This is a genomic window from Streptomyces sp. AMJ-169 (genome assembly GCF_055597585.1).
Map to the genome: position 1 here is coordinate 340,068 of NZ_JBVLTJ010000003.1, position 113,061 is coordinate 453,128.

The window sequence follows — 113,061 nt, forward strand, 5'->3', positions numbered from 1 at the left end:
CGGCCAGCGGTACGGCGATCACGCCCATGTAGTACGTGTGATCCCCCACGCTCCCCGCGCTGAAGACCAGGAAGAACGTCGCCAGCCAGACTCCCCACAGCAGGAACCCGGCCCGCAGCCGGTCCGTACGCGGGCGCCCCCTGCTCCACAGCAGCCCGCAGCAGGCGCAGACCGCGGCGAACGGATACAGCCAGCCGGTCTGCGAGGCGAGCGACGTGCCGAACATCTTCGCCCAGCCGTCCTGACGCCCGCTGCCCTGATGCCCACTGCCCTGACGGCCGCCGTACTGGCCGTCGCCGTACTGACGGCCACCGCTCTGGCCGCCGCCGTTCTGACGGCCGGCGCGAGAGAAGGCACCCCCGGAAAAGGCACCGGCACCAGCCCCGGCGCCCGCCCCCAACCCCGCGCCCGCCCTCATCCCTTCACCTGCACCCATCCCCGTACCTATGCCTGCACCCATCCCCGCCCCCGTCCCCGCTCCCCCAGCCCCCTTCAGCGAACCACCCCCGCCACCCCCACGCGCCCCACTCACACTCCCCGTAGCCCCCGCACTGACCCCCAACGCCGAGAACCGATTCAAAAAGTTGTACCCGACGACCATGCTGAACGCGGAGTTGTCCGTAGTCCCGTCCACATACGGCCGGTCCTTCGCCGGAATCAGCGTCACCGCGACCATCCACGACACCGACACCGCGGTCATCACCACAGCCGCCACCCCGAGATGCACCAGCCGGCGCCGCACAGGGACCGGCGCCGACACCAGATACACCACCGCCAGCGCGGGCAGCACAGCCCACGCCTCCAGCATCTTGCTCTGGAACCCGACCCCGACCCAGACCCCGGCGAACAGCAGGGGCCGCAGCCGTCCGTCCCGCGCCGCCCGCTGCGCCGCCTCGGCCGCGAGCAGCACGCACAGCGTGAACGCCGGATCCTCGACCGCCGTACGGAACAGCCCGATCGAGACCGGGGTCAGCAGGAACGCGGTGCAGGCGAGGAGCGCGGCGTCGGGTCCGGCCCAGCGGTGCACCAGGCGATGCAGCACGAGCAGGCTCGCCATTCCCTCGAGCACCTGGGGGATCACCAGCGCCCAGGGATGGAATCCGAAGACGCGGGCCGAAATCGCCTGCGGCCACAGGAATCCGGGGAGTTTGTCGAGGGTGATGGAATTTCCGGGGTCGAAAGAGCCGTAGAAGAACGCTTTCCAGTTCTCCGACATGCTGCGCGCGGCGTCGGCGTAGAACGCGTGGTAGGAGCTGTGGTCGATGCCCCAGGTGTAGAGCACGGCGGCGAGCGCGACGAGGGCGAGGAGCGCCGGGCGGGCGTGGGCGGGCTGGTCGGACGGGGATCGCCAGGGTGCCCGCCGGGTGGGCACGGTCGGCGCGGGAACGGTCGTAGCCATGGACAGCAGTGTTCGCCACGGCCTGGCCATTCCCTCGCGGATCGCCGTTCTCCGGTGAGATTCTCACCGTCTCCGAGTCGTCCCTTTAATTGTTCGGCGTGGATTTCACGGTGTCCGGGGAATTCCATTGCCTGGCGTTCGACAAGGGAGGGCACAGGGTTTTCACAGGAAAGTCAGCGGATGCCGAGGCCGAACTTCTCGCGGGTCTCGACGGCGACCGGATAGCCCGCGTCCGCCTGGCGCAGGATGCCGAGGCCGGTGTCGGCTTCCATCACGCGGCGCAGTCTGCGGGCGGCCTCGGGGGTGCCGTCGGCGATGGTGGTCGGGCCGGAGTTGAGGCCTTTGAGGCCCCAGCCGATGACCGAGGTGAGGTCGGCGCCGGCGATGCCGTTGAGGATCGCGTTGAGCAGGGGCCAGTCGCCGACGCAGTCGCTGCCGTCGAGCATGTTCTCCGTCTCGCGGTAGCGGGCGGTGACGCTGCCGGCGTCGAGGTGGTCGCGGCTGAAGGCGACCGGTCCGGTGATCTCGCCGCGCGCGATCATGTCGTTGACGGCGAGGGCGGCGCGGGTGCGTTCGGTGTGGCCGAGCCAGCACACGCGGGCGGGCAGGCCGGTGAAGGAGATCTCCTGGGCCCGGCCGAGCCAGTCGACGACGCGGGGCACGTCGGCGAACTCGCGCAGGAGCATGGCGTCGATGGCGTGGATGGTGGCGGGGTCGCCCTGGACGGCGATGATCCGGAACGGGCCGACGCCCTGGCAGAACAGGGGGCGGATGAACATGTCGATGAACCCGCCGATCTCGAACGCGTCCTCGACGCCGACTTCTACGGCCCGTTTGCGCAGGTCGTTGCCGTACTCGAAGACGATCGCGCCCTTGCGCCGAAGCTCCAGCAGCCCGCGTACGTGTGCGGCGAGCGTCGTGTCCGCGCGGCGCCTGAGTTCGTCGGGGTCGGTGCGCAGCAGTTCCTTCGCGCCGGCCTCGTCGAGCCCTTCGGGGAGGTATCCGGCCAGCGGGTCGGTCGAGGTCTGGTCGGTCACCAGGTCGGGGACGACGTTCCGGGCGGCGAGTTCGCGCAGTACCTCGGTGATGTTGGCGGCGATGCCGAAGGACGCCGCGCGCCCGTCGGCCGCCGCCGCGAGCCAGTCGTCGACGCCGGCGCCGATGTCGTGCGTCATGCGGTCGAGGTAGCCCTCGTCGATACGGCGGCGCAGGTGGCTCGGTTCGGCGTCCGCGACGAGGATCGAGGCGCCGGCGAGCTTGCCGGCGAGGGGCTGTGCGCCGCCCATGCCGCCGGCGCCTGCGGTGAGGATGGTGCGGCCCTTGAGGGAGCCGCCGAGGGACTGGCGGGCGGCCTGCATGAACGACTCGTAGGTGCCCTGGATGATGCCCTGGCTGCCGATGTACTGCCAGGCGCCGGCGGTCATGCCGTCGACCATCAGCAGTTCCCTGTCGAAGAGTTCCTGCGTCTCCGCCTCGGTGCTGCCGGTCGCGACGCCGTTGACGATGATGACGAGCGGCGTCTCGGCAGTGGTGCGGAACACCCCGACCGGCTTGCCGGACTGGACGACCAGCGTCTCGTCGGTCTCCAGTTCCTTGAGGGCCCGCACGATCGCGTCGTAGGCGTCCCAGTCGCGGACGGCCTTCATGTTGCCGCCGTAGACGACGAGTTCCTCGGGGCGGGCGGCGTTCTCCAGGTTGTTCTCCAGCAGGCGGAGGATGGTCTCCTGGCGCCAGCCCTTGCAGCGGAGCCGGGGGCCGCGGGCGGCGGTGATTCCTCTGGGCATGGTGTGCGTCCTCTCAGAGAGTGTCGGTGCCGAGCGCGCCGGCCAGCACCAGCCCGCGTGCCGCCTCGATCTGGTCGCCGAGGTCGGCCTGCGACTCGTACGGCTCGACGGCCGAGCGCAGTGCGCGGTAGGCGGGTGCGGTGCCCCGGCCGAGGGTGGTGGGCAGGTGGAAGTCGAGGGCCTGGGCCGCGCAGAGGAGTTCGATCGCGACGACCGAGGCGGCGCGGTCCAGCAGCGTCAGGAGTTTCCCGCCCGCGTTGACGCCCTGGCTGACGTGGTCCTCCTGGCCCGCCACGCTCACCATCGAGTGCACGCTGGCCGGTCCGGCCAGCTGCCGGATCTCCCCCAGTACGGCGGCGGCGGTCACGGGCAGGACCATCAGGCCGGCCTCGGCGCCGCCGCGCCGGGAGAGGAACGGGGGCAGTCCGCTGAGGGCGGCGTTGGTGAGGCGTTCGAGGCGGGCGTGGGACATGTTGGCGACCGTCGCGAGGGCGATCGCGAGGTAGTCGAGGGCCTGGGCGCACGCGGCGCCGTGGCCGTTGCCGTTGGCCAGGACGTCGGCGGAGCCGTCGGCGCGCAGGACGAAGGCCGGGTTGTCGGTCACGGCGTTGATCTCGATCTCCACCGTGCGGGTGACGAAGTCGAGGGTGTCGCGGGCCGCGCCGTGCACCTGGGGTGCGCAGCGCAGGCTGAGGGCGTCCTGGAGCCGGTGTCCGCGGTGGGCGGCGATCGGTTCGCTGCCCTCCAGGAGTGCCATCAGGCGGGCGGCGGTGCTCACCTGTCCGGGCTGCGGGCGCAGCTTCTGGACGGCGGGTTCCCAGCCGCGGGTGTTGCCGCGCAGTGCCTCCAGGCCCATGGCGGCGGTCACGTCGGCGGCGTCGAGGAGCTTCGCCGCGCGGTCCAGGGCGAGGACGGCGAGGGCGGTGATCTCGTAGGTGCCGCTGATGAGCGCGTGGCCCTCGCGCAGGACGGGCCCGTCGGTGGGGAGTCCGGCGCGGCGCATCGCCTCGCCGCCGGGCAGGACCGTCCCGCCGTACCGGGCCCGTCCCGCGCCGAACGCGACCAGCGCGATGTGGGAGGGGGCGGTCAGGTATCCGACGGAGCCCTGGGCGGGTGCGATCGGGGTGACGCCTCTGTTGAGCATCGCCGCGAGCCGTTCGACGAGCGCGGGGCGCACGGCGCTGTGCCCTTGGGCGAGGGCGGCGGCGATAGCGGCCATCATCGCGCGGACGACGTCGTCGTCGTACGGGGCGCCGATGCCGGTCGCGTGGGCGCGGAGCATGGCGAGCTGGGTGTCGTCGTGCGGGGCGTCGCCGACGGGCTGTCCGTACAGGTCGCCGACGCCGGTGGTCAGTCCGTAGATGGGGGCGCCGGCGCGGTGGGTCGCCTCGACCGTCTCGTACGTGGCCCGGCAGCGCGCGAGGGCGCCGGGGGCCACGGTGACGGGTGTGCCCGCGGCGATCGACGCGAGGGCGGCGGGGGTCAGCTCCCCGGCGCCGATCACGATCGTCCTGCTCATCTCCGCCTCGCCTTTCCCGGCGCTCACAGCCCGTTGGCCGCGAGCCATGCCTTGGCCACCGCGGCGATGCCCTGGTGCTGGTTGCCGACCTTGTCGTTCATGTCGATGAGCGCGTCGGTCGTGAGCTTCGCCGAGATGGCGTTCAGGGCGGTGTCGATCTTCGCGTCGTTCGCCGGGGTGCGCACGAGCGGCGCGATGTTCTGGGGCAGGAAAAGTCCCTTGTCGTCCTTGAGGACGACGAGGGATTTGAGGGCGGGGTCGGTGGAGAGGAGGGGGCCGACGTCGATCTGTCCGTTCTTCAGGGCCGCGAGGGTGAGCGGGCCGGCCGAGTCCAGCGGGACGAAGGACTTGAAGGTGATCCCGTACACCTCTTTGAGGCCGAGGACGCCTTCGTAGCGGATCTTCCACTCCGGTGAGCTGCCCTCGCTGAGCTGAGCGGCGTGCGGGGCGAGGGAGCTGATGGTGGTCAGGTCGTACTTGGCGGCGGTGTCCTTGCGGACGGCGAGGACGTCGACGTCCTGGGCCGGGGAGGCCGGGAGCATCGTGATGTTCTTGGGGAGTTTGGCGGTGAGGGTGGCGGTCAGGGCGCTCGCGGGGAGGTGGCCGGTCTTCGGGTCGAGGTAGGAGAGCAGGGCGCCCTGGTAGTCCGGGATGATGTCGATCGAGCCGTCCTTCAGCGCCGGGATGTAGGTCTCGCGGCTGCCGATGTTGAACTTGCGGGTGACCTTGACGCCGGACTTCTCCAGTTTCTGGGCGTAGATCTCGGCGACGAGCTGGCTCTCGGAGAAGTTGGCGGAGCCGATCGTGACGCCGGATCCGGCGCCGGTCGTCGTCGCGGAGGTCGACGAGCAGCCCGCGAGCGCGAGAGGAGTGACGGCGAGGGCGGTGAGGAGGAAACGTCTACGCATGGTGTGCTCCAGCGGGGAGGGTGGTTTTGCGGGACAGTCCCGGTGAGACGAGGAGGGCGGTCAGGGCGGCGAAGAAGCCGTCGGCCAGCACGACCAGGGCGGCGATGAGGACGCCTCCGGAGACCATCTCGGAGATGTCCTGCTGCGCCTGGCCGTCGATGATGAGGCGCCCCAGGCCGCCGAGGGAGACGTAGGCCGCGATCGCCGCGCCCGAGATGACCTGGAGGAACGCGGTCCGTACGCCGGCCAGGACCAGCGGCAGCGCGCACGGCAGCTCGACGCCGAAGGCGATGGCGAGCGGACTGAGGCCGACGCCCCGGGCGGCGTCGAGGACGTCGCGGTCGATCGCGTCGATGCCCGCGACGGTGTTGGTGAGGATCGGCGGCACCGCGAGCAGGACGAGCACCGCGGTGGCGGGCAGGGAGAACGCCAGCTGCGAGTGGAGGTGCGGGGAGAGCAGGATGACGAGGAGCACGACGACGCCCAGGGTGGGCAGTGCCCGCAGCGCGTTGGCGAGGGAGACGACCACGCGCTTGCCGCGCCCGGTGTGCCCGACGGCCAGGCCCAGCGGCAGCGCGAGCACGAGGGCGATTCCGACGGCCGTCAGGGAGTACTGGAGGTGCTCGGCGACCCGGGCGGGCACGCCGTCACCGCCGGACCAGTGCTGGGGATCGAACAGCCAGTTCATGAGTGCCTCACTCGGCTCGGCGGACGCCAGGGGGTCAGGAGCCGTCCCGCCACGAGGACGAGCAGATCGAGGACGGCCGCGAGGGCGAGGCTCAACACAACGCCGACGACGACCGGGTCCAGGTAGAGCTGCTGGGCGCCCTGTGTGAAGAGCTGGCCGAGCTGCGGGATGCCGATCAGCGAGGCCACCGACACGATGCTCACGTTGGTGACGACCGCGACCCTGAGCCCGGCCGCGATGACGGGCACGGCCACCGGGAGCCGGACGAGCAGCAGCCGGGCGAGCGGCCGGTAGCCGATGGCGACGGCGGCCTGTTCCGTCTCCGGCGGCACGGAGTCGAGTCCGTCGGTCACGGTCCTGATCAGCAGGGCCGTGCTGTAGACGACCAGCGCGATCACGACGTTCAGCGGGTCGAGGATCTGGGTCCCGATGAGCGTCGGCAGCACGGTGAAGATCGCGAGGGACGGGATCGTGAAGAGGATCCCGCTGACCCCGAGCACGAGGGCCTTCCAGCGGGGCGCCCGCTGGATCAGCGCGCCGACGGGCAGCGAGATGGCGAGCGCGATGAGGATCGGCACGACCGACAGGTACAGGTGCGAGAGCGTCAGGTCGACGATGTACGAGGACTGCTGGCGGGCCCAGGTCAGCATGGTGCCCCCTCGGCCGTCAGCTCGGGGAGCACCGCGTCGATCGGTACGACCCCGGTGACGCGTCCGTCGGCGTCGACCACGAGCCCGGCCGAACTGGGCGAGCTGAGGGCCGCGTCGAGCAGGTCCCGCAGGGAGGCGTCCGGGCCTGCCGTCGCCCCGCAGGGCAGCAGCTGCGCGCTCTCGGCCGGCTCGCCCGGCGCCAGCCAGCCCACCGGCCTGCCGCCGCCGTCGACGGCGAGGCGCCACCCGTCGCCGCGGGAGCCGTCGAGGTCCGCCGTGGGAACGGGCTGCGGCCGTATGCCCCCGCCCGGCCGGAACGCCAGCGCGCGGTACCCCCGTTCACCGCCGAGGAACCTGGCCACGAAGTCGTCCTTCGGCGCGGTCAGCAGCACCTCGGGCGTGTCGAACTGGGCGATGCGCCCGCCCTCGCGGAACACGGCGATCCGGTCCCCGAGCCGCAGCGCCTCGTCCACGTCATGGGTGACCATGACGATCGTCTTGCCGAACTCCCGCTGGAGCCGCAGGAACTCGTCCTGGAGCTGGGCGCGTACGACGGGGTCGACGGCGCTGAACGGCTCGTCCATGAGCAGGAACTCGGACTCGGCGGCGAGCGCCCGTGCGACGCCGACGCGCTGCTGCTGGCCGCCGGACAGCTGCCAGGGGTAGCGGCGGAAGAACTCGGGGCCGAGGCCGACGCGTTCGAGCAGTTCGCGGGCGGCCTCGACGGCCTGGCGGCGGGGTTTGCCGGTGAGGCGGGCGGTGACCGCGACGTTGTGCTCGACGGTGCGGTGCGGGAAGAGGCCCACGTGCTGGATGACGTACCCGACGCGGCGGCGCAGCGCGGTCTCGTCCAGCCGGGCCGCGTCGTCGCCGTTGAGCCTGATCGTGCCGGACGAGGGGCGGATGAGCCGGTTCACCATGCGCAGCGTGGTCGTCTTGCCGCAGCCGGACGGGCCGACGAAGACGGTGAGCTTGCCCGTCTCGGCGGTGAGCGAAAGGTTCTCGATGGCCCGTGCCCCGTTGGGGTACGTCTTCGAGACGTCGTCGAATTCGATCATGGCGTGACCTCGGTCCGTCTGGCGGGAGTTGGCGGTGCTGGGGGGGTGAAGGGGCCGGCTCAGGTCCGGGTGACCGGGGGCGCGGTCCGGACGGTCAGCGGGGGCAGCGGTCCGGTCCAGGGCTCGACGGCGACGAGGCAGAGCTGGCCGGTCGAGCCCTGCCCGAGGCGGGATGTCCCTACGTCGCGGGTCACGGCGTTCGGGTTGCCGCTCACGCAGAGCCGTCCGTCGAAGTCCGGGTCGAACCAGGCGCCGGTCGGCACCCGTACGACGCCCTCGCGCACCTCGTCCGAGAGCGCGGTCACGGCGAGGAACGCGGCGCCCCGGCGGGAGCTGACGCGCACCGCGTCACCCGCCCCGAGGCCGAGCCGGGCCGCGTCGGCGGGGTGCATCGTCAGGGACTCGCGGCCCCGCTGTTTCGTCGCCATGCTCGTCGCGCCCATGTCGAGCTGGCTGTGGAGCTTGCCGGCGGGCTGGTTGGCGACGAGGACGAACGGGTGGTCGCGGGCCAGCGGTGAGCCGGCCCACTCCCGCGGCTCCAGCCACGCCGGGTGGCCGGGGCAGTCGTCGTAGCCGAATCCGGCGACGGTCCGCGAGTACAGCTCGATCCGGCCGCTGGGGGTGTCCAGGGGGTGGGCCTCGGGGTCGGCGCGGTACTGGGCGAGCCAGCTGTAGGGCTTCGGGTCGAGGGGGACCGTCGTGCTGCCGTGCGCCCAGAACTCGGTGAACGGCGGGGTGTCCGGCAGCAGGGTCCGGGCGCGGGTGCGCCACTCCTCGTACAGCGCGTCGAGCCACTGCCGGGGCGAGCGGCCTTGCGTGAAGCGTTCTTCGAGGCCGTGGTGGGCGGCGATGTCCGCGAAGATGCGGTAGTCGTCGCGGGCCTGCTCGTACGGCGGCACGATCTGTTTCATGGCGAGCATCGCCGGTTCGTTGTGGGCCGCCGCGATGTCCTCGCGTTCGACCGTCATGGTGACCGGCAGCACGATGTCCGCGTGGCGCGCGGTCGCGGTCCAGAACGGCTCGTGCACGACGACGGTCTCGGGGCGCTGGAAGGCCTCGTGCAGGCGGAAGAGGTCCTGGTGGTGGTGGAAGGGGTTGCCGCCGGCCCAGTACACGAGCCGGATCGCGGGGTAGGTGTGGCGGCGGCCGTCGAAGTCGAACTCCTCGCCGGGGCGCAGCAGCATGTCGGCGATGCGGGCGACCGGGATGAACGCGGCGCACTCGTTGCGGCCTTGCGGCAGCGGCGGGTTGCGCAGCAGGCCCGGCTGGTTGCCGTAGTTGCCCATCGAGCCGTGCCCGACGGAGAAGCCGGCCCCCGGCAGCCCGATCCCGCCGAGCAGCGCGGCGAGCGCGACCCCCGTCCAGATGGGCTGCTCCCCGTGCTCGGCGCGCTGGAGCGCGGGCGCGACGGAGATGAAGGTCCGCTTCGCCGCCATCTCGTCGGCGAGTTCACGGATGGTGTCCGCCGGGACGTCACAGATTCCGGCCGCCCACTCGGGGCTCTTCGAGGTGCCCAGAATGTAGTCCCGCAGCCGCTCGTAGCCGACGGTGTACCGGTCGAGGAACTCCGTGTCCGCGCGGCCGGTGGTGATGATCCGGTGGGCGAGCGCGAGCATGAGCGCGACGTCGGTGCCGGGGCGGCAGGCGATCCACTGCGCGGGCGCGTCGCCGAGGTCGGAGCGGATCGGGCCGATGTTCACGAACCGGCACCCGGCCGCGTGCAGCTCCCGCACGGCCCGCCGCGCCACGTGCCGTACGGGCCCTCCGGCGTTCACGGCCGCGTTCTTCGTCGCGACCCCGCCGAACCCGACGAACAGCTCACAGTTGCCGACCAGGTCCGACCAGGTGGAACTCTGGTGCAGCATCGAGCCCTTAGCGCCCACGATGTGCGGTACGACGGCCAGGGCGGCGCCGAGCGAGTAGTTGCCGACGCCCCGGACGTAGCCGCCGTAGAGGTTGAGGAACCGGTGGACCTGGGACTGCGCGTGGTGGAAGCGGCCCGCGCTGGCCCAGCCGTAGGAGCCGCCGAACACCGCCTCGGGGCCGGACTCGCCGTAGACGCGGGTGATCTCGTCGGCGACGAGCCGGGTGGCGTACTCCCAGCTGACCGGGACGTAGGAGTCACGGCCGCGGCGCGCGGTGCGGTCGCCGTCGAGCCAGCCGCGGCGGACGTAGGGGCGGTCGATGCGGGTGGGGTGTCTGAGGGCGTCGGTGACGTTGCGGATCAAGTCGTACGGTTCGGGGTCGAGTTCGTGCGGGCGGACCTCGATGCCCCCGTCCGCGTCCGCGCGCGCCCGGAAGGCGCCCCAGTGGGAGGAGTGGGAGAGGAACGCGCGCTCTGCTTCGGCAGCCATGCGGTGGCCTTTCGACTGCGCGGCCGGCGGGGGCGTGTCACGTCCCCGCCGGACGTTGTTTCAGGCGGCGTAGTAGTCGTTTCCGACCGAGAACTCGATGAAGGTGCACGCGGTGTCGCCGACGCTCCACGCGTCGTGCCCCGGCGGCAGCATCATCACGTCGCCCGCCGAGAACTCCTCGTAGGAGCCGTCCAGCATCGAGACGGCGAGGGTGCCCGCCGTGACCAGGGCGACGTGCGGGAGGGTGCAGACGTCGGTGCCCGCGTAGTCCTTCAGGTCGTTCGACCACTTGGCACCGACGCCGAACGTGACCTCCGTGACCGCCACGCCGTCGAGCTGTGCGGTCTTCTTGCTGATCAGGCCGTGGATGTCGGGCTCGACGTCGAGCAGGGCGGCCTTCTGCATCGCGGGGTTGGCAGACATGTGCTGATCCTTTTCTGGGAGATTCCGGGGGGTCCGGCTACCAGCGGTAGTCGAGGAACTTGCCGTCGAGCGTGACGACGACGCGGTCGCCGTCGGGGTCGGCACGGCGTTCGACGGAGAGGGTGAAGTTGATGGCGCTCATGATCCCGTCGCCGAACTCCTCGTGGATGAGTTCCTTGATCGCCGGGCCGTAGACGGAGAGCGCCTCGTAGAAGCGGTAGAGCGTGGGGTCGGAGGGCGCGCCGCCGTCCAATGTGCCCCGGTAGGGCTGGAGTTGGAGTTCCAGCGCGTCGTCGTCGCTGAGCCCGAGTTCGGCCGCGATGGTGTTCGCCTCGGCGGCGCTGAGCGGGTGCTGTCCGAACAGGGCGGCGACGGTCCACGCCGGCGGGCGGCCGATGTGTTCGGCGAGCTGGGTCCAGGTCACGCCGCTGGCCTGGCGGGCCAGGCGGATCCGCTTGGTCAGGTCGGACTGGGGAAGTTCGGCCATGGGGCTCTTCCTCTCGGTGGGTTCGGGGTCTGCCGGGGTGATCTACCCAGCGGAAGCGCGGCGGCGGGCGGCCTGGCCGATGAGCACGCTCAGCAGCCGGCTCAGCGTCAGCGACGTGGTGCCGCCCACGTCGAGCCCGGGGAAGTGCTCGACGACGTCGACGCCCGCGAGGCCGAAGTCCCGCCCGACGGCGGCGAACAGGGCCTGGGCCTGCCGGAAGTCGAGGCCGCCGGGCAGCGGACAGCTGGTGCCCGGGGCGATGGCGGGGTCGAGCCCGTCCACGTCGAGCGTCACGAACCACGGCAGGTCCGCGCGCATGACGCTCGTGACGGCGCCGATGCCTTCGGTGTGGACCTGTCCGGCGGGGACGATGACGTTGCCCGCCGCCAGCGCCGCCGTCACGTCCTGCGGCCGGGCGCTGCCGGTCCCGCGCATCCCGACCTGCACGATCTGCCCGACCCACGGCATCTCGGCCATCCGCCGCACGGGGCTGGAGTATCCGTCGCGGATGCCGTCGACCTCGTCGCGGAAGTCGATGTGCGCGTCGATCTGGAGGACGTTGATCACCGGCCGGTCGGCGGCGAAGGCGCGGGCGCACAGGATCGGTACGGAGTCGTCGCCGCCGAGGACGACCGGCACCGCGCCCTTCTCCAGGATCCCCCGGACCGCCTCGGTGGCCGCCGCCGCGGTGCCCGCGAGGTCGCGCGGGTCCCCGACGACGTCCCCCAGGTCGGCCATGCCCAGACCGGTGTCCCCGAACAGCGTGCCGCCCAGGTCGAAGTCCCAGCGGTCGCCGTGCGCGCCGAACCGGGCGTTCGCTCGCTCCCGGAAGACGCGCGGGGCGTCCGCCGCGCCGGAGTGGACGTTCTCCATGCGGTAGGGGGAGCCGTAAGGAACGCCGATGACGGCGAACGCCGCGCGCAGGTCGTCGAGGCCGGCCGGGCTGTCCGCGCCCAGGAACGGGGTGGCTGCCGGACGCAGCCGAACCGCCGTGTCCCGCTGCGCCGTTGGTCCGGTTCCCATCGTTCACATCCCGTCGCTAGTCATACTATGAAAATGGACCGTAGCATCAGGTGAAAAGCATGGCGAGAGCCGACGACGGAACAAAAAGATTGGCACGTGGATGAAACAGCGCATTAACACACTTGTCGTGAATTCCTCCGAACTGATCACCCCGGCACCGGAACTCGCCGCCCCCGCACGCGGGCCGCAGCTGGACCGGCTCACGGTCGTCCCGCACGGCGCCCTCGCCGTCGACGAGGGCCGCGTCGTCGCGGTCGGCACCACCGCCGAACTCCTCGCCCGGTTCACCGCCGACGACGTCATCGACGCGCACGGCCGCCTCGTCTCCCCCGCCTTCACCGACCCGCACACCCACCTGCTGCACGGCGGCACCCGCCACGACGAGTGGCAGGGCAAGGTCCTGGAGCGGGCGGTACCGGGCATCGACGCCGGCATCCGTACGACGATCGCGGCCACCCGCGCCGCCTCCGACGCCGAACTCACCGCCCGCGCCCTCGCGGACCTGGACCAGGCGCTGGCGCACGGCACCACGGCGCTGGAGGCGAAGACCGGTTACGGCCTGAGCCCCGCCGAGGAGATCCGGCTGCTCGGCCTGACGAAGTCGCTCGCCCACCCCGTCCGCGTGCTCGCGACCTACCTCGGGGCGCACACCGTCCCGGGCGAGTACCTCGGCCGGCGCGACGCGTACGTCCGGTCCGTCCTGGACACCCTCCCGCGCATCGCGGCCGGCGCCGACTTCTGCGACATCGCCTGCGACCCGGTCTCCTTCACCCTCGAGGAGAGCCGGCGGATGGCGGAGGCGGCTCGTGACCTGGGGCTGCGCCTGAAGTTCCACGCCGACCAGACCGGCGACGTCGGCGGGACGAAGCTCGCCGTCGAGTTCGGCGCGGTGTCCGTCGACCACCTCGACGAGGCGTCCGACGCGGCGCTGGCGGCGCTGGCCGCGAGCGGCACCGTCGGGGTCGTCTTCCCCGGCGCCAGCTTCCACCTCCTCGACATGACGGCGTCGCTCCTGCCGGACGGGCGGCCCGCCAAGGACCTGGCCGCCTGGGCGGACCGCGTCCTGCGCTCCGGCGCGGCGCTCGCCCTGTCCACGGACTACAACCCGGGCACGGCCCCCTCGCTGTCGATGCAGATGGTGATGCAGCTGGCCGCCCGGCTCTACCGCTGGTCGTACGCCCAGATCTGGCACATGGCGACCCTCAACGCCGCCGCGGCCGTCGGCCTCCAGGACACCCACGGGAGCCTCGCGCCCGGGAAGTCGGCGGACTTCGTCATCTGGTCCGTGCGCGGGCACGGCGAGGTCGTGCACCGGTTCGGGACGAATCTGGCGGAGCGGGTGTACGCGGGCGGGCGGCTCGTCGCGGCGGGGGGACGGCCGCTGCCGGCCGAGGCCGCCGCGCCCGCGCTATAGCATGAGCTGCCCAAAGAGCCATGCTTGCGCATCTGTTGCTCACGACCGCCGAAACCCAGGTTCCCCCATGTCTGCGACCGACCCCGAGCAGGGCGCCGACGGCCCTCGCTCCGTCCACCGCGCGCTGATGCTGCTGACGTGCGTCGTCGAACGGGGGCCCCAGACGCTGTCCGGGCTGGCCCGCGAGCTCGACATGTCGCCCAGCACGGCCATGCGGCTGGCGCGGGCCCTCGTGCACTGGGGGTACCTGGACCGGGACGAGTCGGGTACGTACGCGACGGGCCGCCGCTTCGCCTCCCTGCGCGAGACGGTGGCCGAGGCGCCGGAGACGGACATCGTCGAGCTGTCCGGTCCGGTGCTGCGCGCGCTGACCGACGACACCCAGGAGTCGAGCTACCTCAGCGTCCAGGGCGCCGCCCAGACCCTGATGTACCTCCGCCAGGTGCCGAGCCCGCAGGCGATCCGGCACGTCAACTGGACCGGCCGCAGTATGCCCATGGCGGGGACGGCGGCCGGGGCGGCGCTGCTCGGGCGGGTCGACGCGCAGGGGGTCGCGGTCGCCAAGGCCATCGCGACCGAGGGCGCCACCGCGGTGGCGGCGCCGGTGCACGACGCGAACGGCACCGTCGTCGCCGCCCTCAGCGTCGTCGGCCCCTCCTTCAGGATGCCGCCCCGGGTGATCGCCCGGTACGGCGAGCAGGTCCGCGCACGTTCCGCGGAGTTGTCCGAACTGCTCGCCGGGCGGGCCTTGTAGCCATCGGCCGGACCGTGCGGGTCCCTCACCACATGGCGTCCGCCTTGATCAGCTTGAGCGCGTTGTTGAACCCGTCGGTCGTGACGCTGGAGCCGGCGAGGCGGTCGAGGTGGACGGTGTCGATGTGCTTGCCCGTGACCACGCGGGGGACGGCCTTCGCGAAGCGCCTTTGGTACCAGCGCGATATGCGGCCCTGCGCGTGCGGGGTGACGGTGACGCCGGTGATGAAACCGCCGGCCAGGGTGAGGGAGACGGTGATGCGGGAGGGCAGGATGCCGTACCAGCCGGTGGCGCTGTACTCGCCGTTTCGGTACATGAGGGTTCCTTGTTCGCGGGCGGCGCGGGGCGCGCCGGTCAGGTGAAGAGCTCCCCGTCGAAGTCGCGGGACGCGTCCATGCGGCCGTCCGCCCCGACGCGTACGTGGTCGAAGCGGTGGCCGGCGGCGGCGAGGCGCTGCGGGGAGACGAAGAACAGGGCGGTCGCCAGGGCGTCGGCCTCGGCCGCGCTGTCGGCGACGGCCCAGGTCGCGAGGGTGTCACCGACGGGCAGGCCGGTACGCCCGTCGAGGACGTGGTGCAGGCCCGGACCCCAGGCCCGCCGGTTGACGGCGGACGCGCACAGCGCCCGCCCGCTCAGCCGCGCGACGCCGATCACCCGGGCCGGGTCCGCCGGGTGCTCGAGGCCGACGCGGAGGGTGTCGGGGCCGTGGTGGCGCAGGTCTCCGCCCGCGTCGACGACGAACCGGCCGGCGCCGGCCTCGCACAGCAGCCCGCTGACCAGGTCGACGAGGTGCCCCTTGCCCGCCGCGCCGACGTCGACGACGAGGGGGCGGCGGGTGACGAGGGTGGTGTCGTCCCGGACGACGTCGGTGCGCCAGGACGGGCGGGTCAGGGCGTACCGGGCGCGGACGGGGTCGGGGGCCGGGGTGAGGGTGTAGGCGCTGTCGTAGCCGAGGAGTTCGAGGTCGCGGCCGACGAGGGGGTCGACGGCGCCGTCGGTGACGGCGGCGAGCCCGTCGTAGAGGGCGAAGAGGGCGCGGCTGTCCTCGGGGAAGGTGAAACGGCCGCCGGCAGGGGCGGCGGCGATGCGGGAGACGAGGGAGTCGGGGCGGAAGCGGGAGTACACGGCGTCGAAGTCGTCGATACGGCGGTGCAGCTCGCGGCGGGTGGCGGTGTCGAGGGGGGTGTCCGTCTCGATGGTCCAGTGGGTGCCGATGGCGGCGAAGGCGTGGGTGGGGCGGGCGGCCGGTCCGGGGGGCACGGGGTTCACCTCCGTCGGGTGGGCTGAGGGGCGGGTGTGTCAGGCGGGCCGCGGCCGGGTAGGGACCGGATGGCGTCGGACGAGGTGCGCGGTGACCCTCGCGCGAAGCGCGGCGGAGTTGGCTGAAACTGTATGCCGCCCGGTGTCCGGCCGCCCTCTTCTTGACCTCCCCATGGGCGCCCTGTCACAGCACTGACCAGCACTCCACGCCGCCCCAGGGCCTGCCGCCCGGTGATCGGGGCGGCAAGGCTGGCCGGGTACCGGCGGGGCCCGTCGCCGGCCACCCGCCGACTCTCCCCGGCGCAGCCGTACGGGCGCGTACGAGTGACGGAGACCGGACCGGGGCGTGGCCGCGCGCGCGTCCGGGAACCTCTCGCCCCGTCGGCCCCCCACACACAGCGAGACCTGGAACGAAAAGGACCTGAAATGGACCGAGTGACCTTTACGAACAAGGGCAACACGGTGGTCGGCAACCTGTTCAAGCCGGACGGCTACGAACAGGGCGTGCGCTACCCCGCGATCGTCGTGACCCACCCCTTCGGCGCCGTCAAGGAGCAGGTCCCCACCACCTACGCGAAGCTGCTGGCCGCGCAGGGCTTCGTCACCCTGGTGTTCGACGCCTCCTACCAGGGCGAGAGCGGCGGCGAGCCGCACTTCTCGGAGTTCCCCTCGGTGCGGGTCGAGGACATCCGCCGCGCGGTGGACTTCCTGAGCAACCACCCCGACGTGGACCCGGAGCGCATCGGCGCCCTCGGGATCTGCGCGGGCGGCGGCTACTCGGTCAACGTGACGCAGACCGAGATGCGCATCAAGGCCGTCGCGGGCGTCAGCACCTTCAACCTCGGCGCCGCGCGCCGTGACGGCGTCGGCCCGCTCGGCGCGCAGACGGCGGAGTACCGCACCGGTCTGCTGAAGCGCTCGGGCGAGGCCCGTACGCGGGAGGCGGCCGGCGGGGAGGTCGAGCTGTTCTCCCTGATCGCGGACAACCCCAAGTTCGACATGAACGACCTGTCGACCATCCCCGCGATGTACCTGGAGGGCTACAAGTACTACTCGGAGATCGACCCCAACCCCCGGACCATGGGGGCGTTCGCCCTCTCCAGCCTCAGCCAGCAGATGGCGTTCTTCCCGTTCGAGGGGATCGAGCTGATCTCCCCGCGCCCGCTGCTGCTGATCGCCGGCTCCGAGGCCGACACGCTCTACATGAGCCAGGACGCGATCGAGATGGCGGACGAGCCGAAGGAGCTGTTCGTCCTCGACGGCGCCAGCCACATCGACCTGTACTGGAACCCCGAGTACGTCCCCCGGGTCGCCGAGAAGCTGAACGAGTTCTTCGGCAAGCACCTGTGACCGGCGCGCACCGAGCATGAGACGAGGGAGCGGGACCGTCCGGAGGACGGTCCCGCTCCCTCAGTCGTGTCAGAGCAGCGCGTCGGCGGTGATGGGCAGGTGGCGGACGCGGCGGCCGGTGGCGTGGAAGACGGCGTTGGCGACGGCCGGGGCCACGCCGACGATGACGACCTCGCCGAGTCCCTTGACGCCGATCGGGTCGGCCTCGTCGTCCCGTCCGTCGAGGTAGATCGCCTTGAGGTCGGGGATGTCGGCGTTGACCGGGACGAGGTAGTCGGCCAGGCTCGCGTTGACGATGCGGCCGTCGCGGTGGTCGGTGACGGTGTCCTCCAGGAGGGCCTGGCCGATCCCGCCGACCATGCCGCCGAGGGCCTGGCTGTCGGCGAGCTTCGGGCTGATCACCCGCCCCACGTCGTACACCCCGACCATCCGCCGCACCCGGACGAGCCCCAGCCGGGCGTCGACGGCGACCTCCGCGAACACGGCGGCGTAGGCGTCGATGGTGAGCCGCGACGGCGCCGGCGTGTACGAGCCGAGCACCTCCAGCGCGTCCCGCCCGTTGCGGGTCAGCAGCATCTTGTAGCTCTCCCCGCGCGAGGGGTCACCGTTCACGTACAGCCGCCCGCCCTGGACGACGACCGAGGCGGGGTCGGCGCCGTGCAGCGGTGACCGCTCGTCCCCCACGGCGAGCTGGATCGCCTGCTGCCGCAGCCGGTCGCAGCCGTCCTGGACGGCGGAGCCGACGCTGGCCATGGTGAGGGAGCCGCCGTGCAGCGGGGCCGGCGGCATGACGGAGTCGCCGAGGCGGAAGGTGACCCGTTGGACTGGCAGGCCGAGGGCGTCGGCGGCGACCTGGGTCATGGAGGTGTAGGTGCCGGGGCCCATGTCGCTGGTGGCGGACTCGACCACGGCGGTGCCGTCGGCGTGGAGGCGGACCGACGCCTGGGCGGGGGCGCGCAGGGTGTGGTAGACGCCGGCGGCCATGCCGGTGCCGATCAGCCAGTCGCCGTCGCGGGTGGAGCGGGGGCGGGGGTCACGGCGGTCCCAGCCGAACTCGCGGGCGCCGGTGGTGCAGCACTCGCGCAGCCGGCGGGTGGAGAACGCCTGCCCGTTGGAGGGGTCGGCCGCCGGTTCGTTGCGCAGCCGCAGTTCGACGGGGTCGACGCCGAGTTCGTGGGCGAGTTCGTCCATGGCCGACTCGACGGCGAAGGCGGCGGTGGCGAAGCCGGGGCCGCGCATGGCGACCGGGGTGTTCACGTCCAGCGGCACGGTCCGGTACGTCTGGCTGACGTTCGGGGTGTCGTAGAGGATCTGGCCGAGCGGCAGGGCGCCGCGTTCCGCGAAGGTCTCGTAGCGGGAGGTCTCGGAGCGCAGGTCGTGGGTCATGGCGGTGACCCGCCCGGTGCGGTCGGCGCCGAGGCGTACCGCGTACGTGTAGGCGGGCCGGAAGCCGGCGCCGAAGTACTGCTGGCGGCGGCTCAGGACGAGCTTGACCGGGCGGCCGGTCACGCGGGCGGCGAGCGCGGCGGCCGTCACGTGCGGCCAGGTCCGCAGCCCGCTGCCGAAGGCGCCGCCGACGAACGGCGAGAGGACCCGCACCGAATCCAGCGGGATCCCGAACACGGCGGCGAGTTCCGTCTGCGTGCCCCCGATGACCCACTGCGTCTTGTCCCACACGGTGAGCCGGTCCCCGTCCCAGCGGGCGACGGTGGCGTGCGGCTCCATCGGGTTGTGATGGTTGCGGGCCAGGTGGTAGGTGGCCTCCAGCCGTACGGCGGCGGACTCCAGGGCCGCGCCCGCGTCGCCGCGCGTGTAGGTCGCGGGGTTGTTCGCCGGGATACCGGGGGCGTCGAGGTCGGTCGACGGCGTGCGGGCGTCGTAGGCCACCTCGACCAGGCTCGCGGCGTGCTGCGCGGCCTCCAGGGTGGTGGCGACGGCGACCGCGACGGGCTGGCCGTGGAAGAGGACCTGGTCGTCCTGGAAGACCCGCAGCCTCCTGCCCGGCGGGTTGTTCGAGCCGGGGTTGTCGCGGTACGGCAGGACGGGGGCGTTGAGGTGGGTGATCACCTTGAGGACGCCGGGGTGGGCCTCGGCGGCGCGGGTGTCGATGCGGGTGATCCGGCCGGCGGCGACGGAGCTGTCGACGAGGACGGCGTGGACGACGCCCTCCGGTTCGTGGTCGGCGGCGTAGTCGGCGCGCCCGGTGACTTTCAGGCGTCCGTCGACCCGCGAGAGCGGGGCGCCGACGGCGGCCCGGGGCTGGGGGCTCATGCGCCGCCTCCTACGATGCGCAGCTGACGTTCGACGGTCCGCTTCAGCAGCTCGACCTTGAAACCGTTGTGCTGAAGGGGCTGGGCCCCGTCGGCGGCGAGCGCGCCGGCCGCCGCCCACAGCGCCGGCGAGGGCCGCTGCCCGGTCAGCTCCCGCTCCACAGAAGAGAGTTTCCAGGGCACGGTCCCCACTCCCCCGGCGGCGGCCTTGGCCTCCCGGATCACCCCGCCCCTGATGTGCAGGGCGACGGCCGCCGAGACGAGGGCGAACTCGTACGACTGCCGGTCCCGGACCTTCAGATAGCCCGAGCGCAGCGGGCGCGGGCGGGCCGGGATCTCGACCGCCGTGATCAACTCGCCCCGTCTGATGGCCTGTTCGTTCTGCGGTGTGTCGCCGGGGCGCAGCAGGAAGCCGGTGAAGGGGACCTGGCGGGGGCCGTCCGGTCCGAGGAGGTGCACCACCGCCTCCAGCGCGGCGAACGCCACCGCGACGTCGGAGGGGTGGGTGGCCACGCAGGACGCGGACGTGCCGAGGATCGCGTGCGTCCGGTTGACGCCTTCGCGCGCAGCGCAGCCCTCCCCGGGCTGCCGCTTGTTGCAGGCGGCCGTCACGTCACGGAAGTAGGTGCAGCGGGTGCGCTGCATGATGTTCCCGCCGATGGTCGCCATGTTCCGCAGCTGCGCCGACGCGCTCAGCTCCAGCGCCTGCGCGATCACCGGATACGCGGTCCGCACCGTCGGATGCGCGGCGGCCTCGCCCATCCGCACCAGCGCGCCGATCCGCAGGCCCCCGGCCCCGGTGGCGGTGACGTCGCGCAGCGGCAGTCCGCTGATGTCGACCAGCGCGCGGGGCCGTTCGACGGTCTCCCGCATCAGGTCGACCAGGGTGGTGCCGCCGGCGAGGTAACGCCCGCCCGCGCGCCCGGAGTCCAGCGCCTCCCGCAGGCCGGAGGCCCGGGTGTAGGTGAAGGGATGCATCGGTTCACCGCCCCTTCGCGGCCACGGCGACCGCCCGTACGATCTTGACGTAACAGCCGCAGCGGCAGATGTTGCCGCTCATCCACTCCCGGATCTCCTCCGGCGAGCCGGTGTGGCCCTCCGCGACGCAGCCGACGCCGGACATGATCTGGCCCGGGGTGCAGAAACCGCACTGGAAGGCGTCCTCGTCGATGAACGCCTGCTGGAGCGGGTGCAGCCGGCCACCCCGCTCCAGGCCCTCGATCGTGGTGACCTCGGCGCCCTCCAGCCGGACGGCCAGCGTGAGACAGGAGTTGACGCGCCGCCCGTCGACCAGGACCGTGCACGCCCCGCAGGCTCCCGCGTTGCAGCCCTTCTTGGACCCGGTCAGCCCGAGATGCTCACGCAGCAGGTCCAGGAGCGAGGTGCGGTTGTCGACCGTGAGGGTGTGCCGCTCGCCGTTGACGCTCAGCGTGACCCGGCTGCCCGGCGGCGCGCCGGCGTCGGCGGCGACCGCTTCCGCGGCGCCCAGGGGAATCGGCCCCACGGCCAGCACGCCGACGGCGGAGGACGCTGCGATGAACGTACGGCGTGAAGGTGCGGGGGAAGGGGGTGACTCGGGAAGCTCGGTGGGCATGCCCGCTCTCTCGTTCTGGCTGCGGTGGGGGAAGAGGGTGCTGCTCGGGCGCCGGCCGTCAGCCCGCGGCTTCTCGCTTGATGCGCTGGAGCGCGGCGTTGAATCCGTCGGGGGTGAGGCTCGAACCGGCGATGTGGTCCAGGCGTACGTCGTCGATGTCCTTGCCGACCACGAGCCGGGGGACCGCGTCGGCGAAGCGCTTCTGGAAGTCGAGCGAGGTCGGGTCCGTGGCGTGCGGGGTGACGCGGACCGCGGTGATGGTGTGCCGGTCGAGGGTGAGGGACACGGTGATGGTGGAGGGGCCGCTGCCGTACTGGCCGGTCGCGGTGTAGTCGCCGCTCTTGTACAAGGGGCTCGCGCTGCTTCTGGTGCTGTCGCCGTCGGTGCCGGCGCATCCGGTGACCGCGGCGGAGACGGAGATCCCCAGCATGGTCGCGGTCGCGATCTTCTTCTTCAGGGTTGACATACCTTCCAGGCTGTTGTCGGTGAGCCTGGTGCGGAACGCCGTGCCGTGCCAGGCAGTGGTGTTCCGTGGTGTGACAGGGCGCCCCAGGGGCGCGCAGGGGGTCAGCCCTCCTGCGGGGTCCCCTGGCGCGCGGCCGGTTCGGGCGCGGTCATGTCCAGCAGGACGAGCGCGTCGTGGGCGGGCGTGCCGGGTTCGGCGTGGTAGCTGACCAGGCGGTGGCCGGGGGTGCCCTCCAGGGGCATGCTCTGGTAGCCGAGGGTGAAGGTGCCGACGCTGGGGTGGTGGTAGGTCTTGGTGCCGAACGCGTGCGCCTTGATCTCGTACCGCTCCCACAGGCGGGCGAACTCCGGGCTCTTGAGCAGGAGTTCGCCGACGAGGGCGGCCAGGTCGGGGGCGTCGGGGTCGGTGCCGGCCAGGGCGCGCAGGCGGGAGACGCAGCCGCGCAGGGCCTGCTCCCAGTTGCCGGCGACGTCCCGGGCGGCGGGGTGGAGGAAGGCGTAGCGGGCGAGGTTGCGCTGCTTGGCCGGCCACTCCTCGATGCCGGGGAACAGCGCGAGCCCCGAGGGGTTCCAGGCCAGCAGGTCGTTGGTGCGGCTGACGACGTAGGCGGGGCCGGGGCGCAGGCTCTCCAGCAGCAGCAGGACACCGGGGCGCACGGTCCGGCTGGGGGCCGCGGGCGGTTCGGGCGCGGTGCGGGCGGCCAGGGCGGCGAGGCGGCGCAGGTGTTCGTGCTCGTCCTCGGTCAGCAGGAGGGCGCGGGCGAGGGCGTCGATGACGGAGGGGCTGGGCCGGGTCTCCTTGCCGCGCTCCAGGCGGGCGTAGTAGTCGATGCTGACCCCGGCCAGCGTGGCCAGTTCCTCGCGGCGCAGCCCGGGCGTGCGGCGCAGTCCGGCGCCGGGGGCCAGGCCCGCCTCGGCGGGGGTCACCTGAGCGCGGCGGGCCCGGAGGTAACGTCCCAGCTCCGTGCCACCGCCGACGGGCTGCTGCTGCTCACGTGTCATACCGTCCAGTTTGCCGGGCCTGTGACCTGCACGGCATGCGGATGGGGCGCCCTGTCACTCCACGGAACGGCGCTGCATGGCAAAGCGCGGCCTGCCGCCGTACGGGCCGCGCGGGCAGGCTGGACGCATGCCGCGGATCTGCTTTTCCCGTATCCGTGAGCGTTCTGCCGACGAAGGAAGCTGCAACCGTGAAACACATCAAACTAGGTGATCTGGACGTCTCCCGGATCGGCCTGGGCACGATGGGGATGAGCGGGGTCTACACCGGCCACGGCACGGACGACGCCGAGTCCGTCCGCACCGTCCACCGCGCCCTCGACCTGGGGGTCACCCTCCTCGACACCGCCGAGATCTACGGGCCGTTCGTCAACGAGGAGCTGGTCGGCCGGGCCATCAAGGGCCGCCGTGACGAGGTCGTGCTCGCGACGAAGTTCGGCCTGGTGTCGTACGCGAACGGCGAGCGGGCGGCGAACACGCCCGACAGCAGCCCGGCGACCGTCCGGGCCGCCGTCGAGGGGTCGCTGCGGCGGCTGGGCACCGATCACATCGACCTGTACTACCAGCACCGGGTCGACCCGGGCACCCCGATCGAGGAGACCGTGGGCGCCCTGGCCGAGCTGGTCGCCGAGGGCAAGATCCGCCACATCGGCCTGTCCGAGGCGGGCCCTGCCACGATCCGCCGCGCCCACGCCGTCCATCCCGTCGCCGCGCTCCAGACGGAGTACTCCCTGTGGACGCGGGACATCGAGGCGGAGATCCTGCCACTGCTGCGGGAACTCGGCATCGGTCTGGTGCCGTGGGCGCCGATCGGCCGCGGCTTCCTGACCGGCAAGATCCGTTCTACCGACCAGTTCGACGCCACCGACCGGCGGCTGACCAACCCGCGTTTCACCGAGGAGAACTTCCGGCGCAACCTGGCCCTCGTCGACGAGGTGGAGGCGGTGGCCGCGCAGGCGGGTGCCACTCCGGCGCAGGTGGCGCTGGCCTGGCTGCTGGCGCAGGGCGACGACATCGCCCCCATCCCCGGCACCAAGCGGGTCTCCCGGGTGGAGGAGAACACCGCCGCCGACGGGGTGGAGCTGACCGCCGCCCAGCTCGACCGGCTCAACCACCTCACCCCGGCCGCGGGCGACCGCCTCGAGGCCGAGATGAGCCGGCTGGTCAACCTGTGAACCCGTCTCCGAGGAGCACCGACATGGCAGACGAGCCGACCCCCGCGCAGAAGGCGCTGGGCGACTTCGCGCCGAAGCTGGTCCAGCTGACCGACGACGTCCTGTTCGGGGACGTCTGGGCACGGCCAGGACTCTCCCCCCGCGACCGCAGCCTGATCACCGTCATCACCCTGGCGGCCCTGTACCGCCCCGAGCAGCTCGGCAACCATCTGCGCCGGGCGCTGGCGAACGGGGTCACCCAGGACGAGCTGGTCGAGGCCTTCACCCACCTGGCGTTCTACGCCGGATGGCCCAGCGCGATGAGCGCGGTCACGCAGCTGAAGGAAATCATCGGGGACCGCTGAGCCCCTCCGCTTTCACACACCTCTCGAATCACGCAAGATCGGAAACATCCCATGCGAGCGACCATCATGTACGGCGCCGGCGACGTCCGCGTCGAGAACGTCCCCGACCCGAAGATCCAGCACCCCACCGACGCGATCGTCCGGGTCGTCCTGTCCTGTGTCTGCGGCAGCGACCTGTGGCCGTACGCCTCCATGCCGGTCTCCGAGCAGGGCCGGCGGATGGGGCACGAGTTCCTCGGCGTCGTCGAGGAGACCGGGTCCGAGGTGACCGGGGTGAAGGTGGGCGACCTGGTCGTGGCGCCCTTCCTCTGGGCGGACAACACCTGCGTCTTCTGCCAGGAGGGGATGCACGTCTCCTGCCCGCACGGCGGCCAGTGGGGCCCGAACGGCGTCGACGGCGGCCAGGGCGAGGCGGTCCGCGTCCCGCAGGCCTCCGGCACCCTGGTCAAGCTGCCGGTGGCGGAGAACTCCGCCCTGCTGCCGTCGCTGCTCACCCTCTCCGACGTGTTCTGCACCGGCCACCACAGCGCGGTCAAGGCGAACGTCGGTCCGCGGACGAGCGTGACGGTGATCGGTGACGGGGCGGTCGGCCTGTCCGCGGTGCTGGCCGCCAAGCGGCTCGGCGCCGAGCGGATCATCCTCATGGGCCGCCACAAGGACCGCACCGACCTGGGCATCGAGTTCGGTGCCACCGAGGTCGTGGCCGAGCGCGGCGAAGAAGGCATCGCCCGGGTTCGGGAGCTCACCGGCGGCCAGGGCACCCACGCCGTGCTGGAGTGCGTGGGCGCGCTGTCCGCGTTCGAGATGAGCCTGGGCGTGGTGCGTCCCGGCGGCGCGATCAGCCGGGTCGGCGTACCGCAGTACCCCGCGATCCCCTTCGGCTTCATGGACTTCGCGAAGAACGTCACCATCACGGGCGGGGTGGCTCCGGCCCGCGCCTACATGGAGGAGCTGATGCCCGACATCCTGGAGGGGCGGATCGAGCCGGGCCGGGTCTTCGACCGGACGGTGGCGCTGGACGAGACGCCGGGGGCGTACCGGGCGATGGCGGACCGGGAGGCGCTGAAGGTGCTGGTCAAGGGCTGATCGAGGTGGGGTCGTCCCTCTTGCCGTCACCCGTCTCGTCCTCCGTCTTGTCGAGGAGGAGCAGCTTGGCGTGGTCGGGGGTGCCGGGTGGGGCGTAGAACACGACGAGGCGGTGGCCCGGGGTGCCGTCGAGCTGCATGGACTGGTAGCCGAGGGTGAGGTCGCCGACCTCGGGGTGGTGGAAGGTCTTGTCGCCGAGCGGGTGCGCCTGGACATCGTAGTCCTGCCAGCGTTTCACGAACTCCGGGCTCTCCCGGGTGAGTTCGTCGACGAGGGCGGCCAGTCCCGGGGTGTCCGGCTCGGCGCCGGCCAGGGCGCGGATGCGGCCGACGCAGGTGCGGACCTGTCCGTCCCAGTCGGCGAACACCTTCGGGGCGCGCGGGTCGAGGAAGAGGTAGCGCAGGGCGTTGCGGCGCTCGGGCGGCCAGTCCGCCGACCCCGCGAACAGGCGGACCGAGCCGGGGTTGCCGGCCAGGATGTCCATCGTGCGGCTGATCACGTACGCGGGGTTGGGGCGCAGGCTCTCCAGCATCAGGACGATGTCGGGCCGCAGGCACCGTTCCGCCTCGGCCGGTTCCTTCGGCGCCGGTCTGCGGTCGGCGCGGTCGGCGAGTTCGCGCAGGTGCTCGTGTTCGTGCGGGGCGAGCCGGAGGGCCTGGGCGAGGGCGTCGACGACGGCCGGACCGGGGTTGGTCTCCTGCCCCCGCTCCAGCCGGGCGTAGTAGTCGACGCTGATCCCGGCCAGCGTGGCCAGCTCCTCGCGCCGCAGTCCCGGCGTACGCCGCTGCCCGGTCCCCGGCGCCAGCCCGACTTCCCCCGGCGCCACCCGGGCCCGCCGGGTCCGCAGGAAGCTCCCCAGACCACTCCCGACGGCGTTGCGCTGCTCACGTGCCATGTGAACCAGTATGCGGCGTGGTGAGGGGTGGCTGTGTGTCGCTTGTGGGGGCGCTTGGGGGAGGACCGCGAGGGGGCTGTGATCGGGTGGTCGGCGGCGGCGGCGAAACCCGGATGCCGGCGTTCCATGAACCCTCCAGGTCCGGAAGGCGTTTCTCCTGTGCACCATTTACCGCGACAGATGACAGGGAGACAGCCGCATGTCAGATCAGGGCTCGTCCGACGGGTTGAAGGATCTGCCACTGGCACACGTGGCCGCCGCCATGACGGGCGCCATCCAGGCAGGTGACAGGGCCGCCACGGAGGCTTTCGCCCAGGAGATAAGGGTTCAGCTCGCGATCCGGCAGGCAACCGGTTCGCATCCTCACGCGGCACAGCCCACTGCGCAGACCGGCTCCACGGATGCGCAGACGACCACCGCTCACTACGCCCGCACCGGCCCCGTCTCCGGGACCCGCCCGGCGGCGGGCACGGACCATTCCGCCGCCGATTACCGGCAGCTCGCCAACCGTTTGGTGGCTCAGCAGCGAGCGAATGGCCCCGCGTCGGGCGGGGGACGGGCGAGGTAGCCGCCGCTGCCCGCCGGCATTCCTGGCGGTCGCAGAAAATCACCGCCCCCGACGGCACCCCCTGCGGGACTCCAGCTGATCCCCCGTTCCCGCAGCGGGGTTCCGCGGCAGCCGCAGCCGGCCCGGAAGCCGTACCCGCGCGCACGCCCGGAGCACCCGCTCCCCGATGTACGCCCGCCCCCGACAGGCGTACATAGCTCGATCGAGCGTATGTCATGGTTTGTCGCACCCGGCGATCCCCCTGCGCCCTACATTCCCCCTGGGCGCCGCGGAACTCCTCCCGGCGGAATACGCGCACCGCCCGTCCCTGGTTCCCGTCTCCCGGAAGGCACAGGGCCGTGAACGGTTCCTCGGTGGATGCGGCCGTACTGGCCGACATCGCTCTCGTCCTGCTCGTCGGAGTGGCCCTCGTCCCCGTGCGGACCCGGCTGCGGCAGCCGGCGGTCGTCGCCGAGATCGCGGCCGGGATCCTGCTGGGGCCCAGCGTTCTCGGTCTGCTGCCCGGCGATGTGCCCGGACTGCTCTTCCCGGCGGAGATCCGCGCGCATCTGTCGGTGATCGCGCAGGTCGGCATCGCCCTGTTCATGTTCGCCGCCGGGTGGGAGCTGGACTTGCGGCCCCTGCACGGGCGGGCGCGTTCCGTGCTCGCCATCACCGGGGCCTCGCTGGCCGTGCCGTTCGCGCTGGCCGTGGCGCTGGCCTTCGCGCTCCTGGCGGCCCGCCCGGGGTACGTCGGCTCGACCGCCTCCCCACTGCTGTTCGCCCTGTTCCTGGGCGTCGTCCTGTCCGTCAGCGCGCTGTCGGTGCTGATCCGCATCCTGGGCGAGAACCAGCTGACGGCGACCCCGGTCGGCGCCATGGCGACCGCGTGCGGCGCCCTCACCGAGGTCGTCGCCTGGTGTGCCGTGGTGTCCCTGATCACTGCGGCACAGGGGCTGGACACCGGCCGCCTGGTCCGCACGCTGGCCCAGATCGCCGCGTACGCGCTGTTCATGCTGCTGGTCGTACGGCCGGCGCTGCGCGCCCTTCTGCCGCGCGGCCGGCCGCTGTTCCTCGTGCTCGTCGTCTGCGGCGGGGTCTTCCTCTCCGCCTGGTGCACGAGCCGGATCGGGGTCCACTGCGTCATCGGCGCCTTCGCCTTCGGGCTGGTCATGCCGCGCGGTCTCGACCCCGGGCTGCGGGACGCCGTCGGGAGTCCGCTGCACCACACCGGTGCCCTGCTCGTCCCCGTCTTCTTCGCCCTCACCGGCCTGACCGTCGACCTGACCCGGCTCGGCTGGTCCGACGTCCTCGCCGTGCTGGTGTTCCTCACCGTGGCCTGGGGCGGAAAGTTCGCCGCGACCGCCTTCGCCGCACGCCGCGCGCGTTTCCCGCGGCGGGAGGCCGCGACCCTGGGTGTCCTGGTCAACGCCAAAGGACTGAGCGAGGTCATCATCCTCACCCTCGGCCGCGACACCGGCCTCATCGGCCCCCGGCTCTTCTCCTCCCTCCTCCTCACCGCCCTGACCGCGACCGTCCTGGTCAACCCCCTCGTCCACCACCTGACGGGCGGCGGCTTCCCCGGCGGTCTCATTCCCGCCCAGCCGCACGAGAGGCGCCAGGCGCTGGGGGCGGGCGACGAGCCTGGTCCCTCGGCCGCGAGATGACCGCGGTGAGGGTTCCGTTCAGCCAGGCCGCCGCCAGCTCCGCCCGGGACCGGGCGCCGGTCCGCTGGAAGAGCCGGGTCAGGCGCTGCTCCACGGTTTTGGGGCTGCAAGACAGCTCGACGGCGATCTGCCGGTTGGTCGCGCCGTCGCTGACCATGCGTACGAGGGCGATGTCGGGTTCCGTCAGTCTCCCGTCGGCCTGACGGAGTCTGGGGACAGGGATGCCGCGCCGCCGCGCGGCACGGGTGACGGCGGTGCGGAACGGGTGGCCGAGGCCCAGGCCGTTGCCGTCGCGCAGGGCCTCGGTCAGCCATTTCCGGGGGTCGTCGGCGGTGTGCGCCAGACACAGGCCGGAGACGACGCTCAGCGGGACGTCGCCTCGGCGGCCGATCAAGCGGTGAGCGGTCAACGCGCTGTCCGTGTCCTCGTGGACCACGCCGCGCGCGACGAGGAGGGCCTCGTACGTCATGGGTGTGGCGGCCTCCTCGTGCAGGGTCTCCAGTTCCGCCAGGGCACGCTGGGCCGGCTGCGGCTCCTGCGGCGCGGTGAGCCACAGGATGCGCAGCAACAGCCGTTCGACACCGGCGAGTTGGCCGTTCTTGCGGGCCTGCTTCGCCTCGCGCCAGGCCGCTTCCAGCGCGTCCTGCGCGTGGCCCGACCAGTACCGCAGGGCGAGACGGGCGCGGGCCGCCAGCGGGTGGGTGAGGGTGCCGGGGACCGTCTCCAGCCATGCGCGGGCGTGTCCGAGGTCCCCTCGGGCGGTGTGGATCTCCGCCGCCAGGACGCGCGGCAGGTGGGGGTCGCCGGCCGTGGCCCGGGTCCGGCCGCGGACCTCGATCCGCCGGGCCGCCGTCAGCGCCGCGTCCCAGTCCCCCGCGAGATAGTCGCGCACCATGCCCCGGTACTGGACGGCGATGCCCTCCGGGGCGGCGATGTACCGGTCGCCGAGGACGGCGGCGAGCGCGCCGGCGAGGTCCGCGTAGGCGGCGGCATGGCGCAGCTGGTCCAGGGCCTGGCCGTCGACGGCGTCGGGGGGCAGGTCCCGCCGCGCGCGGCTCAGTTCGCTGTGGCCGCCCACCGCGGCGGCCACCAGACGCAGTTCGGCGGGTGCGGGCAGCGGGGTGTGCCGGTGCCCGGGGCCGGTGTCCGCGATGCGGCGGACGGCCGTGGCCGGCCGGGGCGGCAACGGGCCGATGCCGTACAGGCCACCGAGCGCGGCGGGCCCGGCGGCGGGGAAGGGGGTCCCGCCGGGGTGGGGGCGGCCGGTGTCGGCGCAGGGGCCGGGACGGCCGGTGTCGGCGCAAGGGTGGGGACGGCCGGTGTCAGCGCAAGCGCCAGGACCGCCAGTGTCGGCGCAAGCGCCAGAACGGCCAGCGTCGGTGCAAGGGCCAAGACAGCCGGTGTCAGCGCAAGCGCCAGAACGGCCAGTGTCGGCGCAAGGGCCAGAACGGCCGGCGTCGGCGCAAGGGGCCCGGTGTTCGTGCAGGGCCGCCCACGCCCACGCGGCGGCGACGCCCGGCAGACCGTCCCCGGCGTGCGGTGTGTCCAGGAGGGCGCGCAGCGGCTCGCCGAGTGCCAGGAGCCCTTCGTGGTCGCCGTGCCGCAGGCTCAGCCCGCCGGCCTCGCGCAGCACGTCAGGGGTGCGCCGGTCCTGCGGCGGAAGCCGGTCGAGCGCGGCCCGGTAGGCGCGGGCCGACCGGGGCCAGTTGGTCCTGGCCTCCTCGCGGGCCGCGGCCAGCAGCAGCGGCACCGCGAGGGAGTCGGCCAGGCGCGGGCCGGAGGCCGCGACACGGTCGGCCAGCCTCGGGTAACCCCGGCCGGTGGCCTCGGCGCCGATCTTGTCCGTCAGCCGCGTGACGAACCGCGCGGAGTTGCCCTGTACATCGCGCCGGACGGGCAGCGTCCGCAGAGCGGCGGCCAGCGCCGGGACGGCGAACGACAGCCGGCCCTGCGGGTCCGCGGTCAGTACGCGGTCCGTGACCAGGCGGCCCAGGGTGTCTTCAAGGGCGCGGGCGTCGTCCGGCGGCGTCAGCCGGAACACGTCGTCGACGTGCACCTCGGCGTGGTCCAGCACGCGGGCGGTGACGATCGCCGCCTGGACGATGCCGGGGTAGGGGGGCGCGTGGGGCCGGCCGAGGCCGAGGAGGAAGGCGTCCTCGGTGGTCAGCCGCAGCTGTTTCTCCGCGCGCGCGAGGCACATCCGGCCGTCGAGTTCCAGCAGGTCCTCCCGGTCCAGGGCGTCGAGGACCGACAGCACGGCTCGCGGGTTGCCCGCCAGGCTGCCCAGGGCCCGCGTCACCGCGTCCGCCAGCGCGGGTTCGGCCGGGCTGCCGAACCGCCGGGTGACGTGGCCGCCGACGAGCGCGGCGACGTCGGCCGGCCGCAGTGGGGGCAGTTCGAGGACCTGGTCGGCGGCGGCCGTCAGCTGGGCGTGGCGGGGGTCCGCCGCGGGCCCCGGCCGGCCGGCCAGCACCACGGGGACGCCGTGCGGGCGGAAGATCCGCAGCAGCTGGCCCAGCGCGTCGGCGACGTGCCGCGGCATGCCCTCGATGCCGTCGGCGACCAGCGCGAAGGGCAGGTGGCGGGCCGCCTCGGCCAGCGCGTCGGAGAACGCGGCCAGTCCGCCCGCCCCGCTCTCCCGCGCCGCTGCGCCCAGCCGGGCCCGCGCGGCGGCGGGCAGGGAGAGCAGGCGGTCGCCGGGGTCGGTGAGGACCAGGCCGCACGCGGTGACGAGGACGTCCGACTCGTTCCCGGCCTCCCAGCCCAGCCGCACGACCGCGGCGCCGTCCCGGGCCGCCGCCTGCCGGGCCCGCTCCAGCACGGCCGTCTTGCCCATGCCCGCCCCGGCGGTGACCATCAGGACGCGCGCCGCGTCCCCGGTGCGGCGCAGCGTGTCCGCCACCGCCCGGACGCAGCTGTCTCTGCCGACGACCGCTCCGCCCCGCCTGCCCATGCCTCCACCGCCTCGCTCGTTCTCCCCGGCACCGGGAGAAGACCGCACCCGGCGTCTTTGCGTTCCCTGTATAGGAACTGGGAACTCCGTTGCTGAAAGATCGTGCGCAAGGGCCCCGGCGGTTCGCGCGGAGGGCCGTTCGTGAAGTCCGGCGCGCCGGAGGCGGAGGTACGACGCAGTGGCCGCGTGGTGGGAAACCGATGATCTGGTCCGCTGGGGCACACCCGCCCGCATGGACCGCACCGACCGCCGCCTGCTCGGCCGTGAGCGCGAGTCGGAACAACTCCACGCACTCCTGAACAGCCCCGGCGGCCCGCACCTGGTCCTCGTACGAGGCGAACGCGGCGTGGGACGGAGCGCGTTCCTGCGCGCGGCCGGTGAGCGGCTGCGCGCGCGGGGAACCGCCGTGGTCACCGTGGGCTGCGTCCCCGGCGACGGCGACCGGCCGCTGCTGCTGGCGCTGCGGCTGGTGATGGCGCTGGAGGGGCGCCCGGACCGCAGCCGGCCGGGCGCGGGGACGGCCGGGGCTCCGCAGCGGCTCCCCTTCACGGGCCGCCGGCCGGACACCGGGACGGTCGCCCGCGCCCTGTCGGCTCTGGACCGGTGCGACCGGGCGGCGATGGAGTCGCTGCTGCGCGCCGCCGCCGGCCGCCGCGCGCCGGTGACCGTCCTGGTCGACGACGCCCAGCACGCCGACCCCGGCTCCCTGGCCGCGCTCGGCGGTGTCGACGCTCCCGGCGTCCGGTGGGTGCTGTCGGGCGAGGTGGAGGAGGCGGCTCGTACGGTGGTGCTGCCTCCGCTGGGGCCGCAGGACAGCGCCGAGCTGGTGGCGCGGTGGCTGCGGGCCACAGCGGACACCGCCCTGGCCGCGCGGGTGGGCGAGCTGACGCGTGGCCTGCCGGGAGCGATCGAGGCGCTGCTCACCGGCTGGACGCGCCAGGGCGTGATCCGGGTCGCCGACGGCCACGCCTTCGTCCCCGGGCGGACGACGGCGCCGGTGCTGCCCGACCACGACCGGTTCGTCACCGCGCTGGACCGGCTCGGTGAGCCCGCGCGCGCGGTGGCCGCCGCGCTGAGCGTCCTGGGACCGCTCGGCCGGCCGGCCCTCCAGCTGACCGCCGCCTGGGCCGGCCTGTCCGCCGACGCCGCCCACGACGGGGTCCGCACTCTGGTCGGGGCGGGCGTCATCGAGGAGTCGCCGGGACCGGACGCGGGCTGGGCCTTCCGGCTCCCGCTGACCGCCCACACCGTCCGGGAGCGGCTGAGCCCGGTGGACCGCAGCCGGCTGTCCGCCGCGGCGGTCGAACTCCTCTGGAACGACGCGGCCCCTGAGCGAGCCGCATCGGTGGCCCTCTCAGCGCCGGGTCTCCTCGACGCCTACCGGGCGGACCGGGTCGCGGACGCGGGAAGCCTGCTGGACCGGGAGCGCGCGGTGGCCGAACTGACCTCGGCCGCACGGCGGACGGCGCCCGGCACCGACGACGGGCGGGCCCTTTGGTGGCTGCGCGCCGCCTGTGATCTGACCGAGGACACCGCCGCCCGCGATCTCGTCCTCCAGCAGCACGCGAAGGCCGCCTACCTGGCCTGCGACTACGCCACCGGACGGGCCGCGGGCGAATGGCTGCTGCGCGACCCGGGGCCGGCGCTGGACGGCCTCGATCTCCAGGAGGCCGCCTGCCTGGTCGTGGCGGTCACGGCCAACCAGCGCGACTGGCGCATGATGTCCCGGCTCGCGACCTCCTACTGGTGGGACGGGCTGCCGGTGCCCGAGCCGGCCAGGGTGACCGGCCAGGCCCTGGCCCTGTGCCACCTCTCGCGCTGGCGGCAGGCGGCGGACCTGCTCGAAGGGAGCGAGGCGGCGTGGAACACCGGCCCGCGCGCGCGTGCGGCTCCCGCCGTCTTCCACGCCCTCGCCGAACTGGCCATGGGCCGGCCGGAGCCCTACCGCCGCGCGCCGGCCCTGGCCGACGCTCCCGAACTGCCGCCCGGCAAGGTGTACTCGCTGGCGAGCGGCATGGTCGACGACCTGCTCGGCGGCTACGACCTTCCAGCGGCCCGCGCTCTCCTGGAGACCGCCGGACTGACCGTTGAAGTGCTGCCCCCGCTCGGCCGGTTCCTCTTCGACCACGCCACGGGCCGGTGGGACCAGGCGCTGGAGTCAGCCCGCCGGCTGCTGGCCAACGACGAGGTCCGCTCCACCCCGGTGTCGGACAGTTCCCTGCTCCCCGCGCGGACAGCGGCCATCCTCCTCGCCCGGGGCCGCGTCACCAGCGCCCTTCAGCTGGCCGAGGGCATGCGCGGCCCCGAGCCGGGCCCGCCCCAGTGCGCGCTGGACGCCTCCGAGGCGGAAGCGCTCATGGCCCTCGGCGACCTGGAAGGCGCCGAGCGCACACTGCGCCACGGCCTCGAAACGGCCCACGCCCATGCCCAGGTCCACGGCACCGGGGAGCTGTGGGCCCTGCTCGCCGAAGTGACGGCCGCGGCGTCCCGCACCGCCGAGGCCACGGAACACCTGGCCCGGCTGGCCCGCATCGCCACCCTGACCGGCGACAGCAGAACACGGCTGCGCCATCTGCTGGCCCACGCCCGGATCCAGCGGGACGACTCCCGCGCACAGCTGCGCGAGGCCGTGGACCTCGCCCGTACGAGAGGTCTGCCTTTCGAGACGGCGACCACGCTGCTCACCGCCGCGACCGCGGGCGCGGTCCCGCCCGCGCTGCTCCACGAGGCGTACGACCTGTTCGGCATGGCCGGCGCCGGCCTGTGGCGCTTCCACACCAGGACCGCGATGCGTGCGGCCCGGCTCGCCCTGCCCGGCCGGGGACAGGCCACCGCCGAGAACGACCGTCTCCTGGCCACGCTGCTCGCCGAACAGCTCACCACCCGTCAGATCGCCGCCGTCCTGCGGCTCAACGAGGACACCGTCACCCGGCGCCTGTCCCGGCTGGCCGCCCGCACCGGCAAGCGCTCCCGCGCCGAACTCGTCACCGCCGTGCTCACCGACTCCCTCTGACACCCGGCCGGCCGGTTCGCGTCCGGTTTCCCCGTGATTAGCCGGTGAGCGGTCCGCGCAGCCGAAACAGCGGATCGCCTCTGCCAGCATCGTGACCGCAGCAGCCAGTGAGACAGCAGCGCTGACCTCGGCCGGTCCCTCTCCACCGGCCGGCCCCCACACTCCCGGGAAGGCGAGCCCCGCATGGCACCTCACGTCACACCCACCGCACGGCGCGGCATACGGCCCGTCGTCGGTGCCGTGGCGATCGCGGTCGGCCTGCTGGCCACCGGCTGCTCCACCGCCCCCACCGACACCGCCCCCACCGACAGCCCCGCCGTGGCCACGCAGACCGCACCCGCCACCGGATACGACGGACTGACCGGGCTGCCGCTGTCCGCCTACGGCACCTCCGAACAGGACGACGACCTGCTGTACCGGACGAACCAGACACTGGTCGCCCGCTGTATGCGGAGCCGGGGCTACCCGAGCTATGCGGGCCGGAAGCCGGCGCCGGCGGCCGCGAAGACGAAAGCGGAGCGAGAGGCGATCCATCCGGCCGGCGCCTGGGGCTATATCGGCCGTGCGACCGCGCAGCGCGTCGGCTTCCACGTCGCCGTTCCGGTCTCCCTCGCCAAAGGCCCGGCCGGGCAGGAGCTGAAGGACTACAACGTCTGCTGGGACAAGGCGCGCGAGCAACTGCCGTCCCTCACCGGAAGCCAGGGCTGGAAGCTCGTCCAGGACCTGTTCGGCCGGTCGTTCCGGCTGGCGGCCTCGGACCGCCGGACCGGGTCCGCGCGTGCACGCTGGGCCGCCTGCATGAGCACGGCCGGCCACCCGGCCGACGATCCCGAGAAGCTGGCCGGCGCTCTCCTGAGTGCAGGGAAGGCGACCGCGAAGGACATCGCCGTGGCCGTCGCCGACGAGTCCTGCACGCGGTCGGCGCGGCTGGCGGCCGTCTACTTCGCCGTGCTGACGGAGTACCAGCGGCAGCTGGTCTCCGCCAACACCGCCGCTCTGACCGCCTACCAGAAGCAGCTCCGGGAGAAGACCGGCCTCGCGGCCCGCCTCCTGGCCGGGTCTCCCGCGGCCTGATCCACCCCCTCACCCACGGTTCTCCGGACAGCGCTCCGCTCCACCGCGCTGTCCGGCCGATGTAACGAACACACGAAAAGGAAAGATCCATGACTCACACGTTCAAGAGAGCGGCCATGGCCGTGGCGGCGGCCGCCACCCTGGCCGTGGGCCTGCCCGCGACGCAGGCGTCCGCGACCAACCAAGTGGACTGTAGCTTCCGCGACGACTTCGTGAAGATCGCCGGGCACTCCACCGCCAACAGCGGCAACGCCGGCGACCTCGTGTGGTGTTTCGCCAACGCCGGGCAGATCTCGGTCTCGGGTGCCTACGGCATCCAGTGGCTGGACATGATCTCGACCGGCAACAACATGGTCCAGTGGTACGGGGACGGAAGGTGGCAGCCCGACAGCGGGCCGATCAACAAGTGGACCACCTTCACCTTCCCGAACCACCCGGGCGGGGTCAGCGTCGAGAAGATCGGCATCGTCTGACCGTTCGGCGACACCGGGGACGGCGGCCCTTTCCGGCCGCCGTCCCCGGCGCGGGCGCTTCAGCTCTCAGTGCCGTCCGGCGGAGCCGGCTACTCGGCCGCCGCGCTGACGAGCCCGTCCAGCCACGCCTGGTGGCCGTTGAGCATCGGGTTCGGGCGCTCGTCGGCCAGCGCCGCGGCCGGTGCGCCGATCTGGGTCTCCTGGGTGAGAATGCGGACCCGGCCGCCGGGCAGGTCCTCCACCAGCCAGGCGTGCAGCACGTCCAGCCGCTCCTCGGGGCCGCCGCCCTGCCGCGCCGTCCAGGACAGGAGATGTCGGTGACGTTGCCGTAGTACCCCTCCCACCCGGAGGTGTCGACCAGGTACCGCCAGACCCGGGGCGGCCGTGCGGCCCTTGACGATCACCTCGTTGGGGACGAAGTTGTCGCCGGTGCCGGAAGGTACCTCGCGGGCCAGTCGATCGCGTTCTGCGTGGTCATCGGGGGTGCCTTTCGGGGGGCACGGCGAGTTTCCTGAGGCGCCCACGCCAGGACGGCCGTCCATCCGGTCACCAATAGAGAAGCCGATCCCCGCTATCGGGAAGCCGATGGGACGCCCGGTCAGGCCGGCGGCCATGAAGCAGCAGCCCGGCGGCGGACGCCTCCCGCAGCGCGCGGACCTCAACCTGCTGCGGACCTTCCTCGCCGTGTACCGCGCCGGCTCCCTCACCGCCGCCGCGCCCCGGCTCGGACTCTCCCAGCCCACGGTGACCGCGCAGATCCGCGCACTGGAAGGGCAGACCGGCCGCGAGCTGTTCACCCGGCTGCCCCGGGGCGTGGACCCCACGCCGTACGCCCACGAGCCGGCGGGCCGGGTCGCCGCCCCGCTCGACGCGCTGAGCGGCCTGGAGGAGCCCGGCGCGCGCACCGCGCCGGTCCAGCTGGCCGGGCCCTCGAAGCTGCTGTGCGTACGGGTGCTGCCCGCGCTCGCCCCGCTCGTCACCGCCGGCGTCCGGCTCCGGGTCGCGCAAGAGCTGCCCGAGCCGCTGCTGGAGGAGCTGCGGGCCGGCCGCCACGACCTGGTCATCGCCACCCGGCGGCCCCGGGGCCGGACGCCGGAGTCGGTGCCGCTCGCCGACGAGGAGTACGTCCTGGTCGCGAGCCCGGTCCGGGCCGGGCGCAGCACCGGCGCGCGGGACGCGTACGCGGCGCTGGGCGGGGTGCCGATGGTGGCGTACGCGGAGGACCTCCCCATCGTCCGCCGCTACTGGCGCACCGTCTTCGGCAGGCAGCTGCCGGCCCGGGCCGCCGTCACCGTGCCCAACCTGTACGCGGTCCTCTCGGCGGTCACCGCGGGCGCCGGCTTCAGCGTCCTCCCCCGCTCCCTGTTCCTGGTCCAGCGCCCCGGCGCCGAGGCCGACCCGGACGTGGTCCGCGTCCGCGACGCCCTGCGGCGCACCGCCCGGGACTGGTAGCGCCCGCACCGCGCAGCCCTTTGTAGAGACGTCCTGACATAACCGTTGACTTCCTTCACCGCACGCCCCATAGTCAGGCGACTAGAGCGCTCTATCGCAGATCTCCGCCCGATCGCACAGTGAGGTGCAAGGGACATGCGCAGAAACCACAGAGCCGTCACTCTGGCCGCCGCGGTCGCCGCAGGCACGCTGCTCGCCGCCGGCTGTGCCAGCAGCTCCGGCGGGAAGAAGGCCGAGGAGGGCGGCGCGGCCGGGGTCTCCGCCGGCCAGGCCGGCACCCCCCGGATGACCGTGGCCATGATCACCCACGGCGCCCCCGGCGACACCTTCTGGGACCTGATCCGCAAGGGCGCCCAGGCCGCCGCCGACAAGGACAACATCAAGGTCGTCTACTCCAGCGATCCGAACGCGGGCAACCAGGCGAACCTGGTGCAGAACGCGATCGACCAGAAGGTCGACGGCATCGCGCTCACCGCCGCCTTCCCGGACGCCATGAAGGCCGTGGCCGCCAAGGCCGAGGAGGCCGGCATCCCGGTCGTCGGCTTCAACTCCGGGGTGGGCGACTGGAAGAAGCTCGGCATGGTGGAGTACTTCGGCCAGGACGAGAACATCGCGGGCCAGGCGTTCGGGCGGCGGCTCGATCAGCTGGGCGCCAAGCACGCGCTCTGTGTGATCCAGCAGCAGGGCCAGGTCGCCCTGGAGGCCCGTTGCGCCGGACTGAAGAAGGGCTTCGGCGGCAGGACCGACATCCTCTACGTCAACGGCACGGACATGCCGTCGGTCAACTCGACGATCACCGCCAAGCTCAAGACCGACCCCTCCATCGACCAGGTCGTCACCCTCGGCGCCCCGGTCGCGCTCACCGCCGTGAAGTCCCTCGCCGACTCCGGCAGCAAGGCGAAGCTCGCGACGTTCGACCTCAACAAGGAGCTGGTCAAAGCGGTCCAGGACGGCCGGATCGAGTTCGCCGTCGACCAACAGCCCTATCTTCAGGGCTACTTGGCGGTCGACGGGCTGTGGCTCCTCAAGAACAACGGCAACGTCAGCGGCGGCGGCGCCGCGCCCGTCCTGACCGGGCCCGCGTTCATCGACAAGACCAACGTCGACTCCGTCGCCGCTTTCGCGGCCAAGGGGACGCGCTGACGGACGGGGGCGGTATGCCGGGCCGGCGGCTGTGGGGGCCCGTCACTCCGCGAGGTTCAGCTGCCAGGAGACGCCGAAGCGGTCGTTCACCCAGCCGAATCTGGCGCTGAAGCCGTAGGACCCCAGCGGCATGAGTTCCTTGCCCTGTTCGGCGAGGGCGGCGTAGAGGCGGTCGAGTTCGGCCCCGGTCTCGCACTCGACGAACAGGGACACCGCCGGGGTGAACCCGAAGTCGTGCTCGACGTAGCTGTCGATGCACTTGAACCGCTGTCCCGCGAGCGAGAACGTGGCGAGCCGGACGGTGCCCGCCGGGCCCGGTCCGTCGTCGCCGTAGCGGGAGATCTCGACGACCTCCGCGTCCTCGAACAGGGAGGTGTAGAAGGTCAGCGCCTCCTCCGCGCGGCCCTCGAACATGAGGAAGGTGGTGATCTTCTGCGGCGTCGCGGCCATGCTGCTGCCCTCCGGAGTGCTGACTTCAGCTCTTCGATGACGAGGCTAGGCCCTGCCACTGACAACGGCCCGCCGGTTCAGCCGCGCCCCCCACCCCACTGGAGAAGGAACCGCACCCCCTCCCGGGACTCGGCGTCATGCCCCGTGTAAGCGGCCAGCAGCTGATCCCGGGCGGTGTCGACGGAGAGTTGCTGGACGTCGAGGGTGAGCGGCCCCGCCGTCGGATGGTGCAGGCGTTTGACCAATTGGCGCGGGCCCGCGACCTTGTAATCCGCCCACCAGCGGCGGAAGTCGGGATCGCGGGCGGCCAGTTCGGCGATCAGGGCCGCGAGGGCGGGGTCGTCGCGGCGGTGCCCCGCCTCCCTGCGCGGCACGCCCACGCATTCGCGGGCGACCAGCGGCCAGTCCGCGTACAGCGCCCGGAACCCCTCGTCGAGAAACGTCATCCGGACGATGTTGCGGTGTTCCACCGGCAGCTCCCCGAAGTCCCCCAGCAGGGCGACCGCCGCGCGGTTCCAGGCCAGGACGTCCATGCGGCGGTGCAGGACGAAGGCCGGGATGTCGTGCATGCCGTCGAGCAGCGTCCGCAGCTGCGGCGCCACCTCGGGGCGGCCGGGGGCGCGGGGCGGACCCTGCGCGGCGGTGTCGGCGAGGCTGAAGAGGTAGTCGCGTTCGTCGGGCGCGAGCTGGAGCGCGTCGGCGAGGGAGTCCAGGACGGGACGGGAGATCTGGCGGGCGGGGTCGACGGCGGCGCGGCGGGCGCGCAGGTACGCGCCGAGTTCGGTACCGGCGGGGGGGGCGGGGAACTCTTCCGCATCGAGGGCGCGAGCCATGTCGACCTCTACGACGTCGAGGAGTACGTGACTCCGGCGCTGGCGAAACTGACCGGCTTCTTCACCGCGGGGCTGGCGACGCCCGCGGTCTGAGCGGCGGGTGCGTGGCCGGTCCGGCCCGAGTAACTATACCTTCCGGATGGTACAGTTACCCATCGTTCGGACCCGCCCGACCTCTAGGGACACCCATGTCGACCACGACAACTCCCCCACCCCACTGGACCACTTGGGCACTGCGCACGACCGCGGCCCTGTTCCTGCTGCTCACCCTGGCCCAGGGCATGCTGGCCGGACTCTTCGTCACCGGTGACGTCGATCTGCTCGCCGTGCACAGCGCGGCCGGCGGCGGGCTCGCCGTGCTCGGGCTGGTCCAGTTCGGCATAGCGGCGGTGCGGCGCAGGACGCGCAGGACCGGCGGGCGGCTGCTGACGCTGTCCGCGCTCACGCTGGCGATGACGGCCGGCCAGGTCGCCCTCGGCATGGCCCGCGTGGTGGCACCGCACCTGTTCATCGGCGTGACGACGGCGGCACTCGCGATGCTCGTCCTGGTCGTGGCCCTCACGGAGGAGCCCCGATGAGCGGCGCGCGCCGGCTGACCCGCCGGAGCTTCCTCGGTCTGACCGGCGGCAGCGCCGCGACCGCGCTCGTCGGCGGCGGCCTCACCCTGCGCTCGGCCGGCCGGGAGACCCCCGCCGAACTCCTCCGCAGCACCGCGCGGCTCCCCCGCCCGTTCCAAGTCCCGCTCCCCGTACCGGCGTTCACCCGCCCGGTGAGCACCGCGAACGGCATCGACCGCTACGAGGTCGTCCAGCGCGCCGCCGACCTGGAGATCCTGCCCGGACTGCGCACCCGCGTCTGGGGCTACGACGGCCTGTTCCCGGGCCCGACGTTCACCGGACGGGCCGGACGGCGGGCGCTGGTGACCGTACGCAACGAACTCCCGGTACCGACTTCCACCCATCTGCACGGCGGCGTCACCCCGCCCGGCTCGGACGGCCACCCGACCGACCTCGTCGTGCCGAAGGGATGGCACAGCGGTCACGGGGAGCACGGCGGTGATGTCTCCGACCAGGTCAGGGAGTACGTCTACCCGCTCGACCAGCCCGCGGCGACGCTCTGGTACCACGACCACCGGATGGACTTCAGCGGCCCGCAGGTGTGGCGGGGGCTCGCCGGTCTCTTCCTCGTGCGGGACGACGAGGAGCAGGCCCTGCCGCTGCCCGCGGGGGAACGGGACGTGCCGCTGATGATCTGTGACCGGGCGTTCGAGGAGGACGGCTCCTTCCGCTACCCGGCGCTCGACCCGAGCCTGACGGGCCGGCCCGGGGTCGAGGAGGCGTACATGGAGGGCGTGACGGGCGATGTCACGCTGGTCAACGGCGCGCCCTGGCCGGAGCTCGAGGTGGACGCGGTGCGCTACCGGCTGCGGCTGCTCAACGCCTCCAACGCCCGCCGCTACCGGCTGGCGCTGGCGCCGGGCGGGCCGCTGACGCAGGTCGGCAGCGACGCAGGGCTGCTCGCGCGGCCGGTGGACCTGGACTCCGTGACGCTGGCCCCGGCCGAGCGGGCGGAGGTCGTCGTCGACTTCTCGCGGTGGCCGCCCGGGACGGCCGTACGGCTGGTCAACACGCTGGCCGGGGGGCGGATGCGGGACGTCATGCGGTTCCGGGTGGCGCGCAGGGCGCGGGAGGAGGCACGGGTGCCGGAGCGGCTCGTGGACGTCGAGGCGCTCGGCGGGGCGCGGGTGGCGGCGAGCCGGCGGTTCGACTTCCGGCTGCACGCGCACGGCGGCGGCCACGCCTGGACGGTCAACGGGCACCCCTTCGCCGTCGGCCGGTACCTGGCCGCGCCGCGCCTCGGCACGGTCGAGCGGTGGCGGTTCACCAGCGATTTCCACCACCCGGTCCACCTCCACCTGGCGCACTTCCAGGTCGAGGCACGCAATGGGCGGGCGCCCGGGGCGCAGGAGCGGGGCTGGAAGGACACGGTCGACGTGCGGCCGTACGAGACCGTGGACGTGCTGGCGCGGTTCGCGGGGTATCGCGGCCGGTACATGCTGCACTGCCACAATCTGGAGCACGAGGACATGGCGATGATGGCGGACTTCCGCGTCGTCTGAGCGGTCTGCGGGGCGGTCCGCCGAAGCCCCGTAACTGTACTAAATGGTATACTTACGGGATGCGACCCAGTTCGAGGAACCTGATCCTGGAAGCCGCCATCCGCGTCACCGAGCGGGCCGGCATCACCGGTCTGACCCTGGAGTCCGCCGCCGAGGAGGCCGGTGTGACCAAGGGCGGGCTGATGTACCACTTCCGCACCCGGGACGAACTGCTGCTGGCGATCCAGCACCATCTGACCGGCGGCTGGGAGGAGATGCTCCTGGCCGAGCTGGGCAAGCCGCTCGGCGAGGCGTCGGTCCGGGACACGGCCGCCGCGTACACCCGGGCGGGCGTGGCGGTGGGGGCGAGCAAGGCGGACCTGGCGTTCATGATCGAGTCGGTGAGCCACCCCGGCCTCGCCCAGGTGTGGAACGACATGATGAGCCGCTGGGCCCCGCCGACGGACTCCGTCGAGCCGGCGGACCTCGACCTGTTCCTCGCCCGGCTCGCCGTCGACGGGCTGTGGCTCCTCAACGCCACCACCGGCACCCCGCTGCCCGCACCGGTCCGCGAGGCCCTGCGGCAGCGGCTGCTCGCGCTGACCGACCCCGACCGCACCGAGCCACGGGCCTGACGGCACCCACGCCGTCCGGCCCGCACCTTTCACCGAGACACGAAAGACGAGCCGGAGACATGAACAGACGCTGGGGACTGCTGACCACCGTGGCCGTGGGGCTGCTGCTGATCTCGGTCGACATGACCGTGCTGTACACCGCGCTGCCCACGCTGACGCGGGACCTGGCCGCGGACACCTCCCAGAAGCTGTGGATCATCAACGCGTATCCGCTGGTGATGGCCGGGCTGCTGCTCGGCGCGGGCACCCTCGGGGACCGCGTCGGGCACAAGCGGATGTTCCTCGCCGGGCTGACCCTGTTCGGCGTCGCCTCGACGGCGGCGGCCTTCGCGCCCTCCCCCACCGCGCTGATCGCGGCGCGGGCCCTGCTCGCGGTGGGCGCCGCCGCGATGATGCCGGCCACGCTGTCCCTGATCCGCGTGACCTTCGAGGACGAGCGCGAGCGCAACATCGCGATCGGCGTGTGGGGCACGATGTCCGTGGTCGGCTCCGCGCTGGGCCCGGTCCTCGGCGGCTTCCTGCTGGAACACTTCTGGTGGGGCTCGGTCTTCCTCATCAACGTCCCCGTGGTGGTCCTCGCGCTGATCGCGGGCGCCGTCCTCGCGCCCGGCGCCTCGGGCCGCCGGGACACCCCGTGGGACCTCGCCGGCTCGCTCCAGGTCATGGTCGGGCTCGTCGGTCTGGTGTACGCGGTCAAGGAGGCCACCAGGCCCGGCCCCGACCCGCTGCACATCGCCCTCGCCCTGCTGGCCGCCGCCGTCGGCTTCACCTCGTTCGTGCGCCGGCAGCGGCGCCGTACGCATCCCCTGCTGGACTTCGCGCTGCTGCGTGATCCCCGGATCCTGTCCGGGATCGTGGCCGCCGCGCTGGCGATGTTCGCGACGGCCGGGGTCCAGCTGGTCCTCACGCAGCGGTTGCAGCTCGTCGCCGGGCTGACGCCGTGGGAGAGCGGGCTGCTGGTCGCCGCGTTCGCCGCCGGGTGCCTGCCCACCGGGGCGGTCGCGGGCGGGCTGGTGCACCGGGCCGGGCCCCGGCCGCTCATCGTGGGCGGGCTGCTGACGGGCGCGGCGGGAGTTGCGCTGATCCTGCTGCTCACGCCGGGCGCGGTGCCCCTCCTCGACGTCCGCCCCGGGCATCCGGCCTGGGTCGTGCCCGGTCTGCTGGTCACCGGGGCCGGCATGGGCTTCGCGATGACCGCCGCGTCCGCCGCGATCATGGGCAGCGCGCCCGCCCACCGCGCCGGCATGGCCGCCTCCGTCGAGGAGGTCTCCTACGAACTCGGCAGCCTCAGCGGCGTCGCGGTCCTCGGCAGCGTCCTCGGCAGCCTCTACACGGCGACCGTCCGCCTCCCCTCCGGCGTACCGGACACCGCGAAGGACGGCCTCGACGCGGCCCAGGCCACCGCCGCAAGCCTGCCCGCCGGCCAGGCGTCCTCCCTCCTCGGCGCGGCGCACGAGGCGTTCGACAACGGGTACGTCCTCACCCTCGCCCTCACCGTCGTGGTCCTGCTCGCGGGCGGCGCGTTCACCGCGCGGCGGCTCGGTACGGCCGACCGGGTGCCGCAGGACGCCTGAGCCCCGCCCCCTACGGCGCCGTGAGCCGGTGGCGCAGGACGCCGCCGGTCGCGGGGAAGGTGTCGGGGAGCCAGGTGGGCTCGACCGGGCGGCCGTCCAGGGTCAGGGCGGCGATCCGGGAGGCGGTGTCCGAGGCGCCGTCGGCGATGACCGTGATGTCCCTGCCGTTGCCCCGGTGGACGGTCGCGCGGGGGAACAGGGGGCTGGACAGGGCGAGTTGGGAGCTGCCCGGGACCATGGGGTACAGGCCGAGGGCGGCCCAGACGGCCCAGGAGGACATCGCGCCGAGGTCGTCGTTGCCGACCAGCCCGGCCGGGGTGTCGTCGAAGAGGGTGGTCAGGACCCGGCGCACGGTGTCCTGCGCACGGTCGGGCCGGCCGGCGTAGTCGTAGGCCCAAGGGACGTGGAAGGAGGGCTCGTTGCCGAGGTACGCGTACGGGCGGTCCATGCCGGCGTTGAGTTCGGTGAAGAAGGTGTCCAGGCGGGGGACGACCGCCGCGGCGCCGCCCATCGCGGTGAACAGGCCGGGCAGGTCCTGCGGGACCATCCAGGTGTACTGGGCGCCGTTGCCCTCGACGTACCCCTCGCGCTGCACCGGGCGGAAGGCGGGCCAGGTGCCGTCCGCCGCGCGGGGCTGGAGGTAGCGGCTGCCGGGGTGCAGCAGGGTGCGCCAGTTGGCGGCGGCGCGGGTCAGCCTCGTCTCGGTGGCGGTGTCGCCGAGGCGGGCGGCGAGGTGGGCGAGGGCGGCGTCGGCGGCGGCGTACTCCAGGGTGGTGGACGCGCCGCCCCACACGCCCTTGGTGCCGGCGGGGACGTAGCCGAGGGTGTCGTACTGCTCGTGGCCGGGGCGCTGGCGGTTGTCCTCGCGGCCGGCGACGGCCGTGCGCAGGAGGGCGGCGGCCTCGAAGCCGGTGGCGCCGAAGGCGTGCAGGGAGGCGGCCATGGCGGGCAGGGGGTCGCCGACCATGACGCCGGTGGCGCCGTTGGCGAGGGTCCAGCGGTCGAACCAGCCCGCCTGGCGGCCCTGTTCGAGGATCGACTGGGCGATGTCGGACGCCTCGCGGGGGGCGAGCAGCGCCAGCAGCTGGACCTGGGAGCGGTAGACGTCCCAGCCGGAGAAGTCCGCGTACTGCGCGTGTCCGGGACGGGTGCGGTGCACCTGGCCGTCCATGCCCAGGTACCGGCCGTCGGTGTCGCTGAAGACACTGGGGTGCAGCAGGGAGTGGTAGAGCGCGGTGTAGAAGACGCGCCGGCGTTTCTCGCTGCCGCCCTGGACGGTGATCCGGCCGAGCCAGTCGTTCCAGCGGGCGCGGGTGGCCCGGCGGACCGCATCGTAGGAGCGCCCGCCCTGTTCGGCCCGCGCGTTGGCCCGGGCCGCCGCCTCGCTGACGAAGGAGACGCCCACCCGGGCGGTCACCGTGCGGGCGGCGGGCGCGAAGGTGACGTACGCGCCGGAGGTCTTGCCGTCCAGCGGCTCCGCGTGGGCGAACGGGCGGTCGAACTCGGCGTGGAAGTACAGGCGGTAGCGGGCGGAGGTGCGGCAGAAGCCGCCGCTGTCGGTGAAGCCGGAGAGGGTGCGGGCGCCGATGGTGACCTGGCCGGTGGCCTTGTTGAAGGCCTTCCCGGCGTCGACCGTGAGCCCGGGTGGCTGGCCGGCTTCGGCCGGGTAGCTGAGGCGGGCGATGCCGGAGCGCTGGGTGGCCGCGAGTTCGGTGCGGATGCCGTTGTCGAGGTCGACCCGGTAACTGCCGGGCGCGGCCTGCTCGTTCGTGTGCGAGAACGTCGCGTGGCGGGCCGCCGGGTCCGCCGCCGGGCGGCCGGTGAGCGGCATGAACGGCACGTTGCCGTAGTCGCCGCAGCCCGCTCCGGACAGGTGGGTGAGGCTGAAGCCCGCGATCCGGTGGTCGGTGTGGGCGTAGCCGCCGTACTGCCGGGTGACGGTGTCGGGGCTCCACTGGACCCCGCCCAGCGGGGCCGATGCGCCGGGGAAGGTGTTCCCGCCGCCTCCGCCGTTGCCCCAGTCCGTGCCGCCGGGTTCGGTGCCGACGAACGGGTTGACGTAGCCGGCCGGGTCGGCGGCGGGGACGGCCCGCGCGGGCGGGGCCAGCAGGACGGCGGCCGTCAGCGCGGCGGCGAGGGGGGACAGGCGCACGCACATCTCCTTGCGTCGGGGGGTGCGCCCGAGTCTCGCGCGTACGGCGGGGAGTTCCGGGCAGCCTGGCCCGGACGTCAGGCACTTGGCTCACGCCGGGCCGTCGTACAGAGCGCGCGCGTAGCTCCCGTCCGTCTCCGGGACCGCGAAGACCACCCGGAAGCAGGACGCGTTCTTCGTCCGAGCAGGGGTCAGCCCGCCATCGCCGAGACCCCGCCGTCGATGACGATATTGGCGCCGTTGATGAAGGCCGCCTCGTCGGACGCGAGGAAAGCGGCGAGGCGGGCCACCTCCTCGGGTTCGCCCACCCGGCGGGACGGGGTCTGGCCGATGAGGCCGGGCAGCGGGCCCTCCTGCTGGTCGAAGAAGTCGCGGGTGGCCTCGGTGCGGATCATGCCGGGGCTGATGCAGACGGCCCGGACGTGGTGCGCGGCCCCGGCGGCGGCGAGATGGCGGGTCAGGGAGATGACGGCCGCCTTCGTCACGCCGTGCGCCGCCATCGGCTGGAACGCGACCCCCCGGGTGCCGGCCACCGACCCCATGTTGATGATCACGCTCCCCTGACCGCCGCGCAGGAACGGCCAGGCCGCCCTGGTGCACAGATAGGGCAGATGCAGCTCATGGTCGATGGTGAAGTGCCAGTCCTCCAGCGGCTGTTCGGCGAACGGCGCGTTCCTGAGCGCGGAGGCGTTGTTGAACAGGACGTCGACGCGGCCGAACGCGTCGACCCCGGCCGCGACCCACGCGCGGGCCCCGTCCGGGGTGGTCAGGTCCACGGGCGCGAGGGACTCCATCGTGCCGCCCGCCGCCCGGACCATCCGTACGGTCTCCTCGGCCGCGCCCTGGTCCCGGCCGCAGCCGAAGACCCGCGCGCCCTCCGCCGCGAAGGCGAGCGCGGCGGCGCGGCCGATGCCCCGGCCGGTGCCGCTGATGAAGGCGACCTTGCCGGTCAGGCGTCCGTTCACAGGAAGTCCTCTCAAGGCGTCCAGCCCCCACCCGGCACGGTCATCGTGAACGCCCCCGCGCTGAAGGACAGCCCGAACGCCACCACCAGCGCCGTACCCGGCTCCCGGCGGACCGGCTCGGCGAGCATCAGCGGCACCGAGCAGCCGAGCGTGTTGGCGTACTCCCGCAGCACGCGGTACGACGAGGCGACCTGCCCGCCGCCGCTGTCCACGCCGAAAGCGGCGCACAGGGAGTCGAGGATGCGGGTCGACCCGGTGTGCATGAACAGGGCGGAGGCGTCGGCGGGTTGACCGAGGGCGGCGGTTCCTTCGAGGGCTGCGCGCACGGTCTCCAGCGCGTAGTGGCAGCCGCGCGGGGCGACGTCGGGGCTGAGCGTGTACAGACGGCGGCCGTGCGCGGCGAGGACGACGGGGACGTCCGAGCCGCCGTCGGGGACCGTGCCGAGTTCGGCGTCCAGCGGGAGGACGTTGGTGAGGTTCGCGACCGGTCCGAACGACGGGCCCGCCCCCTCGGCCGCGAGGACCATGGAGACGGCCGCGTCGGCGAAGAGAAAGCCGTGCAGGGCGTCGACGGTGCGCTGCCGCTGCCCGGCGCCGACCTCGCTGAAGTGCCCGTACGTGCCGTCGAGGACGGGCGAGAGCGGGGTGATGGCCTCCGCGAAGACGGCCAGCACCTTCTTGTCCGGGTGGGCGGCGAGGTACCAGTGCGCGGTCTCGACGACCTTCGCCAGCGCCGAGCAGCCCATGTACTGGATCGCCAGGTTGGCCGCGTCGCGCGGCAGTTCGGGGACCCGCGCCATCACGTCGCACACCAGCGACGGCAGCAGCCGGCCCGGGCTGGAGGTCGCGCCGAGGACCAGTCCGACGTCCGCCGGGTCGGCGTCGGCCCGCAGCAGGGCCGTGCGGACGGAGTTCACCGCGAGGTCGGCGGCGGTGATGTCGAACTTCGGGGCCGCCCCGGCGAAGACGACGTCGGGGTAGTTGGCGAGCACGGAGTGCCGCTTGTCGACGCCGAGGCCGCCCAGCATCCCGGCGAGCCTCTCCGACAGGAGTCCGTCGGCGGCGGCGAGCAGTTCGCCGGTGCTGTACTGCGGGGCCGGCAGTTCGGCGGCTATCGAGACGATCGTAGGAGCCACTGCGGTCGCGGTGGTCATGGGCGGCCTCCCGTCCTCCGTTCGAAATTAGAAGGCGGGGACCGGGAATGCGCCAACGGGAGCCCCGTCGACGCATCCGCGCGCGCCCTCTCCCGCCGTCTGTTAGAACGTAGGGAATCCGGTCATTCTCCGGAAAACAGTCCGGAAGGGGACCTTGTGCGCGCATCGCTTCCGCAGACGGAGCCGGAGTCCGGGGTGGCCGGGGAACTCCTGCTGGACGGGCGCGGGCTGGAGCTCGCCGACGTGGTCCGGGTGGCCCAGGGCGGCCCGGACAACCGGCGCCTCGCGGTCGCCCCGGCGGCGGCCGAACGGATGCGGGCCTCCCACCGCCTCAAGCGGGACCTGGTGGCGACCCGGCAGCCCATCTACGGCGTCACGACCGGGTTCGGGGACAGCGCCACCCGGCACATCTCCCCCGAGAAGGCCGCCGAACTCCAGCTCAACATGATCCGCTACCACCTCAACGGCACCGGCCCCGCGGCGGCCGACGAAGTCGTCCGGGCCACCCTGCTGATCCGGGCGAACTGCCTGGCCCGGGGCGCCTCCGGGGTCGACCCCGGCATCGTCGAGCGGCTGCTGGACCTGCTGCGGCACGACGTCCTCCCGCGGATCCCCGAGCGCGGGTCGGTCGGCGCCAGCGGTGACCTCGTGCCGCTGAGCTACGTCGCCGCCGCGCTCATCGGCGAGGGCGAGGTCCGCCACCGGGGCGAGCTGCGGCCGGCCGCGCAGGTGCTCGCCGAACTCGGTCTCGAACCGGTCCGCCCCGGGCCGAAGGACGGCCTGGCCCTGATCAACGGCACGTCGTTCTGCTCCGCGTTCGCCGTGCTCGCCGCCGCCGAGGCCGAACGGCTCGTGCTCGTCGCCGAGGCGTGCACGGCGCTGGCCAGCGAGGCGCTGCTGGGCAACCGCGGCCACTTCGCGCCGTTCATCCACGAGAGCAAACCGCACCCCGGGCAGCTGGCGAGCGCCGCCGTCGTCGCCGCGCTCCTCGACGGCTCCGGCCACGCGCTCCCCCACGACCAGGTGGTCCGCAGCAACGACCCGCTCGGCGAGCGCGGCTTCCAGCGGCTGACCCGCAGCGTCCAGGACCGCTACTCGATCCGCTGCGCCCCGCACGTCACCGGCGTGCTGCGGGACACCCTGGCCTGGGTCGACGCCTGGCTGCGCACGGAGATCAACTCGTCCAACGACAACCCGCTCTTCGACCCCGGCGCACAGAGCGTGCACAGCGGCGGGAACTTCTACGGCGGCCACGTCGTCCAGAGCATGGACTCGCTGAAGGTCGCCGTGGCCAACATCGCGGACCTCCTGGACCGGCAGGTCGAGCTGCTGGTGGACGACAAGTTCAACAACGGCCTCACCCCCAACCTGGTCCCGCGCCACTCCCCCGAGTCCTGGGAGGCGGGACTGCACCACGGGTTCAAGGGGATGCAGCTGGCGTGCTCCGCCATCACCGCCGAGGCCCTGAAGACCAGCGCCCCGGTGAGCGTGTTCTCCCGGTCGACGGAGGCCCACAACCAGGACAAGGTCAGCATGGCGCCCATCGCGGCGCGCGACGCGCGGACCATCGTCGGCCTGGTCCAGGAGGTCGCGGCGATCCATCTGCTGGCGGCCTGTCAGGCGCTCGACCTGCGCGGGGTGGAGGGGATGAGCAAGGCGACGCGGGTGCTGCACGCCCTGGTCCGCGACGTCGTGCCGTTCTGCGACCGGGACCGGCGGATGGACGGGGACATCGCGGAGGTGCTGAAGCTGATCCGGTCGGGGGTGCTGGCGGACGCGGTGCTCGCGTGCGTGGAGCGGGACGGGGAGCACGGCATGGATCAAGGCCGCCTCGCCTGAACCCGTCAGACATCGGAGAGCCGCGAAGCCAGGAAGGGGACAGCCGGTTGGACGCCAGGATCGAAGCCGCCGGCCTCGCGCTGGCCGACCCCGCCGCGTACGCCGACGACCGCCGCCTGCACGAAGACCTGGCCCTCCTCAGACGCCACGCCCCCCTGCACTGGGTCGCCCCGCCGGACTACCGCCCCTTCTGGGCCGTCACCCGGCACGCCGACGTGACCCGGATCGGCGGCCTGCACCGCCGGTTCCACAACGGACCCAGGCCGGTCCTGATGCCGTCGGCGCTGGAACGGGCGCTGCGCCCGGCCGGCCCCCGCCGCCTCACGGTCATCCACCTGGACGGCCCCCGCCATCAGCAGCTGCGGTCCACGAGCACGCGGCTGCTGGGCGGCCCGGCGCTCGACGCGGCCCGCGTACGGGCGGGGAAGCTGGCGCGGCGGTACGTCGACGCGATGGCCGAGTCGGACGGGACATGCGACTTCGCCGAGTTCGCCGCCCGGTACGCCCTCCATTTCGCGCTGCCGCTGCTGGGGGTCCCCGAGTCGGACCACGCGTCGATCGGCCGCCTCACCCACGGGATGCGCGGCACCGACCCGCAGGCCCATGTCGCCGCGGAGAACGCCCTGTTCGCGTATTTCGAGGAACGGGTGAGCGACGGGATGCGGGCGGAGTTCGCCGCCCCCGGCGACGCGGTCGCCCACTGCGTCTCCCTCGCGACCGCCGGCCACGACACCACCGCGGTGGCCCTGGCCGGCGGGCTGCACGCGCTGCTGGAGCACCCCGCCCAGCTGGCCAGACTCCGGCGCGCGCCCGAGCTGACACCGCTCGCCGTCGACGAGATGATCCGCTGGGTGACCCCCACGAAATCCTTTATGCGGACGGCGGTCGAGGAATTCCCGCTGCACGGTTCCGTGATCCGGCCGGGCGACTCCGTACTCCTGCACTACGCGTCCGCCAACCGCGACGAGAACGCGTTCGCCGACCCTTTCGCATTCGACGTGGGCCGCACCCCGAACCGGCATCTCGCATTCGGCCACGGCGCGCACTACTGCCTGGGCGCGGCGCTCGCCAAAATCTCGATGTCCGCCTTCTTCACCGAATTCCTGCGCAGGCTGCGCCATATCGAGTTCTCCGGGACCCCGGTCCGTACAGCCTCGACGTTCGTCGCGGGGTTCAGCTCGCTCCCGGTCGCGTACGAGGTGAGGAAATCATGAGCCGCGATCACCATGTGCTGATCGTGGGAGCCGGCGTCGGGGGGCTCGCGCTCGCGCAGGGGCTGCGCCGCGCGGGCGTGCGCTGCACGGTGTTCGAGCGCGCGCCCCGACTGACCTGGCAGGGCTACATCCTGCACATGACGGCCGACGGCGGCGGCGCGCTGCGCCGGTGCCTGCCCGAGCGCCTCTACCGGCTCTACGTCGCCACCAGCCGCCGCTCCCCCCGCCGCGACCTGGTCGTCCTGCTCGACCACCGGGGCCGCGAGACCGGCACCGCCCCTCACCTCGGTCCCCCCAACGACCCGGTCACCCCGCACACGTCGGTGCACCGCAGAACGCTCTGCCAGATCCTGCTCACCGGCCTCGCCGACGTCGTCCGCTTCGGCCACGAGGCGACCGGCTACCGGCAGGAGGGGGACGGCGTCGTCCTGGACCTCGCGGACGGCAGAAGCGCCCGGGGCTCGCTGCTGGTCGGGGCGGACGGCATCAACTCGGTCGTGCGGCGTCAACTGCTGCCCGGGGTGCGGGTGATCCCCCTGGTCGAGCGGGCGCTGCTCGCGCGGGCCCCGCTCACCGCGGACCTCGCCGCCGCGCTGCTCCCGGCCTTCCAGGACAGCTTCGTCATGGCGCGCGACGACCAGGGCACGCTGCTCGCCGCCGGTCTGTTCCAGCCCCGTACCCCCGTGGCCGACGCGGCGGCGGCCATCGCGCCGGAGGCGGTGCTGGAGCCGGTGGCCGACTACGTCTCGGTGGCCCTGGAACCCGCCGCCCCCGCAGCCGACGCGGATTCCCTGCACGCCGCGATGCGCCGGGCGGTGACCGGCTGGCACCCCGCCCTGGTCCGGCTGGTCGAGGAGGTGTCCCCCGCGTCGGTCGTCCCGCGCACGATCCGCGCCCTGCCGCCCACGCCGCCGTGGCCGCCGGGAAACGTGACCCTGCTGGGCGACGCGATCCACGCGATGGCCCCGATGTACGGCAACGGCGCCAACTGCGCCCTGCGCGACGCCGCCGAACTGACCGCCGCCCTCACCTCGGGCGTACCTCTGCGGGCGGCGCTGGCGGGGTACGAGGAGGGCATGCGGGAGCGGACGTTCCCGCTGCTGCGGGCGCCAGCGTCCGGCGGCGGAAGTCGCGGGGCGTCTCGCCGTACTCCGCCTTGAACACGCGGCTGAAGTGGCGGCAGTCGAGGAGTCCCCAGCGGGCCGCGACCATGCCGATCGGCTGGCCGGCCGCGGCGGGGGCCGCGAGGTCGCGGGCGCAGCGTTCCAGGCGGCGGGTGCGGATCCAGCCGGCGACGGTGAGGCCCTCGGCGGCGAACAGTTTGAACAGGTAGCGGCGCGAGATGCCGTGCGCCTGGGCGATCGGGTCCGGCGCGAGACCTGGGTCGGAGAGCCGGTTGTCGATGTAGGTGCGGATGCGGAGCATCATCGCGTCCTGCGGCGCGGCCGGGGTGGAGCGGGCCAGCTTCTCCGTGACCAGCGCGGTGATCAGGGACACCGTGCCGTCCATGAGGCTGCCGGCCGCCGGGCCCGCGCAGTCGTGGCTCTGCTCGCCCAGCGACCGCAGGAACGGTCCCACGACCGCCGCGACGCCGCCTTCGGGGGCCATCCGGCGGGCGGTGAGAGCGCGTAAGGCCTCGGGGCTGACGGGCAGCATCGGCCGGGGCAGCAGCATCAGGACGGTGCTGAAGTCGGTGGTGTAGGTGAACGAGTACGGCCGGGACGTGTCGCACAGCGCGATGTCCCCGGTCTCCAGCGTGCTGAACGCGTCGTCCTGCTCGATCACGCAGCTGCCGGAGAGCTGGAGGACGACCTTGTAGAAGTCCTCCTCGTACTGGGCGGCGAGGCGTGCCGTGCGGCGCACCCGCAGCGGGCCGGCGCTGATCGAACTCAGGTGCAGGAGACCGAGCTTGCCGGCGGCGGCCTGTCCGTGGAAGGGCGTCCGCGCGACCGGCAGGGTGTCGAGACCGGTGAACACCTTGGACATCTCATGGGTCCAGTGCTCGAAGCGGTCGGCCCGGGGGACGGAGTCCGTGGTCACGGTCGTTCGCATGGTGGCACGGTAGCGTGCGCGGGTCCGCCGTGGGACACCTGAGCGGCACGTGCATGAAATGGCGGCAACGGGTGCACGCCCCTGCACTTCGGGGGACCGGCGCGGGCGCACAGTACTGCACACCGAAAAATCGGCTCGTGCCGCTCCCAGGGAGGCCCCCCGTGCCCCAGCAGTCCCCAGACCCCGGTCACCGCACCCAGCTCCGGCAAGGCGCCGTGGGGGTGGCCGGCATCCTGTTCTTCGTGCTCTCCGCGCAGGCGCCGCTCACCGGTGTCGCCGGCACCCTCCCCGTGCCGCTCGGCCTGGGCAACGGGGGCGGGGTGCCCGCCGCCTACCTGGTGGTCGGGGTGATGATCGGGCTGTTCTCGGTCGGCTTCATCGCGATGAGCCGGCACGTGACGGACGCCGGCGCCTTCTACGCGTACGTCACCCGGGGCCTGGGCAGGCCGCTCGGCGTCGGCGCCTCCCAGGTGGCCGTGCTGTGCTACAGCGCCGTGCAGGCGGGGATGTACGGCCTGTACGGGGTCGTCGTCCAGGGCCTGGTCCAGAAGTACACCTCGCTCGACGCGCCCTGGTGGCTGTGGTCGCTGGCGACGATCCTGCTCGTGCAGCTGCTCGGGTCGCTGAACATCGAGCTGGGGGCGAAGCTCCTGGCCGTCCTCGTGGTCGCCGAGACGTCGGTGCTGCTGGCGTTCGCGGTCGGCGAGCTGATAGCGGGCGGCGGCCCCCAAGGACTCAATCCCGGCGGCTCGTTCACGCCCTCGGCCTTCTTCTCCGGGGCGCCCGGGGTCTCGCTCACCTTCGCGGTGGCCTGCGTGCTCGGCTTCGAGTCCACGGCCATCTACGCCAAGGAGGCGAAGGACCCCTTGCGCACCGTGCCCCGCGCCACCTATCTCTCCGTCGCCGTGATCTCGGTGTTCTTCGCCTTCGTCTCCTGGATGTTCGTGAGCCACTACGGGGCGGACGAGGTGCGGGGCGTGGCGCTGACGGCGGTGCGGGAGGGCGACGCGACCGGGGTCGTCCTCGACGCGATCGCGGACACCCTGGGGTCCTGGGTCACCGACAGCGTGCAGGTCCTGCTGGCCACTTCGCTGATCGCGGGAGTGCTCGCGTTCCACAACGGCGTCAACCGCTATTTCCACTCCCTCGGCGCGACCGGTGTGCTGCCCCGGTGGCTGGCGCGCACGAACCGGCAGGGCGCCCCGTACACCGCGAGCCTGGTGCAGACCGCCGTCTCCATGGCGATGGTGATCCCGTTCGCGGTGGCCGGCGCCGATCCGGTGATCACGCTGCTGACCTGGGGCGGGGGCGTGGGTGTCCTCGCGCTGATGCTGCTGTACATGCTGACGTCGGTGTCGGTCGTCGTGTTCTTCCGCCGGACCGGTCTCGACCGCAGGCCGTGGCACACGCTGATCGCGCCGCTGGCGTCCATCGCCCTGATGCTGGGCGCCACCGCGCTGGCGCTGGACAACTTCACGACCCTGATCTCCGCGTCCGCCACGACCGCGACGGTCCTCGAACTGGCCGTGGTCGCGGTGTTCGCCGGCGGTGTCATGCTCGGCCGGCGCAGGCGGGAGCCGGACGGGACGCCCGCCGAGGTCCGGGCCGAGGACGTGTCCACCCCCGCCTGATACCGCCGATCCGTGCACGGCGTGCTCCCGTCCGTGCACGGAATCCTTCCGTCCGGCGGAAGGTCCCCGCCGGTGTCTGGACCCGGAGCCCGTCCGTCCCTTTTCCTCTACGGACGTAGAAAAACCGCTGAGTGCACTCCTGGAGGAGCCGCATGACCGCCGCACCGCACCCCCTCGACCAGCTGACCGCCGGGGAGATCGAGGAGATCCGCTCGGTCCTGGACCGGGCCGGACACCTCCGGGACACCTCGCGCTTCGTCTACGTGGGCCTCGAAGAGCCCGCCAAGGACGACCTGCTGGTGTTCTCGGCGGGGGACGCGGTGGAGCGCCGGGCGCGGGTCCTGCTGCACGACACCGCGGGCGCTGCGGGGCGGGACCTCTTCGTCTCCGTGACCGGGCGGGAGGTCGTCTCCGACCGGACGCTGGACCCCGTCACCGACGGCCAACTCCCGGTGCTGGAGGAGGAGTTCGGCGTCGTCGAGGAGATCCTCGCGCAGGACGAGCGGTGGCTGACGGCGCTGAAGGACCGCGGCCTGGACGTGGCCCAGGTCCGCGTGGCCCCCCTCTCGGCGGGGGTCTACGCCGACGAGTACCCCGACGAGTCCGGCCGCCGCATCCTGCGCGGCCTGGCGTTCGTCCAGGAGCACGAGCGCGACCACGCCTGGGCCCACCCCGTCGACGGGCTGGTCGGCTACGTGGACGTGATCGGCCGCACCGTCCACCGCGTCGTCGACCTCGGCCCCGTCCCGGTCCCCACCGGCTCCGGGAACTTCACCGACCCCGCCGTCACCGGACCCGTCCGCACCACCCAGAAGCCCATCGAGATCACCCAGCCCGAGGGGCCCAGCTTCGCCCTCCAGGGCAATCTGCTGACGTGGGAGAACTGGAGCGTGCGGATCGGCTTCGACGCGCGTGAGGGGCTGGTCCTGCATCAACTGGCCTTCCACGACCGGGACAAGGGGCGCGAGCGGCCGATCGTGCACCGCGCGTCCATCGCCGAGATGGTCGTGCCCTACGCCGACCCCTCCGCGGTGCGCTCCTGGCAGAACTACTTCGACACCGGCGAGTACCTGATCGGCCGCTCGGCCAACGCCCTGCGGCTCGGCTGCGACTGTCTCGGCGACATCACCTACCTCGACGCGGTGATCGCCGACGAGTCGGGCCGCCCGCGCGTCCTGCCGAACGCGGTGTGCCTGCACGAGGAGGACCACGGCATCCTCTGGAAGCACACCGACCTGTGGGCGGGCTCGGACGAGACCCGCCGCCAGCGCCGCATGGTGCTCTCCTTCTTCGCCACGATCGGCAACTACGACTACGGCTTCTACTGGTACCTCTACCTCGACGGCACCATCGAGTTCGAGGCCAAGGCCACCGGCGTCGTCTTCACCTCCGCCTATCCCGGCGGCGACTACCCGTACGCCGCCGAGATCGCGCCGGGCCTCGGCGCCCCCTACCACCAGCACCTGTTCTGCGCCCGGCTGGACATGGCGCTCGACGGACCGGCGAACCGGGTCGAGGAGGTCGACGCCGTCCGGGTCCCGATGGGCGGTCCCGGCAATCCGCGCGGGAACGCCTTCACCTACCGGCGCACCCCGCTGACCCGGGAGAGCGAGGCGCGGCGCGACGCCGACATGAGCGTCGACCGGGTCTGGCACATCACCAACCCCGCCTCCGTCAACGCCCTCGGCAAACCGGTCGCGTACGCCCTGCACCCCGAGGGCAAGCCGGCGCTGCTGGCCGACCCGGGCTCCTCCGTCGCCGCGCGGGCCGCCTTCGCGACCAGGCACCTGTGGGTCACCGCCCACGACCCCGCCGAGCGCTACCCGGCCGGTGACTTCGTCAACCAGCACCCCGGCGGCGCCGGACTGCCCGCGTACACGGCGGCGGACCGGGACATCGACGGGCGGTCGCTGGTCGTCTGGCACACCTTCGGCCTCACTCACGCGCCCCGCCCCGAGGACTGGCCGATCATGCCGGTCGACCACACCGGCTTCAAGCTGAAGCCGTTCGGTTTCTTCGACCGCAACCCGACGCTCGACGTGCCCGCGAGCGCGCCGGGCGGGCACGGCTGCCATGAGTGAGCTGCTGCTGACGGCCTCTCTGGCGGGCGCCCTGCTCTGCCTGGCCGGTCACCTCCCCGGTCCCGCGCACCGCTGGGGGCCGCACCTGCTCGCGCTGGGCGGGATGGTGCTGATGGCCGGCGGCCGGATGTCCTCCGGTGCCGGGGTCGTCGGGGCGGCCTGTGTGTGGAGCGTGGCGCGGGTGTGCGTCGAGCGCCGGGGGCTGGGCGCGGCGGTCGACTTGGCTGTGATGGCGCTGCTCATGGCGCTGATGACGGGCGGCGGCCACCGGCACGGGGCGGTGCACGGCGTCGCCGTGCTGACCGTCGTCGTCTGGCTGACCGCGCGGGCGGGCGGGTTCATGTTCCGCCGGCTCACCGGCACGGAAGCCGCCCCGGCCGGCCGCCGCGCGGGGGTGTGCCGGGAGTCCGGCGCGGCACTGATGATCATCAGCATGGCGGCCCTGCTCGTGTGAGCCGGCGCCGACGACGAGGACGAGGGGACGGGGACCGGCCGTATGCCGAAGATCGTCGATCACGACGCCCGCAGACGCCTGATCATCCGGTCGGTGTGGTCGCTCGTCGGCCGCCGGGGCCTGGCGGCGGTGACCATGCGGGAGCTGGCGGCCGAGGCGGGCTTCGCCAACGGCGGCCTCGCCCCCTACTTCCGCGACAAGGACGAGATCCTGCTCGCCGCCTTCCAGTACGCGTGCGACGAGACCGAGCGCCGCCTGGAACCCGTCATCGCCGGGGCGAGCGGTCTCGCCGCGCTGCGCGGTCTGTGCCACGAGCTGATGCCGCTGGACGACACCCGGCTGCTGGAGGCGCGGGTCGTGGTCGCGTTCTGGGACCGCGCCCTGTTCGACCCGCGCATGTCGGCCGCCTTCCACGCCACGGTCGACCGCTGGCGCGCGCTCATGCGCGGCTGCCTCGCCCAGGCCAGGGCCCGCGGGGAGATCACGGCCGCGGCCGCCGACGGCCACCTGGTCGAGACGCTGTTCACCGTCGTCATGGGCTTCCAGGTCAGCGCCGCCCTCATGCCGGCGACCACCACCTCCGAACGCCAGCACGAGGTGCTCGAAGGGCTCCTGGCGTCCTACGCCTGAAAGCGAGGAGCGATGACCGTCGACTCCCTTGTCCGCACAGAACCGGCCGGCCTCGTGTACGTCCTGGACGACGACGAGGAGCTGTGCCGCTCGCTGGCCTGGCTGCTGGAGTCCGTGCACCTGAGCACGCGGTGCTTCACCGACGCCGACTCCTTCCTGGCCGGCTTCGACCCGGCCCGGCCCGCCTGCCTGGTCCTGGACGTACGGATGCCGCACCGGGGCGGGTTCCAGGTCCAGGAGTTCCTCAACGACCGTGGTGTCGCACTGCCGGTCGTCTTCGTCTCGGCGCACGGCGACATCCGGATGTCGGTGCGCGCGCTGCAACGCGGCGCGGTGGACTTCCTGGAGAAGCCGTACGACCCCCAGCACATGGTGGAGGTCGTCCAGAGCGCGCTGGCGCTGGCCCGCGAGCGGTACGCCGCGCAGGCCGAGCGGCACGCGGTGCGCGCCCGGCTGGCCGCGCTGAGCGGGCGGGAGCGGGAGATCCTGCGGCTCGTCGTCGCGGGCCGGCCCAGCAAGTCGATCGCCAAGGAGCTGGACATCAGTCTGAAGACGGTCGACGCGCACCGGGGCCGGATCAGGGAGAAGACGGCCGCCGAGAGCCTGGGTGCCCTGATCGGCGACATGCTGCGCTGCGGCCTCAGCCGGTCCGAGGTGTGAACCGCGTGGACGCGAAGACACCCGGTATCGAGCCGTCCGACCTCGGTCTCCTCTTCGCCGCGCTGCGGCACTGCGTCCTGGTGCACGACGCCGTGACGAAGGAGATCCTGTGGGCCAACCCCGCCGCCTGCGCCGTCCTGGGCTTCACGGTCGACGAGCTGAGACCGCTGAAGGCCCCCGACATGAGCTCCAACGCCCGGCAGTACGCGCGCGACATCGGCGTCTCGTGGCTCCAGCGGGCCGTCGACGAAGGCAGCAGCACCATCGAGTGGTGCTACCGCTCGAAGGCGGGCGTGGAGATCCTGACCGAGGCCGTCGCCGTGCGCGTGGACCTCGCCCGGGGGCCCGTGGTGATGGTGCAGTTCCGCGACATCGCGCGGGAGAAGGCCACCCGGCTCGACCTGTTCCGCACCGAGAGCCGGCTCCACGCGTTCCTGCGCAACCTCGACGAAGGGATCGTCGTCCTCGACGGCGCCGGGCGCATGCTGTTCGCCAGCGAGTCGGCCGGCACCCTGCTCGGCAGCGACCCCGACGGCCTCGTCGGCGCCGACTTCGGCGGCTTCCTCGCCGCCGAGTCGGCCGGACTCCTGCGCGAGGCCCTCACCACCACGGGCGCGGCGCCCAAGGACAGCCGCTACCGCCTGACGACCCCGGGCGGCGCCCGCTGGTTCGCCGCCCGCTGCCAGTACATCGACATCGAGAACGACCTGCGCGGGCTGCTGCTGCTCTTCCACGACATCACCGACACCGTCCGCGCGGAGGAGGAGCACCGCCACGACGCGCAGTACCTCAACCACCTGGCCCGCTACAACGCGATGGGCGACATGGCGATGGCCATCGCCCACGAGGTGAGCCAGCCGATCTCGGCGGCCCACAACTTCGTCGCGGGCGTCCGCAGCCGCATGGCCGGCGACGACCGGCTGAGCTGGGGCCTGGAGAACGCGACGCGGCAGCTGGACCGGGCGGCGCTGATCCTGTCCAGCCTGCGGCGGTACGTGGTGCGGCTGGAGCAGTCCAAGCAGCTCGTCGACCTCAACGACATCGTGGCCGACTGCGCCTACTTCGTCGGGGTACGGGCCGCGCAGCACGCGGTCACCCTGTGCTGGGAGCGGACGGCCGAGGAGCTGCCCGTGCACTGCGAGAAGGTCCTGGTCGGGCAGGTCGTGCTGAACCTCGCCTTCAACGCCGTGGAGGAGATGGCCCGTTGGCCGGCCGGGCAGCGCACGGTGACCGTGGCCACCCGGCGCGGCGACGGATGGGCCGAGCTGGAGGTGCGCGACACCGGGCAGGGGCTCGCGGACCTCCCGTCGGACCGGCTGTTCGACGGGGTCTTCAGCGCGAAGGCCGACGGCCACGGCATCGGCCTCGCCCTCAGCCACCGCATCGTCACACGGCACGGCGGTGACATCGAGGCCGGCGAGAACACCCCGCGCGGAGCGGTCTTCCGGGTCCGGCTGCCCCTGCTGGATAAGGGAAATCCCCTACGCGGTGCGTCCGATCCCCCATTGTCCGGGCCTGACGAGCCCGCCTAGCGTGACGAGGAGACAGCGAGAGAGAACGCCAGAGGACAATTCCATGACGCAGACGCTGAATTCATCGCCGCCGATCGACCCCGCCGGCACGGCATTCGACCGCGTACTGGCCCTGGTGGCCGAACGGCGGGACGAATTCGAGGAGAAGCGGCACGTGCCGCGCGATGTCATCGCCGAATTCAAGAAGGCAGGCCTTTACCGGGCGAGCACCCCGCAGCGTTTCGGCGGCGATCCGCTGGCGCCGGCGGAATTCCTGCACCGGATCGAGCGGATCTCCGAGGTGGACGGTTCGGCGGGCTGGGTCGCCAGCTTCGGCTCGGCCCTGGTCTACCTCGCGGCGCTGCCGCTCGACACGCAGGCCGAGCTGTACGCGGCCGGTCCCGACGTCGCGTTCGCGGGGGGCCTGTTCCCGCTCCAGACGGCCGAACAGGCCGACGGCGGCTACCGGATCTCCGGCCGCTGGAAGTTCGCCAGCGGCTGCAAGGGCGCCGACGTCCTCGGCGTCGGCATCAAGGCCGGCGAGGACAGCGGCGGGCGGCCCCTGACGGCGGTGCTGCGGCCCGGGCAGGTGGAGATCGCCGAGAGCTGGGACGTCGTCGGGCTGCGCGGCACCGGCAGCCACGATCTGGTCGTCGACGATGTCGTCGTACCGAGGGAGTGGACCTTCGTCCGCGGTGGTGAGCCCACTGTCGACGAGCCGCTGTACCGGTATCCGGTCGTCGCGTACGCCGCGCAGGTGCTGGCGGTCGTCGGGCTCGGGGTGGCGCGTGCCGCGCTCGACCATGTCGTCGCCCAGGGCGGCCGGGCCAGTTTCACCGGCGGGCCGAGGGCGGCCGACCGGGCCGGTTTCCGGATCGGTGTCGCGCGCGCCGAGGCCCAACTGCGGTCGGTGCGGGCCTTCTTCTACGAGACCACGGAGGAGGTGTGGGAGCGGGTGGAGAGCGGGGACCCGGCGACCACCCGGCAGGCGGGGCTGCTGCGGCTCGCCGCCGCCCACCTCGCCAGGACCTCCTTCGAGGTCACCGGCGCCGCGTACCTGCTCGCCGGCATCCCGGCCATCGCGGACGCGAGCCCCCTCCAGCGCTACCTGCGGGACGCCTCGGTGGTCCCGCAGCACGCGTTCCTCCAGGACTCCGTCTACGACGGCGCGGGCGCGGTCCTCACCGGCGGGCAGTCCTTCCCCGGCTTCCCGTAACCAACCCCCCCTTTAAGAAAGGCAGGACCCCCATGTCCACTCCCCCTCAGGCCCCCCTGCGGGTGCTGTTCTGCATCGGCGTCAACCAGAACTTCTTCGACCTGCCCCTGGACGGGAACAAGGCCGTCTGGGAGGGCACCGTCAGCATGCTCACCCAGCTCCACGAACTGCCCGGCGTGAGCGTCCTCGGCACCCTCGACGACGACCAGCACATGGTCGGCCCCTCCGGCTCCTGGCCCTGGACCTGCTACGTCCTCGCCGACGTCGCCGACCAGCCCACGGTCGCCGCCGCCTGCAATCTCTTGCGCACCGTGCGGGTCGGCGAGCACGGCCTGTGGCGCTACATGAAGATCGAGGCGCGCGTCGGCCGCCCCCTGCCGGCCCCGGAGCGGACCCGATGAGCCAGACCTGGGAGGACGACATCCGCCGGGTCGCCCTGGTGACGGGCGCGGCCCGCGGCCTCGGCGCCTGCGTCGCCGCGCGGCTGTACGACCGGGGCTACCAGGTCGCCCTGACCGACCTGGACGCCGAGGCGGCGGCCTCAGCGGCGGCGAAGCTGGACCCCTCCGGGCAGACCGCCGTCGGCCTCGCCCTCGACGTGCGGGACAAGGACGCCTTCGTCCGCACCCGCGACCAGCTGGCCGCACGCTGGGGCGCGGTGCACGTCCTGGTCAACAACGCGGGACACGCCAAGGTCGAGCCGGTCATGGGCATCACCCCGGAGAGCTTCCGGTCGGTGGTGGCGACCAACCTCGACGGCACGTTCTTCGGCTGCCAGGTCTTCGGCGCGTACTTCGCCGAACGCGGCTACGGACGCATCGTCAACATCGGCTCGATCGCCGGGCAGAACGGCGGTACGGCGGCGGGCGCGCACTACGCGGCGGCCAAGGGCGGAGTCGCCACGCTGACCAAGGTGTTCGCCCGCGAGCTGGGCCCGCACGGAGTGACCGTCAACGCCATCGCCCCGGGGCCGCAGGACCTCCCGGTGGTCCGCGAGACCATCGGCCCCGAGCAGCTGGCCCGGACCGAGGCGATGATCCCGGTCGGCCGGCTCGGGCGCCCCGAGTTCATCGCCGACATGGCCGTCCTGCTCGCCGCCGAGCACGCGGACACGGTCACTGGAGCCTGCTGGGACGCCAACGGCGGCCTGTGGATGCGCTGACGGCGCAGGAGAGAGAAGGGACCGTCATGACCCGCCACCCCACCGCCGCGGTCGAGGAAGCGCTGCGCCGCCTGGAGAAGACCGAACCCGCCCTCCGCGCCTGGGTGGAGGTCGACGCCGACGGCGCCCGCGCGGCGGCCGTACGCGCGCCGGACGGGCCGCTGCGAGGCGTGCCGTTCGGTGTGAAGGACATCATCGACGTCGCCGGTCTGCCCACCGGGTGCGGCTCCCCGCTGCGCAGCGGGCGGATCGCGGGCGCCGACGCCTGGCTGGTGGACCGGCTGAGAAGCGCGGGCGCCGTCCCCCTCGGCAAGACCGTGACCACGGAGTTCGGGTACTTCCAGCCGGGCCCCACCCGCAATCCGCACGGCCGCGCCCACACGCCCGGCGGCTCCTCCAGCGGCTCGGCGGCTGCGGTCGGGGCCGGGGTGGTGCCGCTCGCCCTGGGCGCCCAGACGGCCGGATCGGTGACCCGGCCCAGCTCCTACTGCGGCGTCAGCGGATTCGTGGCCCCCGTGGGCGCCTGGCCGACGGCGGGCTGCACGGGACTGAGCCCGACCCTGGACGCGCCGGGGCTGCTGACCGCGCGGGTGGCGGACCTGGCCGCGGCCGTCGAGGCCGTGGACGGCACCCGGATCGACGTCCCGGAACGCGTCCGGGTGTTGCTGTGGTCCGGCACCGAACTGACCCGCGTCGAACCGGCGATGCTCGCCGCCCTGCGCCGCACGGCCCAGGCCCTCGCGGACGCCGGCGCGCGGACGGGCGACCTCGGCGGCCAGGCCGACACGCGCCGGCTCGCCGAGGCGCACGCCACCGTCATGGCGTACGAGGCCGCCCGTTCCCTGCGCGCCGAGGCGGAGCACCCGGAGTCCTTGAGCAACCACCTCAACGTGCTCCTGGAGCAGGGCCGGGGCACCCCGGCGGCGGCGTACCAGAGCGCGCTCGACGAGCGGCGCGCGGCCCGTACCCAGGTCCTCGGACTCCTCGGCCAGGCCGATGCCGTCCTGGCCCCGGCCGCCCCAGGACCTGCCCCGCACGGACTGGACTTCACCGGCACCCCGGTCCTCAGCCGCCCCTGGCAGCTGCTCGGCCTGCCCGTGGTCACCGTCGCCGGCCACCGCGACCCGTACGGCATGCCGCTCGGGCTCCAGCTCATCGGCCACCCCGAGCGCGTGGGCCGGCTGCTCGGCGTCGCCCGGCAGGTGGAGACCCTGGTCCGCGAGACCGCCGGAGCCGCCCGGTGAAGATCACCGCGATCGAGGCCGTCCCGTACACGATCCCCTACACCCGGCCGCTGAAGTTCGCGAGCGGCGAGGTGCACGCCGCCGAGCACGTCCTGGTCCGGGTGCACACCGACGAAGGGCTGTCCGGGGTCGCCGACGCGCCGCCGCGCCCGTTCACCTACGGCGAGACGCAGGCGTCCGTCCTCGGCGTCATCGAGAAGATCTTCGCCCCGCAGCTGGTGGGCGCGGACGTGTTCGCCCGCGAGCAGGTCCACGCCCGGATGCACCGCACGGTCGGCAACCCGGCCGCGAAGTCGGCGATCGACATGGCGCTGTGGGACATCACCGGACAGGCCCTGGACCGGCCCGTCACCCACCTGCTCGGCGGCCACACCGACCGGATGCGCGTCAGTCACATGCTCGGCTTCGACGCGCCGCAGCGGATGGCCGACGAGGCGTCACGGATGCGGGACGGCTACGGCATCACCGTCTTCAAGGTGAAGGTCGGCCGCCGCCCCGTCCACCTCGACCTGGCCGTGTGCCGGGCCCTGCGCGAAACCCTGGGCGACGGGGCCGAGTTGTACGTGGACGGCAACCGCGGCTGGACCGCCTCCGAGGCGATCGCGGCGCTGCCGGAGCTGGACGAGCTCGGCATCACCCTCGCCGAGGAGCTCTGCCCCGCCGACGACGTGCTCGACCGGCGCCGGCTGGTCCGGCGGTGCCGCGTCCCCTTCGTCGCGGACGAGTCCGCCACCACGCCCGCCGAGGTGACCCGCTCCCTCCTGTCCGGCGAGGCCACCGCCGTCAGCGTCAAGACCGCCCGCACCGGATTCACCCAAAGCCAGCGCGTGCTCTTCCTGTGCGAGGGGCTGGGCGCGGAAGTGGTGATGGGCAATCAGATCGACGGCCAGCTCGGCACGGTGTGCACGGTGGCGTTCGGCGCCGCGTACGCCGCCTCCTCCCGCCGCGCCGGTGAACTCTCCAACTTCCTCGACATGAGCGACGACCTGCTCACCGAGCCCCTCGTGATCACCGGCGGCACGCTCGGCGTCCGGGACCGGCCCGGCCTCGGGGTCGCCGTCGACGAGGACAAGCTCAGCCGCTACCGCCAGGACCGCTAGACCAAGGAGCCCCCCGCCATGACCGAGACCACTCTCAAAGCCACGGCCGCCGCGTCCGGCGCCACGGCGACCGAACGCTTCCTGGCCGACAAAGCCCACAAGGCCGGCAAGGCCGGCGCGTCCGGCCCGGGCACGGACACGGCCCGTGTCAGCACCCTCGCCGGGGAGGTCATCGCCGCCGTGCACGACGTGATCCGCCGCCACCAGGTCACGTACGAGGAGTACAACGCCGTCAAGTCCTGGCTGATCTCCGTCGGGCAGGACGGCGAGTGGCCGCTGTTCCTGGACGTGTGGGTCGAGCACGTCGTCGAAGCGGTCGCCACCTCCGCCCGCCAGGGCAGCAAGGGCAGCATCGAGGGCCCCTACTACGTGCCGGACGCCCCCGCGCTGCCCAGCGTCACCGCCCTGCCGATGCGCGCGGACGAGCCCGGCACCCCGCTCCTCTTCCAGGGCCAGGTCCGCGACGTCTCCGGCCGGCCGCTCCCCGGCGCCCTCCTGGAGATGTGGCAGGCCGACGACGACGGCCTGTACGCCCAGTTCGCGCCGGGCCTCCCGGAGTGGAACCTGCGCGGCGGTGTCGTGGCCGACGCCGAGGGGCGGTTCGCGGTGACGACCGTCCAGCCCGCCCCCTACCAGATCCCGACCGACGGCTCCTGCGGGCGGCTCATAGCGGCGGCAGGATGGCACGCCTGGCGCCCCGCCCACCTCCACCTGAGGGTGTCGGCCCAGGGCCACGCACCCCTCACCACCCAGCTGTACTTCAAGGACGGCGAGCACCTCCAGGACGACGTGGCCTCCGGCGTCAAACCGGAACTCGTCCTCGACCCCCTCCCGGCCGCCGCCGGCGGCGGCGAGGTGACGTACGACTTCGTCCTCGACCCGGCCGTCTGAGGGGCCGTCGTGCTCTTCGCCGTCGAGATGACCGTGCGGCTGCCGGCCGGCATGGACCTCCAGGAGCGGGCGTCGCTGCTCGCCGCCGAGAAGGAGTACGCGCGGCGGCTCCAGCGCTCCGGCGAGTGGGCGCACCTGTGGCGCTGCGCCGGCCGGTACTCCAACCTCAGCGTCTTCGACGTCGTCGACAACGACCGGCTGAACGAGGTGCTGTGGGGGCTGCCGCTCTTCCCCTATATGGACATCACGGTCACGCCGCTCGCGCGGCACCCTTCTGCCGTGCACTGAGCCCCTAGCTACAAGGGGGGTTCCGACCGCGCCGCCGGTCGGAACCCCCCTTTTTTCGCTGTCCGCTCAGAGTCCGCTCAGAGGTAGAGCGACCGGGTCCGCAGATACGACTCCAGCCCCTCGGGCCCGAGTTCGCTGCCCAGCCCGCTCGCCTTGACGCCGCCGAAGGGGGCGACGGGGTCGGGCAGATAGCGGTTCACGCCGATGGTGCCGGTGTGCACCCGCCGGGCGACCGCCGCGCCGCGCTCGGGGTCCGCGGTCCACACAGTGCCGCCGAGTCCGTAGTCGGAGTCGTTGGCGATGCGGACGGCGTCGTCGACGTCGTCGTAGGGCAGCACGGACAGCACCGGGCCGAAGATCTCCTCCTGGGCGAGGGAGGAGCCGTTGTCGACGTCCGCGAAGACGGTCGGCTCGACGAACCAGCCCTTGTCCAGGCCCTCGGGACGACCGCCGCCGGTGGTGAGGCGGGCGCCTTCACCGCGTCCCTTCGCGATCGCGGCCTCGACCCGGTCCCGCTGCTGGGCGGTGACCAGCGGGCCGACGGCCGTGCCCTCGTCCAGGGCGTCCCCGACCGGGAGGGCGCGGGCCAGGCCGGTGACCAGGTCGACGACCTCGGCGTAGCGGCTGCGCGGGGCGAGGATGCGGGTGGAGAGGAAGCAGGTCTGCCCGTTGTTGGTGAGGGTCGCGGCGACCAGGCCGGGGCCGATCAGCTCCGGGTCCAGCACGGCGTCGTCGAGGACGAGGGCCGCGGACTTGCCGCCGAGTTCCAGGGTCACCGGGCGCAGCAGCCGGCCGCAGGTCTCGGCGATGGCCCGGCCGGCGCCCGTGGAGCCGGTGAACGCCACCTTGTCCACGCCGGGGTGGGACACGAGGAACGCGCCGGCCTCCCGGCCCGCCGGCACGATGTTGAGCACCCCGGCCGGGACACCGGCGGCCTCGGCGGCCTCGGCGACGACGAAGGAGTCGAACACGGCCTCGGGCGAGGGCTTGAGGACCACGGTGCAGCCGGCGGCCATCGCGGGCGCGATCTTGAACGTGGACAGCACCTGCGGGTAGTTCCACGGCACGATCGCGGCGACGACCCCGACCGGCCCCCTGCGCACCTCCACCGAGCCGCCGAGCAGCCCGTCCCGCGTCTCGGAGAAGACCGTCGTACGGGCCAGGCCGGCGTAGTAGCGCAGCACCGCGGTCGGGTAGCCGACCTCCAGCTGCCGGGCCATGCTGATCGGCATGCCGTTCTGGCTGCTGACCAGTTCCGCGATCCGGCCCGCCCGCTCCTCGAGTTCGGCGGCGAACCGCTCCATGACGTCGGCGCGGCGGGCCGGGTCCCAGTGCGCCCAGCCGCCGGGCCGGTCGAAGGCCCGGCGCGCGGCGCCGACCGCGGCGTCGACGTCGGCCTCCACCGCCTCGGGCACGCTGCCGAGCACTTCCTCCGTGCTGGGGTTGACGGGGGCGATGACGCGGCTGGTGGACGGGCGCACCCACTCCCCGCCGATGTAGAGGTGGTCGTAGTGATGAGCCATCAGCACTCTCCTGGCGATCCGGCGCCCGCTGCGGGACCGGGTACGGGACTTTCCCCGACCTTCGCCCGATCCCCCGGCGCCGGGGTGCCGCTGGGTGCACGGGAAGCCGCCAGGAAATGCATGGGCGCGCGGTGGCCGGTTTCCTCCCGCCGACCGGCGGGGGTGAAGGGGCTTGTCGGCGGATTCAGTCCGGCGCGCGGGGTCACGAGGCTGGGGGCATGACATCTGACGCAGCGACCGCTGCTCTCCCCACTGCCGGAACAGGGCGGTCCGCCACGGCCCGGATGGTCGGCTTAGACCTGGCCCGCGGCCTGGCCGTCTTCGGCATGTACGCGGTCCATGTGGGCCCCACCCCCGGCGAGGAGGGTTCCGGCGGCTTCCTGATGGAGCTGGTGCAGGGCCGCTCCTCCGCGCTGTTCGCGGTGCTGGCCGGCTTCACGGTCGCCCTCATCACCGGGCGCCGGACGCCGAAGACGGGTCTTGCGGGCCGGCAGGCCGTCGCCAAGGTCGTCATCCGGGCCGTGATCCTGCTGGCGCTCGGTACCGCCCTGACCATGACCGGCACCCCGGTCGTGCCGATCCTCGCCTTCTACGGGCTGTTCTTCCTGCTCGTGCTGCCCCTGCACCGGCTGGGCGCGGTGCCGCTGGCGCTGATCGCGGCGGGCTGGGCGCTGGCGGGACCGCAGCTGCTGTACGTGCTGAAGCCGGTGGTCGGCGGGCGCGTGTTCCCCACCGTCGGCCAGGCCGACGGCCCCGTCTCGCTGCTCTTCACCGGCGGCTATCCGGCCCTGACCTGGGTCCCGTTCGTCATCGCCGGCATGGCCCTGGCCCGTCTCGACCTGGCGGACATGGCCGTACGGGCGCGCACCGCGGCCGGCGGCGCCGCGCTCGCGGCCCTCGGGTACGGCGGGTCCTGGCTGGCGCTGCGGATCGTCCCGGGTGCCGCGGCGGCCGTCCGGAAGGCCGAGGCGGGCTCGGACGGGCCCGGGATGACCGGTCCCTTCGGTGACGTCCCCGCCGGGCTGCTGGTCGCGTCCCCGCACAGCGAGGCGACCCTCTCCATCGTGGGCAACACCGGTGTGGCGATCCTCGTGATCACCGCGTGCCTGGCCGCCATGGACGCCTTCCCCCGGCTGCGCAGCCTCAGCAGGCCGGTCATCGCGGTCGGCTCGATGTCACTGACCGCGTACGTCTACCACATCGTCCTCATCTGGCTGCTGAACAACGAGGAGCGGGACATCGAGCCGTTCGCCGTCCTGTTCGGCTTCATCCTGTCGATCACCCTCCTCGCCACCGTCTGGTCGCGCTTCTTCCGGCGCGGTCCGCTGGAGTGGGCGATGGGCCGGGCCACCGAGGCCGCCCGGTACGTCAAGTGAGGGCGGTGCACGCCTGACGGCGGTCCCCGAGGTTTCCGCCCCGGGGACCGCCGTCGTATTGCTGTCAGGGGTCAGACGCTGATGCCGCAGCCCAGGATGTCGCGTACGAGGGTGCCGAGGCTCTCGGCGTCCGTCTTGGCCTTGATGCGGGCGCGGTGCACGTCGATGGTCTTCACGCTCGCGCCCAGCCGGCGTGCGATGACCCGGCTCGGCAGACCGTCGATCACCAGCCGCAGCACCTCCCGCTCCCGGGGCGTGAGCGACGCCAGCCGCTCCCGGACCCGCAGCCGGCCGCCCCGCGCCGCGAACGCCCGCTCGGCCTCCCGCAGTTGGCCCTGCACGACCTCCAGGATCCGCTGCGGCTCGTACGGCTTCTCCAGGAAGTCCACCGCCCCGGCCCGCACGGCGCGCACCGACATCGGGATGTCCCCGTGCGCCGAGCAGAAGATCACCGGGGCCGGGTAGTCCCGCCGCACCAGTTCCTCCTGGAGCTGGAAACCGCTCAGCCCCGGCATCCGCACATCGACGATCACCACCGCGGGCTCGTCCGGGTCGAACTCCGCCAGGAAGTCCCCGGCGGTCGGATAGGTGAGCGCCGGCACCTCCACGCTCTGGAGCAGGAAGACCAGCGACTGCCGTACGTCCGCGTCGTCGTCCACGACATGGACGACCGGGCCGGGCTCCCTCACCAGGGCCGCATCAGGACCGACGCCGACGGGTAGCTCTCCGCGAAGTCCTTCGCCAGCGGGGTGACGAACACGTTCTCCGTACGGGTCCTGGTGATCCGCCAGCCGGCGTCGGTCCTGCGGAAGGCGTTGTTGAGGCGGCTCGACCGCAGCAGTGACCTGCCGTCCGAGAAGAGCCACGGCTGTACGTGGATCCACTGGCCCGTCGCCTCATCGCCGTCGACGTGGATCTGCTCCGAGGTCAGGTAGTGCGCGTTCAGCAGCAGCGCCGGGTCCTGCTTCTCGCCCCAGAACCCCTCGAAGTGCCGCCGGATCGCCGGGGCGCCCTCGGCCCGCCCGAACTGGTTGTCGTAGTACTCCCCCACCCCCTCCCACACCGCGTCCTCCGTGTACAGCTCCATGATCAGATCGATCCGGTGCGCGTCGTCGCGCACCCCGAACTCCGGGCAGGGGGTGTCGCACAGGAACATGTACCGGGCCTGGAGCCGCCGGATGCCGGCTTCGGCCTCCAGCACCTCGACCCGCTTCACCAGCGCGGTCAGTACGGTCTCGGCAACCATCGGACTCTCCTCGGCAGGATGTTTCATCGGAGGGGTTCTGTGGGCGGGGTTCATCGCGGGAGGTCCCCTTCCCACGCCGCGCGCAGCAGCGCGGTGAGCTGATCCGGGGTCAGGGGGGCGGGGTTGTTCGCGGGGAGGGCGGCCAGGACCGGTCCGACCGCCGCGGCGATCCCGTGCTCGGGCATCCCGTGGTCCTTCAGGGCCGTCGGCGCGCCGAGCCGCGCGCACAGTCCGGTCAGTCCCGCGAGCGCGGTGGGGGCGGCGAGCGCGGTCGCGATCCTGCGCTCCGCCTCGGGAGCGTGCGGGGCGTTGACGGCCAGGACGTGCGGGAGGACGACGGCGTGGGTCTGCGCGTGCGGCAGGCCGAACATGCCGCCGAGGACGTGGCAGATCTTGTGGTGCAGGCCCGAGCCGGCGGAGGCGAAGGCGACGGCGGCGAGGTAGGCGCCGTAGAGCGTCCGCTCGTGCCCCGCCGGATCGGCGGTGATGCGGGGAAGTCCCTGCCCCAGGGCGCGGATCGCCTCCCCCGCGAGGGCGCGGTCGACCGGGTCGGCGCGCGGCCCCCACATCGCGTCGACGCCGTGGGCCAGCGCGTTGAGCCCGCTGGCGACCGCCAGTGCGGCGGGCAGCGTGCGCAGGAGGGAGGCGTCGTAGACGACGGCGTGCGGGAGGACCTTCAGGTCGGTGCCGGTCGTCTTCGTCGTCCCGTGGGTGAGGCCCCAGACGTCCGTGGCCTCCGAGCCCGCGTAGGTCGTGGGGACGGCGACGATCGGCAGGCCGGTGGTGAGCGCGACCGCTTTCGCGAGGCCGACCGCGGAGCCGCCGCCGAGGGAGACCAGTACGTCGGCGCGGCACTCGGCCGCGGCCTCGCGGGCCCGTTCGGCCACCTCGACCGGCACGTGCGGCACGACCTCGTCGTGGACGTGCGCCACCGGCAGGCCGTGGGTGAGGGCGGCGGTGAGCGGCGCGGCCGAGGGAGCGGCGACGACCATGACGCGGCCGGACTGGAGTCGTGCGACCTCGTCGGCGATCGCGCGGGAGGCGTCGTCCGGGGCGAAGACGATCCGCTGGGGCAGGGTCTCGTGGGTGAATCTCATCGGGGTGTCCTCCTGGAGGGCCTGGCTCACGGCTCGTCCCAGGCCGCGTCGGCCTCCCAGTAGTCCATCCCTCCGGCGCTGACCCCGTGCCGCCACCGCGAGGTGCGCCGCAGCCGCGGTTCGACCTGGCCGGTGACCGAGTCGGCCGCGTCGGGCCCGTCGGCGGCCACCGCCCAGTGGACCCAGTCGAGTTCGCGGCCTTCGGCGTCGTGGGTGAACAGGTCGACGTGCCGCCAGCCGTAGCCGAACGTGTCGTTGTAGCAGGTGAGGGTCATACGGCGGCCGTCGTCCGCCATCACGCGCTCAGCGGGGCGCTGATGGGGTGGAACCGGCGCTGGAAGTACACCAGTCCGCCCCCGCTGTCCTCCCCCGCGATCACCCGGTCCACCTCGACGAACAGCACCGAGTGCGAGCCCCGCGCGGCGCTGCCGGTGATGCGGCCGACGACCGAGGCGGCCGAGCCCTTGAGGACCGGCACGTCGGCGACGGAGTGGTCCCACACCCCGGCGGAGACCGAGAACCGCTCCTGCGGCGAGGCGCCCCCGGCGAAGGCGAGCGCCACGTCCTCGTGCCCGGGGCCGAGCACGTTGATGCAGACCCGCCCGTTGCCGCGCAGGATGTCGTGACTGCGGCTGGAGCGGTTGACGCACACCAGCATCGTGGGCGGTGCGTCGGTCACCGAGCACACCGCGCTCACCGTGAGCCCCGCCCGCCCGTGCGGGCCGTCGGTCGTCACGATGTTGACACCGGCGGAGAGATTCGCCATCGCGGCGCGGAACTCCCGCTGTGTCGGGGTCAATCGGTCCGTCTTCGTAGCCACCGTTCCTCCTGCCAGAACCACGCCCGAGCAGGTCCCGGACCCCACCGAAGCTACGGCGGCCCCCCTGGCCGGGGGTATCGAGACTTCCTCCGCCGCCCCTGAGGATTTCCCCTACGCCCGCCAAGACCTTCCCCCATTGGCCGGCCGGCGCCGGCTCCCTAACGTCGGAGGCACTGATCGGCAGCACCCCGGATCCGATCCTGGAGGCACCTTCCATGACCGCTGAGTTCACCGCGGAGAACGTCCACGACCTCTCACCGGCCGGCCTGGTACGCGAGGACCGCGTGGCCGGCCGGATGTACACCGACCCGGAGATCTTCGAGGCCGAGATGACGAGGATCTTCGAGCGCACCTGGGTGTGGGTCGCGCACACGAGCGAGCTGCCGAAGCCCGGCAGCTTCAAGACGACGTACGTCGGCCGGCAGCCGGTCATCGTCACCAGGGACCGCAAGGGCGTCCTGCACACCCTCCTCAACCGCTGCCGGCACCGCGGCACGAGCCTGTGCGAGCGGCGCGAGGGCCAGGCCAACGGTTTCACCTGCCCCTACCACGCCTGGTCCTACGGCCTCGACGGCACGCTGCGCGGCATTCCCTATCCGGACGGCTACGAGGGCGTCCTGGAGAAGGGCGACCTGGGCCTGAAGAAGCTGCGCACCGAGTTCTACGGCGGGATGGTCTTCGCGACCTTCGACCACGGCGCGCAGCCGCTGGCGGACTTCCTCGGGGACGTGAAGCTGTGGATCGACCGCTTCATGAAGCAGGGCGGCGGCTATCCGGTCAAGGTCCTCGGCACGCACCGGTTCAGGTTCCGCGGCAACTGGAAGATCCAGCTGGAGAACACGACCGACGGCTACCACTTCCCGATCGTGCACCGCTCCTGGATGGCCTCGGTCGACGCGGAGACGGCCGACATGATGTCGTTCATGACCGACCCCGCCGCGGTCACCCACGACCTCGGCAACGGCCACAGCGTCGCCCAGATGGTGCCCGCGCACTCGGATCTCGACGCCGACGACGGCACCGAGCCGCTCCAGCCCCGCTTCGATCCGCTCGTCACCGAGCTGAAGTCGACCGGGCTCGGCGACGCGGAGATCCGCAAGCTGGTCCGCGCCATGCACGGGACCGGCTTCAACCTGGACCTGTTCCCGAACGTGTCGATGTCGATCTCGTTCCTGCGGGTGCTGCGCCCGGTCTCGGTCGACGAGACCCTGATCGAGCACGTGGCCCTCGGCCCCGACGGACCGCCCGAGATCGTGGACCCCGTCAACCGGGAACGGCTGCGCATCCACGAGCACTTCCAGGGCCCGTTCGGTTTCGGCACCCCCGACGACGCCGAGAGCTGGGACCGCGTCCAGCGCGGCGCCCAGGGCTCCCCGGAGATCCCGATCATGATCAACCGCGGTATGGCCCGCGAGACCACGAGCCCGCAGGGCTGGCCGACCTCCCACGTCACCGACGAGACCGGCATGCGCGCGGCGTACGACAAGTGGAAGCAGATGATGAGCGATGACTGAGACCCTCCGCACCCCCCTGGCGGCCGACCCCCGGGTGACCCGGGCGATCGAACTGGCCTGGCGGGAAGCCGAGTTGCTGGACCGCAAGGAGTACGCGGCCTGGCAGGACCTCTACACCGACGACGGCCACTACGTCGTCCCGATCGACGCGCGCACCGAGGACTTCGCCGGCACCCTCAACATGGTCTACGACGACGCCCGGATGCGGCGGATGCGCGTCGCCCGGATGACCGAGGGACACGCCATCGCCGCGGTCGACGCCGCGCGTACCGTGCGTACGGTCTCGCGGTTCGTGGCGGCCGAGGTCTCCGACGACGAGGTGACCCTGCGCTGCGCCCAGATCCTCATCGCCCACAAGCGCGGCCGGCACGACATCTGGGCCGCCGACGTCACCCTCCGCGTCCGGCTCTCGGACCGCGGCGACCGGATCGTCCTCAAGGTCGTACGCCTCGTCGACAGCGAAGAGGCCGTCCCCGCGGCCGGGTTCCTGCTGTGAGCCTGTCCGTGCAGGTCGCCGAGGTCACGCAGGAGACGCGGGAGATCCGGATGCTCCGCCTGGTCCGCGAGGACGGCGCGCCGTTCACGCCGTACGAGGCCGGGGCGCACATCGACGTGACGGGACCGACCGGTGTCCTGCGGCAGTACTCGCTGTGCGGTCCGCCGGACGACCCGTCGTCCCTGCTGATCGGCGTGAAGCGGGAGCCCCGCTCGCGCGGCGGGTCGGCCGCGCTGCACGAGGTGAGCGCGGGGGACCACCTCAAGATCGGCAGGCCCCGCAATCTGCTGTCGCTGGCCGAGGACGCGGACCGGCACGTCCTCGTGGCCGGCGGGATCGGCGTCACCCCGCTGCTGAGCATGGCCTACCGGCTGCACGCGCGGGGCGCGGACTTCGCGCTGCACTACTTCGCCCGCTCGCGTCAGGAGGCCGCGTTCGTCGCCCTGCTGGAGGAGCGCGCCGCGTTCCGCGACCGCGTCCGCCTCCACTTCGGCGTGTCCCTGGAGGAGCAGTCCGCGCTGCTCTCCGGGCTGGCGAACGCGCTGACCCCCGCCGACCACGCCTACACCTGCGGCCCGCAGCCCTTCATGAAGCAGGTGACCTCGCTCTTCGCGCCCGTGATCGGCGAGGACCACGTCCACGTGGAGCACTTCTCCCCCACCGAGCCCGTCACCGGCGACGACCGCCCTTTCACCGTGGAGCTCGACACGGGCGAGGTCTTCGAGATCCCCGCCGGCAAGCCGATCCTCGCGGTCCTGGAGGAGAACGGCATCGAGGTCTCCAAGTCCTGCGAGGAGGGCGTCTGCGGCTCCTGCGTCTCGGGGGTCCTCGCCGGGGTCCCGGACCACCGCGACAACTGCCTGTCCAGCGCGGAGAAGGCGGCGGGCACGCAGATAGCCCTGTGCGTGTCCCGCGCACGGTCCGACCGACTGGTCATCGAACTGTATTGACGGTCCGTCACACCGGCGCGCCGGCTCAGGGCGTCAGCAGGATCTTGCCCCGGACGCCGCCGCCCTCGAGGAGCGCGTGCGCGCGCGGAGCGTCCGTGAAGGGCAGGACGTGGGCGACGCGCAGCGTCAGCTTGCCCGTCTCGACGTGGCGGGCCAGCGCGTCGAGCATGGTGCCGTCGGTCTGCACTCCGTAGACCTCCACGTCGACGGAGCGCTCGGCCTCCGGTACCGCGAACGGCGTGAGGGAGATGAAGCGTCCGCCGTCCCGAACCGCCGCGAGCGTCCGGGGCCGGCCCGCCGCGTCGATGACGGCGTCGAACGCCCCGTCCGGCACGGTGCCCGTGTCCGAGAACATCTCGGCCGCGCCGAGTTCCGCCACGGTGTCCGCGTCGGACGCGCGGGCGAGTCCTGCCGGACGCCATCCGCGCAGGGCGGCCAGCTGCACGAGGTGGCCGCCGACCGCCCCGGCGGCGCCGCTCACCAGCAGTCGTCCCTGGAAGTCGGCCCCGAGCCGGGCGAGCGCCTGCTCGGCGGTGAGGGCCGCCAGCGGTATGGCCGCCGCGTCCGCCAGCGGCACGTTCCCGGGCGCGCGCGCCGCGAGGGTCTCGTCCAGGGCGACGTACTCGGCGCTCACCCCGGTGCCGGCGGCGAAGAGGGAGCGTGCCGCGATCACCCGGTCGCCCTCCTGGAAGCGGGTGGCGCCGGGGCCCGTCTCCGTGACCGTCCCGGACACGTCCCAGCCGACCGTGGTCGGCAGCGCCGGGGCCGGGATGTCGCCGCGGCGCACCGCGAGGTCGACCGGGTTCACGGCTGCCGCCGCCACCCGGACCAGGATCTCGCCGGGGCCGGGCCGCGGCGGGTCCAGGTCGGCCACGGTGAGGACCTCGGGCGGCCCGTAGCGGTCGATGATCACTGCTTTCATGCGAGCTCCTTGCGAGACCGTCCCAGCCGGCGCATGGCCGGCTTCTCCACCGCCACGTACAGCAGCCATGCCGCGCCGAGTGTCAGCAGCATCTGCGACAGCAGGACACCGATGCCCGCCGCGGTTGCGAAGTACCTGTCCGGACCGAGGATGTCACGGACGACGTTCAGCAGAATGAGGTGAACCATGTAGAAGGCGAAGGACACTTCGCCGAGCCAGACCATCGGCCGGCTGCGCAGCACGGAACGCCGCCCCGAGGTGTCCATGAGGGCGACCGCCGGGATCAGCAGGGCCATCGGGACGACGAAGACCGCGTCGAGGGTGTAGAGCCACGGGACGTAGAGGGACAGGGCGTACGCCGCCACGCAGGCGAGCGCGGCGGGCAGCGGCCGGACGGGGAACCGGCGGCCGGTGAGGACGATGCGGGCCATCAGCATGCCGAGCGCGAAGTCCAGGGCACGCACCGGCGGGAGCATGTACACGCTCCAGTACTGCCAGACGGACGCCGGGGAGCCCTCGGGCATGGGCGGGTTCGAGGGCAGCAGCAGATACGCCAGTGCCGGTACGGCGATCACCGTGGCCGCGACCGCGACCGCCCAGCGCCACAGATGGGCCGCCGGGATCCGCTTGATCCAGCGCAGCAGCAGCGGGAAGCACAGGTAGAAGAAGAGTTCGCAGGCGAGGGACCAGCTGGGCGGGTTCACGCCGAGGAAGACCGTGAACTCGGGGATCCAGGCGTGCACCAGGACGAGGTTGGGCACCGCCTGCCACCACTGGGTGGCGGGTCCGGAGAGCAGGGCCAGGGCCAGCACCCAGGTGACGAGGTGGTTGGGGTAGATCTTGAAGAACCGCCGGCGCCAGAAGTGCCGGGCCGGGTCGCCCTCCCGGGCGGACCAGGTCAGGACGAAGCCGCTGAGGATGAAGAAGAAACTCACTCCGGCCCAGCCCGCGTTGCTGGACAGCCACCGGTAGTGGTCGGCGACGTCCCGTGAGGCGAAGGGGTTGAGGGCGGGCAGGGCGAGCGAGGAGTGGTAGCAGAAGACCAGCAGAGCCGCGATGAAGCGCAGCCCGGTCAGGGAGGGGAGCCGGTTGTGCACAGCCTGCCGGGAACGGGGGGCAGGGCCTCTGGATATCGCGTCGGATTCGGTGGAACCGGTGGATACGGACATGGTGCCTCTCCGGAGGAAAGCGGGAAGTGGGCAGGCCGGGGCGGCCGGAGGGGCGGGTGCGCCCGCTCCGGCCACAAACGCGGAGCTGCCGCCGGGATCAGTCCCGGTCGAGGAACTCGGTGATCAGCTGGACCAGTTCGGCCGTCTTCTCGAAGACGACCATGTGGCCGCTCTCCAGTTCGGCGTACTCGCTGCCCTTGAGGGCCTGGTGGATCTCCCGCGAGTGCTCCACCGGGATCAGCATGTCCCGGCTGGAGCCGATGACGAGCGTGCGGGCGCCGATGGCGGGCAGCAGGTCGGTGATGTCCACGCGGTGGTCGAGCTCGATCTGGCGCAGGGTGCCGATCTCCGCCGTGATCCCGGCCACGGTGGCCTTGACGCCGTCGCTGCCGAACCCGGCGAGGAACGGCGGCGAGAAGATCAGCAGCGCGCTGTAGGCGGCGAAGGCCTCCGCGTCGATGTCGGGCAGCTTGCGCCACAGGTCGACGGCGAGCTGCTGGCGCGGGTCGTCGTTGCGGGCCCAGCTGTTGATGACGACCAGCCGGCGGATCAGCTCCGGGTACTTGGCCGCCGAGGCTGCGGCGACGACTCCGCCGAGCGAGAAGCCGACGATGTCGAACGGTTCGCCGGTCACCGCCCGGGCCGCGCCGATCACCTGGTCGGACAGCTCGTCCAGGCTCAGGTCGTCGGCGTGCAGGGGCGTCTTGCCGCTGCCCGAGTAGTCGGGGGTGATGACGGTGTGGCGCTCGGTGAAGTGCTCGCGCAGATGGCCCCAGTTGGTCTCGCCGTCCGCGGCCGTGCCGTGTACGAACAGCAGTCCGGGGCCGGTGCCCTGGGCGGTGTAGTGGACGGGGGTGCCGTTGACGTCGATGGTGGGCACGGGTGTCTCCTTGCTTGTGGGGGTGGATAGAGCTAGAGAGGTGGTCAGTTCAGGGCGGGGGCGGGGCGTGGTTCCTCGCCTTGCGGTGTGGTCCGTCTCGCCGGCCTGGCCCAGCGGCGCATGACGGGGCGTTCGACGCACACCATGAGCAGCCAGCCGGTCAGGAGGGTCGCGAGGAAGAAGCCGAGCAGGGTGAGGAGTCCGGGTACCGGGCTGAGGAGCCGCTCGTCCATCAGCTTCGTGCGCAGGGTGTACATGACCACGTACTGGGCGAGGTAGAAGCCGAAGGAGACCTCGCCGAGCCACTGCATGGCCCGCCCGCGCAGCACCGTCCGGGTGCCTTCCACGTCGGCGCGGGCCACCGCGCAGATCAGCAGGGCGATGGGGACGACGGTCATGAGGTTGAGGCCGTACAGGAACGGCACCGCCATCGCCGCCGCGTAGCCGGCCACGCACAGCAGGGCGGCCGGGACGATCCTGATCCGGGGGGCGGTGCCGGCCGCCACGAGCCGGGCCAGGATCATGCCGAGGATGAACTCGAACATCCGCACCGGCGGGAAGTTGTAGCCGAACCAGAACTGCCACAGGGAGACGCCGAAGCCTTCCGGGGTCGGCGGGTGCCGCGGCAGCAGGAAGTCGGTGACGAGCTGTACGGCCAGCATGGCGGCGACCATGCCCGCCGCCCACCACCCCAGCGCCCGCGTCTTGATCCGCGACACCGGCCCGAGCAGGAGCGGGAACAGCAGGTAGAAGAGCAGTTCGCTACAGAGCGACCAGCTCGGCGGGTTCACGCTGATGAAGGTCGCGTGCTGCGGGAACCACGAGTGGATCAGGAAGAGGTTGGGCAGCCACGCGGACACCGGTGTCGTCGCCCCGGCGAACAGCAGCATGGCCAGGGCCCAGGTGGCGATGTGGTTGGGGAAGATCTTCAGCAGACGCCGCCGCCAGAACCCCGTGACCGTGTCACCGGGCCGCGCCGACCACGTCAGCACAAAGCCACTGAGCACGAAGAAGAACGACACCCCCATCCATCCGGCCTTGCTGAACAGCCACCGGAAGCCTTCCTCCCAGCTCGCGTCGGCGAAGGGGTTCATGGGCGGGTCACTGAAGGTCGCGTGGAAGAAGAAGACGAGGGCGGCGGCGATGAAGCGCAGTCCGGTCAGTGAGGGAAGTTTGGTCCGGTACGTCTCGGCTGCGCCGGCGAGGGGTGACGAGGTCATGGGTGCCTGTTCCCTTCAGGAAGCGGCGGTGAGCTGCTGCGGGGTCGGGGAGGGGCCGGCCTGGGCGGGCGGCTTGCGGCGGGAGCGGGCCCAGCGGCGCATGACGGGGCGTTCGACGCACACCAGGAGCAGCCAGCCGAGGGCGAGGGCGCCGGCGAACTCGGCCGCCACGACGGCGACGGCGGCCGGGGCCGCGACAGTCCGGTGATGCATCAGCGTGGTGCGCACGAACGAGAGCACGATCTGCTGGGCGAGATAGAACCCGAAGGAGACCTCGCCGAGCCACTGCATGGCCCGCCCGCGCAGCACCGTCGGAGCACGGTCCACATCGGCGTGCGCCACCGCGCAGATCAGCAGCGAGATCGGTACGACGGTCATGAGGTTGAGGCCGTACAGGAACGGCACCGCCAGCGCCGCCGCGTAGCCGGCCACGCACAGCAGGGCCGCCGGGACGATCCCGGTCCGGGGGAAGGCGCCCGCGAGCACGAGCCGGGCCAGGATCATGCCGAGGACGAACTCGAACATCCGCACCGGCGGGAAGTTGTAGCCGAACCAGAACTGCCAGACCGTCACGTCGGTACCGGGTGCCGGGGGGCTGCCGGGCGCCAGGAAGTCGGTGACGAGCTGTACGGCCAGCATGCCGGCGACCATGCCCGCCGCCCACCACCACAGCGCCCGCGTCTTGATCCGTGACACCGGCCCGAGCAGGAACGGGAACAGCAGGTAGAAGAGCAGTTCGCTACAGAGCGACCAGGCCGGGGCGTTGAGGCTCAGGTACACGGCCGGGTCGGGGAACCACGAGTGCACCAGGAGCAGGTTCGGCAGCCACACCTTGACCGGGAGCGTCGCCCCGGCGAACAGCAGCATGGCCAGGGCCCAGGTGGCGATGTGGTTGGGGAAGATCTTCAGCAGACGCCGCCGCCAGAACCCCGTGACCGTGTCACCGGGCCGCGCCGACCACGTCAGCACGAAACCGCTGAGCACGAAGAAGAACGACACCCCCATCCATCCGGCCTTGCTGAACAGCCACCGGAAGTCGTCCGCCGTCTCGGGGTCGGCGAAGGGGTTCATCGATATGAAGATGAGTGAGGAGTGGAAGAAGAAGACGAGGGCGGCTGCGATGAAGCGCAGCCCGGTCAGCGAGGGAAGCCTGGGCCTGGTGGAGGTCGCGGAGCTGCTCGGCATGAGGATGGCTTTCTCGTGGGCGAGATCCGGTCAGGAGGTCTGGTTCAGGAGGCCGGCGCGGCGCCTGTGTCGGAGTCGGCGGGCTGCCGCTCGGCGGCGGCGCCGTGCGCCTGGTCGCCGAGGGTCTTGCGCTGCCGCCGGCCGCTGTGCACCGTCTGGGCGATCAGCAGGGCGCCGAGGGCGGTGAACGCGGCGGCGCCGACCGTCACCGCGCGGATGCCGAGGCCCTGGTCGATGAGCTGTCCCCCGGCCCAGGAGCCGAGGGCGGCGCCGAGTCCGAAAGCGGACATGTTGGCGGTCAGGGAGAGCGTCGGCGCGGCCGCGGCGGCGGAGAGCACCTTGGTCTGGAGTCCGGGGATGAGGGCGAAGGTCGCCATGGAGAAGAGGATCAGGAAGACGGCCCCGCCGGCCGGTGTGGGGGCGGCGACCCAGTACAGGAGGCAGACGGCGGCCAGGGTCCAGGACAGTCCGAGGACCGCCGCGTCGACGGACCGGTCGGCGATCCTGCCGCCGATGGCGTTGCCGGCGAGGGAGCCCAGGCCGTAGCCGACGAGCACGGCCGGCACCCAGGTGGACGGGAAGCCGCCGACGTCGGTGAGCAGCGGCACCATGTAGGTGATCAGCGTGAACATGCCGCCCGAGCACAGGACCGTGGCCAGGACGGTACCGATCACCTGCCAGTTCCTGAACACGCGCAGCTCGTGTGCGGCCGAGGAGTTGCCGGGGGCGCCGCTGTCCGGGATGACCAGCAGGATGAGGACGGCGGAGACCAGGGCGAGGACGGCGACGCTGCCGAACGTGGCCCGCCAGTTGAGCTGGTGGGCGACCAGGGTGCCCAGGGGCACGCCGAGCACGGTCGCCAGGTTGATGCCCAGCTGGGTGCCGGCGATCGCCGACCCCTCCTTGCCCTCCTCGGCCATGCCGCCCGCGATGACGACGCACACGGCGAGGAAGGTGCCGTGGATGACGGCGGTCAGCACACGGCCCACGACCAGCAGGCCGAAGGTGGGGGCGAGGCTGGAGACGACGTTGCCGGCGACGGAGACCAGCAGCAGTCCGACGAGCAGGTGCTTGCGGCTGACCCGGGTGGTGGCGGCGGTGACGAGCGGCCCGCCGATCACCACGGTCAGCGCGTAGACGGTCACGAGGAGCCCCGCGGTGGGGATGGTCACCGACAGATCCCGGGACAGGTCGCCCAGCATGCCGCTCGGCGCGAGCTCGGCCGTGCCGACACAGAAGATCGCCAGGATCAGGACAGCCATACGGGACCGCATGCGGTGCCTCTCGTGTGCGACGGACAGCCCCTCTCAAGGGCCGTGGATTATTTTATTAGCCTCTTGTCCACTATACAAGCAGATTGATGACGGAGTTCTACGCCAGGACAGTCAGACACCGGGTACCGGGCGCCTCAGCAGCACGGTGGCCAGCACCGCCGCCGCGAGCACGGCCGAGACCACCGGGAGCCCGGCCGGCCGGCTGAGGAGCGTCGCGCCGAGGGCCGATCCGCCCGCGATGCCGATCTGGAAACCGGTGACGTAGACGGAGGACGCCCGGTCGGCGTCGGCGCCCGCCAGGCGCATCACCCCCGTCTGGAAGACAGGGCCCGCCGCGGCGAACGCCCCTCCCCACACCGCGACGGCGACGCCGGCCGCCGCCCAGCGCGCCGCCGCCGGCGCCGGGGCGAAGGCGAGCGCGAGCAGACCGGTCCCCGCCACGAAGGCCGCCATGGTCACGGCCGCGGCACGCTGCGGGGCGCGGTCGTTGTGCCGGCCGGCGAGATACGTCCCCACCACTCCCGCGCCGCCGAAGACGGCGAGCAGCACGACCACCGCCCCCGACGCCCCGGTGGCCTCGGTGACGATGACGGCGAAGTAGGTGTAGCTGAGGAAGTGCGCGACGACCAGCACCACGGCGACCGCGCACAGCGTCAGGACCGCGGGCCACTGCGCCGCCCCGGGGCCGTCGTGCCGGTCCTGCGGCTGAGCCGCCGCCGGGCCGGCGCGGGGTGCCGCCGGCCGTGGCCGCAGCGCCCAGACCAGCGCGACGGTCACCGCCGCCGTGACCGCCGCGAGCAGCAGGGCGGTGGCGCGCCACCCGATGAGTTCACCGACGAACGCCGTACCGGGGCTGCCCACGATCGCCGCGAGCGAGGACCCGCCGAACACCACGGCGGTCGCGGTCCCGACCCGCTCACGGGGCACCAGCGTGGCCGCCGCCGGCGCGATCAGCGACCACAGCACCCCGTGCGTCAGCGCCGCCACCCCCCTGCTGACCGCCATCGCGGCGAAGCCCGTGGCGGTCGCCGCGAGCAGCTCGGCGACGACCAGCACCAGCAGGGAGACCACCAGTGCCGTACCGCGCGAGACACGGCCGGCGAGCGCGACGGTCGGGATGGTGACGACGGCGGCCACGACGGCGTACCCGCTGATGAGCAGTCCCACCCGGCCGGCGCCGACACCGAGGTCGGCGGCGATGTCGTGGATGAGGCCGACCGGGAAGACCTCGAAGGTGACGTAGACGAAGGTGGCCCCGGCGAGCACCGCCAGGCGTGCCGCGGCCGGCGCGTCGATCCTGGCCGGCGCGGCCGTCGGTGCGGGTGCGCTCACCGGCGGGCCCCGGCGGCGCCGCGCGCGGCCGGATCGACCTGGACCAGGACCTTGGGCCGGGCCCGTCCGCCGTCCGCGAGACGGGCGAAGGCGGCGTCGAGGTCGTCGAGGGGGAAGACCCGGTCGACAAGGGCGTCCAGGTCCACCGCGCCGGACTCCACCAGGGCGACCAGCCGGTCCCAGTAGCCGATGCCGGACAGCACGCCGTGCAGTGTGACGTCCCGGATGACCAGGCCTGCCGCGTCGAATCCGTCGACGGCGTGGTGCGGCGTCCCCAGCTGGGCCACCCGCCCGCCGGAGGCGGCCAGCCGGACGGCGGCGCCGACCGCCGCCACACTGCCGGACGCCTCGATCACGGCGTCGTACGCCTCCGCGTCCGCCTCGGCGGGCGCGGCCTGGGCGGTGAGGCCGAGGCCGCGGGCCAGTTCCCGTGCGGTGGGCTGGGGGTCGAAGACGGTGGTGGCGGCGCCGAGGGCCCGGGCGACCTGGGCCGCCGCGAGCCCCAAGGTGCCCGCGCCGAGGACGGCGACCCGGTCCCGGGAGGTCACGGCGAGCCGGTCCACGGCGTGGACCGCGGCGGCGGTCGGCTCGAGGAGCGCGCCGGCCGCGTCGGACAGGGCGTCGGGTATCCGGGTCAGGGTGCTCACCGGTGCGGTGATCAGCTGCGCTCCCGCGCCGGGGCGCGGTCCGAGGACGCCGATCTCGCTGCGGTCCGGGCAGTACCTGATCCGGCCCGCCCGGCAGTGCGGGCAGTGGCCGCAGGCCCGGAAGTTGTGCCCCGCGACCCGCTGCCCGGCCAGGGCGGGATCGGCGCCGGGGCCCAGTGCGGCCACCGTGCCGATCCACTCGTGGCCCAGGACGAAGGGGTAGCTCTTGAGGCCGGCGCGGAGATAGTTGCTGCTGCCGTCGTAGAAGCCGAGGTCCGTGCCGCACAGGCCGAGCAGTCTCACCCGGACCAGTGCCTCGCCCGGGCCCGGCTCGGGTGGGGCGGCCTCGGCGACCGTCACGGTGCGGGGGCCGGTGAGCAGGATGGATTTCATCGTTCGTCCTTGACGTGGTGGGGCCAGGCCGCGGTGCGGCACAGCGCGATGTCCGTCCGCAGGCGGGCCGGGGCGGACCGGTAGTCGTTCTCCACGAGCACCGAGCGGGCGCCCGCCCGGTGCAGCAGAGCGGGCAGGGTGTCGAGCGCCGGGGCGCCGCTGCCGCCGGCGCTCAGGGGGTCCTTGACGTGCAGGTCGGGCAGGAGCAGCCCGGCGGCGCCGACCAGGCGGGCGAAGCGCAGCGGGTCCTCACCGGCGTCCAGGAGATTGCCGGTGTCCAGCACCAGGCGCAGCGCCGGACGGTCCACCGAGCGGGCGAGGGCGAGGGAGCCGGCGGGGCCGAGCGGCGACTCGTAGGCGAGGGTCAGCCCCGCCGCCGCGGCCCGCTCGCACAGGACGCGCAGCGCGTCGGCGGTGCCGGCCCGCAGCCCGTCGGTGTCCGGCCGGCTGCGCCGGAAGCCGGGCACGTGCAGGACGCGTGCGCCGAGGCCGCGCGCGCAGTCCAGGGCGCGCTCCAGCAGGGCGAGCGCCGCCGGGTTCGCCACGCCGTGCTCGTGGGCGAGACCGATGTCGTTGACGTGGTTGACGGCGAGGACGGGGACCGGGATGTCCCTGGAGATCGCCCCGGCCGCGCGCAGCTCACCGGGATCGCTCAGCGGCGGTCCGCGGTGGGCCCCGCCGAAGTCCAGGTGCAGCTGATCGGCCCCCTCCGCCAGCGCGACGCGGGCCGCTTCCCTCCGGTCCGTGCTGATCCGCCACTGGGGCACGGCCACGGCCAGAGCAGTCGGTTCAGCCGTCATCTCCGCCGCCGATCCGGATCGCCGCCTTGAGGACGCGCCGCCCGTCGTGGACCCGGCCGGCCGCGTCCAGTACGGAGTTGACGAGGTCGGCGGCGCCCTCCAGGTCCACCTCGTGGGTCAGCACGGAGCCGCCCGGCGGCCCGCCCTGCCGGGCCAGGAGGAGAGCGAGCGCCTGGCGCAGATGGCGGGCCGAGACTCCGCGGTGCCCGTACAGCAGCAGCGGACCGGCCGGACGGCCGAGGCGGTGCACCCGGGGCGGCCGGGGTTCTCCCCCGCAGTTGCCGGCGCGCAGGGCCGACGCGTCGGCCTCGCCCCCGGACAGCGGCACCGGCCCCGGCGGCAGTCCCGCGTGCACGTCGACCAGGAGCGTGCCCCGTACATGACGGTCGACGGCGATCAGCGCCTCGCGGGTGCCGGTGCGCGGCGTCGCGATCACCACGCCGACCGGCGCGGGCAGGCCGGCGAGCAGTCCGGGCAGCGCGGGGTCGCCCGGATCGACGGCGTCGGTGCCGTGCCCCACCAACAGGGGCCGCAGTCCGGGCAGTTCACGCCGCCAGGCGTCGCGGGCGAGCCGTCCCACGATCCCGTCCCCCCACACGACCAGGGCGGCGGGCCGCGCCGTACCGAGGGCGATCTCGAGGCCGTACAGCACGGAGGCCAGGGGTTCTGCCAGGGCCGCCACGGCCGGCCGGGCCGCGCCCTCCGGGACGGGCAGGACCAGGCCCGCGCGGACGGCGGCGGCGGGGACGCGGGTGCGTTCCGCCCACAGGCCGGGCACGTTGTGCCCGAGCAGGAACGAGGGGTCGCCCGGGTGGGTGGGGTTCACCATGACCAGCGAACCGACGGGCGGGCCGGCGCTGTCGGCCGCGACGACCCGGGCCACGCCTTCGTGCCCGAGGACATCGCTCGGGTCGTCGCGCAGCCCGCGCAGGATCTGCCAGTCGGTGCCGCAGACACCGGCGGTGACCGGTGCCAGGAGGACGTCCCCGGGGCCGATCCGGGGCGTCGGCACCTCGGTGACCGCGAGGCGGGTGCGGCCCCGCGCGTCCGCGGGGAGGCGCACCAGGGCGCGGTGCGTGCCCCTCACGGCGCGATCCCCGGCAGCCAGCGGTCGACGTGCTCCGCCCCGCGCAGCGCGTCGACCGTGCCGGGGGCGCAGAAGACCAGCCGGCCGGCGATCCAGGCCCGGCTGCGGCCGGGGTCGGCGTAGGAGGTGGCGCGGCCGAGCTGGCGGCACAGTTCGTCGGCGTAGTGGGCGCCGAGCCCTTCGACGACGCCTCCGCCGAGGCCGAGCAGGTCGAGGTGCGGGTCGAGGCACCACAGGGTGCGCAGCATATGCGCCACCGGTTCGACGCACAGCTCCAGCAGCCGCCGCGCCCCGGGGTCGCCGGCCGTGAGTGCCTCGGGGAGCCATTGCGGCGGCGCCGCTCCCATGCCGAGCCCCAGCAGTTCGGCGACGCGCGCGATACCGGGTCCTGAGGAGACCGAGGCGAGGTGGCCGGGGGCCCCGCACTCGCACAGTAGCCCCGCCCGCTCGAGGTCCGGGTCCGTGGTCATCGCCGGCAGGTGGCCGATCTCGCCCTGGAGTCCCCGCTCGTCGACCGGGATACGGGTCCGCTCCAGGTCCGCGATCCGCAGCGCGATACCGCTGCTGAGGGTCAGATAGCCGATGCGCCGGACACCGGGCCGGGCGTGCGTGGCCGCGAAGTCCACCAGGGCCGCGGTGACGTCGTTGACGAGCTGCCAGGTGACGTCGGGCCGGCTCCGGCGCAGCGCGGCCCCCAGGTCGTACGGCTCGGTTTCCGCGCCCCACAGCGGCGCCGAGCCGAAGGCGGTGCCGGTGAGGTGGTCGAGGGCCGCGCCGAAGGAGACCGCGGCGTGGGCGCGGGGCGGCGCCGCCCGGCACAGCAGGTCGACCATGTCCTCCCGCAGCCGTGCGACCGGCCGGCCGGGGTGCTGGAGCAGGCTGGGCGACCGGAGCCGTTCGACGGCGCCCCCCGCTCCCCCGACGCGCAGCCGCACCCACGTACCGCCGACGTCCGCCGCGAGAAGGGCCTGCGCCGCGGCGGCGGTCACCGGCGTTCCCCGGGCCGCCCGGCGTGTGGCCCGGACACCGTCAGCGTGACCTCGCCGGGCGCGGAGGACGCCGTCTCGACCCGGAAGCCGCGGAGGTCGGGGTACCGCTCCGCCACCGCGTCGAACTCGTCCAGGGCGCCGATGACGACGGTACGGGCGCCGCTGGCCAGGCCCGCCCGGACGCCGGCGCCGGAGTCCTCGAAGACGAGCGTGTCGGCGGGCCCGGCTCCGAGCGCGGCGGCGGCCCGCAGATAGCCCTCGGGGTGGGGCTTGCCGTGGGCCACGTCGTCGGCGCTCACCATGATCTCGGGCAGGGGCAGGCCCGCGGCGGCGAGCCGGACCTCGGCGAGCCGGCGGCCGGCCGAGGTGACGACGGCCCAGGAGCCGTACGGGAGTGCCGCGAGGAGGGCGCGGGCGCCGGGTATCTCCGTGATCCCGGCGGTCTGCGTCTCCTCGTGCGCGACGAGCCGCCGGGTCTCGGCGGCGGCCAGTCGCGGGTCGGGGACGAAGTGGCTCACCGTCTCCCGGGTGGGCCGGCCGTGCGCGTACGCGAGGACCTCGGTGAGGTCGGTTCCGTGCCGTGCGCTGAAGTCGGCCCACGTGGACTCGACGAGGGCGGTGGAGTCCACGAGCGTGCCGTCCATGTCGAACAGCAGCGCCGAGGCGCGCAGACGGGGCAGGGGGTTCTCGGCGGTCGCCACCGGGGCGTCCGGCTGTGCCTTGGGCATGTGTGCGCTCCTGACTATCGGAAGGGTCGGTCCAGGGGGCGGGACTGGGACACCGGCAGCCCGTCGGCGACGGACGACCAGGTCGTGTCCCCGTGCACGACCAGGGCCTCGCCCGCGTACGGCGCCCCGCGGGTCCGGGCGAGTTCGGCGGCCAGGGGCGCGAACGCGGCCGGCGGCATGTAGCCGCTGTAGTCGAAGCCCGGGGAGCGGCGGGCGCGGATGCCCGGGCTGTCGACCATCCCCACGGGCAGGGCCTCGACGAACGCCACCTCGCCCGCGTCGGTCTCCTGGGCGACGGACCGGATCAGCGAACTCGCCGCGGCCTTGGTGGCGGCGTACCCGGACCGGTTGGGGCCCGCGTTGTAGACCACCTCGGAGGAGATGTGCAGGAAGAGCCCCGGGGCGGCGGCCCGCAGCGACGGCAGCGTCGCCTTCAGCGTCCAGGCCAGGCCGTGCACGTTGATCGCGAACTGGTCCAGCCAGTCGGTCTCGTCGGTCGCCAGGAAAGGCTCGCGCCGGGCCGTGAAGTAGATCGCGGAGTAGCAGACCAGGGAGAGGCCGGCGGGCAGGTGGGTGCGCAGCGCCTGCCGGGCCGGTCCGGGGTCGCGGAAGTCGAGCCGGTGCCACACCAGCCGGCCGGCGCCGGGTCCGGTGGGCCGGCTGCGGCTGAAGACATGGGTCTCGATGCCCTGCGCGGCCCACGCGTCGGCGACGCCCCGTCCGACGCCGGTCGATCCGCCGACGACGACCGCCGTCGCAGCGCCGCGGTCCGTGCGGCTCACGCGCCGACCTGCTCGGGGACGAGCAGCCCGGCGGGGGTGGTGTGCCCCTGGGCGTGGTCGCGCAGCAGGCGGGTGGCCTCGCGCAGTTCCGCGCCGGTGACGTCGTTGACGAAGTGGTGCCGTCCGATCCCGGTCGGCAGCGGCAGCCGCTGCTGGCCGTCCCGGTGGCGCACGGTGTCGCGCAGGGCTTCCTCGAGCAGCGCGGGGTCTTCGAGGACCTCGTTCCACGTGGGCAGTCCGAGCACCCGGATCACCTGGTAGATGCGGTCGGCCTGGGCCTCGGAGACATCGCCGCGCAGGGTCGCGAGCGCGGTCGTCAGGGCCATGTCGATGACCACGGCCTCGCCGTGCAGCAGTTCGGGCAGGGCGTGCATCTCCAGTGTCGGGCTGAAGGTGTGGCCGTAGTCCACGCAGCGCTCCAGCGCGGACTCCCACAGGTTGGGCTGGAGTTCCTCCAGCATGAGGTGGATGGACTCGGCGAGGATGGCGTCCGCGGCGCGGGCGAGGTCCTCGGTCGTCCCCTGGAGCCGGTCGGCCCGGACCGCGGTGCCCTCCGACTCCAGCAGGGCGAACAGGTCCTCGGAGCGGATGAGGGCCATCTTCAGGATCTCGGCGAGACCGTTGCTGATGTGCCGCGGGGGCAGGCTGCGCAGGAAGGACCGGTCCAGGAAGGTGGCCGTCGCCGGCGCATAGGTACCCAGCCGGTTCTTGCCCCGCTCGTAGTTGACCCCGGTCTTGACGCCCACCCCGGCGTCGACGAGGCCGATCAGCGTCGTGGGGATGCGGATGTACGGCGTTCCGCGCCGGTAGAGGCTCGCCGCGAACCCGACGATGTCGGTCAGCACCCCGCCGCCGACGGCGAGGACCGGCTCGCGGCGGCGGTCGATCCCGAAGTCGTTCATCGCGTCGACGACCTGGGACACGGCGTCCCACTGCTTCACCGCCTCGTCGGCGCGCAGGGTCACGACCGTCGCGTCGATCCCGTGAGCGGCGAAGAAGGCGCGCACGTCGGCGCCGTAGAGCGCGTCGACGTTCTGGTCGATGACGACGAGCCGCCGGTCGCCCGGGCGCATCGGGGCGTCGGGGCATCCGGTCAGCAGTGCGGTGTTGGCGGGATCGAACAGACGGTTGGAGCTGACGACGTGGTACCGCACCTGCCGGACGGCCTCGACCGTCCAGAGCGGGCTGGTCCCGACGCTTTGACGAAGTCCCTGGGTAAAGACAGTGCTGCTACGCATATCCCCTCCAGCGTGAGCTGCCATTTTGAGAGCAAGTGAAGCTCTTTATCGGCCTGCTGTCGATTATAGTAGCAAGCGGGCTCTGGTTGTGTCACTTGTGTTACCGTGAGGGCAAGGGTCGTTATGACAAGCGGTCGCCAGTGGCGTGGGAGCGCCTGTCGAAGCTGCACCCTCCGCGCTCATCCGCGGGAACACCCCCGAGTCGCCGAAGCCCAAGAAGGTCGGACACATGGCTACGCTGGCAGAACGTCTCAACTCCTGGTTCGCCGATGCCGCCACCGCGGATGCCGTGGGCCGCCTGCGCGAGCCGTCCACCGCCGAGGTCTCGCAGGCGATCTCCGGCGACCCGAGTCATGACGTGACGATCTCCCGGAGTTATCTGACCGCCCTGCGCAACGGCTCGCAGACCAACCCGACGGTCGGCGTGCTCTCCGCGATCGTCAAGTACTTCCAGTCACGGGACATGACCCTGCCGGTGTCGGTGAGCGCGCTCATCAACGAGGCGCCCACCGAGCAGCCGAAGGACGAGTGGGCGGAGATGCTCGCCGACCGGCAGGTGCGGTCGATCGCGATGCGGGCCGGCCAGCTGAACCCCGCACTGCGCGAGCAACTGCTGTCCATCATGGACGTGCTGGACTCGAAACAGCCGGCCTCCTCCGGGGACCCGGCGGGCACCGACGGCCGTCAGGCGTAGGCGTCCGGCACGCTCACCCCACGGCGACGTCCCGGACCGGACCGGGCGCCGGCATCGCCCGCAGTTCGCGGGAGAGCCGGACGAGAGTGCCGAGATCCTCCTCGTAGTCGTGCCCGTCGGCGCTGTGCCGGCTGCGCGGTGTGAGGACGAAGACCGCCTCCGTCGGCGGGCCCCCGTCCCGCGTCCCCTGATCGCCGTGCAGACTCAGGGCGTGCTCGACAAGGTGCGCGAACGCCCGCAGATCATCCTGCGGCACCGGCGTCGACGACTCCTCGGACACGAGCCGGAGGTAGGGGCCGAGCCTGGTCAGACCGTCGCGGCATTCGACATAACGCCGGTAGACGGCGAGGGAACTCGCGGGAAAAACGCGCCGCCGACGGTTGCGCCGGTCCAGGACCAGTTCGGGATAGACCTCCACAAGCCGGCGCCACAGCTCCTCGAGCGCACGGAACTGACTGTGCTGTTCAGCCCGCTCTCGCACGATCTGCACCACGCTGACGAAAAAGGGAAGACTCAAGCCCACGCACACCACGATGGCGGCGACCTGCCCGAAGAGAAAGACATCGGTGTAGGAGATCAGCCGGCCGGGTTCCCGCAGCGTAGGCAGATTCACCCAGAGAAAGCGGAAAATGCAGGTGAGAGCGAGCCCGCTCAGACCGACGGCGATGATGCTGAACGAAGTCCGCCGCAGTGAACGGCCTTGCCGGGCGTGCCGTCCGGCGAGATAGGCGCTGGCCGCATACCCGAAGAAGAGATAAAAATTACCGAAATTATAGAAAGTGCGGATGCGCCAGTCGACGAGGTAGGTGGACGTCAGCACGTGATTGCGCAAATGGGCCGGCAGGATCACGGTCATCGCGAGCATCCCCGTCAGACAGACGAGACAGGCGCCCACTTCCCAGGGCCACGGCGGCTTCCAGCGCCGCAGCGGGCGTTCGCGCAGGAATCCGACCATGAGACCGAGACCGGCCAAGACCTCGGCGTTGTACGCGATCTTGGAGAATCCCTCGAAGACATGTATGTCGACGAAGCCGAGGACGGACGGCTGGGCCAGCACGTTCCCCGTCCCCATCAGCAGCAGCGCCAGACAGAGATGCAGCCGCATGGGATCGCGCAAGCGCCGCTGTATCAGGACGGGCATCGTCCAGACCGCGCCGCCGAGGAGCGTGGCGACGGTGACAAGGTTGAGCACACTCATACCACACCGTCGGTGAGTACGAGGCTGTTGTATACCGAGGGCCGCCACGGCTCATCGAGCCCCTGGCTCTGAACGCGCCGGTTCATCGAGATCGCCCGGTACATGATCGTCGACGCGATGATCTCGGCGTCCCGCTCGTCCCGGTCCGAATAGCAGGACCGCTCCATCGGGCCGGACGGCCGCTCGCCCGCCAGGTCGAACGCGATAATGTGTCCGACTTCGTGAAGAATGATGTGCGCCTGATGGGCTTTTGTCGTTTTCGCCTGGTAGACGATGACATCCTCGTGCTCACGGGATATCAGCAGACCGAACGGGCCGTCGGCGGCCAGATCCCATTCCATGAGGCTGATCCGCCTGCCGCGCATTTCACTGAGCCCCTCGCACAGGGCGGTGACGCTCAGCGGCATTCGAGGTGTGAGCTGCCGCATCAGATTGCGGCTGTGTGTGCGCAGTTGAGCGTCACGCAGTCGGTTGCCCCGCTCACCGGGAAACCGTCCTGCGGCACGTCTGACCCATTTTCCTAACATTGAGTGAGCCTCCCCCTGAGACATGCGCCGGCTCCGACCCTCACACTGGCACTCAATCGGGTCCATGCCGACCGATCACAAGGGAAATCTACGGTACTCGCCGCCGCTCACCAGCGAAAAGAGATTCACCTCACCATCTTGTAACAAAACTTTACGGATTGTAGTGGTCCTCTTTCGGCCTCATGCCCCCCTCCGCAGCGACACCGGCAACCGAGTCACCCCTCCGATCAACGACCCGTTCAGGAAAGGGAGTTCTGTGGCCGGGTGGGTGAGGGTGAGGTCGGGGTGGTGGTGGGTCAGGGTCAGGAACGCCGTGCGGAGTTGGAGCAGGGCGAGGCGGGCGCCGGGGCAGCGGTGGGGGCCATGGCCGAAGGCCAGGATCGGGCCGGGGGTGCGGGTGATGTCGAAGGTGTGCGGGTCGGCGAAGACGCGGGGATCGCGGTCGGCGTGGGCGTGCGAGGGGAGGACCGCCTCGCCGGCCCGGACGAGGGTGGCGCCGACACGGACGTCGTCGGTCGCGAGGCGGGGCAGGGCGGCGTCGGCGATGGTGTCGAGGCGGAGGATCTCGTGGACGGCTCCGTCGATCAGGCCCGGGTCGTGGCACAGGGCCCGCCACTGGTCGCGGTGGACGAGGAGGTGGAGGAGGCCGTTGGTGAGGGTGGCGGCGGTGGTGGCGTGGCCAGCGACGTACAAGTTGACCGCCGTCGCCAGGAGTTCGGCCTCTGAGAGGGCTCCGCGCCGGTGGCCGTCGAGGAGGGTGCGCAGCAGGCCGGGGCCGAGGGCGGCGCCGGGGTGGAGGAGGGCGTGCCAGTGGGCGCGCAGGGCCTGGTGTCCGGCGCGGGCCCGGTCGGGCGGCAGGTTCGTGAGGGCGAGTTTCTGCCGGGACCAGCGCAGCAGCGGCGCGTGCCCCTCCTCGGGGACGCCGAGCAGGCCGACGACCGTGCCGGTGGCCAGCGGCAGGGAGAACTCCCGGTGCAGATCGACGAGTTGGCGCGCGGCGAGGTCGTCCAGGAGCCGTTCCACCCTCGCGGTCACACTCGGGCACAGCGCCTCGACGGCGGTCGGGCTCAGCGCGGGCGCGCACAGCCGCCGCACCCGGGTGTGCTCGGGCGGGTCCAGGCCCAGGAGGCTCGGTTCGTCGAGGTCGGCGTCGGTCATGCGGGGGCCGCCAGGGGTGGTGAGCATGGCGCGGCGGCTGAAGCGGCGGTCGGTGAGGACCTGTACGACGTCCCTGTGGCGGACGGCGAGGTGGGCGGGGTGGCCGCTGGGCATCGCGACGAGGGCCAGGCGGTCGTCGTCGAGCAGGCTGGTGTGCGGGAGGGGGGAGAGGCAGTGCTGTCGCGCGAAGGGGTAGGCGAGCATGCGGGGGCCTTTCGGGGAGCGTCGTCGCGGGGGTGGGGGCGGGGGCGGTTCGTGCAGGTCCAGGGGACGGTCGGGCGGGTGGACGACGTCGGGGCGGGCGCGGTCCGGTCGTACCGCGTCCCGGCGTCGTCGTCCGGAGTCACCGCTCGGCCTCCTCGAAACCGCCCCGCCCCTCACGCCCACCCGCCCTGCGCGCCTCGCCCGCCCTGCGCGCCCCATGCGCCCTATGCGCCCGCCACAGTTCCCCGATGCGGTCGACCACCCCCCGCAGCTCAGCCCGCTCGATGCGCGGATTGATCGTGCACAGCCGGAACACCCTGCGCCCGGCGACCGTCACGCCCATCACCAGCGCCCGCCCCTCCGCCCCCAGCGCGCGGCACACCTCGTCCACCGCCCGGTCCTGTTCGGCCGGCGGGAGGGCGGGCAGGGCGCGGAAGGTGACGACGGCCAGGGTCGGGCCGGTCACCAGGGACAGGTCCGGTGAGGCCTCGATGTGCCGGGCGATCTCCTCGGCCGTGTCGAGCCCCCGGTCGACCGCTTGCCGGAAGGCGTCCGCGCCGAAAGTCTTCAGCGCCAGCCACAGCCGCAGCGCGCGGAACTCGCGGGTCTGCTGGACGCCCCAGTGCAGGAAGTCGACGCCGTCCCCGTCCGCGGTGTCCCCGGCGGCGAGGTACGAGGGCAGCCGCACCCCGAACGCCCGGCGCAGCCAGGCGGGTTCGCGCAGCAGTACGCAGCTGGTCTCGGCGGGCTGGAAGAGCCACTTGTGGGCGTCCACGCTGAGCGAGTCGGCCAATTCGAGCCCGGCCAGCGCCCGTTGTCCACGGGAGGTCAGGGCGGCGGGCGCGCCGTAAGCGCCGTCCACGTGCAGCCACATGCCCTCCGCGCGGCAGAACCGGGCGAGTTCGGGCAGGGGGTCGACGGCTGCGGTCGCCGTGGTGCCGGCGGTGGCGACCACGAGGAACGGGCGCAGGCCCCGCCGCCGGTCCGCCGTCACCTGCTCGGCGAGCGCGGCGGCCGGCAGCCGCTGGGTACGGTCGCACGGCAGGGTCCGTGTCCGGTCCGCGCCGATGCCGAGGACGTGCAGGGCGCGCGGGACGGAGAAGTGCGTCTGGTCGCTGAAGTAGGCGGTGGCCGCGCGGAGTTCGGGGCCGGCGCGGGCGTCGCGGGCGGCGGTGAGCGCGGTGAGGTTGGCGAGGGAGCCGCCCGGCACGAACAGTCCTGACGTCCCGGCGGTGAGGCCGAGCAGTTCCGCCAGCCAGCGGACGGTGGCCGACTCGATCGCGCCCGCGACCGGACCGGTCAGCCGCCAGCCGGCCGGCACCGCGAACCCGGTGGCGAGCGCCGCGCCGAGCACGCCGGGGAAGGTGCCGGGGCTCGGCACGAACGCGAGGAAGCCGGGGTGGTCGGGGTGGGCGTTGCCTTCCCGCAGCAGGGGGTGCAGTTCGTCGAGCAGTACGACGGGATCGTCCGCCGGGGCGACGGGCAGTGGCTCGGCCCGCAGCCGCGCAACGGCGTCGGTCGCCATGGCCGCGGGCGCGTCGCCGTGCGGGGCGGTGAGCATGTCCAGGGCTTTGTGGCCCATCGCGCGCATGTGGTCCTCGGTGAGCAGCAGGGAGGAGGCCGGCGGTCGCTGGGGGGTCGTCAGTGTGCTCATCTGCTTCTACGAGGGTCCGGCCCGCACCCTCCCCACCTGCGCGGGCCGCCATGCGGAACTCACCCTTACGGGTGACGCACGTCTGCCTCATGTCGGACGAAACCTCCGTCAACTCACCAACGGCACACAACGGTTCCACAGACCACTCCCTGATCAACGGCTCCTCAACACCCCAAGTTCACCCAAGCCCGGCAATTTACTTCCGGAACTCAACCACCCCCCGTGAGCAGCACAGGAGATCTCCCCATGCGCAGAATCGCCGCTTGCCTCGTCGCCGGCGCCGCCGTCCTCGGCGCGGCCACCGCGACCGCGTCCCCCGCCGCCGCGGCCGGCGCGTCCGGCTCGTTCAGCGTGCTGACGTACAACGTCGCCGGCCTGCCCTCGGCGATCAACAGCTCCTCCACGCCCCGCGAGTCGAGCACCACGGCGATCGGCCAGCGCATCGCGCCGTACGACATCGTGAACGTGGAGGAGGACTTCAACTACCACGCGGCCCTGTACGCCGCCGACACCGCGCACGCGTTCCGCACGCCCACCAGCGGCGGCGCCGGCGTCGGCAGCGGGCTCAACACGCTGTCGAAGCTGCCGTACTCGGGCTTCCAGCGGGTCAAGTGGAAGTCCTGCCAGCTCGACTCGGGCGACTGCCTGACGCCGAAGGGCTTCACGTTCATGCGGGTGCAGGTGGGGTCCGGCGCGAACGTCGACTTCTACAACCTGCACACCAACGCGGGCACCAACTCCGGCGACGAGAAGTCCCGCGCCGCCAACCTCGCCCAGCTGAGCGACTACATCAAGGCCAACTCGGCCGGCAACGCGGTCGTCGTCATGGGCGACACCAACACCCGTTACACGCGCGCCGACGACACCATCGCCGAGTTCGGGGCGGCGAACGGTCTCACCGACGCGTGGGTCAAGCTGGAGCGCGGCGGCGTCGCCCCCGCCAAGGGCACCGACGCCCTCCTGTGCGACCAGACCGGCGCCACCGTCTCCGACACCTGCGAGGTCGTCGACAAGGTCCTCTACCGCAGCAGCAGCGCCGTCACCCTCGACGCGACGCAGTACTCCAACGAGCACGCCAAGTTCCTGACGTCGGACGGCAAGATGCTCTCCGACCACGACCCGATCACGGTGAACTTCGGCTGGACGCTGAACTAAGGGTTGTCCGGCGGGCGCTCCATGGGCAGTTGGGCGGGCTGTCCATGGAGCCGAGGCCATCGATCACTTGCGGTGCGGCCTCCTCACGCCGCCGCATCAACCCGCAAAACCCTGCCCCCCAAATCAAGCACATACAACTCCCCCACACCCCCCTCCACAAACGAAACAACCCTCCCCCCGTCAACCCCAAGATCACTCACACCAGTCACCTCCCCCTCATCCATCGTCAACGCCCGGACAGTCCCGTCGCAGAAGTCGCTGAACACATACCGCCCCTTCAGACCCGGAATCGCCTCGCCGCGATAGACGTATCCGCCGGTCACCGAACAACCGGGACCGGTGCGGCCGTACTCGTGGACCGGCGGGACGTGGTCGGCCGGCTCGATGCCGTTGCGGTAGGGGTGGTTGCCCTCCATCTGGGACCAGCCGTAGTTCTCGCCGCCGCCGCTGCTCGCGGGGGCCCAGTCGATCTCCTCCCAGGCGTTCTGGCCCACGTCGCCGATCAGCAGGTCGTGGGTGGCGGAGTCGAAGGAGAACCGCCAGGGGTTGCGCAGGCCGTACGCCCAGATCTCGCCCTTCGCGTCAGGGGTGTTGACGAACGGGTTGTCCGGGGGGATGGCGTACGGGGTGCCGCCGTGCGGGTCGATGCGGAGCAACTTGCCGAGCAGGGTGTCGAGTTTCTGGCCGTTGCCGAGCGGGTCGCCGGCCGAGCCGCCGTCGCCGAACGCGATGTACAGGTAGCCGTCGGGGCCGAACTTGATGTCGCCGCCGTTGTGGTTGGCGTAGGGCTGCGGCTGGGTGAGGACGGTACGGCGGGTCTCCGGCCGGACGGTGCCCTCGTGTACGGCGAACTCGTCGACGGTGCTGGTGCCTTGGCGGTCCGTGAACGAGAGGTAGAGGTGCGCGAACTCGTTGTCGAACGCGATGCCCAGCAGGCCGCGTTCGCCGTCGGTGGTCGTGTCGCCGGAGATGTCGAGAACGGGCGCGCCGAGTCCGTCGTCGCCCAAGACCCTTACTCTGCCCGCGCGTTCGGCGATCCAGACCGTGCCGCCGGGACCGGCGGCGCCCGCGATCGGGTTCTGGGCCGTGGCGACCGTGCTGAGGACGACCTCCGGAACGGGCAGTTCGTCGGCGGACGCCGTCGTCAGGGACAGGGAGACGACCAGGCAGAGGGCGCCGATGACCGCCGAGCTTCTGGTGCGAACTTTCACCGTGAACCTCCTGGAGGCGGCGGACGGCGGGGAGTTCACGCCGGTTCGCGGCCTGGGGTGGGGGGTTGGTGCGCTGCTGGCTACGGGTGAGGCTACCGGGGCGGGGGTGCTTGCGGAGGCCGTCACTTCAGCCATCCGCGGGTGTTGGGATTGGCCGAGATGGGGGGCGGGGGCGGCCTGGCATTGGCGTAAGCCGACGGCGCGTTGCGTTTCCGAAGAGGCAACTCCCGTTGTACGGGCAGGACTTCCCGCCACGCCCCCTCAAGCGCGTTGCCTTCGCAACGCCCGGTGCGAGAAGATGCCCGGCGTGGCGGTCAACGGGGGGCGCCGCGGCCCGGCTTGGTGCGGCGTGCGCGTCGTCCCGAGGGCAAGTACGTGGATTTCTACGGGGGTTGGCTGTGACTGGATGGGACATCTCGTCCTCCGGCGTGGAGTTCGTGACCGGACTGGTCGAGACGGCCATGGAGGACATGGCCAAGGACATCACCGCGTACGGCGAGGACATCGCGGGCGCCGCCACCGCGGCCGGCACGATCAGCGGGGCGTACTGCGGGGCCGCCCCGACGGGCCCGGTCCAGCTGGCCCTGGCCCTGTTCGCCGACGCGACCCTGGACGACGTACGCTTCCTGCCCGCCCGCGCCGCGAAGTCGGTCGGCGGAGCGCGCGCGGCCACCGCCTGCTACCTCCTCGGCGACCTGGAGATGGCCGCCGACGCCCAGCACGCCGCCGGGTCCGCGCCCGTGCTCGTCGACATGCCGGGCCAGGAGGGCGGGAAGCAGTGATCACCCCGTCCGGGATACCGCAGTTCACCGGCGACTTCGACGAACTCGACCAGCACGTCTCCGCGTTGTGGAGCGAGGCCATCAGCATCCGCGGCGGCGGGGCGGACGTCCACTCCCGCTTCCAGATGCTCGGCGCCTTCTACTCCGCGCCCGAGGCCGACGACCTCTTCGCCACCACCCAGCCGGTCATGGACCGCGCCGACGCCTTCGCCGCGAAACTGGAGACGGTCGCCGCCGCCCTGGACACCTACTCCGCCGAGGCCCGCCCGCACGCCGAGCGCCTGGGCCGGCTCAAGACGGACGCGATCACGTTCACCGACAGCGTCGCGGGCGACGGCGACTGGACCGAGGACGAGGACAAAGTCCACCGTCACCAGGAGCTGATGGACGGCGTCGCCGCCGCACAGGCCGCCTTCCAGGAAGCCGAACGCCGGGCGGCCTCGAAGATCTCCGCACTCGTGGGCGGCCCGAAGTTCACCGAGGACGACGGCCACCACACCGCCGACAAGCAGACGGTGATGTACGGCTACGGCCTCGACGACCTCAAGAACGCGCAGGAACTGCCCTGGGGCACCCCCGAGGAGCAGACCTACGAACCCTGGAGCGCCGGCTGGCTGTGGCACGGGACCAAGTCGTTCGTCTGGGACGGCCTGGTCATGGACAACATCGTGGGCGGCCTGGACGGTCTGTGGACCTTGTTCGGCGGCCACGGCGGCGACGCGGCCGGCGACGCCTGGGGCGGGCTGCGGGACATCTTCGGCGGCATCGGCATGTACACCGCCACGCCGTACGAGTGGCTGATGGACAAGGCGTTCGGCCCGGTCCCGGCCGACCCCACCGAGGAGCGGTACAAGAAGGCCACCCGCGAGTTCTTCAAGGGCCTGGTCGCCTGGGACAAGTGGGAGGAGGACCCGGTCCGCGCCTCCGCGACCGTCGTCTTCAACGCCCTCACCCTCGGCGCCGGCCCGCTGGCCGCCGCGTCCAAGGCGGGCGAGGCGGGTACGGCGGCCAAGGCGGCCGGGGCCGCCGCCAGGATCGGCGAGTTCATCGACCCGGTCAACGTCGCCCTGAAGGCCACCGGCCAGGCCGCCGCCAGACTCCCCTCCCTCGCCGACCTCACCTCCCGCCTCCTCCCCGCGACGACCGGCGTCCACAGCGTCATCGAACTCGCCGACGGCTCCAAAGTCGTCATCAAGGACGGGGAGTTCATCGCGTACGACAAGAACGGCACCGTCGTACCGGAACACCGGCCGGCCCCGGACCCCGCACGCGAGCCCACCATGGCCGGCGCGACCCCGCACTCCCCCGCGGGCTCCGCACACACCGGGGACGACCTCACTCCCGCCGGACACAGCAGCGCCCAGCACGTGGACGCGACGGGCGAGGGGGCTCGGCAGGGGGTGCCTGGGGATGGGGGTGGCGGGCATGCCGGTGGTCCGGACGACCTCGGGCGAGCCGGAGGGCGGGCCGGGGACGGCATACCCGGCGGCACGGACGGCACACCGGCCCCCGGCCGGCACCCGCAGGCCGAACGCCCCGCCTTCATGCAGGACGGATCCAACCCCTACGGTCCCCGCGGCTCGCTCTCCCTGGAGCAGATCGAGGACATCCAGGTCTACCGCGCCAACCACGAGCCCGGATACTTCGACCACTACTACCGCAAGGACGGCACCCGCAAGCTCCTGGAGCGCTACGACGAGAGCGGGTACACCCCGCCGCAGCTGGCCCGAGTCGGCGACGACGTGCCCTGGGGGCGCGCCAAGGACATGCCCGCGCCGCCCAAGCCGCGTTACCTCGACGCCGATTACATCTCCGTGGACGCCGGCTCCGTGACCGATACGACGCGGCGGCACATGCTGGACAAGGCCGCGTGGAACCGGCACGCCGCGATCCAATGGGACAACCTCGTCGCGGACTGGAAAGCGGACGCCGCCAAGACGCACGAACTGCACGGCACGATCGACACAGCCGCGCAATGGGGCGAGGCCAAGGGCACGTACAAGGAATCCCACACTCAGATGGGAGAAAAGGCGGAGGACTTCGGCGAGACCGCCGCCGAATATCACTACGTCGCCGAGAACTATCCCGACTTCGACAAGAAAACCCTCCTCGGCCCGAAGAGCGGCAACGACCAGTTCGACCAGGTCTGGACGCACGAGGACGGCCGGGTCGTGGTCATCGAGGCCAAGAGCAGCCCTACCACTGAGCTGGGAAGACGTACGCTTCCGACTGGTCAGCAGGTTTCCCAGGGGAGCAGGGAATACTTCGAGGACATCACGAAGGCCATGGAAAAGCGTGGCGAGTACGACCTGGTGGACGCCCTCGAAAAAGCGCTCGCCGAGGGGAAGCTAGAGTATGTGGTCGTCAAGGGCGAGAAGAACGCAGGCACTTACACCGGCTACCGATATCGCCGGTTCGACATCAGCAAGGGGACGCTTCCGTGACCGTACGTATCGACCGGCATGAGCTGTCGACAGGGCACGACCCCGAGCAGTACGCGGAGAGGCTCCAGCAGCACTTCGCCGGAAAGATCGGCAGGCTTGAGGAGCACACTTCGGGTATCGACTTCACCTTCAGCACCTCACTCCTGAACCTGCGGGCGCGTTGTGCCGTCGACCCCCGGGCAGCCGCCGTGGAGACTTGGGAAGCCGCGGTCACCGCGATGCAGCTGGGGTCCGCGTTCTTCGTCGTGACGGGTATGGACGAAGGCACCGTCGAGTACCGCATCGACCGTAAGATGCGCACCCTCAAAGCCGTCGGCCCGATGTCCACCGCCTCCGCGGGCACCTGGCTCCAGGCGTTCTGGCTGGCCGTCATCTGCCGTGAGCCGGACCGGCTGACCCAGCTGTGCCAGGTGCCGCTGGAGCGGCTGCGGGCGCCGGAGGGCCAGTTCGACGAGTACGTCTACCACTGGGTGGACACACTCCAGACCTACTGGCTGGGCCGGCCCGGGTGGGTGGAGAAGCTCACCAAGACCTTGCAGATGTCGGATCCGTCGGTGGCCACGATCGCCCCCCGGGATCTGCTTCAGGGCCTCCTGTACCCGCCGATCAACCTCTTCTACCACCTCGTCCGCAGGGACGTGGCAGGGTTCAGCCCCGCCCTCGAAGACGCCCTGAAACTGCACAAGATGTACTGGACGCTGACCGAGGAACGGGCGGCGGACCTGGACGGCGCCCTCGCCCTCGGCCCGCTGGCGATCGCCTGCTGGGCGTACGACGGCGACTTCCCCATCGAGGTGGAGTCCGAGTACCTGCCCAAGCACCTCCTCCAGCACGGCTGGCTGGGCGAGTTCCCGACCTGAGCCGTTAGGCGCGGCCGGAAGTCCGTCGTACCCACTGCCCACTCCCCCGCACCGAAGACGAGACCCCGCCCCCGTGACCAAGGACGTCATAGCCCTCACCCCCACCCTGCCCGACCTGCGCACCCTCCTCGCAGGCCTCTACGCCGGCGGCCCCGGCCTCGCCCTCGGCCACATCGCCGAAGGCGCCGTCATCCAGCTCTGCGCCCCCGACGGCCGCCCCCTCGTCTCCATCGAAGCCCCCATTCCCGTGCACGTCCCCGGCGAGACCGCCCGGCTCCTCGGCATGACAGGCATGGCGCACGACGGGCCCGTGTGGTGGACCGAGGCGCGGGCCTCCACCGCCGTCGCCGAAGCCGCCCGGCTCGCCGGGTCCTTCGCCGGGCGGCTCGCCGCCGTCCTGGGCGGCACCGTCTGGCCCCCGGAGGCCGCGAGCACCGACGTCGTCCCCCTCAGCACCGACATCGCCGCCGTCCCGGTCCCCGACACCGGCGTCCCGGCCGTCGACGTCCTCACCCCGCGCGCCGCCGTCGTCGTCCAGGACCGCCCGCTCGTCCCGCTGGCCAGCTGGCTCGCCGACGCCCTGCGGTACGCCGCCGGCAGCGACCGGGCGCTCCAGATCGTCACGCCGCCCACCACCCGCCTCACCCTCCCCCTGCGCACCGCCCTGCGCGGGCTGCCCAACCGCTGGGTGATCCGGCATCCCGGCTGCGGCTATTACGACGGACTCTCCGGCGCCGTCCTGCACTGGAAGAACGGCGTCTTCACCCCCGTACGGGACGCCGCCGGCCAGGCCCCGCTCGCCGACGCCTTCAGGCCCGCCGATCCGTCCAGCACAGAGCGTCAGTTCCGTCTCGACCTCCACACCCGGCACCCCGCCGACGCCGGACTCGTCCTCGGCACCGCCCTGGAGAGCGCCTTCCGTCACCTCACCGGCGCCCCGCCGGCCGGCTGGAGCACCGCCGAACCCGTCAGCCTCCCCTGGTCCACCCGCCGGCTCACCGAACTCGCCCGCGGCCGCGCGCCCCGCCCCACCTTCCTCACCGCCGTCGGCCACCCGGACCGCCCCGCCCTCGCCACCCTCCACATCACCCGCACCCCCGCGGGCGTGGAGGAACGCACCACCCTCACGCTGGGCGGCCACACCCAGTACGACCACCTCATCGAACGCCTCGCGACCGAGCTGCACACCGAGCACGGCCTCGTCACCCTCCTCACTACCCTGCGTCCCGGCCGCCAAGACCTCACCGTCCCACCGCAGTTGGAAGCACCCCCGGTCCCGGTCTCGCTCACCCTGGCCCCCGAGGCGACCCACCACCTCGGCATCGCCGCACCTCCGACGCTCCTGGGCCCGCGGACCCGCCCGGCGCTGCACTACCAGGTGTGACCCACACCCAGAACCCGATCCCGCACCCCCCATTGACAGAACCCGCCCCCCATCGGCACCCTCATGTGCACACGGTTGGCTAAACGATTTACCAACCCGGTTTCCACTACTTCGGGCAGGGGCAATGGCGCGCCGCATCGGGATCAAGGACGTCGCCGCGGCGGCAGGCGTGTCGACCGCGACCGTCTCGCACGTCCTGAACCGGGTCGAGGGCAAGCGGATCAGCCAGGAGACGCGGCAGCGGGTGCTGCGGGCCGCCGAGGAGCTGGGGTACGCGCCGAACGGGCTGGCCCGGGGGCTGCGGCTGCGGCGTTCGCAGACCATCGGCTTCGTCAGCGACGAGATCGCCACCACCCCGCACGCCGGCCGGATGATCCTGGGCGCCCAGGAGGCCGCCGCCGCCGAGGGACACGTACTGCTGCTGGTCAACACCAGCGGCGACCCCGAACTGGAGCGCACGAGCATAGAGATGCTGCTCCAGCGGCAGGTGGACGGCGTGCTGTACGCGGCGATGTACCACCGCGCCGTGACCCTCCCCAAGAGCCTGGCGACGACGCCGACGGTCCTGCTGGACGCGAGCTCGCAGGACCCCGCCGTCCCCTCCGTGATCCCCGACGAGGTGCAGGGCGGGCACACGGCGGTGCGCGAGCTGATCGCCCACGGGCACCGCAGGATCGGCATGACCGTACAGACCGTCGACGTCCCCGCCCGCCGCGGCCGGCTCGCGGGGTACCGCGAGGCGCTGGCCGAGGCGGGGCTGCCGTACGACCCCGCGCTGGTCGCCGCCGAGACCGCGCCGGCGTTCAACACGGTCCCCGGCGACGTCGAGGCCGGCTACCGGGCCGCGCGGCGGCTGCTGGACGCGGCGGACCGGCCGACGGCGCTGTTCTGCTTCAACGACCGGATGGCGGCCGGGGCTTACCGGGCCGCAGCCGAGCTGGGGCTGTCCGTCCCGGGCGACCTGTCGGTCATCGGGTTCGACAACCAGGAGCTGGTCTGCGAGTCGGTCCACCCGGCGCTGAGCACGGTCCAGCTCCCGCACTACGAGATGGGCGCGCGGGCCGTGGCCCAGCTCCTCGCGCTCACCAAGGCCCCGGGCCCGGACCTCCAGGAATCGCTGCACTGCCCGCTGGTGACACGGGCGTCCGTCGCCCCGCCGCCGCCCCTCCTCTGACCTGCGCGCACCACCCCCGGCACGCCGTCAGGCGCCGCTCACCCCTGCCGTGAACCCACCGAAAGGCACCCGCGTGTCCCCCGCCCCCCAAGACCCGCTGCGGCCCGTCGCGCATCTGCGTCCGCCCCGCAACTGGATCAACGACCCCAACGGGCTGGTCTTCCACGACGGCCACTACCACGTCTTCCACCAGTACAACCCCTACGGCACGGCGCACGCGCACATGCACTGGGCCCACTTCCGCAGCCGCGACCTGCTGAGCTGGGAGCCGCTGCCGATCGCGCTGGCGCCGACGCCGGGCGGCGCGGACGCGGACGGCTGTTTCTCCGGCAACGCCGTCTCGGACGGTGAGCGGCTGGTCGTCTTCTACTCCGCGCACCGCCTGGACCGCTCGCCCCAGCACCAGCCGGTGACGACGGCCACCTCCCTCGACGGCGGCCTGACCTTCACCCCGCGCCGCGAACTCCTCGTCCCCGACTGGCCCGAGGACTGCACGATGTACCGCGACCCCTACGTCTGGCGGGCCCCCGAAGGCTGGCGGATGCTGGTCGGCGCCGCCCTCGCCGACGGCCGGGGCGCGGCCCTGCTGTACACGTCACCCGACCTGGAGGCCTGGACCTACCGGGGCCTCTTCGACGCACGCGAGCGGGAGCCGGTCGCCGGGACGGCCGCGCACACCGGCGACGGCTGGGAGTGCCCCCAGTACCTCCCGCCCCGCCCCGGCCACCCCGGCGCCCTGCTCTTCAGCGCGTGGAACGCCGGCGACGAGGCCCGGTGCGTGGTCGCGCTGGTGGGAGAGGAGTACGACGCCCAACTCGACGAACCCGGCCGCGACTTCGGCGACGAACCCGGCGAGCCCCAGCTCAAGACCGGTCCCCCCGTCTCCACCGCCCCCCGCTTCAAAGCCGCTCCCCCCGCCCTCCTCGACCACGGCCCCGACTGCTACGCCCCCGCCCTCCTCCCCGCCCCCGACGATCGCTGGCTGCTGTGGGGCTGGTCCGAGGAAGCCCGCGACCCCTCCTGGGCCGACGACGGCGGCTGGGCCGGCGTCCTCACCCTGCCCCGCGAGATCTCCGCGCACCCCGACGGGACGGTACGCCAGCGCCCGGCCGCCGAACTCCTCGCGCTGCGCGGCGAACACCTCGTCCGCGCGGGCGGCGAGGCCTACGGACCGGTGGACCTCGGCGAGGTGGGCCCCGCCTTCGACCTGACCGCACGGCTGGAGCCGGCGGCGACGGCAGGGCTGCGGCTGGTGACCGGGCCGGGCGAGTATCTGGACGTCCGCCTGGACCCGGCCGCCGGTGAACTGACCGTCGACCGCGACCACGCGTCCCTGGACAGCCGCGCCCACAAAGGCAGTTACCGCATGCCCTGCCCGGCCGGCGCCCCGGTGGAGCTGCGGATCGTCGTGGACCACTCCGTCGCGGAGGTCTTCCTGACCACCACAGGACAGGTCCTGACCCTGCGCTTCTACCCGACCGGCGACAGCCCCTGGCACCTCGAGGCCCGCACCGCGCCGGACACGCGCCTGGGCTACACGGTCGACGTGTGGGAACTGCTGCCCCTCACGGTCAAGGAACCGAGCACAGCCACCTCTTGACACACCCCCCGGAGGCACCCGCATGAAATCCCCCGGCCACAGACCCCGCCGGACCGCCGTCACGGCCCTCACCCTCGCCGCCCTCACCGCCTGCGCCCCCGGCACCGGCACCGGCGTCTCCGCCGAACCCGGCAGCGGCGCCGGCACGATCACCGTCTGGGCCCATCAGGGCCAGACCAGCGAGGCGAACGCCCTCCAGAGCGCGGTGAGTTCGTTCAACTCCGCGCAGGACAAGGTGAAGGTCGAGCTGACCCTCATCCCCGACACCGACTACACCAAGACCGTCACCACCACCGACGCCGCGAAGCTCCCGGACGTCCTGGAGTTCGACGGCCCGACGATGGCGAACTTCGTCCACAACGGCAAGCTCACCGCGCTCGACCCCTACATATCGGCGAAGACCCTCGCCAACGCCACGGACGCGGTCAAGGCACAGGGCACGATCGGCGCCGACCACTACGGCCTGGGCATGTACGACTCCGGGCTCGGCGTCTACGGCAGCAAGAAGCTGCTGGCCGCGGCCGGGGTCACGTACCCGAGCGGGCCGGCGGACGCGTGGAGCGCGGCCGAGTTCACCGCCGCCGTCCGGAAGCTGGCCGCGAGAGCCCCCGGCGGCAAGAGCCTCGACCTCCAGGAGAACAACGGCCTCGCCACCGAGTGGGGCACCTTCGGCTTCGCGCCGCTGGTCTGGTCGGCGGGCGGCGGGCTGCTGAAGGACGGCAAGGCGGGCGGCGCCCTGGACACCCCGGCGGTGGCGGCGGCCCTGAAGACGTTCCAGGGCTGGAAGCCGTACACGGACCCCAACACCGACGGCAACGCGTTCGCTTCGGGGCGGGCCGCGCTGAGCTGGGCCGGGCACTGGATGTACCCGGCGTACCGCAAGGCGCTGGGCGCCGACCTGGTCGTGCTGCCGCTGCCCGACTTCGGCGCGGGCACCAAGACCGGGCAGGGTTCCTGGCAGTGGGGCATCGGCGCCGCGACGAAGAACGGCAAGGCGGCCGGCGCCTTCCTGGACGCCCTGCTCGCCGACCCGGCCGTCACCGCGATGACGACGGCGAACGGCGCCCCGCCCGGGACGAGGTCCGCGCTGGCCAAGAGCCCGCTGTACCGGCCGGGCGGTCCGCTCCAGCTCTTCGCCGACCAGCTCGCCGAGCCCTGCGGCGACGCCCGGACGACCACGTCCTGCGTGGCGGTGACCCGCCCGGTCAGCGCCGGATACCCCACGGTCACCGCCAAGTTCGGGCAGGCGCTGAGCGACGTCTACGGCGGCGCCGACCCGAAGACCGCCCTGGCGAGGGCCGCCCGCGCCATCGACCAGGACTTCTCGGACAACGACGGCTACCGGCTGCCGTAGCCGGCATCCAGCGGCCGGGCGTACGGGCGGGCCGTGACCGTACCCGTGCGCCCGGCCGGGAAGAGGACTCCCCTCGTGACCACTGTGACCCCCGCACCCGCCACCACCTCCCGGAAAAACCTCCCCACCCCTCCCCGCCGGTCCCGGCGCAGCCGTGACGGGCTGCACGGGCTGCTGATGTCCGCGCCCGCTCTCGGCGGACTCGTCGCCTTCGTCGGGGTGCCGTTCGGCTATGCCGTGGTGCTCTCCTTCTACAACGTCCGGCTCGGCTCGCCGCTGCCGCCGCGTTTCTTCGGCGTCGAGCACTACCGGCGGCTGTTCACCGACCCCGATCTGTCGGGCCCGTTCCTGCGGGCGCTGCTCAACAATCTGACGTTCGCCGCGGTCGTCGTACCCGTGCAGACCTCGCTCGCGCTGGGGCTGGCGATTCTGCTCAACCGGAAGCTGAAGGCGATCGGGCTGTTCCGGTCGGCGTTCTTCCTGCCGGTGGTCTTTCCGATGGCGCTGGTCGCCGTGGTGTGGCGGCTCATCCTCGCCCGCAGCGGGGACGGGCTGCTCAACTCCGCGCTGGACGCGGTCAGTTTCGGGCACTGGGGTGCCTTCGACTGGCTGGGGGACGGTGCGACCGCCATGGCCTCGGTGATCGTGCTGTCGGTCTGGCAGGGGGTCGGCTTCCAGATGGTCATCCTCCTCGCCGGGCTCCAGCAGATCCCGGGCGAGCTGTACGAGGCGGCCCGGCTGGACCGGGCCTCGCGGCTCCAGCAGTTCCTGCACGTCACCCTGCCGGGCATCCGGGGCACCCTGGTGTTCGTCGCGATGCTGACCTCGGTGTTGTCCTTCCGGGTCTTCGACCAGGTGTATGTGCTGGTCAAGGACGGCGGGCTGGACGAGGACGCGGGGCGCACGGTGATGTACCAGGCCGTGACCACGGCCTTCGACCAGAACAACATCGGCCAGGCGTCCGCGATCACCGTCGTCTTCTTCCTGATCGTCGTCGCCCTGACCCTCATCCAGCGCCGTGTCGCGCGCGCCGAGGACTGATCGCCATGGCCCGGACCCCTGCCCCCCTGCGCCGTTTCCTCGACTACGCCGTGCTGAGCGTGCTGGCGTTCGTCTTCCTGCTGCCCGCGCTCTACTTGATCCTCGGCAGTCTCAAACCGTCCGACGAGGTCCTGAGCGGCCTGTCGGGCTTCCTGCCGACGCATCTGTCCTTCGACAACTACCGGGCGGTGCTGGCCAGTTTCGACTCCGACGCCACCGGCTACTTCTGGCGGTTCATGGGTGTCTCGGTACTGCTGGCGGTCGTAGTCGTGTTCGGCGGGCTGATCGTCAACTCCCTTGCCGCGTACGGGCTTTCGCGGCTGAAGTGGCGGGGTCGGGGGTTCTTCCTCGGGCTGGTGCTGCTGCTGATGCTGGTGCCGTTCGAGGCGGTCGCGGTACCGCTGTTCTATCTGTTCAACCAGGAGCGCAACACCCTGTACATCCAGGCGGTGCCGTTCCTCGCCAACGCGTTCTCCGTCTACCAGTTCGCGACGTTCTTCCGCGCGATCCCGCCCAGCATCGAGGAGGCCGCCCGGATCGACGGCGCCGGTCCGTGGCGTACGTTCTTCGCGGTCGTCGTACCGATGAGCAAGCCGGTCTTCGCGTCGGTCGCGATCCTGACGTTCCTCACCCAGTGGGGCTCGTTCCTGTGGCCGGTGCTCATGGTGTCCGACCCCGCTGTGCGTCCGCTGCCGCTGCAAATGAGCGTCTTCCAGGGGCAGTTGCCGGTCGACTGGGGGCAGGTGCTCGCCTTCGGTGTCCTGCTGGTGCTGCCCGTGCTGGTGGTCTTCGCGTTCTTCCAGCGGTGGTTCGTGCAGGGCGTCGCCAGTTCGGCGGTCAAAGGCTGACCTGCCCCCCTTTTCCGGTAGAGGGGGTCAGACGTTGCGCCGGTACTGGCCCCCCACCTCGAAGAACGCGTCGGTGATCTGCTCCAGGGAGCAGACCCGGGCGGCGTCCATGAGGACGGCGAAGACGTTGCCGTCGCCGGACGCCGCTTCTTTCAGGGCGGCCAGTGCCGCGTGCGCGGGCTCCTGGTGGCGGGCCTGGAAGTCGTGGACGCGCTCCAGCTGGCGGCGCTTCTCGTCCTCGGTGGCGCGGGCGAGTTCGACGGGGCCGGGGGCCGCGGTGCCGGCGTGCGGGTTGCGGAAGGTGTTGACGCCGATGATCGGCAGGGTCCCGTCGTGCTTGCGCTGTTCGTAGAGCATCGACTCGTCCTGGATCCGGCCGCGCTGGTAGCCGGTCTCCATCGCGCCGAGGACGCCCCCGCGCTCGTTGATGCGCTCGAACTCCTGGAGGACGGCCTCCTCGACGAGGTCGGTGAGCTCGTCGATGACGAAGGAGCCCTGGAGGGGGTTCTCGTTCATCGCCAGGCCCCACTCGCGGTTGATGATGAGCTGGATGGCGAGGGCGCGGCGGACGGAGTCCTCGGTGGGGGTGGTGACGGCCTCGTCGTAGGCGTTGGTGTGCAGGCTGTTGCAGTTGTCGTAGAGGGCGATGAGGGCCTGGAGGGTGGTGCGGATGTCGTTGAAGTCCATCTCCTGGGCGTGCAGGGAGCGGCCCGAGGTCTGGACGTGGTACTTCAGCTTCTGGGAGCGCTCGCCCGCGCCGTACTTCTCCTTCATCGTGACCGCCCAGATGCGGCGGGCGACGCGGCCGAGGACCGAGTACTCGGGGTCCATGCCGTTGGAGAAGAAGAAGGACAGGTTGGGGGCGAAGTCGTCGATGTCCATGCCGCGCGCGAGGTAGGCCTCGACGTAGGTGAAGCCGTTGGCGAGGGTGAAGGCGAGCTGGCTGAGGGGGTTCGCGCCGGCTTCGGCGATGTGGTAGCCGGAGATGGACACGGAGTAGAAGTTGCGGACCTGGTGCGCGATGAACCACTCCTGGATGTCGGCCATCATCCGCAGCGAGAACTCGGTGGAGAACAGGCAGGTGTTCTGCCCCTGGTCCTCCTTGAGGATGTCGGCCTGGACGGTGCCGCGTACGGTCGCCAGGGCGCGGGCGCTGATGCCGGCGCTCTCCTCGGGTGAGGGGTCGCGGCCCTCGGCGGCGCGGAACGCGTCGAGCCGCTGGTCGATCGCGGTGTTGAGGAAGAACGCGAGGATGGTGGGGGCGGGTCCGTTGATGGTCATGGAGACCGAGGTGGTGGGGGCGACGAGGTCGAAGCCGTCGTACAGGGCCTTCATGTCGTCCAGGGTGGCGACGGAGACGCCGGAGGTGCCGACCTTGCCGTAGATGTCGGGGCGTTCGCCCGGGTCGCGGCCGTAGAGGGTGACGGAGTCGAAGGCGGTGGACAAGCGGGTGGCGGGCTGGCCCGCGGAGAGGAGTTTGAAGCGGCGGTTGGTGCGCTGCGGGTCGCCCTCGCCGGCGAACATGCGGGCGGGGTCCTCGCCGTCGCGTTTGAAGGGGAAGACGCCGGCGGTGAAGGGGAAGTGTCCGGGCAGGTTCTCCGCCCGCCAGAAGCGGACCAGTTCGCCGTGGTCGGTGTAGCGGGGCAGGGCGACGCGGGGGATCTTGCTGCCGGAGAGGGACTCGCGGGTGAGCTTGGTGCGGATCTCCTTGTCGCGGACGGTGACGACCTGCTCGTCCCCGGAGTAGGCGGCGACGACGTCCGCCCACCCCGCGATCCGCTCGGCCAGCTCGTACGGCAGCTTCTTGCGGGCGTCGTCCAGCAGGGCGCGTACGCCGCTGTCGTCGGCGCCCGTGCCGGTCAGTTCGGCGGCGACCAGCTCCAGGCGCTGGGCCCGGCGGGCGGCCTCGGCGAGGCGGGCGGTCTCGGCGTGGTAGGCGCGGACGGTGTCGGTGATCTCGGCGAGGTAGCGGACCCGGTCGGCGGGGACGACGTGCCGGGTCCCGGAGGAGTGGCGTACGTCGACCGGCGCGAGCGCGCCCTCCGACAGCGGCAGTCCCTTCGCGCCGAGGACGCTTTTCAGGTGCTGGTGGAGGGCGGTGACGCCGTCGTCGTTGAAGGTCGCGGCGGACGTCCCGTACACCGGCATGTCCTGCGGTTTCATGCCGAACGCCTCGCGGTTGCGGACCAGTTGGCGGCCGACGTCGCGCAGCGCGTCCTTGGCGCCGCGCCGCTCGAACTTGTTGATCGCCACCACGTCGGCGAAGTCGAGCATGTCGATCTTCTCCAGCTGGGAGGCGGCGCCGAACTCCGGTGTCATCACGTACAGGGAGGTGTCGACGAACGGCACGATCGCCGCGTCGCCCTGCCCGATGCCGGGTGTCTCGACGATCACCAGGTCGAACCCGGCGGCCTTGACGACGTCGATGACGTCGGCCAGGTGCTCGGGCAGCTCGCGGCTGCCGCGGGTGGCGAGGCTGCGGAAGAACACCCGGTTGCCGTCGAGGGAGTTCATGCGGATGCGGTCGCCGAGCAGCGCGCCGCCGCCGCGGCGCCGGGTCGGGTCGACGGCGATCACCGCGATCCGCAGCTTGTCCTGCTGGTCCACGCGCAGCCGGCGCACGAGTTCGTCGGTCAGGGAGGACTTGCCGGAGCCGCCGGTGCCGGTGATGCCGAGGACGGGGACGGTGTGCGCGGCGCTCTTGAGGTGCTGGAGGAACTCCGGGGGCAGTTTGCCGAGTTCGGCGCCGGTGATGGCGCGGGCGATGGCGAACCGGTCGCCCGCGAGGACCGCCTCGGCGGCGGCGGGTTTGCCGTCCCACAGGTCGAAGTCGCAGTCCCGCACGACCGAGTTGACCATCCCGGCGAGGCCCATCCGCTGGCCGTCCTCGGGCGAGAAGATGGTCACGCCGCTGGCCCGCAGCCGGGTGATCTCCTCGGGCACGATGACCCCGCCCCCGCCGCCCACCACCCGCACATGGTCCGCCCCTTGCGCGCGCAGGGACTCGACCAGGTACTCGAAGTACTCGACGTGCCCGCCCTGGTACGACGACACGGCCACCCCGTGCGCGTCCTCCTCCAGCGCCGCGTCCACGACCTCCCGCACGGAGCGGTTGTGCCCGAGGTGGATCACCTCGGCGCCCTGCGACTGGAAGATCCGGCGCATGATGTTGATCGACGCGTCGTGCCCGTCGAACAGGGCGGAGGCGGTGACCACGCGGACGGGGTGCGCGGGGCGGTGCGGGTCGCTCATGGCGGGCCTTCCCAGGACGGATCACGGACGGCGCGGACGACGCCGTCAGATAAATAGTAGGACGTCCTAGCAGTTTGGTGGGGCGGAGATCCGTAATTAGTTGGATGCCCTAGTAATTTTTCGGCGTACGCGAGAGGCCCGACGCGGTCACTCGTACCGATACTTCAGTGATTCCCCCTCCGCCCGCTCGACATCGGCGATCGTCAGTTCCGGTATCCGCAACTGCGCCAGGGTCACCTCGGCGGAGGTCGGCTGGGCGTCCGCCGGGAGCCACTGGTCCGGTTTCCAGGCGCCGCTGCGCAGCAGGGACTTGGGGCAGTGCGGGTAGACCTCCTCGATGCCCACCACCAGCGCGCTGGCCGGCGGCTTGCCGACGGCGGTCAGCTGGGAGAGGAGGTCCGGGCGGGTGGAGACGCAGGCGCGGCCGTTCACCCTGAGGGTCGTGGTCCGGCCAGGGATCACGAACAGCAGCCCGGCGCGCCCGGTGACGACGACGTTGCGCAGAGTGTCGAGCCGCTTGTTGCCGGTCGCATCCGGGATCGCCAGCGTCCGCTCGTCGAGCACGGCGACGAACCCGGCGGGACCGCCGCGCGGGGAGACGTCGCAGTTCCCCTCGGCGTCCGCGCTCGCGACCAGCACGAGCGACGAGCAGCCGATCAACTTCCGGGTCTGCTCGGTGAGTTCGGTCATCTGCTTGCGTACGGCGGCGGCGCCGGGAAGTGCGTAGACCTGGCGCAGCGCCTCCTCGTCGGACACGGCGTCGAGACGGAGCGAGTCGAAGGCGCTGCCGGTGGAAGT

At 72.6% G+C, this 113,061-nt stretch carries 100 protein-coding genes and 2 pseudogenes (2 of these 102 running past the window's edge); 48 read left to right on the forward strand and 54 right to left on the reverse strand.

The annotated features are described in order from the left end of the window. The 11 genes from ACYUD3_RS09775 to ACYUD3_RS09825 all read right to left on the reverse strand — a co-directional run. Positions 1–1,399, reverse strand: partial view of an ArnT family glycosyltransferase gene (locus ACYUD3_RS09775; RefSeq protein ID WP_470966787.1) — the 5' portion only. It extends 1,070 nt beyond the left edge of the window; the window shows 1,399 of its 2,469 coding nt (coding positions 1–1,399); the start codon lies at positions 1,397–1,399; the stop codon falls past the left edge of the window. A 173-nt stretch (positions 1,400–1,572) separates the two neighbouring features. Then, positions 1,573–3,183 carry a urocanate hydratase gene (locus tag ACYUD3_RS09780; RefSeq protein WP_470966790.1) on the reverse strand — a complete coding sequence of 537 codons (1,611 nt, stop codon included), beginning with the start codon at positions 3,181–3,183 and terminating at the stop codon, positions 1,573–1,575. 13 nt (positions 3,184–3,196) lie between these two features. Then, positions 3,197–4,702 carry an HAL/PAL/TAL family ammonia-lyase gene (locus ACYUD3_RS09785; RefSeq protein ID WP_470966792.1) on the reverse strand — a complete coding sequence of 502 codons (1,506 nt, stop codon included), beginning with the start codon at positions 4,700–4,702 and terminating at the stop codon, positions 3,197–3,199. A 23-nt stretch (positions 4,703–4,725) separates the two neighbouring features. After that, positions 4,726–5,610, reverse strand: coding sequence for an ABC transporter substrate-binding protein (locus ACYUD3_RS09790; RefSeq protein ID WP_470966795.1), 885 nt, complete (start codon positions 5,608–5,610; stop codon positions 4,726–4,728). Then, positions 5,603–6,298: an ABC transporter permease gene (locus ACYUD3_RS09795; protein ID WP_470966798.1), complete on the reverse strand. Its 696-nt coding sequence runs from the start codon at positions 6,296–6,298 to the stop codon at positions 5,603–5,605. The genes ACYUD3_RS09790 and ACYUD3_RS09795 overlap by 8 nt, the downstream gene beginning before the upstream one ends. Beyond that, on the reverse strand, positions 6,295–6,948 hold the full coding sequence (locus tag ACYUD3_RS09800; RefSeq protein WP_470966801.1) for an ABC transporter permease: 654 nt from the start codon (positions 6,946–6,948) through the stop codon (positions 6,295–6,297). The genes ACYUD3_RS09795 and ACYUD3_RS09800 overlap by 4 nt, the downstream gene beginning before the upstream one ends. Next, positions 6,942–8,006, reverse strand: coding sequence for an ABC transporter ATP-binding protein (locus ACYUD3_RS09805; protein WP_470966804.1), 1,065 nt, complete (start codon positions 8,004–8,006; stop codon positions 6,942–6,944). Before ACYUD3_RS09805 ends, ACYUD3_RS09800 begins: the two co-directional genes overlap by 7 nt. Before the next feature lie 59 nt (positions 8,007–8,065). Beyond that, complete coding sequence (locus ACYUD3_RS09810) at positions 8,066–10,360, reverse strand: molybdopterin-dependent oxidoreductase (RefSeq protein WP_470966807.1); 2,295 nt, start codon at positions 10,358–10,360, stop codon at positions 8,066–8,068. Positions 10,361–10,420: 60 nt separating this feature from the next. After that, on the reverse strand, positions 10,421–10,783 hold the full coding sequence (locus ACYUD3_RS09815; RefSeq protein WP_470966810.1) for a cupin domain-containing protein: 363 nt from the start codon (positions 10,781–10,783) through the stop codon (positions 10,421–10,423). Between the two features lie 37 nt (positions 10,784–10,820). Further along, complete coding sequence (cynS, locus tag ACYUD3_RS09820; protein WP_470966813.1) at positions 10,821–11,270, reverse strand: cyanase; 450 nt, start codon at positions 11,268–11,270, stop codon at positions 10,821–10,823. A 42-nt stretch (positions 11,271–11,312) separates the two neighbouring features. Next, the gene (locus ACYUD3_RS09825) at positions 11,313–12,293 is read right to left on the reverse strand and encodes an arginase family protein (RefSeq protein WP_470966815.1); all 981 of its coding nucleotides are present in this window, start codon (positions 12,291–12,293) and stop codon (positions 11,313–11,315) included. A gap of 127 nt (positions 12,294–12,420) precedes the next feature. Between ACYUD3_RS09825 and hutI the strand changes: the two genes are divergently transcribed. Further along, positions 12,421–13,707, forward strand: coding sequence for an imidazolonepropionase (hutI, locus tag ACYUD3_RS09830; RefSeq protein WP_470966817.1), 1,287 nt, complete (start codon positions 12,421–12,423; stop codon positions 13,705–13,707). A 67-nt stretch (positions 13,708–13,774) separates the two neighbouring features. After that, on the forward strand, positions 13,775–14,461 hold the full coding sequence (locus tag ACYUD3_RS09835; protein ID WP_470966818.1) for an IclR family transcriptional regulator: 687 nt from the start codon (positions 13,775–13,777) through the stop codon (positions 14,459–14,461). A 25-nt stretch (positions 14,462–14,486) separates the two neighbouring features. On the opposite strand, the gene ACYUD3_RS09840 is transcribed toward ACYUD3_RS09835, so the two are convergent. Next, on the reverse strand, positions 14,487–14,777 hold the full coding sequence (locus ACYUD3_RS09840; RefSeq protein ID WP_470966820.1) for a hypothetical protein: 291 nt from the start codon (positions 14,775–14,777) through the stop codon (positions 14,487–14,489). Positions 14,778–14,815: 38 nt separating this feature from the next. Continuing rightward, positions 14,816–15,721 carry an FAD:protein FMN transferase gene (locus tag ACYUD3_RS09845; RefSeq protein WP_470966822.1) on the reverse strand — a complete coding sequence of 302 codons (906 nt, stop codon included), beginning with the start codon at positions 15,719–15,721 and terminating at the stop codon, positions 14,816–14,818. Positions 15,722–16,147: 426 nt separating this feature from the next. On the opposite strand from ACYUD3_RS09845, the gene ACYUD3_RS09850 reads away from it, so the two are divergent. Beyond that, positions 16,148–17,071, forward strand: coding sequence for an alpha/beta hydrolase (locus ACYUD3_RS09850; protein ID WP_470966825.1), 924 nt, complete (start codon positions 16,148–16,150; stop codon positions 17,069–17,071). A gap of 69 nt (positions 17,072–17,140) precedes the next feature. Here the strand turns inward: ACYUD3_RS09850 and ACYUD3_RS09855 are convergent, their stop codons facing one another. From ACYUD3_RS09855 to ACYUD3_RS09875, 5 genes are all read right to left on the reverse strand, one after another. Beyond that, positions 17,141–19,342 carry a xanthine dehydrogenase family protein molybdopterin-binding subunit gene (locus ACYUD3_RS09855; protein ID WP_470966828.1) on the reverse strand — a complete coding sequence of 734 codons (2,202 nt, stop codon included), beginning with the start codon at positions 19,340–19,342 and terminating at the stop codon, positions 17,141–17,143. Beyond that, entirely contained in the window at positions 19,339–20,319 is a 981-nt protein-coding gene (locus ACYUD3_RS09860) for an FAD binding domain-containing protein (protein WP_470966831.1), read from the reverse strand. Before ACYUD3_RS09860 ends, ACYUD3_RS09855 begins: the two co-directional genes overlap by 4 nt. 4 nt (positions 20,320–20,323) lie before the next feature. Then, entirely contained in the window at positions 20,324–20,935 is a 612-nt protein-coding gene (locus tag ACYUD3_RS09865) for a (2Fe-2S)-binding protein (RefSeq protein WP_470966833.1), read from the reverse strand. Positions 20,936–20,993: 58 nt separating this feature from the next. Then, complete coding sequence (locus ACYUD3_RS09870) at positions 20,994–21,401, reverse strand: FMN-binding protein (protein WP_470966835.1); 408 nt, start codon at positions 21,399–21,401, stop codon at positions 20,994–20,996. A 101-nt stretch (positions 21,402–21,502) separates the two neighbouring features. Then, positions 21,503–22,402 carry a helix-turn-helix transcriptional regulator gene (locus ACYUD3_RS09875; protein ID WP_470966838.1) on the reverse strand — a complete coding sequence of 300 codons (900 nt, stop codon included), beginning with the start codon at positions 22,400–22,402 and terminating at the stop codon, positions 21,503–21,505. Positions 22,403–22,590: 188 nt separating this feature from the next. Here ACYUD3_RS09875 and ACYUD3_RS09880 point away from each other — a divergent pair, with 188 nt between their 5' ends. From ACYUD3_RS09880 to ACYUD3_RS09890, 3 genes are read left to right on the forward strand one after another with little or no spacing between them, the layout of a single operon-like run. Continuing rightward, positions 22,591–23,574, forward strand: coding sequence for an aldo/keto reductase (locus tag ACYUD3_RS09880; protein WP_470966840.1), 984 nt, complete (start codon positions 22,591–22,593; stop codon positions 23,572–23,574). 23 nt (positions 23,575–23,597) lie between these two features. Beyond that, positions 23,598–23,918 (forward strand): carboxymuconolactone decarboxylase family protein, encoded by a 321-nt coding sequence (locus ACYUD3_RS09885; RefSeq protein ID WP_470966842.1) that lies wholly within the window; start codon positions 23,598–23,600, stop codon positions 23,916–23,918. A 51-nt stretch (positions 23,919–23,969) separates the two neighbouring features. Beyond that, positions 23,970–25,004: a zinc-dependent alcohol dehydrogenase family protein gene (locus ACYUD3_RS09890; protein WP_470966845.1), complete on the forward strand. Its 1,035-nt coding sequence runs from the start codon at positions 23,970–23,972 to the stop codon at positions 25,002–25,004. Here the strand turns inward: ACYUD3_RS09890 and ACYUD3_RS09895 are convergent. Continuing rightward, a complete protein-coding gene (locus tag ACYUD3_RS09895; RefSeq protein WP_470966847.1) occupies positions 24,994–25,899 on the reverse strand; it encodes a helix-turn-helix transcriptional regulator in 906 nt (301 codons plus the stop codon). The genes ACYUD3_RS09890 and ACYUD3_RS09895 overlap by 11 nt on opposite strands. A 199-nt stretch (positions 25,900–26,098) precedes the next feature. Here ACYUD3_RS09895 and ACYUD3_RS09900 point away from each other — a divergent pair, with 199 nt between their 5' ends. Together ACYUD3_RS09900 and ACYUD3_RS09905 are read left to right on the forward strand one after the other, a co-directional pair. Further along, a complete protein-coding gene (locus ACYUD3_RS09900) occupies positions 26,099–26,467 on the forward strand; it encodes a hypothetical protein (protein WP_470966849.1) in 369 nt (122 codons plus the stop codon). A 338-nt stretch (positions 26,468–26,805) separates the two neighbouring features. After that, positions 26,806–28,113, forward strand: coding sequence for a cation:proton antiporter domain-containing protein (locus ACYUD3_RS09905; RefSeq protein ID WP_470966852.1), 1,308 nt, complete (start codon positions 26,806–26,808; stop codon positions 28,111–28,113). Here the strand turns inward: ACYUD3_RS09905 and ACYUD3_RS09910 are convergent. Then, complete coding sequence (locus tag ACYUD3_RS09910) at positions 28,037–31,066, reverse strand: helix-turn-helix transcriptional regulator (RefSeq protein ID WP_470966854.1); 3,030 nt, start codon at positions 31,064–31,066, stop codon at positions 28,037–28,039. The genes ACYUD3_RS09905 and ACYUD3_RS09910 overlap by 77 nt on opposite strands. A gap of 232 nt (positions 31,067–31,298) precedes the next feature. Here ACYUD3_RS09910 and ACYUD3_RS09915 point away from each other — a divergent pair, with 232 nt between their 5' ends. The 3 genes from ACYUD3_RS09915 (at position 31,299) to ACYUD3_RS09925 (ending at position 35,626) form a co-directional block, all read left to right on the forward strand. After that, entirely contained in the window at positions 31,299–34,079 is a 2,781-nt protein-coding gene (locus tag ACYUD3_RS09915; protein ID WP_470966856.1) for an AAA family ATPase, read from the forward strand. Positions 34,080–34,262: 183 nt separating this feature from the next. Beyond that, positions 34,263–35,153 (forward strand): hypothetical protein, encoded by an 891-nt coding sequence (locus tag ACYUD3_RS09920; RefSeq protein ID WP_470966859.1) that lies wholly within the window; start codon positions 34,263–34,265, stop codon positions 35,151–35,153. An 89-nt stretch (positions 35,154–35,242) separates the two neighbouring features. Beyond that, positions 35,243–35,626 (forward strand): beta/gamma crystallin domain-containing protein, encoded by a 384-nt coding sequence (locus tag ACYUD3_RS09925; protein WP_470966860.1) that lies wholly within the window; start codon positions 35,243–35,245, stop codon positions 35,624–35,626. 89 nt (positions 35,627–35,715) lie between these two features. On the opposite strand, the gene ACYUD3_RS09930 is transcribed toward ACYUD3_RS09925, so the two are convergent. Beyond that, complete coding sequence (locus ACYUD3_RS09930) at positions 35,716–35,970, reverse strand: SRPBCC family protein (protein WP_470966863.1); 255 nt, start codon at positions 35,968–35,970, stop codon at positions 35,716–35,718. 268 nt (positions 35,971–36,238) lie between these two features. Here ACYUD3_RS09930 and ACYUD3_RS09935 point away from each other — a divergent pair, with 268 nt between their 5' ends. Beyond that, positions 36,239–37,078: a LysR family transcriptional regulator gene (locus ACYUD3_RS09935; protein ID WP_470966865.1), complete on the forward strand. Its 840-nt coding sequence runs from the start codon at positions 36,239–36,241 to the stop codon at positions 37,076–37,078. Positions 37,079–37,213: 135 nt separating this feature from the next. Continuing rightward, positions 37,214–38,221, forward strand: a complete 1,008-nt coding sequence (locus ACYUD3_RS09940; protein WP_470966867.1) for a substrate-binding domain-containing protein — start codon at positions 37,214–37,216, stop codon at positions 38,219–38,221. 42 nt (positions 38,222–38,263) lie between these two features. Here the strand turns inward: ACYUD3_RS09940 and ACYUD3_RS09945 are convergent, their stop codons facing one another. Together ACYUD3_RS09945 and ACYUD3_RS09950 are read right to left on the reverse strand one after the other, a co-directional pair. Further along, positions 38,264–38,671 (reverse strand): VOC family protein, encoded by a 408-nt coding sequence (locus ACYUD3_RS09945; protein ID WP_470966870.1) that lies wholly within the window; start codon positions 38,669–38,671, stop codon positions 38,264–38,266. 77 nt (positions 38,672–38,748) lie between these two features. Further along, positions 38,749–39,504, reverse strand: a complete 756-nt coding sequence (locus tag ACYUD3_RS09950; RefSeq protein WP_470966873.1) for an MmyB family transcriptional regulator — start codon at positions 39,502–39,504, stop codon at positions 38,749–38,751. A 188-nt stretch (positions 39,505–39,692) separates the two neighbouring features. On the opposite strand from ACYUD3_RS09950, the gene ACYUD3_RS09955 reads away from it, so the two are divergent. Genes ACYUD3_RS09955 through ACYUD3_RS09970 form a run of 4 tightly spaced genes read left to right on the forward strand, consistent with a single transcriptional unit; the run spans position 39,693 to position 43,811 of the window. Beyond that, positions 39,693–40,082, forward strand: a complete 390-nt coding sequence (locus tag ACYUD3_RS09955) for a hypothetical protein (protein WP_470966875.1) — start codon at positions 39,693–39,695, stop codon at positions 40,080–40,082. Further along, positions 40,079–41,623 (forward strand): multicopper oxidase family protein, encoded by a 1,545-nt coding sequence (locus ACYUD3_RS09960; protein WP_470966877.1) that lies wholly within the window; start codon positions 40,079–40,081, stop codon positions 41,621–41,623. Before ACYUD3_RS09955 ends, ACYUD3_RS09960 begins: the two co-directional genes overlap by 4 nt. Before the next feature lie 59 nt (positions 41,624–41,682). Next, a complete protein-coding gene (locus ACYUD3_RS09965) occupies positions 41,683–42,237 on the forward strand; it encodes a TetR/AcrR family transcriptional regulator (protein ID WP_470966880.1) in 555 nt (184 codons plus the stop codon). A gap of 59 nt (positions 42,238–42,296) precedes the next feature. After that, the gene (locus ACYUD3_RS09970; protein WP_470966882.1) at positions 42,297–43,811 is read left to right on the forward strand and encodes an MFS transporter; all 1,515 of its coding nucleotides are present in this window, start codon (positions 42,297–42,299) and stop codon (positions 43,809–43,811) included. 10 nt (positions 43,812–43,821) lie between these two features. On the opposite strand, the gene ACYUD3_RS09975 is transcribed toward ACYUD3_RS09970, so the two are convergent. The 3 genes from ACYUD3_RS09975 to ACYUD3_RS09985 all read right to left on the reverse strand — a co-directional run bounded on the left by ACYUD3_RS09975 (position 43,822) and on the right by ACYUD3_RS09985 (position 48,082). After that, a complete protein-coding gene (locus ACYUD3_RS09975; RefSeq protein ID WP_470966884.1) occupies positions 43,822–45,963 on the reverse strand; it encodes a GH92 family glycosyl hydrolase in 2,142 nt (713 codons plus the stop codon). Positions 45,964–46,154: 191 nt separating this feature from the next. After that, positions 46,155–46,928 (reverse strand): SDR family NAD(P)-dependent oxidoreductase, encoded by a 774-nt coding sequence (locus ACYUD3_RS09980; RefSeq protein WP_470966886.1) that lies wholly within the window; start codon positions 46,926–46,928, stop codon positions 46,155–46,157. Between the two features lie 11 nt (positions 46,929–46,939). Then, complete coding sequence (locus ACYUD3_RS09985) at positions 46,940–48,082, reverse strand: 3-oxoacyl-[acyl-carrier-protein] synthase III C-terminal domain-containing protein (protein WP_470966889.1); 1,143 nt, start codon at positions 48,080–48,082, stop codon at positions 46,940–46,942. 156 nt (positions 48,083–48,238) lie between these two features. On the opposite strand from ACYUD3_RS09985, the gene ACYUD3_RS09990 reads away from it, so the two are divergent. Genes ACYUD3_RS09990 through ACYUD3_RS10000 form a run of 3 tightly spaced genes read left to right on the forward strand, consistent with a single transcriptional unit; the run spans position 48,239 to position 52,295 of the window. Then, entirely contained in the window at positions 48,239–49,921 is a 1,683-nt protein-coding gene (locus ACYUD3_RS09990; protein ID WP_470966891.1) for an HAL/PAL/TAL family ammonia-lyase, read from the forward strand. A gap of 47 nt (positions 49,922–49,968) precedes the next feature. Next, positions 49,969–51,135 (forward strand): cytochrome P450, encoded by a 1,167-nt coding sequence (locus ACYUD3_RS09995; protein WP_470966894.1) that lies wholly within the window; start codon positions 49,969–49,971, stop codon positions 51,133–51,135. Beyond that, complete coding sequence (locus ACYUD3_RS10000) at positions 51,132–52,295, forward strand: FAD-dependent oxidoreductase (protein ID WP_470966897.1); 1,164 nt, start codon at positions 51,132–51,134, stop codon at positions 52,293–52,295. The genes ACYUD3_RS09995 and ACYUD3_RS10000 overlap by 4 nt, the downstream gene beginning before the upstream one ends. A gap of 10 nt (positions 52,296–52,305) precedes the next feature. Here ACYUD3_RS10000 and ACYUD3_RS10005 read toward each other — a convergent pair. Further along, a pseudogene (locus ACYUD3_RS10005) lies at positions 52,306–53,187 on the reverse strand (AraC-like ligand-binding domain-containing protein); the annotation flags it as partial. A gap of 161 nt (positions 53,188–53,348) precedes the next feature. On the opposite strand from ACYUD3_RS10005, the gene ACYUD3_RS10010 reads away from it, so the two are divergent. The 13 genes from ACYUD3_RS10010 to catC all read left to right on the forward strand — a co-directional run bounded on the left by ACYUD3_RS10010 (position 53,349) and on the right by catC (position 66,055). Next, on the forward strand, positions 53,349–54,818 hold the full coding sequence (locus ACYUD3_RS10010) for an APC family permease (RefSeq protein WP_470966899.1): 1,470 nt from the start codon (positions 53,349–53,351) through the stop codon (positions 54,816–54,818). A gap of 152 nt (positions 54,819–54,970) precedes the next feature. Further along, positions 54,971–56,899: a primary-amine oxidase gene (locus tag ACYUD3_RS10015; RefSeq protein ID WP_470966902.1), complete on the forward strand. Its 1,929-nt coding sequence runs from the start codon at positions 54,971–54,973 to the stop codon at positions 56,897–56,899. Next, complete coding sequence (locus tag ACYUD3_RS10020; RefSeq protein ID WP_470966905.1) at positions 56,892–57,353, forward strand: hypothetical protein; 462 nt, start codon at positions 56,892–56,894, stop codon at positions 57,351–57,353. Before ACYUD3_RS10015 ends, ACYUD3_RS10020 begins: the two co-directional genes overlap by 8 nt. A gap of 42 nt (positions 57,354–57,395) precedes the next feature. Then, positions 57,396–57,983 carry a TetR/AcrR family transcriptional regulator gene (locus ACYUD3_RS10025; protein ID WP_470966908.1) on the forward strand — a complete coding sequence of 196 codons (588 nt, stop codon included), beginning with the start codon at positions 57,396–57,398 and terminating at the stop codon, positions 57,981–57,983. A gap of 12 nt (positions 57,984–57,995) precedes the next feature. After that, positions 57,996–58,643 (forward strand): response regulator transcription factor, encoded by a 648-nt coding sequence (locus ACYUD3_RS10030; RefSeq protein WP_470966910.1) that lies wholly within the window; start codon positions 57,996–57,998, stop codon positions 58,641–58,643. A 5-nt stretch (positions 58,644–58,648) separates the two neighbouring features. Further along, positions 58,649–60,175 carry an ATP-binding protein gene (locus ACYUD3_RS10035; protein WP_470966913.1) on the forward strand — a complete coding sequence of 509 codons (1,527 nt, stop codon included), beginning with the start codon at positions 58,649–58,651 and terminating at the stop codon, positions 60,173–60,175. A 43-nt stretch (positions 60,176–60,218) separates the two neighbouring features. Beyond that, positions 60,219–61,370: an acyl-CoA dehydrogenase family protein gene (locus ACYUD3_RS10040; RefSeq protein ID WP_470966916.1), complete on the forward strand. Its 1,152-nt coding sequence runs from the start codon at positions 60,219–60,221 to the stop codon at positions 61,368–61,370. A gap of 32 nt (positions 61,371–61,402) precedes the next feature. Beyond that, a complete protein-coding gene (locus ACYUD3_RS10045; protein ID WP_470966918.1) occupies positions 61,403–61,771 on the forward strand; it encodes a hypothetical protein in 369 nt (122 codons plus the stop codon). After that, positions 61,768–62,532, forward strand: coding sequence for an SDR family NAD(P)-dependent oxidoreductase (locus tag ACYUD3_RS10050; RefSeq protein WP_470966921.1), 765 nt, complete (start codon positions 61,768–61,770; stop codon positions 62,530–62,532). Before ACYUD3_RS10045 ends, ACYUD3_RS10050 begins: the two co-directional genes overlap by 4 nt. Before the next feature lie 26 nt (positions 62,533–62,558). Continuing rightward, on the forward strand, positions 62,559–63,776 hold the full coding sequence (locus tag ACYUD3_RS10055; RefSeq protein WP_470966924.1) for an amidase: 1,218 nt from the start codon (positions 62,559–62,561) through the stop codon (positions 63,774–63,776). Then, positions 63,773–64,876, forward strand: a complete 1,104-nt coding sequence (locus ACYUD3_RS10060) for a mandelate racemase/muconate lactonizing enzyme family protein (RefSeq protein WP_470966926.1) — start codon at positions 63,773–63,775, stop codon at positions 64,874–64,876. The genes ACYUD3_RS10055 and ACYUD3_RS10060 overlap by 4 nt, the downstream gene beginning before the upstream one ends. 18 nt (positions 64,877–64,894) lie before the next feature. Beyond that, the gene (catA, locus tag ACYUD3_RS10065; protein WP_470966929.1) at positions 64,895–65,767 is read left to right on the forward strand and encodes a catechol 1,2-dioxygenase; all 873 of its coding nucleotides are present in this window, start codon (positions 64,895–64,897) and stop codon (positions 65,765–65,767) included. A gap of 9 nt (positions 65,768–65,776) precedes the next feature. After that, positions 65,777–66,055 carry a muconolactone Delta-isomerase gene (catC, locus tag ACYUD3_RS10070; protein WP_470966931.1) on the forward strand — a complete coding sequence of 93 codons (279 nt, stop codon included), beginning with the start codon at positions 65,777–65,779 and terminating at the stop codon, positions 66,053–66,055. A 77-nt stretch (positions 66,056–66,132) separates the two neighbouring features. On the opposite strand, the gene ACYUD3_RS10075 is transcribed toward catC, so the two are convergent. Continuing rightward, a complete protein-coding gene (locus ACYUD3_RS10075) occupies positions 66,133–67,578 on the reverse strand; it encodes an aldehyde dehydrogenase (RefSeq protein ID WP_470966934.1) in 1,446 nt (481 codons plus the stop codon). A 218-nt stretch (positions 67,579–67,796) separates the two neighbouring features. Between ACYUD3_RS10075 and ACYUD3_RS10080 the strand changes: the two genes are divergently transcribed. Continuing rightward, on the forward strand, positions 67,797–68,954 hold the full coding sequence (locus ACYUD3_RS10080; protein WP_470966936.1) for a DUF418 domain-containing protein: 1,158 nt from the start codon (positions 67,797–67,799) through the stop codon (positions 68,952–68,954). A 71-nt stretch (positions 68,955–69,025) separates the two neighbouring features. Here the strand turns inward: ACYUD3_RS10080 and ACYUD3_RS10085 are convergent, their stop codons facing one another. From ACYUD3_RS10085 to ACYUD3_RS10105, 5 genes are read right to left on the reverse strand one after another with little or no spacing between them, the layout of a single operon-like run. Next, entirely contained in the window at positions 69,026–69,643 is a 618-nt protein-coding gene (locus ACYUD3_RS10085; protein ID WP_470966939.1) for a response regulator transcription factor, read from the reverse strand. Beyond that, the gene (locus ACYUD3_RS10090) at positions 69,640–70,200 is read right to left on the reverse strand and encodes a nuclear transport factor 2 family protein (protein ID WP_470966941.1); all 561 of its coding nucleotides are present in this window, start codon (positions 70,198–70,200) and stop codon (positions 69,640–69,642) included. The genes ACYUD3_RS10085 and ACYUD3_RS10090 overlap by 4 nt, the downstream gene beginning before the upstream one ends. A gap of 50 nt (positions 70,201–70,250) precedes the next feature. Next, entirely contained in the window at positions 70,251–71,297 is a 1,047-nt protein-coding gene (locus ACYUD3_RS10095) for a maleylacetate reductase (RefSeq protein ID WP_470966944.1), read from the reverse strand. A gap of 26 nt (positions 71,298–71,323) precedes the next feature. Then, entirely contained in the window at positions 71,324–71,593 is a 270-nt protein-coding gene (locus tag ACYUD3_RS10100; RefSeq protein ID WP_470966947.1) for a hypothetical protein, read from the reverse strand. Then, positions 71,593–72,117, reverse strand: coding sequence for a flavin reductase (locus ACYUD3_RS10105; RefSeq protein WP_470966949.1), 525 nt, complete (start codon positions 72,115–72,117; stop codon positions 71,593–71,595). Before ACYUD3_RS10105 ends, ACYUD3_RS10100 begins: the two co-directional genes overlap by 1 nt. A gap of 215 nt (positions 72,118–72,332) precedes the next feature. Between ACYUD3_RS10105 and ACYUD3_RS10110 the strand changes: the two genes are divergently transcribed. Genes ACYUD3_RS10110 through ACYUD3_RS10120 form a run of 3 tightly spaced genes read left to right on the forward strand, consistent with a single transcriptional unit; the run spans position 72,333 to position 75,077 of the window. Further along, complete coding sequence (locus tag ACYUD3_RS10110; RefSeq protein ID WP_470966952.1) at positions 72,333–73,631, forward strand: aromatic ring-hydroxylating oxygenase subunit alpha; 1,299 nt, start codon at positions 72,333–72,335, stop codon at positions 73,629–73,631. Next, the gene (locus tag ACYUD3_RS10115; RefSeq protein ID WP_470966955.1) at positions 73,624–74,127 is read left to right on the forward strand and encodes an aromatic-ring-hydroxylating dioxygenase subunit beta; all 504 of its coding nucleotides are present in this window, start codon (positions 73,624–73,626) and stop codon (positions 74,125–74,127) included. The genes ACYUD3_RS10110 and ACYUD3_RS10115 overlap by 8 nt, the downstream gene beginning before the upstream one ends. Next, a complete protein-coding gene (locus tag ACYUD3_RS10120; protein ID WP_470966958.1) occupies positions 74,124–75,077 on the forward strand; it encodes a PDR/VanB family oxidoreductase in 954 nt (317 codons plus the stop codon). Before ACYUD3_RS10115 ends, ACYUD3_RS10120 begins: the two co-directional genes overlap by 4 nt. Positions 75,078–75,102: 25 nt before the next feature. On the opposite strand, the gene ACYUD3_RS10125 is transcribed toward ACYUD3_RS10120, so the two are convergent. The 14 genes from ACYUD3_RS10125 to ACYUD3_RS10190 form a co-directional block, all read right to left on the reverse strand. Next, positions 75,103–75,999: an NADP-dependent oxidoreductase gene (locus ACYUD3_RS10125; RefSeq protein WP_470966961.1), complete on the reverse strand. Its 897-nt coding sequence runs from the start codon at positions 75,997–75,999 to the stop codon at positions 75,103–75,105. After that, positions 75,996–77,168 carry an acyltransferase family protein gene (locus ACYUD3_RS10130; RefSeq protein WP_470966964.1) on the reverse strand — a complete coding sequence of 391 codons (1,173 nt, stop codon included), beginning with the start codon at positions 77,166–77,168 and terminating at the stop codon, positions 75,996–75,998. Before ACYUD3_RS10130 ends, ACYUD3_RS10125 begins: the two co-directional genes overlap by 4 nt. A 97-nt stretch (positions 77,169–77,265) precedes the next feature. Beyond that, a complete protein-coding gene (locus tag ACYUD3_RS10135; protein ID WP_470966967.1) occupies positions 77,266–78,048 on the reverse strand; it encodes an alpha/beta fold hydrolase in 783 nt (260 codons plus the stop codon). A 44-nt stretch (positions 78,049–78,092) separates the two neighbouring features. After that, on the reverse strand, positions 78,093–79,268 hold the full coding sequence (locus tag ACYUD3_RS10140) for an acyltransferase family protein (protein ID WP_470966970.1): 1,176 nt from the start codon (positions 79,266–79,268) through the stop codon (positions 78,093–78,095). A gap of 15 nt (positions 79,269–79,283) precedes the next feature. Next, on the reverse strand, positions 79,284–80,453 hold the full coding sequence (locus ACYUD3_RS10145; protein WP_470966972.1) for an acyltransferase family protein: 1,170 nt from the start codon (positions 80,451–80,453) through the stop codon (positions 79,284–79,286). A 44-nt stretch (positions 80,454–80,497) separates the two neighbouring features. After that, on the reverse strand, positions 80,498–81,715 hold the full coding sequence (locus ACYUD3_RS10150) for an MFS transporter (RefSeq protein WP_470966975.1): 1,218 nt from the start codon (positions 81,713–81,715) through the stop codon (positions 80,498–80,500). Positions 81,716–81,838: 123 nt separating this feature from the next. Further along, positions 81,839–83,059 (reverse strand): MFS transporter, encoded by a 1,221-nt coding sequence (locus ACYUD3_RS10155; RefSeq protein WP_470966978.1) that lies wholly within the window; start codon positions 83,057–83,059, stop codon positions 81,839–81,841. Then, on the reverse strand, positions 83,056–84,099 hold the full coding sequence (locus ACYUD3_RS10160; RefSeq protein ID WP_470966980.1) for a zinc-dependent alcohol dehydrogenase: 1,044 nt from the start codon (positions 84,097–84,099) through the stop codon (positions 83,056–83,058). The genes ACYUD3_RS10155 and ACYUD3_RS10160 overlap by 4 nt, the downstream gene beginning before the upstream one ends. Then, positions 84,096–84,872 (reverse strand): sugar phosphate isomerase/epimerase family protein, encoded by a 777-nt coding sequence (locus tag ACYUD3_RS10165; RefSeq protein WP_470966983.1) that lies wholly within the window; start codon positions 84,870–84,872, stop codon positions 84,096–84,098. Before ACYUD3_RS10165 ends, ACYUD3_RS10160 begins: the two co-directional genes overlap by 4 nt. A gap of 16 nt (positions 84,873–84,888) precedes the next feature. Then, on the reverse strand, positions 84,889–85,986 hold the full coding sequence (locus ACYUD3_RS10170) for an alcohol dehydrogenase catalytic domain-containing protein (RefSeq protein WP_470966985.1): 1,098 nt from the start codon (positions 85,984–85,986) through the stop codon (positions 84,889–84,891). Beyond that, positions 85,983–86,975, reverse strand: coding sequence for an ROK family protein (locus ACYUD3_RS10175; protein ID WP_470966988.1), 993 nt, complete (start codon positions 86,973–86,975; stop codon positions 85,983–85,985). Before ACYUD3_RS10175 ends, ACYUD3_RS10170 begins: the two co-directional genes overlap by 4 nt. Next, positions 86,972–87,703, reverse strand: a complete 732-nt coding sequence (locus tag ACYUD3_RS10180; protein ID WP_470966991.1) for an HAD-IA family hydrolase — start codon at positions 87,701–87,703, stop codon at positions 86,972–86,974. Before ACYUD3_RS10180 ends, ACYUD3_RS10175 begins: the two co-directional genes overlap by 4 nt. A gap of 14 nt (positions 87,704–87,717) precedes the next feature. Beyond that, positions 87,718–88,485, reverse strand: a complete 768-nt coding sequence (locus tag ACYUD3_RS10185) for an SDR family NAD(P)-dependent oxidoreductase (RefSeq protein ID WP_470966993.1) — start codon at positions 88,483–88,485, stop codon at positions 87,718–87,720. Then, on the reverse strand, positions 88,482–89,723 hold the full coding sequence (locus ACYUD3_RS10190; RefSeq protein WP_470966995.1) for a sedoheptulose 7-phosphate cyclase: 1,242 nt from the start codon (positions 89,721–89,723) through the stop codon (positions 88,482–88,484). The genes ACYUD3_RS10185 and ACYUD3_RS10190 overlap by 4 nt, the downstream gene beginning before the upstream one ends. 229 nt (positions 89,724–89,952) lie before the next feature. Between ACYUD3_RS10190 and ACYUD3_RS10195 the strand changes: the two genes are divergently transcribed. Next, positions 89,953–90,417 (forward strand): hypothetical protein, encoded by a 465-nt coding sequence (locus tag ACYUD3_RS10195; RefSeq protein ID WP_470966998.1) that lies wholly within the window; start codon positions 89,953–89,955, stop codon positions 90,415–90,417. A gap of 13 nt (positions 90,418–90,430) precedes the next feature. On the opposite strand, the gene ACYUD3_RS10200 is transcribed toward ACYUD3_RS10195, so the two are convergent. The 4 genes from ACYUD3_RS10200 to ACYUD3_RS10215 all read right to left on the reverse strand — a co-directional run bounded on the left by ACYUD3_RS10200 (position 90,431) and on the right by ACYUD3_RS10215 (position 95,158). After that, positions 90,431–91,615, reverse strand: coding sequence for an MAB_1171c family putative transporter (locus ACYUD3_RS10200; protein ID WP_470967001.1), 1,185 nt, complete (start codon positions 91,613–91,615; stop codon positions 90,431–90,433). Further along, complete coding sequence (locus ACYUD3_RS10205; protein ID WP_470967003.1) at positions 91,612–92,043, reverse strand: hypothetical protein; 432 nt, start codon at positions 92,041–92,043, stop codon at positions 91,612–91,614. Before ACYUD3_RS10205 ends, ACYUD3_RS10200 begins: the two co-directional genes overlap by 4 nt. Positions 92,044–92,322: 279 nt before the next feature. Then, complete coding sequence (locus ACYUD3_RS10210; RefSeq protein ID WP_470967006.1) at positions 92,323–93,504, reverse strand: cytochrome P450; 1,182 nt, start codon at positions 93,502–93,504, stop codon at positions 92,323–92,325. Positions 93,505–93,643: 139 nt separating this feature from the next. Then, a complete protein-coding gene (locus tag ACYUD3_RS10215; protein WP_470967007.1) occupies positions 93,644–95,158 on the reverse strand; it encodes a pyridoxal phosphate-dependent decarboxylase family protein in 1,515 nt (504 codons plus the stop codon). 246 nt (positions 95,159–95,404) lie between these two features. On the opposite strand from ACYUD3_RS10215, the pseudogene ACYUD3_RS10220 reads away from it, so the two are divergent. Beyond that, positions 95,405–96,310: pseudogene (locus tag ACYUD3_RS10220) on the forward strand (endonuclease/exonuclease/phosphatase family protein); the annotation flags it as partial. Between the two features lie 86 nt (positions 96,311–96,396). Here ACYUD3_RS10220 and ACYUD3_RS10225 read toward each other — a convergent pair. Further along, positions 96,397–97,524 (reverse strand): PQQ-dependent sugar dehydrogenase, encoded by a 1,128-nt coding sequence (locus ACYUD3_RS10225; protein WP_470967009.1) that lies wholly within the window; start codon positions 97,522–97,524, stop codon positions 96,397–96,399. 398 nt (positions 97,525–97,922) lie between these two features. On the opposite strand from ACYUD3_RS10225, the gene ACYUD3_RS10230 reads away from it, so the two are divergent. The 9 genes from ACYUD3_RS10230 to ACYUD3_RS10270 all read left to right on the forward strand — a co-directional run bounded on the left by ACYUD3_RS10230 (position 97,923) and on the right by ACYUD3_RS10270 (position 109,011). Further along, positions 97,923–98,306 (forward strand): DUF6507 family protein, encoded by a 384-nt coding sequence (locus tag ACYUD3_RS10230; protein ID WP_470967011.1) that lies wholly within the window; start codon positions 97,923–97,925, stop codon positions 98,304–98,306. Further along, positions 98,303–100,750, forward strand: coding sequence for a hypothetical protein (locus ACYUD3_RS10235; protein ID WP_470967014.1), 2,448 nt, complete (start codon positions 98,303–98,305; stop codon positions 100,748–100,750). The genes ACYUD3_RS10230 and ACYUD3_RS10235 overlap by 4 nt, the downstream gene beginning before the upstream one ends. Beyond that, complete coding sequence (locus ACYUD3_RS10240; RefSeq protein WP_470967016.1) at positions 100,747–101,610, forward strand: immunity 49 family protein; 864 nt, start codon at positions 100,747–100,749, stop codon at positions 101,608–101,610. Before ACYUD3_RS10235 ends, ACYUD3_RS10240 begins: the two co-directional genes overlap by 4 nt. Positions 101,611–101,683: 73 nt before the next feature. Then, complete coding sequence (locus tag ACYUD3_RS10245) at positions 101,684–102,994, forward strand: DUF6177 family protein (protein ID WP_470967019.1); 1,311 nt, start codon at positions 101,684–101,686, stop codon at positions 102,992–102,994. 124 nt (positions 102,995–103,118) lie between these two features. Continuing rightward, positions 103,119–104,168: a LacI family DNA-binding transcriptional regulator gene (locus ACYUD3_RS10250; RefSeq protein ID WP_470967021.1), complete on the forward strand. Its 1,050-nt coding sequence runs from the start codon at positions 103,119–103,121 to the stop codon at positions 104,166–104,168. 73 nt (positions 104,169–104,241) lie between these two features. Then, complete coding sequence (locus ACYUD3_RS10255; RefSeq protein ID WP_470967024.1) at positions 104,242–105,768, forward strand: glycoside hydrolase family 32 protein; 1,527 nt, start codon at positions 104,242–104,244, stop codon at positions 105,766–105,768. A 22-nt stretch (positions 105,769–105,790) separates the two neighbouring features. Further along, positions 105,791–107,122, forward strand: a complete 1,332-nt coding sequence (locus ACYUD3_RS10260) for a type 2 periplasmic-binding domain-containing protein (protein ID WP_470967027.1) — start codon at positions 105,791–105,793, stop codon at positions 107,120–107,122. 75 nt (positions 107,123–107,197) lie between these two features. Further along, a complete protein-coding gene (locus ACYUD3_RS10265; RefSeq protein ID WP_470967030.1) occupies positions 107,198–108,163 on the forward strand; it encodes a carbohydrate ABC transporter permease in 966 nt (321 codons plus the stop codon). Positions 108,164–108,168: 5 nt separating this feature from the next. Then, the gene (locus tag ACYUD3_RS10270; RefSeq protein WP_470967032.1) at positions 108,169–109,011 is read left to right on the forward strand and encodes a carbohydrate ABC transporter permease; all 843 of its coding nucleotides are present in this window, start codon (positions 108,169–108,171) and stop codon (positions 109,009–109,011) included. Between the two features lie 27 nt (positions 109,012–109,038). Here ACYUD3_RS10270 and icmF read toward each other — a convergent pair whose 3' ends face one another. Then, positions 109,039–112,263 (reverse strand): fused isobutyryl-CoA mutase/GTPase IcmF, encoded by a 3,225-nt coding sequence (gene icmF / locus ACYUD3_RS10275; RefSeq protein ID WP_470967035.1) that lies wholly within the window; start codon positions 112,261–112,263, stop codon positions 109,039–109,041. Positions 112,264–112,410: 147 nt separating this feature from the next. Beyond that, positions 112,411–113,061: the 3' portion of an MSMEG_1061 family FMN-dependent PPOX-type flavoprotein gene (locus tag ACYUD3_RS10280; RefSeq protein ID WP_470967037.1), read on the reverse strand. It continues 6 nt past the right edge of the window; the window shows 651 of its 657 coding nt (coding positions 7–657); the start codon falls outside the window, past its right edge; it ends in the stop codon at positions 112,411–112,413.

What these genes read in the sequence shown, in the direction of transcription:
- ACYUD3_RS09780 (WP_470966790.1), bottom strand. Translation starts at nt 3,183, where the DNA reads ATGCCCAGAGGAATCACCGCCGCCCGCGGCCCCCGGCTCCGCTGCAAG.
- ACYUD3_RS09785 (WP_470966792.1), bottom strand. Translation starts at nt 4,702, where the DNA reads ATGAGCAGGACGATCGTGATCGGCGCCGGGGAGCTGACCCCCGCCGCC.
- ACYUD3_RS09790 (WP_470966795.1), bottom strand. Translation starts at nt 5,610, where the DNA reads ATGCGTAGACGTTTCCTCCTCACCGCCCTCGCCGTCACTCCTCTCGCG.
- ACYUD3_RS09795 (WP_470966798.1), bottom strand. Translation starts at nt 6,298, where the DNA reads ATGAACTGGCTGTTCGATCCCCAGCACTGGTCCGGCGGTGACGGCGTG.
- ACYUD3_RS09800 (WP_470966801.1), bottom strand. Translation starts at nt 6,948, where the DNA reads ATGCTGACCTGGGCCCGCCAGCAGTCCTCGTACATCGTCGACCTGACG.
- ACYUD3_RS09805 (WP_470966804.1), bottom strand. Translation starts at nt 8,006, where the DNA reads ATGATCGAATTCGACGACGTCTCGAAGACGTACCCCAACGGGGCACGG.
- ACYUD3_RS09810 (WP_470966807.1), bottom strand. Translation starts at nt 10,360, where the DNA reads ATGGCTGCCGAAGCAGAGCGCGCGTTCCTCTCCCACTCCTCCCACTGG.
- ACYUD3_RS09815 (WP_470966810.1), bottom strand. Translation starts at nt 10,783, where the DNA reads ATGTCTGCCAACCCCGCGATGCAGAAGGCCGCCCTGCTCGACGTCGAG.
- cynS (WP_470966813.1), bottom strand. Translation starts at nt 11,270, where the DNA reads ATGGCCGAACTTCCCCAGTCCGACCTGACCAAGCGGATCCGCCTGGCC.
- ACYUD3_RS09825 (WP_470966815.1), bottom strand. Translation starts at nt 12,293, where the DNA reads ATGGGAACCGGACCAACGGCGCAGCGGGACACGGCGGTTCGGCTGCGT.
- ACYUD3_RS09835 (WP_470966818.1), top strand. Translation starts at nt 13,775, where the DNA reads ATGTCTGCGACCGACCCCGAGCAGGGCGCCGACGGCCCTCGCTCCGTC.
- ACYUD3_RS09840 (WP_470966820.1), bottom strand. Translation starts at nt 14,777, where the DNA reads ATGTACCGAAACGGCGAGTACAGCGCCACCGGCTGGTACGGCATCCTG.
- ACYUD3_RS09850 (WP_470966825.1), top strand. Translation starts at nt 16,148, where the DNA reads ATGGACCGAGTGACCTTTACGAACAAGGGCAACACGGTGGTCGGCAAC.
- ACYUD3_RS09855 (WP_470966828.1), bottom strand. Translation starts at nt 19,342, where the DNA reads ATGAGCCCCCAGCCCCGGGCCGCCGTCGGCGCCCCGCTCTCGCGGGTC.
- ACYUD3_RS09860 (WP_470966831.1), bottom strand. Translation starts at nt 20,319, where the DNA reads ATGCATCCCTTCACCTACACCCGGGCCTCCGGCCTGCGGGAGGCGCTG.
- ACYUD3_RS09865 (WP_470966833.1), bottom strand. Translation starts at nt 20,935, where the DNA reads ATGCCCACCGAGCTTCCCGAGTCACCCCCTTCCCCCGCACCTTCACGC.
- ACYUD3_RS09870 (WP_470966835.1), bottom strand. Translation starts at nt 21,401, where the DNA reads ATGTCAACCCTGAAGAAGAAGATCGCGACCGCGACCATGCTGGGGATC.
- ACYUD3_RS09875 (WP_470966838.1), bottom strand. Translation starts at nt 22,402, where the DNA reads ATGACACGTGAGCAGCAGCAGCCCGTCGGCGGTGGCACGGAGCTGGGA.
- ACYUD3_RS09885 (WP_470966842.1), top strand. Translation starts at nt 23,598, where the DNA reads ATGGCAGACGAGCCGACCCCCGCGCAGAAGGCGCTGGGCGACTTCGCG.
- ACYUD3_RS09890 (WP_470966845.1), top strand. Translation starts at nt 23,970, where the DNA reads ATGCGAGCGACCATCATGTACGGCGCCGGCGACGTCCGCGTCGAGAAC.
- ACYUD3_RS09895 (WP_470966847.1), bottom strand. Translation starts at nt 25,899, where the DNA reads ATGGCACGTGAGCAGCGCAACGCCGTCGGGAGTGGTCTGGGGAGCTTC.
- ACYUD3_RS09900 (WP_470966849.1), top strand. Translation starts at nt 26,099, where the DNA reads ATGTCAGATCAGGGCTCGTCCGACGGGTTGAAGGATCTGCCACTGGCA.
- ACYUD3_RS09910 (WP_470966854.1), bottom strand. Translation starts at nt 31,066, where the DNA reads ATGGGCAGGCGGGGCGGAGCGGTCGTCGGCAGAGACAGCTGCGTCCGG.
- ACYUD3_RS09915 (WP_470966856.1), top strand. Translation starts at nt 31,299, where the DNA reads ATGGACCGCACCGACCGCCGCCTGCTCGGCCGTGAGCGCGAGTCGGAA.
- ACYUD3_RS09920 (WP_470966859.1), top strand. Translation starts at nt 34,263, where the DNA reads ATGGCACCTCACGTCACACCCACCGCACGGCGCGGCATACGGCCCGTC.
- ACYUD3_RS09925 (WP_470966860.1), top strand. Translation starts at nt 35,243, where the DNA reads ATGACTCACACGTTCAAGAGAGCGGCCATGGCCGTGGCGGCGGCCGCC.
- ACYUD3_RS09935 (WP_470966865.1), top strand. Translation starts at nt 36,239, where the DNA reads ATGAAGCAGCAGCCCGGCGGCGGACGCCTCCCGCAGCGCGCGGACCTC.
- ACYUD3_RS09940 (WP_470966867.1), top strand. Translation starts at nt 37,214, where the DNA reads ATGCGCAGAAACCACAGAGCCGTCACTCTGGCCGCCGCGGTCGCCGCA.
- ACYUD3_RS09945 (WP_470966870.1), bottom strand. Translation starts at nt 38,671, where the DNA reads ATGGCCGCGACGCCGCAGAAGATCACCACCTTCCTCATGTTCGAGGGC.
- ACYUD3_RS09950 (WP_470966873.1), bottom strand. Translation starts at nt 39,504, where the DNA reads ATGGCTCGCGCCCTCGATGCGGAAGAGTTCCCCGCCCCCCCCGCCGGT.
- ACYUD3_RS09955 (WP_470966875.1), top strand. Translation starts at nt 39,693, where the DNA reads ATGTCGACCACGACAACTCCCCCACCCCACTGGACCACTTGGGCACTG.
- ACYUD3_RS09960 (WP_470966877.1), top strand. Translation starts at nt 40,079, where the DNA reads ATGAGCGGCGCGCGCCGGCTGACCCGCCGGAGCTTCCTCGGTCTGACC.
- ACYUD3_RS09965 (WP_470966880.1), top strand. Translation starts at nt 41,683, where the DNA reads ATGCGACCCAGTTCGAGGAACCTGATCCTGGAAGCCGCCATCCGCGTC.
- ACYUD3_RS09970 (WP_470966882.1), top strand. Translation starts at nt 42,297, where the DNA reads ATGAACAGACGCTGGGGACTGCTGACCACCGTGGCCGTGGGGCTGCTG.
- ACYUD3_RS09985 (WP_470966889.1), bottom strand. Translation starts at nt 48,082, where the DNA reads ATGACCACCGCGACCGCAGTGGCTCCTACGATCGTCTCGATAGCCGCC.
- ACYUD3_RS10000 (WP_470966897.1), top strand. Translation starts at nt 51,132, where the DNA reads ATGAGCCGCGATCACCATGTGCTGATCGTGGGAGCCGGCGTCGGGGGG.
- ACYUD3_RS10015 (WP_470966902.1), top strand. Translation starts at nt 54,971, where the DNA reads ATGACCGCCGCACCGCACCCCCTCGACCAGCTGACCGCCGGGGAGATC.
- ACYUD3_RS10020 (WP_470966905.1), top strand. Translation starts at nt 56,892, where the DNA reads ATGAGTGAGCTGCTGCTGACGGCCTCTCTGGCGGGCGCCCTGCTCTGC.
- ACYUD3_RS10025 (WP_470966908.1), top strand. Translation starts at nt 57,396, where the DNA reads ATGCCGAAGATCGTCGATCACGACGCCCGCAGACGCCTGATCATCCGG.
- ACYUD3_RS10030 (WP_470966910.1), top strand. Translation starts at nt 57,996, where the DNA reads ATGACCGTCGACTCCCTTGTCCGCACAGAACCGGCCGGCCTCGTGTAC.
- ACYUD3_RS10040 (WP_470966916.1), top strand. Translation starts at nt 60,219, where the DNA reads ATGACGCAGACGCTGAATTCATCGCCGCCGATCGACCCCGCCGGCACG.
- ACYUD3_RS10045 (WP_470966918.1), top strand. Translation starts at nt 61,403, where the DNA reads ATGTCCACTCCCCCTCAGGCCCCCCTGCGGGTGCTGTTCTGCATCGGC.
- ACYUD3_RS10050 (WP_470966921.1), top strand. Translation starts at nt 61,768, where the DNA reads ATGAGCCAGACCTGGGAGGACGACATCCGCCGGGTCGCCCTGGTGACG.
- ACYUD3_RS10055 (WP_470966924.1), top strand. Translation starts at nt 62,559, where the DNA reads ATGACCCGCCACCCCACCGCCGCGGTCGAGGAAGCGCTGCGCCGCCTG.
- catA (WP_470966929.1), top strand. Translation starts at nt 64,895, where the DNA reads ATGACCGAGACCACTCTCAAAGCCACGGCCGCCGCGTCCGGCGCCACG.
- ACYUD3_RS10075 (WP_470966934.1), bottom strand. Translation starts at nt 67,578, where the DNA reads ATGGCTCATCACTACGACCACCTCTACATCGGCGGGGAGTGGGTGCGC.
- ACYUD3_RS10080 (WP_470966936.1), top strand. Translation starts at nt 67,797, where the DNA reads ATGACATCTGACGCAGCGACCGCTGCTCTCCCCACTGCCGGAACAGGG.
- ACYUD3_RS10090 (WP_470966941.1), bottom strand. Translation starts at nt 70,200, where the DNA reads ATGGTTGCCGAGACCGTACTGACCGCGCTGGTGAAGCGGGTCGAGGTG.
- ACYUD3_RS10095 (WP_470966944.1), bottom strand. Translation starts at nt 71,297, where the DNA reads ATGAGATTCACCCACGAGACCCTGCCCCAGCGGATCGTCTTCGCCCCG.
- ACYUD3_RS10100 (WP_470966947.1), bottom strand. Translation starts at nt 71,593, where the DNA reads ATGGCGGACGACGGCCGCCGTATGACCCTCACCTGCTACAACGACACG.
- ACYUD3_RS10110 (WP_470966952.1), top strand. Translation starts at nt 72,333, where the DNA reads ATGACCGCTGAGTTCACCGCGGAGAACGTCCACGACCTCTCACCGGCC.
- ACYUD3_RS10115 (WP_470966955.1), top strand. Translation starts at nt 73,624, where the DNA reads ATGACTGAGACCCTCCGCACCCCCCTGGCGGCCGACCCCCGGGTGACC.
- ACYUD3_RS10125 (WP_470966961.1), bottom strand. Translation starts at nt 75,999, where the DNA reads ATGAAAGCAGTGATCATCGACCGCTACGGGCCGCCCGAGGTCCTCACC.
- ACYUD3_RS10130 (WP_470966964.1), bottom strand. Translation starts at nt 77,168, where the DNA reads ATGTCCGTATCCACCGGTTCCACCGAATCCGACGCGATATCCAGAGGC.
- ACYUD3_RS10140 (WP_470966970.1), bottom strand. Translation starts at nt 79,268, where the DNA reads ATGACCTCGTCACCCCTCGCCGGCGCAGCCGAGACGTACCGGACCAAA.
- ACYUD3_RS10145 (WP_470966972.1), bottom strand. Translation starts at nt 80,453, where the DNA reads ATGCCGAGCAGCTCCGCGACCTCCACCAGGCCCAGGCTTCCCTCGCTG.
- ACYUD3_RS10150 (WP_470966975.1), bottom strand. Translation starts at nt 81,715, where the DNA reads ATGGCTGTCCTGATCCTGGCGATCTTCTGTGTCGGCACGGCCGAGCTC.
- ACYUD3_RS10160 (WP_470966980.1), bottom strand. Translation starts at nt 84,099, where the DNA reads ATGAAATCCATCCTGCTCACCGGCCCCCGCACCGTGACGGTCGCCGAG.
- ACYUD3_RS10180 (WP_470966991.1), bottom strand. Translation starts at nt 87,703, where the DNA reads ATGCCCAAGGCACAGCCGGACGCCCCGGTGGCGACCGCCGAGAACCCC.
- ACYUD3_RS10190 (WP_470966995.1), bottom strand. Translation starts at nt 89,723, where the DNA reads ATGCGTAGCAGCACTGTCTTTACCCAGGGACTTCGTCAAAGCGTCGGG.
- ACYUD3_RS10195 (WP_470966998.1), top strand. Translation starts at nt 89,953, where the DNA reads ATGGCTACGCTGGCAGAACGTCTCAACTCCTGGTTCGCCGATGCCGCC.
- ACYUD3_RS10200 (WP_470967001.1), bottom strand. Translation starts at nt 91,615, where the DNA reads ATGAGTGTGCTCAACCTTGTCACCGTCGCCACGCTCCTCGGCGGCGCG.
- ACYUD3_RS10205 (WP_470967003.1), bottom strand. Translation starts at nt 92,043, where the DNA reads ATGCGGCAGCTCACACCTCGAATGCCGCTGAGCGTCACCGCCCTGTGC.
- ACYUD3_RS10210 (WP_470967006.1), bottom strand. Translation starts at nt 93,504, where the DNA reads ATGCTCGCCTACCCCTTCGCGCGACAGCACTGCCTCTCCCCCCTCCCG.
- ACYUD3_RS10215 (WP_470967007.1), bottom strand. Translation starts at nt 95,158, where the DNA reads ATGAGCACACTGACGACCCCCCAGCGACCGCCGGCCTCCTCCCTGCTG.
- ACYUD3_RS10250 (WP_470967021.1), top strand. Translation starts at nt 103,119, where the DNA reads ATGGCGCGCCGCATCGGGATCAAGGACGTCGCCGCGGCGGCAGGCGTG.
- ACYUD3_RS10260 (WP_470967027.1), top strand. Translation starts at nt 105,791, where the DNA reads ATGAAATCCCCCGGCCACAGACCCCGCCGGACCGCCGTCACGGCCCTC.
- ACYUD3_RS10270 (WP_470967032.1), top strand. Translation starts at nt 108,169, where the DNA reads ATGGCCCGGACCCCTGCCCCCCTGCGCCGTTTCCTCGACTACGCCGTG.
- icmF (WP_470967035.1), bottom strand. Translation starts at nt 112,263, where the DNA reads ATGAGCGACCCGCACCGCCCCGCGCACCCCGTCCGCGTGGTCACCGCC.